Below are 115,343 nucleotides of genomic sequence, written 5' to 3'. Positions count from 1 at the left end.
GCCATCGGGCCACCGCTTCGTCTTACCACCCGGCCACCTCCGCCCGCGAGAGGCTGGACCGCCGGCCGTTCGCGCACCTCATCGGCACCACTGTGCTGACCGGCGGGTACCGAAAGGCCGGGCCACGGGGGGTGGCCCGGCCTTTCCGGCGTCAGGCGGTGGCGGCGTAGGCCCGGCCGTCCAGCGCCGGTTCGGCGACCGGCTCGATGGCGTAGCCGAGGATCTCCGCCACATCCGCGACCGGGCGCACATCCAGCGCCTCGAGCACGTCGGCGGGCACCTCGTCCAGGTCCGGCTCGTTGCGCGCCGGGATGAAGACCGTCTTCAGCCCGGCCCGCTGCGCGGCGAGCAACTTCTGCTTCACGCCGCCGATCGGCAGCACCCGCCCATTCAGCGTCACCTCGCCGGTCATCCCGACGTCACCGCGCACATTCCGGCCGAGCGCGAGCGAGACCAGCGCCGTCACCATGGTGACGCCGGCCGACGGGCCGTCCTTCGGCACCGCGCCCGCCGGGAAGTGGATGTGGATATCGCGGTCGAGCACCGCGGGCTCGAGCCCGATCTCGGCCAGGTGCGAGCGCACGTAGGTGAGCGCGATCTGCGCCGATTCCTTCATGACGTCGCCGAGCTGCCCGGTGAGGGTGAGCGAGCGCTCGCCATCGGCCGCGTTGGCCTCGATGTAGAGCACGTCGCCGCCCGCGCCGGTTACCGCGAGCCCGGTCGCGACGCCGGGCACCGAGGTGCGCTCCATGGAGTCCGGGGTGAAGCGCGGCCTGCCCAGGTACTCCTTCAGTTCGTCGAGGCCGATGGTCAGCGGCCCGGAGCCGTCGGCCGAGAGCTTGGTGGCCGCCTTGCGCAGCCCCTTCGCGATCAGCCGCTCCAGCTGGCGGACGCCGGCCTCGCGGGTGTAGTTCGCCGCCATCTCGCGCAGCGCCGGCTCGGTGACGGTCACCTCGTCGGCGGTCAGCGCATTGCGCTCCAGCTGCCGGGGGACCAGGAAGTCGCGCGCGATGGCGACCTTGTCGTCCTCGGTGTAGCCGTCGACCGTGATCAGCTCCATGCGGTCGAGCAGCGGGCCGGGGATGGTCTCCATGACGTTGGCCGTCGCGACGAAGAGCACGTCCGAGAGGTCGAGGTCCAGGTCCAGGTAGTGGTCGCGGAAGGTGTGGTTCTGCGCGGGGTCGAGCACCTCGAGCAGCGCGGCCGCCGGGTCGCCCCGGTAGTCCGAGCCGACCTTGTCGATCTCGTCGAGCAGCACCACCGGGTTCATCGACCCGGCCTCCTTCATGGCGCGCACGATCCGGCCGGGCAGCGCGCCCACGTAGGTGCGCCGGTGCCCGCGGATCTCCGCCTCGTCCCGGACGCCGCCCAGCGCGACCCGGACGAACCTGCGGCCGAGCGCCCGCGCCACCGACTCGCCCAGCGAGGTCTTGCCGACGCCGGGCGGGCCGACCAGCACCAGCACCGCGCCGGAGCCGCGGCCGCCGACCACCTCCAGCCCGCGCGCGGCGCGCCTGGCGCGCACCGCCAGGTACTCGACCATCCGGTCCTTGACCTCGTCCAGGCCGTGGTGGTCGGCGTCGAGCACCGCGCGAGCCGCGGTGACGTCGGTGTTGTCCGTGGTGCGCTCGGTCCACGGCAGGTCGAGCACGGTATCCAGCCAGGTGCGGATCCAGCCCGACTCCGGACTCTGGTCACCTGCCCGCTCCAGCCTGCCGACCTCGCGCAGCGCGGCCTCGCGCACCTCGTCGGGAAGCTCGGCGCGCTCGACCCGGGTGCGGTAGTCGTCCGCGCCGTCGGGCTCGTCCTCGCCCAGCTCCTTGCGGATGGCGTTGAGCTGCTGGCGCAGCAGGAACTCCCGCTGCGTCTTCTCCATGTTCTCCCTGACCTCGTCACCGATCTTCTCGGTGACCTCGGCCTCGGCGATGTGCGCGCGGGTCCACTCGATGAGCCTGGTCAGCCGGGCCACGGTGTCCGGGGTCTCCAGCAGCTCGCGCTTCTGCTCGCCGGTCAGGTAGGAGGCGTAGCCGGCGGTGTCGGCGATCTCGGAGGGCTCGGCCAGCTGGTTCACCGCGTCGATGATCTGCCAGGCCTCGCGCCGCCGCAGCACCGAGACCACGAGCTTCTTGTACTCCTCGGCCAGTTCCCTGGTGCGGCCGTCGGCGGGCGGGATGTCGACCGGCTCGGCCTCCACCCAGAGCGCGGCGCCGGGCCCGGTCACCCCGTGCCCGATCCGGGCGCGGCGCTCGGCCTTCAGCACCGCGGCCGGCGCGCCCCCGCGCAGCCTGCCGACCTGTTCGACGGTGGCGACGACGCCGTACGTCGCGTACCCCTCGTCCAGCCGCGGCGCCACCAGCACCTGGCCTTCCTTCGCGGCGCGCGCGGCATCGATCGCCGCCTGCGCCGATTCGTCCAATTCGATGGGCACGACCATGCCCGGCAGCACGATCGGATCGGTCAGGAACAGCACCGGCAGGTTCCGAGGTGTAGTCACGATATCGACCCTTCTGAAAGTTGAGCTATGCCCACTCAACCCAGGGGGCCGGACCTTTGTTCCAGACCGATCCGATGTTCGCCGAGGGTGAACCGGAGAACGCGACCGCCAGGGAGCTATCCGCTCCGACCGGAGCGGCGGTCAGACCCCGACGCCCTGCTTCCGCGCCACCGGCTTCAGGCTCGCGGCACTCAGCCCGAGATGGTCGCGCAGGGTGCTGCCGGTGTAGTCGGTGCGGAAGAGCCCGCGGCGCTGGAGCTCGGGGACGACGTAGTCGACGAAGTCGTGGAAGGTGCCTGGCGCCTGGGCGGCGGAGAGGATGTAGCCGTCGGCCTCGCCGCCGCGGAACCCCTCCTCGATCTGGTCGGCGATCTGCTCGGCGGTGCCGACGAACTGGGGGAGCAGGACGCCCTGGGCGTAGAGCTTGCCGATATCGCGCAGGGTGAGGTCGTCGCGGACGCTGAGGCGGCGGGCCACGTCGAAGAGGCCCTGGGTACCGGGGACGACCACGTCCTCGATGGGGGCGTCCAGGTCGTACTGCGAGAAGTCGTGGTCGGTGTGGACCGAGAGCGTGATCAGGCCGGAGATCGGGTCGGCGAGCTCGTTGTGGTACGCCTGCTTCTCCCGCGCGATGGACTCGGTCTCGCCGACGAACGGCACGAAGGACGGAAAGATCAGCAGTTCGTCGGGGTTGCGGCCGAAGTTCGAGGCCCGCGACTTCACGTCGTCGTAGTACGCCCTGCGGCCCTCCTTCGTCGGGTCGATCTCGAAGATCGCCTCGGCCCAGCGGGCGGCGAAATCCTTGCCGATCGGGGAGGAGCCCGCCTGGATGATCACCGGGCGGCTCTGCGGCGAGTGCGGCACGGTGAGCGGGCCGCGGCTACGGAACCAGGTGCCGTCGTGGTCGACGGTGCGCACCTTGTCCGGGTCGGCGAAGCGGCCGGAGGTCTTGTCCTGGACCAGGGCGTCGCGCTCCCAGCTGTCCCAGAGCTTGTAGGCGACCTCGAGGAACTCGTGCGCGCGCTCGTAGCGCTCGTCGTGGCCGAGGTGGTCGTCGATGCCGAAGTTCTGCGCCTCGGCCTGGTTCAGCGAGGTCACCACGTTCCACCCGGCGCGGCCGCGGGAGAGGTGGTCGAGGGTGCCGAAGATCCGGGCCACCTCGTAGGGGTGGAAGTAGGTGGTGGACTTGGTGATCGCCAGCCCCAGCTTCTCGGTGGCGTGCACCAGGCTGGCCGCGACCAGCGCCGGGTCGATGGTGGCCGAGGCCTGGGTGCCGCTGCTCAGCGGCACCCGGATGTCATTGCCGTAGCGCACGGGGGTGGCCAGCAGGTCGGCCCAGAAGAGGAAGTCGAACTTGCCGCGCTCCAGCGTCCGCGCCACCCGGCGGTAGTAGTCGGGGCCGAGGTAATCGGTCTCGGAGGCGGGGTGGCGCCAGGCGGCGTGCGAGTGGGTGACGTGGGAGGCGATGAGGAAGCCGGCGAGGTGCAGTTCACGGGACACGGGGAGATCCTGGCTCTGTCGGGAGTGTGCGGGGCGTTTGCTCCAGACTCCCGACAGAACCGGGTGTGGTCAGTAGTTGAATTCGCCGTGAGCCGAACTCAGCTCAGCGCGCGCTCGAGCAGCGCGCCGAGTTCGCGCAGGTGCCGCGCGTCCGCCTCGGCGTCGTAACTGGCCAGGTCGCGCTGGGTGAAGCCGTGCGCGGCGCCGGTGTAGACCTCGGCCCGGTACCGAACCCGGGCCGAGTCCAGCGCCGTGTTCAGCCGGTCGATCTGCTCCGGCGGTAGCGAGGCGTCGTTGTCGGCGTGGCCGAAGTACAGCTCGGCGGTGATCCGCTCTACGCCCAGGTGCGGGCTGTCGGCGGCGTCGCTCGCCAGGTTGCCGCCGTGGAACCCGGCGCCTGCGGCGACCCGCTCCGGGTAGGCGGCGGCGGTGCGCAGCATCAGTGCGGCGCCCACGCAGTAGCCGGTGAGCCCGACCGGGCCCGCCGTCACCTCGGGCGCGGCGGCCAGCCAGTCCAGGTAGGCGCCCGCGTCGCGGAGCGCGAGCTCGGGGGTGAGCTGCTGCATGAGCGGGCGGATGCGGTCGAAGATCTGGTGCCGGTTGCCGGGATCGACGACCGTGGGCAGCTCGACCACCGGCGCCCGCCCGGCCCGGTAGAAGAGGTTCGGCACCAGCACGGCGTAGCCGCGGGCGGAGACGGCCTCGGCGATCTCGGCGAGCGCCGGGCGCGGGCCGAAGGCATCGGGGAAGAGCAGCACACCGGGGTGCTCGCCGCTGCCCGGATGGACGAACAGCGCGTCCGCGGTGCCATCCGGGGTGGCGATATCGACGGTCTGAATCGGCACGGGGATCCTCCTTCTGCTGCGCTGTCGTGGCGCGTTGACACCGGTTCGAGCGCAATGAGAATGTTGGGACCCTGACATCTCACCACCCGGCAGGACCGAGGGGGACCGCGCGCCGTGACTGCTCTCGCCTCCGGGCTCTTCATCGACTGGGAAGAACTCACCGGGCAGTCGAAGTTCGTGGTCGAGCTGATCACCTTCCCGATCTTCGCCGGGCTGGCCGGGTGGCTGACGAACTGGACCGGCGTGCTCATGCTGTTCTGGCCGCTGCAGTTCCGCGGGGTGCGGATTCCCGGGCTCTCGGTGCTCTACCCGTACTTCCCGCGCCGGGTGCAGGTGCTGCCGACCTTCTCCGGCGACGGCAAGCAGCTCGGCTTCCAGGGCTTCATCCCGGCCCGCGCGGAGAAGATGGCCAGCATCTGCGTGGACATGGCGATCCTGCGGATCGGCAGCCCCAGGGACTTCATCCGCGAGCTGGACCTGGACGGTATCGCCGACTACATCGCGGTGCTGGCCCGCGAGCAGGTCGAGCCGCTGGTCGACGAGCTGATGGAGCGGGAGAACCCGGAGCTCTGGCGCAGCCTCCCGCGCGCCGTCCGGCAGCTGCTCTACCAGCGGGTGGACCGGGAGCTGCCCGCGCTGTGCAGGCGCGCCTTCGAATCGCTCGGCGACAATGTCGACCAGCTCATCGACATCAAGAGCTTCGTCATCCGCTACCTGCGCCAGAACCCGACCATCCTCAAGGACCTGACCACCACCATCGCCGCGCCGGAGCTGCGCTTCATGGTGAAGATCGGGCTGCTCGGCGCGCCCTTCGGGCTGCTGCTCGCGCTCTACCTGCACCTGCACCGCACGCTGCCGGTGATCAGCGCGATCCCGGCCTGGGCGGTGGTGCTGCTCGCCTCGGCGGTGATCGGCGTGGTGGTGAACATGATCGCGGTGAAGATGGTCTTCGAACCGGGCGAGCCGCAGCCGCGCTACAAGTACCTGTGGCGGCAGGCGCTGCTGGCCAAACGGCAGCCGCAGGCCGCCGTCGACCTCGCGCACATCCTGGCCTACCAGGTGCTCACCCTGCCGAATCTCTCCGCGGAGCTGTTGGACGGCCCGAACGGCGACAAGACCAGGCAGCTGCTGGAGCGGCTGATCGCCGAGGAGATCAACCGGCAGCTCGGCCGCACCACCTCGGTGGTGCGCGCGGCGTTCGGGCGCAGGCAGTTCGACAACCTCAAGGTCACCGCGGCGGGCGCGGCGGTGGGGCTGGCGCCGACGCTGGTAGAGGACGCGGAGTTCGCCCACGAGCAGGCGAAGAAGATCGACGAGTACGCCGCGCGCAAGCTGGTGCTGATGAGCCCGGGCGAGTTCATGGAGATGTTCTACGCCTCGGTGGAGCAGGACGCCTGGCTGCTCTACCTGCACGGCGCGGCACTCGGGCTCGGCGTCGGCGCGATCCACCTGGTGCTGTTCGGCTGGTGAGATAAACAAGCACGCGCGCTTGTCTTTTTCGACGGCCGCTGCGATGCTGGGTCGCATGGCCGACCTGGACGCGCTGCTCGCCGACTTCGCCGCCGAATCCGCCGAGCTGGAACGCCTGGTCGCGCCGCTCGGCCCGGACGGCTGGCGGCTGCCGACCCCGGCCCCCGGCTGGACCATCGCGCACCAGATCGGCCATCTGGCCTGGACCGACGATGTCGCGGTACTCTCCGCCACCGACCCGGCGGGCTTCGCCGCCATGCTCACCGCGGTGGGCCCGCGCGCCGCCACGTTCGTCGACGAGGCGCCGAGGAGGCGGCGGCCGCCCCGCCCGCCGCGCTGCTGGAACGCTGGCGCGCGGGCCGCGCCGCGCTGGTCGCGGCGCTGCGCGCGGTGCCGGAGGGCGCGAAGGTGCCGTGGTTCGGCCCGCCCATGCGGCCGGGTTCGATGATCACCGCCCGGCTCATGGAGACCTGGGCGCACGGCCAGGACGTGGCGGACGCGCTCGGAGTGACCAGGGCGCCGACGCATCGGCTGCGCGCGGTGGCGCATATCGGCGCCCGCACCCGCGACTTCGCCTACACGGTGCACGGCCGGACCCCGCCTGCCGCCGCGTTCCGGATCGAGCTGGCCGCGCCGGACGGCACGCTCTGGACCTGGGGACCGGCCGAGGCGGAGCAGCGGATCACCGCCCCCGCGCTCGACTTCTGCCTGCTGGTGACGCAGCGCAGGCACCCGGACGACCTGGCGGTTCAGGCGGAGGGGGCCGATGCGGCGGAGTGGCTGACGATCGCGCAGGCCTTCGCCGGGCCGAGCGGGGCCGGGCGGGCGAAGGGGCAGTTCGGCTGAGTCACAACGGGGATTCCCACAACCGTTGTGGATCGCTTCGGGGCCGGCGAGCGTCACGTCGATGTGCGCCGTACGTATCGACGGCCGGACGCCTTTGGCCGGGAGTCTGAGGGGCGGGTCGAACACGACGCTCGCCGACTGACGTGGGTTTACCCGTTCTGCGCAAGATCGAAACCCGCTACCCCGTCCGGCGTCGACAATGGGGGTAGCGCACCGTCGTGATGCTGTGTGATCGATGGCCCCCGCGCTTCCACCGCCGGGCCCGACCCCATCACCCTGCTCACCGGCGGGTATGCGCGCTCCGTCCGGGTTCCGTAGCCTGGACGCGCGTCCGGCTTCCGACGGTGCGGGCCGGGCGCGACCACAGAACCGAAGGGGAGTTCGGTACGCAGGGAGAGGACCGCATCGTGACCGAGAACCAGAGGCCGGGCGAACCCGGGCCGGGTCCGGAGATCCTGACCGTGACCCCGCGCCGCGGCATCGCCCGCAATACCGCCATCGTCCTCGCGGGCACCGCGAGCATCGCGCTCACCGCCGCCGCGGGCTCGTACGTCGTGAACAACCTGCCGGATCGGACCCCGGGCCCCATCGCCGCGGTCCCGGCCGATCCGGTGCCCGCCGCGGTGCAGCCGCACCGCCCCGCCGGGCCGAACCGGCCGTACGTCAGCACCGCGCTCTTCGAGCGCAGGGAGGTCGCCGCGATCACCGGAACTGTGCAGGCCCGCCCGGAGAGCGTGCCGCCCGCCGTGCCCGCGCAGCCGCCGCAGCCGCCGCGGCCGGAGGCGGCCGTGGCGCCGGAGCCCGCCGTCGACCGCACGGTGCGGGTCGGCGACGCCTACCTGGACGCGCACGTGGGCGAGTCGGCGAGCGGCGGCGTCACGCTGACCGTCGACACCAATGCCACCTTCGCCGCGCTCACCGGCGGCCTGGTCGATCCGCGCGCGGTGGCGACGCTCCGGACGGAGATCGGTACCGGCGGTTCGGTCACTGTGACGTTCAGTGATCCGACCCTCGGCGACCACGATCTGCGGCTGGCGGGCACCGAGGTCCCGGCCCGCGTCACCACCTGAGTTCCCGCTCGCCGATCTACGGCCGCACCGGCCGGGATCGCCGACTCGGGGCGCTGACCAGCAGAAAAAGAGCCGACCGCCCAGTTCGTGATCCCAGGATTCCCGCGGCGAATTCCTCGAATAAAGAGGAGTGCTGTAGTACTTTTGACCGCAGCCGTGGATCAGGGAGGGCCTATGGGCCACATCAGGTATGCCAGTGACGTGGGAGCTCCGGTCGAGGTGGCGTTCACCTACGCCGACAACCATCGCTTCGTCCCGGACTGGATGTTCGGTGTGGCCGGGTTCCGACCGGCCGGGGAGCTCGATCGCGGCCGCGGGGCCGTGTTCAGCGCGGATACCAGGGTCGGGCTCTGGCGCTCCACGCTGGAGTGCGAGATCACCGACTACCGGCGCAATGTCGTCATCGGCTACAGCCTGCGCGGCCGGCTCTCCGGCACGCTCACGCTGCGGTTCGATCCGCTCGGTTACGGCCGGTCGGTGCTCACCTCGGAGGCGTACTACGCCACCCCCGCCGGGCCGATCGCCAGGCTGCTGGCCCGGCCCGTCGAATCCGCGGTCCGGGCGGCGCTGCGCCGCACCGAGGCCCAGTTGCGAAGGGAGATCGAGGCATTTCACAAAACAGATCTTGTCGGCCGGATTGCGTAGGGTGCCTGCCATGATCATCGTGAGCACCGACGGATCCTGCCTCCGCAATCCGGGCGGCGCGGTCGGCTGGGCCTGGGTGAACCACACCGGTGGCTCGGCGAGCGGCGGCGCGCCGACGGGCACGAATCAGCTCGCCGAACTGCGCGCCATCCTGGAGGCGATCGTGGCGCACCCGGGTCCGGAGCCGCTGCTGCTGGAGAGCGATTCGCTCTACGCCATCAAGTGCGCCTCGGAGTGGATCTCCGCCTGGCGGGTGAACGGCTGGCGCACCTCGACCGGGGGCGCGGTGAAGAACGCCGAGCTGGTCAAGCAGATCGACCGGGCCATCTCCGGGCGGCCGGGGCCGGTGCGCTTCCGCTGGGTGCGCGGGCACGTCGGGAACTACTACAACGAACAGGCCGACGCGCTGGCCGGGGAAGCGGCGCGGAAGGCGGCTGCCACGGCGGCCGTGGCGGATGCCGTGACCGCGGAGATTCCTGCGGTCACGGCGGAGCCGGTCACGGTGGTCCGGCCCGAGCGGCCGGCGCCGTCGCTGACCCTGTTCTGAGCCGAAGCGAACGGACCGCGTCCGAGCCGGACCGGAGCAGGTCCGTGCCCGGACGGCGGCGGGCCGAGGGCGATGGCGGATCAGCGCCTCCCCGGGCGGGCCGAGGGAAACGGCGGATCAACGCCTCCCGGCCCGCCCGATGTTCGAGGTCGCCGGGGTCGGCGATGGCACCGCGAGCCCCTGACCGGTCCCGGCGGCGGAGGTCAGCCGCCCGGGGTCGGAGCGGGCGCCGGGGCAGGCGTCGCGCCGCCGGGAGCGGGGGTGCCGGCGCCGCCGGGGAGGCCACTGCCCGCGCCCCTGAGCATGGGCGAGTCCAGCTTGCCGACCAGCCACCTGTCGCCGGACTTCGTCAGGTCGGCGATGACCACCACGTACTGCCGGTCCGGGGTGGGCTGGGTGAAGTTGGTGCGGTACTGGGTGAGCGTCACCAGCACCTGCGCGCTGGAGTCGTCGCCGGACTGCCAGCCGCACTGCACGTCGTCGGTCCAGGACTTGACCTGGGCCTGGGTCATGGCGTCGGTGAGCGCCTGCTGCGCGTCGGCGAACTCCTTCAGGAAGTCGCCGGTGGCGCCGTCCTTCACGGTCTGGAAGTACTGGTCCAGATTCTTCGAGTAGTCGTACTCGGAGACCGCGCGGCCGAACTCGCAGGCGGCGCTCTTGGCCCCGGTGACGGCGTCCAGCTCGGCGCCGCGCTGGTCGGCCTGGCGCCAGAACACCACGACGGCGGTCACCGCCGCGACCGCGAGGATGCCGGCGGTGAAGGCGGCGATCAGCGGCAGCTTGGACGGGCTCTCGCCCGAGCCGCCCGCTTTCGCCGCGGCACCCGTGCCCGCGGCGGCCTTGCCCACGGCACCCTTGCCCGTGTCACCCTTGCCCGCGGCATCGGGATCCGCGCCGGTCCCGGCCTCGTCGGTGGTCTTGCCGGCGTCGTCGGTGCTCATCGATACAGTCCTGCGCTTTCCCGGCGCTGGCGCGCCGATTCGGTCGTACTGCCGCGAGTATGCCCGCTCAGCGCACGGGCGGGAGCGTGCGCTCGTTCGGATCGACTCCCGGCGGGATGTAGGCGCCGTTGTTCGGCACATCCGGCCGCGGCGCGTTGGCGGCGCCGCGGATCTGCTGGCCGGGCGGCGGGTTCACGCAGTAGTTCCAGCGCGGCAGGGTGTCATCGGTGATGATCTCCGGCTTCAGGTAGTCCGACTGGTAGTAGCAGGTCGGCCGGGGCCAGATGTCGACGATGGTGTGAAACTCGTTGTCGTGCGCAGGCACGCCGAGCGCGTCCAGCCCGAGCGCCAGCGAGGGGAAGAGCGCGCTCAGCGCGGGGGTGCGCAGCTGGGCGCCGCGGGTGATCGCGACGAAGTTGGTCGCCAGCCCGGTGATCGGGTCGGTGGTGTCGCTGAGCACCGCGCCGAGATCGCTGAAGTACTGCGGCGACTGGTCGAGCAGCGCCTTGAGCTCGGCATCGGCATTGTTGAACTGGGTGAAGAGCTCGCCCGAGTTCGCCGTGAGCGTGGCCAGGTCGGGCTGCGCGTTCGAGGTGGTGGCCGCGATGGTCTGCAGGTTGGCGATCAGGTTGGTGGTCTGCGGCAGCAGCGAATCCAGCCCGGCGGCGGCCAGGCTGAGGCCGTTGATCATGCCGCGCAGCTGGTCGGGGCCGCTGCTCAGCGCGATGTCGAGCTCGCGCAGGATGGTGCCGAACTTCTTCGGGTCCACCTGCGCGATGAGCGCGCTGGAGTTGTCGAGCACCTGCCACACCGGGGTCGGGGTCTTGATCTTCTCCGGGTCGAAGCGGATCTCGGCGCCGTCGGCCAGGTACGGGCCGGAGTCGGTGGCCGGGCGGAAGTCGATGTACTGCTCGCCCGCCCCGGAGAGCGCCTGCACCGAGATGTCGGTGTCCACCGGGATCCGGTACTCGCCGTCGATGGTCGCCTTCGCCGCGATCAGCCGGCCGCGGTCGGTGAGCGTGATGTCGTCGACCTTGCCGATCCGGAAGCCGCGCAGCGTGACGTCGTTGCCCGGCTGCAGCCCGCCGGAGCGGTCCAGGTAGACGGTCACGGTGTACTCCGAGCGCAGCGGGTTCACCCGCATGACGCCGACCGCGAGGTAGGTGGCGCCTGCGATCAGCACCAGCACCAGCCCGATCCCGGAGAGCACCAGTTTGTTCCGCAGCAGGTTCATCGCGGTGCTCCGTTCACCCGGCTCTGGACCACCTGCAGCACCTGGATGAAGGTGCCGACGAAGTCGTTCAGGTCGGCCTGGTCCGGCAGCTTGCTGTTCGGCGGGTCGGTGAGCAGCCCGATATCCAGGTTGGAGACGGTGGCGAAGACCGCGAGGCTATTGCCGCGGAAGCTGGCGTCCACCTTCGGCGCGATGAGGCGCAGCTGCTCCATGGCGGCGCCGAAATCGTCGCCGGTGGCGGCGAGCGCGTCCATCAGGTCGCGCAGGTTGTCCAGCAGCGAGGCCAGGTCGGCGCCGGAGGTATCGGCGTAGTCGCCGAGCGCGGCGCTGGTCACCGCGATGCGCTGCAGCAGGTCGCCGAGGGCCCGGTTGTTCTCCGCGATGGCGCCGATCATCTGCGGCAGCGTGTCCGCCACCTGGCCGAGCTCGGCCCGGCGCGAGTCCAGCGTGGTGGAGAGCGCGCCGAACTCGCCGAGCACGCTGTCGATCCGCGCGCTGTTGTCGTTCAGGCTGCCGACCACGCCGGTCATCTGGGTGATCAGGTGCGCCAGCTGCTCGCCGCGGCCGCCGACGATGGAGTCCAGCTCGGAGCCGAGCCGGGTCAGGCTGGCGATGCCGCCGCCGTTGAAGAGCATGGAGACCGAGACCAGCAGCTCCTCGACGGTGGCGCCGGCCGAGGTGGCCTCGATCGGCAGCGTGGCACCGTCCTTCAGGGTCGGGGTCCCCGGCGGCGCGACCGGCTTGGAGACCGCGACGAAGACATCGCCGAGCGGGGTGGCCTGGCGCAGCTCGGCGGTGGTGCCCTCGGGCAGCTCGATATCCGAGCGGATCTGCATGTCGACGAAGGCCTGGAAGTTCTTGGTCGAGATGTCGGAGACCACCCCGACGTCGGAGCCGCCGATCTTCACCTTGGCCTGGTCCGGCAGGTTCAGCGCGTTCTCGAAGACCGCGCGGATGGTGTAGGTGTCGCCGGAGGCGCCCGGCTTCGGCAGCGGCACGTTCTCCACCGAGATACCGCAGCCGGTGAGCACCGCCACCGTCGCGGCGGCGGTGATGGCGACCACCGTCCGGCGCACTCCGATCATGCGGCGCGTCATTTCGTCAGTCCGAGCAGTGCGGCGGTGAGCCCGTAGTCCGGGCCGAAGTCCTGCATGTTCCCGGTGCGGCAGCCGTCCGCGCGCAGCTGGATGCGCTGGCAGAAGACGCTGATCACCTCGCCGGAGAGTGCGGTGCCGATCAGGCCGCGCAGCCGGATGAAGCCCTGTTCGCGGTTCATGGTCATGTCGATGTTCTGCAGCAGCATGGGCGCGACGTCGACCACCTCGATCAGCCCCGCCGCGTTGTCGCGCAACTGCTGCGTGACGTTGGTGAGCCCGACCAGGCTGCCCTCCAGCTGGTCCTGGTACTGGGTGAGGACGCCGCTGGTATTGGCCAGGAAGTCCTGCAGTTGCTGCAGCGTGGCCTGCAACCCGGGGGCCTGCTCGGCGAGCAGCCCGGTCATCTGGGTGACCTGGTTGCTGAAGTCGCGCACCGACTGGTCGTTCTGGGCCAGCATGGTGGTCAGCTCGTTGAGCTTGATGATGATGGTGGAGATGGCGTCCCGGTTGTCCACGCCCACCTTCAGCGCCCCGGAGAGCGCGTTCAGCGTGTCGCGCAGCTTCTCGCCTTGGCCGTCCAGCATGGGGTAGAGCACCCGGCCGGAGAGCGGGCCGAGCCCCTCCTGCCCCGGCTGCGGCTTGAGCGCGGCGGCGAACTGGTCGATGGTCTTGATCATCGTGTCCAGCTCGACCGGGGTCCTGGTGCGGGAGAGCGGCAGGTGGTCGCCGTCGGCCAGCTCGGTGCCGCCGGTGTACGGCGGGGTCAGCTCGATGTGCCGGTCGGTGACGATGGAGGGCGAGACAACCGCGGCGATCGCCTCGGCCGGGTACTTCTCGCTCGACTCCAGCGACATGTGCACCTCGACGAAGGTGCCGCGCGGGACGATCTTGTCCACCTTGCCCACATCGATGCCGAGCACCCGGATCGGATTGCCCTCGTACATGCCCGCGATGTTCTCGAAATCGGCGGTGATCTCGATGGTGCTGCCGATGGCGTTGTTCACCGAGCTGGGCAGCAGTGAGCAACTGGCCAGCGCCAGCGCGGTGACGCCGAGCATCGCGCCCCTGACCACTCGCCGGTCCACCCGGAACGGAATCCTCATCCCTCGCACCCCTCGATCGCCTGCGCGAAGCAGAGCCAGTTGTCCGGGAACAGCCAGGGCAACCCGACCTCCGCGTAGTTGCCGTTGCCCCACGCGTTGGTGAGGTAGCGGATCGACGGCGGCATGATGCTGAGCAGCCGGTCCAGGTTGTCCTTGTTCTTCTGCAGGCCGTCGGCCATCACGTTGAGCTGCTCGATGGTCGGGCCGAGCTGGTTGTCGTTCTGCGCGCCGATCTCCTGCAGCTGCCTGGTGAGCGTGGCGACATTGTCCAGCAGCTGGCGCAGCAGCCCCTGCCGCTCCATCACCCGGGCGGCGATGGCCTCGCCCTGGGTGATCACCAGCAGCACGCTGTTGCGGTTGTCCGCGAGCAGCTGGGTGACCCGGTCCATGTCCTTGAGCAGCTGGTCGACCTCGGCCTTGCGCGAGTCCATCACCTTGGCCAGCGCGCCGACGCTGTCCAGCGCCTGCACCACCAGCTGCGGCGAGTCGCCGAGCTGCTGGTTCACCAGGTTCAGTGATTCGGCGAGCTGCGCGGTGTCCAGCTCCTCGAACTTGGGCGTGCCGATCTGCACCACGTCGGCCAGGTTGTACGGGACCGCGGTGTTGGAGAGCGGGATCCGGTCGTCCGGCAGCCCGCTGCCGTCGCCGGGCTCGACGTCCACGTAGCGCGCGCCGAGCAGGGTGGCCATCTTGATCGCGGCCCGCGCATCCGGGCCGAACTCGACATCGCGGTTCACATTGGCGGTGATCACCACGTGGCCGCCGTCGAGCTCGGCGCCGGTCACGGTGCCGACCGCGACACCCGCGACGTTCACCCTGTCCCCGACCCTGATCCCCGCGGCCTGCGCGAACTCCATCTCGAGCGAGCGCTCGCCGACGCCGAGCATCCGGAACGAGCTGGAGATGATCAGCATGAGCACGATGACGAGGGCGCCGAGGACGCCGAGCCAGAAGTAGCGGTTGCTCTCGAAGCGGGAGCGGAGTTTCGCGATCACGGCCTGCACACCGCCGAATGCCCGTTGCCACCGATCTGCGAGAACAGCCCGCGCGGGAAGAGCACCCCGTACAGCGAGACGTCGAGGCCGCAGAGGTAGGCGTTGGCGTAGGTGCCCTCGGAGACGAAACCGCCCGCGTTGGCGAGCACCCCTGGCAGGTCGATCGCGGCTTGGTCGAGGGCAGGGCCGTTGGCGATCAGCAGGGTCAGCGCCGCGCTGGTGGAGTTCTGCGCCGCCGCCAGCTTGGGCTGGATATTGCCGACCATGCCGACCAGCGCGTCGGCGGCGTCGGCGATCTGCACGGTGGACTGCTGCAGGCTCTGGCCCTGGTCGTACAGCCCGCCGATCAGTGCCCTGGTCTGGGTCACCAGCGTCTCCAATTCGTCACCTCGCTTGGCCAGCCCCGACATCACGCCGGAGAGGTTGGTGATCACGTCGGTCAGGATGGCGTCGCGACGCTGGAAGTCGGTGGCCAGCGTGGCCGCCTGGGTGATGAAGGCGCTCAGCGAGACCCCGTCGCCCTGCAGCGCCTGGATGAAGGTTTCGGAGAGCCGGTTCACCTGCTCCGGCTGCAGCACCTGGAAGAGCGGCTGGAAGCCGTTGAGCAGCGCCGAGATGTCGAACGACGGCTCGGTCAGCTCCAGCGGGATGGTGCCGTTGTTCCGCAGCGGCTGCGAGTTCGGCGAATCGCCGGGGGCAAGCGCGATGTACCGCTGGCCGATCAGGTTCTGGTACCTGACCAGCGCCTTGGTGTCGTCGAAGATGGTCTGGTCGCGCTGCAGCACGAAGGTGACCCTGGCGTCGTTGTTGGTGTCCAGGTCGATCTTCTCGACCTTGCCCACCCGGACGCCCGCCATCCGCACATCGTCGCCCTTCTTCAGCCCGAGCACGTCGGAGAAGGTGGCGGTGAAGGTATTGGTCTCGCCCTCGACGACCCGGGCCAGCGTGTTCCAGACCAGCACGGTGACCAGGATCGAGACGATGGCGAAGAGGCTGAACCCGATGAGCGGCTTGCGGATGCTCATCGGCTGTCACCGCTGGTGGTCAACGTCATCCCCTTCGTGATCGAACCGAGCAGCAGGTACTCCGCCGCGGTGGGTTGCCTGCCGAGGTACCTGGTGATCGCGGCATCGCCGGTGTAGGCGATGGGCGCGGCCGGTGCGGCGGGCGGGTCCACGGGCGGGTCGGCGGGTGCGGCGGGTTCCGCGGGGGCCGCCGGAGCGGGGGCGGGCCCGCCGAGCTGTGGTGGCAGCATGGGGAAGAGGCCCTCCAGCGGGGTTCCGGCGAACGGTACCGGCGCGGTGCCCGCGGCAGGCGCGGGGGCGGCCGAGGTGGTGATGCCGGGCAGCACCGGCATTCCGGGCAGCTGCACCAGCGGGGGCAGCCCCGCGGCGGAATCCAGCCTGCGCGGCGAGACCGACTCCGGCATGGGCGGGATCTCGGCGACCGCGGGCGCGGTGAAGCAGCTCGGTCCGGCCAGGTCGCCGTAGCGCGGGCAGTCCGCGACGGTATTCGGCCGGTAGGGCGTGAAGGTGAGCCCCATGTTCCAGACCATCTGCTGCTGCGGACCCCACGTGAACACGGTGTTCAGCTTCTGCATCGAGCGGTTCAGGTTGACGATCGCCTGGGTGATCGAGGCCGGGTCGGAGGCGAGCGAGCCGAACATGCTGCTCGTCCCCGCGGTGACCTGCTTGCCGACATCCGGGTTCTGCGCGAACAGATTGTTGACGGTGTCGAAGGTGCCGCCCGCGCCGGTGATCAGCGCGACCAGCTGCGACCTGCGGTCGGAGATGGTGGTCGCGGTCTGCACCGAGCTGCCGAGCACGTTCACCAGCTCCGGCGCCGACTCGTTCAGCGCCTGGAAGGAGCTGGAGAAATCGCTCAGCATGACGCCGAGGTTCGGGATGGACTGGTCGACGGCGGTCAGCCAGCGGTCCACCCGCTCGATGGTGGAGCCCGGCATCCGGCCGCTGCCGTCCAGCGCCTGCGAGAGCGTGCCGAGCACCCGGCCGAACTGCATCGGGTCGATCTCGTTCAGGATATTGCGGACGGTGGTCAGGGTGTCCTGCAGCGCGATGGTGCCCTTGCTGCGGTCCTCCTCGATCTGGTCGCCCTCGGTCAGGTACTCGTCGGAGGGGCCGTTGAAGACCAGCTCCACCGAGGTGACGGCGAAGAGGTTGGAGGGGACGACGCGCGCGGTGACGTTCGCCGGGATGCCGCCGGCGAAGTCCGGGTTCAGCTCGATCTGCACCTTCTGCAGCTCGCCGCGGGCCGCGACCTCGACATCGGCGACGGTGCCGACCAGCACACCGCGGAACTTCACGTCGGCCTCGGCGGGCAGCCCGTCACCGGTGGTGGTCAGGTTGGCCACCACGTTCACCTTGGCGACGAAGTAGCCCTGGTAGCGCGCCATGAGAAAGACCAGGAGCACCGCGAAGACGGCGAGCCCACAGACGCCCGCGATCAGCATCTGCCGGACGGTGGGCCCACGCCCGCTGGGATCGATGATCATCGCCCTACCCCGAGATCCGGATGCCGGGGTTGACGCCCCAGATGGCCAAGGTCATGAACAGATCGGCGAACACGACCACGATGATGCACATCTTGATCGCGCGGCCCGCCGCCACGCCGACGCCCTCGGGGCCGCCGGAGGCGAAGAAGCCGTAGTAGCACTGGATGAAGGTGGTGATCGCGACGAAGATGATCGCCTTGAGCAGCGAATACAGCACATCCGTCGGGATCAGGAATTGGTAGAAGTAGTGCTGGTAGGTGCCGCTCGCGGTGCCGCCGATCAGCTGCACGGTGAAGGCGCAGGAGACGTAGGCCATGGCGAGGCCGAGGCAGTAGAGCGGGACGATGGCCAGGATGGCCGCGAAGATCCTGGTGCTCACCAGGTAGGGCAGCGGCCGGATGGCCACCGACTCCAGCGCGTCGATCTCCTCGGAGATCCGCATGGCGCCGAGCTGCGCGGTGAACCGGCAGCCCGCCTGCGCGGCGAAGGCCAGCGCGGCGAGCAGCGGACCGAGCTCGCGGGTGGTGGCGAAAGCCGAGATGGCGCCGGTGATCGGGCTCAGCCCGAGCAGGTTCAGCGAGGTGTGGCCCTGGATGCCGACGGTCATGCCGCCGAAGGCGCTCAGGATCAGCACGACGCCGATGGTGCCGCCGCCGACCACCAGGTTGCCGTTGCCCCAGGTGACGTCGGAGAGCAGCCGCCAGACCTCCTTGGGGTATTGGCGCAGCGCGAGCGGGATCGAGCCGAGCGCGCGCAGGAAGAAGAACACCTGGTGGCCGAGGCGGGCGAGCAGGTCGACCGGGGCCTTGGCGGTGCGCTTCAGTTGGTTCAGCGGCCGCAGCAGCGGCGGCACATAGGTCGACGACACCGGCTCAGACCACCTGTGGGGGGAAGATTGCGTTGTAGATCTGCGTGATGATCAGGTTGACGCCGAAGAGCATGATCGCCGAGCTGACCACCGCGGAGTTCACGGAGTTGGCGACGCCGCCGGGGCCGCCGCGGGTGTTGAGCCCGGTGTCGCAGGCGATGATCGCCGCGAGCAGGCCGAAGATCGTCGACTTGACCAGGGCGACGAGCAGGTCGCGGGTGACCGCGAACGAGGAGAAGGTGCCGACGTAGCTGCCCGGCGTGCCGTCCTGCGCGAAGATATTGAAGATGTAGCCGGTCAGGAAGCCGACGAAGACCACGAAGCCGCAGAGCAGCAGGCTGACCAGCATGGCCGCGCCGAGCCGGGGGGCGACCAGGCGGCGCAACGGGTCGACGCCCATCACCTTCATGGCGTCGATCTCCTCGCGGATGGTGCGCGAGCCGAGGTCGGCGCAGATGGCCGAGCCGACCGCGCCCGCGATCATGATCGAGGTGACCAGCGGGGCGCCCTGCTGGATGATGCCGAGGCCGTTGGCCGCGCCGATGAACGACGTGGCGCCGACCTGCCCGGCCACCGCACCGACCTGAATCGAGACGATCACGCCGATCGGAATGGCGACCAGCAGTGTGGGTGCGGCGGCGACGTTCGCCATGAAGGCGCATTGCCGCACGAATTCCCCGAACGGGAATCTCCGGCGAAATATGGCGACGAACAACTCGGACACCGCGGCAATCCCCATGAGGATCTGTCTGCCGAAGGTCTCCAGGGATCGCTTGGGGTGATCATCCCAGTACCCCTTCGTCCAATCGACCGCGCCACTCAGCCGCGACCCCGTGGGCGGACTCTCGGTCGACTGCACTGTCTCACCCCTTCTCGACGCCGGTTACCTGCCCCGACGACTTGCGTCGCTCGGAGCACCTTACTACGGGGTAGTCCCGAACACAGCACACCCCTGTGATTGGCGTCATAGATACCGGTCACTGCACGGAACCGGCTATGAATCGTGACAACACCCCGGACATTTTCCGACTTCCGGTATCCAACCAATAAGAACATCTTTGTGGAAGACCCCCGTGAGCGGGGGTTCCCGAGTGCACGGGTGTTATTTTTCGAATCGCTTTCATCGAAATTCGAATCAGGCAGGACACAGCCCGAGGTCGCACTTCGCTCACGAGCGGGACCGGCGGGTTCCACACTGTAATACGTCAGTGCTATCACCGGATGGAAGAAACACGGCGTGGCGTCTGTCGAAATCACAGATCGCCTCGCGGATGCCCCACCCGGCCGCGATTACTGACACGATGTGCGGGAGCGATTGATATCGAGCGGGCTTTCGGCAGATCTGGAGGGACATGTTCAGCACACTCGCCACGGTGGTACGCGCCGCCTGCACCGTCGCGCTGGGAGCGGCGCTGCTCGGCCCCGTCGCGGGCGCCGCGCAGGCGCAGCCCGGCGCGCCGGTGCTCGGCGGCGGCTCCGGCATCGTCATCGACGACGCCTTCGAGTGCACCCTCACCACCGTTGGCTTCGACGGCGCGGGCAGGCTGGTGGGGATCACCGCCGGCCACTGCGGCGATCCCGGCGCACAGGTGTACGCCGAAGCGGACCGCGGTGCCGGGGCGGTCGGCCGCTTCGTGCACTCCGACCCGCGCCTCGACTACGCCGTCATCCTGTTCGAGCCGGGCCGCGTCACCCCGGTGAACCGGGTCGGCAATGTCACCATCGCGGGCATCGGCGGCCCCGCCGCGTTCCCGATGATCGTGTGCAAGGAGGGGCGCACCACCGGCAATACCTGCGGCATCTCCTGGGGCGATGTCTTCGCCACCAATATCGAGACCTGGTCGCAGATGTGCGTGGTCGAGGGCGATTCCGGCGCGCCGGTGGTGGTCGGCAACCAGCTGGTCGGCATGGTCAACGCCTACCTGGCCTTCGCCTGCTACGGCCCCGAGGTCGGCACCAATATGACGACGATCATGGACGACCTGAACGGCCGCAACAGCATCGGCTCCGGGTTCCGCCCCATCTGATCCGGCAGACAGAAAAGGAGCGGGTGGGCCGAACCGGCCCACCCGCTCCTTTTTCGTCGCGCGTACCGCTACAGATCCTGCACGCAGACCACGAAGCGGCGGTCCGAGTACTTGAAGCCGGAGCCGCTGCTGCAGGCGCTCACGTCGTCGGTGCCCTGCACGATATTGGTGACCCGGATGCCCTCGATGGCGGATTCGGTGCAGTCGATCCGCTTGGGGTCGTCGCCGCCGACGTCCATGCAGCCGCCGACCACCCAGTCGATGTCCAGGCAGAGCGCGCCGGTCTGCACGTTGTTGATGGTCTCGGCGTAGTAGTTGTCCCGGTCGCTGATGCACTCACCGCTGGTCGGCGCCTTGCCGATGACCTTGTAGTTGGAGGCTCGGCTGCCGCAGGACGCCTTGGCGATGGTGGCGTCGTCGATGGTGCCGCCGAGCGTCACGCAGTCGCCGATCGCGGCCTCGAAATCGACGTCGCCGCCGTTGTTGGCATTCGACGGGGTCGGCTTGCCGCTGGAGGGCTTGCCGGACGGCTTCGGGGTGCTCGTGGTGGAGACGGCGTCGACGGTGCCGTTGCCGATCTCGGGCTGCGCCGTACCGGTGACGGTGGAGCTACACGCGATGAGGGTCAGCGCGGCGACCGCGCCGAAGGTGGCCGTGAGCACACGGCGAACGACGAGACGAGACACGAAACAGTCCTCCCGAGCCTGTAACGCTCCGAACTCGTACCCCCGTATGAATCCGAAGTGGCATAGCGATGCTGGAAATATCAAGCAATGAATACACCATCCCGAGGTATCGCGTCGAGTGGACGCAGACGGATCGGGGCTGCGTATGGTGGACACCGGGGGCGAAAGGGGACTCGACATGAAGCTGATCAGCGCCATCGTCTGCTCGGCCGCCGCGGTCGGCACCTCGCTTCTACTGCCAGGCCCCGCCTCCGCCGCGCAGGTGAGCTGCGCCTCGGCGAATGGCGTCGACGTCACGCTGATCGAGGGGCAAGCCGGCTGCCGGACCATTTCCGATGCCTCCGGGCGGGCGCACGCCGCCGGGCTGGACGGCGTCGGCTACGCCAGCGCGGCGACCGGCGCCAGGGCGTTCGGCATCGGCGCCGCGGGCGGCGTCGGGGTGAGCGAGGGCAGCGCGGGCATCCCGATCGCGCTCGGCTACGGCAGCGACGCCGTCGCGCGCACCACCATCACCCCCGAGGTACCGGCCCGCTCGCTCGCGGTCACCGTCGCGCTGGACGGCTCGCGCGCGCAGGTGCGCACCGAGACGGGCGAGGTCGTCTGCCTCGGCACCGCCGCGCTCGCCTGGGACGCGGCCACCGGCCGCGGCTGTGTGGCCACGCCGTTCGGACAGACCGTCTTCGAGTGATTTAGCTCACCGAAAAGTTTGGGTAGCGGGCGATTCCAGATGGCGGGCCACCGCCCGCCGCCGCCCGTGCGACCGCTATGAGCGGCACCTTTCTCGCGCCCGCCGCCGCGCCGCCGCACGCGGTGATCCGGCTCACCGTTCGGATACGGCGCTATGACCCGTCCCCTGAACTGGCCCCGACCCGGGGTGGCCCGGTAGGAATGACGCCAGGGTCGGGTCGTCATCAAGTGCGGGGTCGTGTCGTAGGGCTCCGCGTCACCGAGGAATCTCATCCGCCGGCAGGCGTTACGCGCACGCGCGCCGCGCCGGTGGGCGTGCAGAGATGGAATGGACGAGAAACCTATGCATGTCGCTCTGAGCAGCGGGACCGTGAGCCGGGTCCGGCGGGGCATCCTGCTGTCGGCGGCGATCGCGGCGGCCTCTGCCCTGATCGTCGCGCCCGCACAGGCCCAGCCGCTGCTTCCCGGGATCGACACCGGCTCGGCGAACAACGGCCAGGTGCTCCCGCCCGCGGAGCCGCAGGCGAACTTCGCGCCGCCGTCGATCAATATCGCGGACGGCGAGACGGTCGGCGTGGCGCAGCCGATCATCATCACGTTCAAGGAGCCGATCGCCGATCGCGGCGCGGCCGAGCGGGCCATCAAGGTCACCGCGTCCACCGAGACGCCCGGCCACTTCTACTGGCGCTCGGACCAGCAGGTGCGCTGGCGGCCGAACGACTACTGGCCGGCCAATACCGACGTCACGGTGAAGGCGGGCGACACCACCAGCGCCTTCCGCATCGGCGACGCCGTGATCGCGACCGCGGACGACAACACGCACACCCTCACCGTCACCCGCAACGGCGAGGTGATCCGGGAGATGCCGACCTCCATGGGCAAGCCCAAGCACGAGACGCCGAACGGCATCTACTACGTGGGCGAGAAGCAGCAGAAGATGACCATGGACTCCTCCACCTACGGCGTGCCGATCACCGACCCCGAGGGCTACAAGCTCGAGGTCGAGTACGCGACCCGGATCTCCAACAGCGGCATCTTCGTGCACGCCGCGCCGTGGTCGGTGGGGCAGCAGGGCCGGGCCAATGTGAGCCACGGCTGCCTGAACCTCAGCACCGAGGATGCTCGGTGGTTCTTCGAGAACGCCACCAAGGGCGATCCCGTGGTCGTGGAGAACACCGACGGCGGCACCCTCTCCAGCACCGACGGCCTCGGCGATTGGAACCCCTGAGCCGTCCTTCCCCTTGCGGGCGAGCGCCCCCGGTCTCCGCGACCGGGGGCGTTCGTCGTTTCACCAGATCTGCACGCGCTCCGCGGGCTCCAGGTAGAGCCCGTCGCCCGGCCGCACCTCGAATGCCTCGTGGAAGCTGTCGATATTGCGGACCACGGCATTGCAGCGGAACTCCGGCGGGGAGTGCGGATCCACCGCGAGCCTGCGGATCGCCTCCTCCGGCCGCGCCTTGGTGCGCCACACCTGCGCCCAGCCGTAGAAGACTCGCTGCAGCCCGGTGAGGCCGTCGAGCACCGGCGGCTCGGCGCCGTCCAGCGAGATCCGGTAAGCCGCCAGCGCGATCGAGAGCCCCCCGAGGTCGCCGATGTTCTCGCCGATGGTGAACTCGCCGTTCACCGTGTGCTCGTCCGGCAGGGCCCGCGGGGAGAGCACGTCGTACTGGGCGATCAGCGCCTTCGTGCGGGTGCCGAACTCGGCGCGGTCGGCATCGCTCCACCAATCGACCAGATTGCCGTCGCCGTCGTACTCGGCGCCCTGGTCGTCGAAGCCGTGCCCGATCTCGTGGCCGATCACCGCGCCGATGCCGCCGTAGTTGGCGGCGTCGTCGGCGTGCATGTCGAAGAAGGGCGGCTGCAGGATGGCGGCCGGGAAGACGATCTCGTTCATGCCGGGGTTGTAGTAGGCGTTCACCGTCTGCGGGGTCATGAACCACTCACCGCGATCCACCGGGCCGCCCAGCTTGCCGAGATCGCGGTCGAACTCGGCGGCGTAGCCGCGGCGGTAGTTGCCGACCGGGTCGGCCGGGTCGATCACGATGGCCGAGTAGTCCCGCCAGCTGTCCGGGTAGCCGATCTTGGGGGTGAACTTCTCCAGCTTGGCCAGCGCCGCGGTCCTGGTCTCCGGGCTCATCCAGGGCAGCTCGGCGATATTGCGCCGGTACGCCTCCTGCAGGTTGCCGACCAGCACCAGCATCCGGTCCTTCGCCTCCGGCGGGAAGTGCCTGGCCACGTAGAGCTTGCCGACCGCCTCGCCGAGCAACTCCTGCACCAGCGCGACGCCGCGCTTCCAGCGCTCCCGGTTCTCGGTGGCGCCGGTCAGGGTGCGGCCGTAGAAGGCGAAGTTCTCGGCGACCAGCTCGTCGGTGAGGTAGGCGGCGCGGGCCCGCAGCACCTGCCAGGCGGCCCACGCCTGCCAGTCCGCGAGCGGGCGCTCGGCCCAGGCGGCGGCGAAGACGCCGAGGTAATCGGGCTGGCGCACCACCAGCTCGGCGAAGATCTCGGAGCCGGGGCGGTCCAGCCCGGCGGCGAGTTCGCCGATCCAGGCGGCCCAGTCGAAGCCGGGGTGCTCGGCGGTGAGCGCGGCCAGGGTGGTGGGGTTGTAGCTCGCCTTGGCGTCGCGGCGGCGCACCACGTCCCAGTGGCCGGCGGCGAGGGTGCGCTCCAGCTCCAGGATGCGGGCGCCGATGCCCTCCAGGTCGGCGGGGAGCAGCGGGCGCACCCGCTCGTCGGCGGCGGCGACCGCGAAGATCCGGCCGATGTGCGCGACGTACTCCTCGCGAATGCCCGCGTACTCCTCGGCGCGGTAGTACGACTCGTCGGGGAGGCCGATCCCGGACTGGGTCAGGTACACCAGGTAGCGGGAGGAATCCTTGTCGTCGGTGTCGACGTAGACGCCGACCGCGCCGCGCACCCCGGTGCGCTGCAGCCGGCCGAGGAGGGCGGCGAAGGCGGAGCGATCGGTGACCGCGGCCACCGCGGCGAGCTCGTCGGCGATGGGCTGGGCGCCTGCCGCGGCGATCGCGGCCTCGTCCATGAAGCTGCGGTAGAGGTCGCCGATCCGGCGGGCGTCGCTGCCGACGGGCGCGGCGGAATCCGCGGCCTCCAGGATGATCGCCTTGACGTCCCGCTCGGCCTGGTCGTACAGGGTGCGGAAGGCGCCGTCGACGGCGCGGTCCGCCGGGATCTCGTAGTCGGCCAGCCACTTGCCGTTGACGTGCGTGAACAGGTCGTCCTGCGCTCGCACGCCCTCGTCGAGGTAGCTGAGATCGATACCGGAAGGACGGGTGAGTTCATCGGAGGTCACGAATCCAGTATGCCGACGCACCCGCCCTTCCGTGGCCGGGTCAGTTGGTGGGGCCGGGGGTGAGGGTGATGCTGAACCGGTCCTGGACGTTCTGGTTGAACTCGTCCTCGCACCGCTGGATCTCGGCCTGGTCGTTGCCCGCGTTGCTGACGCAGTCGACGAAGTCGGTGAAGCCGGCGTCCTCGAAGATGTTCCAGAAGAACAGCCCGATCACCACGCTGATCACGATGCCGGCCAGGCCGAGCAGCGCGCCCGCGACGGCCATGCCGCCGCCACCCGCGGTGCCCGCCCGCGCCTTGATCCCGGCGATCAGCCCGAAGATGATGGCGAAGACGCCGAACAGGATGCCGCCGACCAGGGTCCAGCAGCTGAGCAGCGCGATGATGCCGAGGACGAGGGCGGTGATCGCGAGGCCCTTGCCCTTGGGCGACTCCTGCCAGTAGCCGGGCTGTCCGGGCGGCGGGGGGTACTGCCCGGACGGCGGGTACTGGCCCGGGGGCGGGTAGTGCGACATGGCTGTCCTCTCGGTTCGGGTGCCGTGCGCCGGACCGGTGCGGTGCGGCATGCGCTCGCCGAATGGATCGCACCGGTAGGGATGGGATGTTAATGATCCCAGGGCAGGATGTCCGGTCGGCGAGGTTCAGCCCGCGCCGAGCCGCGCGTGCATCTCCCAGATCAGCACCTCGGACGGGCGCAGCGCGGTGATCCGCTGGCCGCCGGTGCGGGTGGCGCGCACCGCGTCGCCCTCGTCCAGCGGGCCCGCGCCCTCCATCGTGACCTCGCCGCGCGCCACGAAGACGTGCAGGTAGAGCGCGTTCGGCAGCTGCACCGTCTGCTCCGGCGCCAGCCGGGCCACGTGCAGCGCGGCGTGCGAGCTGTTCAGCGTGATGGCGGCGTGCTCGCGGTGCCGCGGCATGCCGGAGGCCACCGTGATCAGCCCGCCGCGCGCGAGCTCGTCGTCGATCTCGCGCTGCTGGTAGCCGGGGGTCAGCCCGGGCTCGTCCGGCACCACCCACATCTGCACGAAGTGCACCGGCTCGTCGTGCGCGGAGAAGTGCGGGTCGGCGCGCCAGGAATCGTTCTTCTCCGAGTGCAGGATGCCGGTGCCCGCGCTCATGCGCTGGGCCAGCCCCGGGTAGACGACGCCGCTGTGGCCGAGCGAGTCCTGGTGCACCAGGCTGCCCTCCAGCACCCAGGTGACGATCTCCATGTCCCGGTGCGGGTGCGTCTCGAAACCCTGGCCGGGCGCGACCACATCGTCATTGTTCACCAGCAGCAGCCCGTGGTGCGTGTTCTCCGGGTCGTAGTGCGGGCCGAAGGAGAAGGAATGCTTGGAATCCAGCCAGGCGATTCGGGTCTTCATTCGATCGCTGGCCCGATGGATGTCGATGTGCGGTGTGGTGAGCGTGGACACCCGCCCTCCTCTCGGTCTTTCTTCAGGCTAGGAGCACCCCTGGTCGCGGTTCCCCGAATTCCTCGTGAAAAGTCCGGCGCCTCGGACTTTACGCGGACGACCGCCACATGAACGGACCGTGACGAAGCGGGCGCGATTCGCTCGCTGCCATCGGTATACGGCAAAGTGGACGAACCGGTGCGGGGGAACGGCTGGGCGGAGGGCGGGATGCCGAGCGGCACAACGTGAGCGGAGGTGGCGGGTGATGCGACCCGAAGGGCTCGAACGGCTGGAGCGCGAACTCCGGAGTGTCGCCGCGCGTGACGGAATTTCGGATTTCGTGGTCGGCGTGGCGGTGTTCCGCGAACGCAAACTGCTGGTGGTCCGCCGGGTGCCCGGTGACTATCGGGGCGGTTTGTACGAGTTGCCGGGTGGCGGGGTGGAATCCGGCGAGACATTCGCGGAATCGGTAGCCAGGGAACTGCTGGAGGAATCCGGGCTGCGGCTGCGCCGGATCACCGAATACCTCGGCGCCACCGACTACGCGACCCGGCGCCGGGCCCGCGTGCGGAAATTCGGATTCCTGGTGGAAACCGAGCCGGGGGAGGTCTCGCTGGCACCGGGCGAACACGACGACCACGCCTGGATCGACGCGGAATCGCTCTCCGGGCTGCCGATGGCGGCGGACGTGCGGGAGGCGGTGCGGGCCCTCGTCGAGCAGCCGAGGGCCTCGTGACCGGTAGCCTCGCCCCGTGACCGGTGTGCGGGAGCGGTGGGATTCGGGTGCGGGCGCGATCCGCGCCTACCCCGCCGCGCTGCGGCTGGCCCTGGTCCGGTTCGCCGCGCAGTTCGGCGACGGGGTGTTCCAGGCCGCGCTCTCCGGCGCCATTCTCTTCAACCCGGAGCGGGAGACCGATCCGGCGGCCATCGCCGCCGGTTTCGCGGTGCTGCTGCTGCCGTACTCGCTGATCGGGCCGTACGCAGGGGCGTTGCTGGACCGCCTTGACCGGCGCCGGGTACTGCTCGGCGCGAGCCTGCTGCGGCTGCTGCTCATTGTCGCGGTCAGCCTGAGCCTGCTCGGCGGGGCCTCCTCGGAGCTGCTGCTGATCGGTGCGCTGGCGGTGGTCGGGATCAGCCGGTTCGTCTCCGCCGGGGTCTCCGCGGCGCTGCCGCTGGTGCTACCGGCGCGGCTGCTGGTGCCGACGAACTCGGTGCTCGCCACGGTGGCGTCCGGGTGCGCGGCGGGCGGCGCCGCGGTGGCGGTCGCGGTCATCGGCATGGTCGGGGCGGGTGACACCGCGTCGGCGCTCGCGGTCGCGGTGGCCGGGAGCGGGCCGCTGCTCGGTGCGCTGCTGGTCGCCGGGTTCCCGCCGGGGCGGCTGGGGCCGGGTGCCGATACCGGGCTCGGCGCCCACCGGGGGCCGGGCGCCGGGCCGCGGACCGGCCAACCCGCCGATCTCGCGGCGACGGCGCGCGCCGTCGCGGCGGGGCTGCGCACCGGCGCGGTGGCGGTGTGGCGCTCGGCGGAGGTCACCACCGCCATGGCCGGGATCGGCGCGCACCGCGTCGTCTTCGGGATCAATACCCTGGTCATGGTGCTGGTGCTGCGCCGCCCCGACTCGGCGGCGGCGGGCGTCGGCGCCGGGCTGCTCGGCTTCGGGGTGGCGATCGGCGTGACCGCCGCGGGCATGCTGCTCGCCGCCGTGCTCACCCCGCTGCTGATTCCCCGGCTCGGCCGCCCGCGCACGGTGCTGGCCGGGCTGGTGCTCGCCACCGCGGTGCAGCTGACCCTGGTGACGCCGATCGCGGTCGCCGACGCGGGTCCAGCCGCGCAACGCGCCCAGTACCTGCTGCTGGCCGGCGCCTTCCTGCTCGGGCTGGCCGGGCAGACCATCAAGCTGACCGGCGACGCCACCATGCAGCTGGATATCGACGACACGCACCGCGGGCAGGTCTTCGCCCTGCAGGACACCGTCTTCAACATCACCTTCGTGCTGGCGCTGGCCGCGACCGCCGTCGTGGTGCCCGCCGACGGTCGTTCGCTCCCGGTCGTGCTGGTGGGTGCGGGCTGCTACCTGGCCGGGATCGCCGCCGTCCTGCTCGTCGGCCGCCGCGCGCGGGCCGAGGTGCGGGTGCCCTGCGGGTAGGTCGCCGACCGGCGGCGAGAAGCCGCGGGCCGGAGCCGCGCCAATGATGGCGAGAGGCCGCGGGTCAGGGTGGTGCCGGGATCGAACCCCGGAGTTCGGGCAGCGGGCGGTGCGCGGGCGGCGGCAGCTCGGCACCCGGCTGCGGCAGTGCGTGCGGGCGCTCCGGCCAGGCGATATCCGGCCGCCCGATATCCGGCCGCGGCACCTCGGCGGCGGCACCCGCGGGCCCGACCCGGACGGTCCAGCCGAGCGGCTCCGCCTCGGCATCCTCCGGCACCCCGGTGACCAGGTGATTCCAGGTGCCGAGGCCGGTGGGGTCAGTATAGAAGTGGTCGAGCACACCGTCGTCGGTGAGATCGAGCGCCGCCAGCTCGGCGACCCCGTCGCGATCCGCATCCCACAGCGCGTCGTCCAGCAGGCCGTCACCGTCGAAATCCAGCCGCACCGCGTCGAGCGCACCGCCGAGCGACAGGTCGGCGGGGCTCGACCAGCCGTGCACCGCGCCGTCGCCGGTCCCGAAGACGTACTCGATCTCGCTCATACCGGCTTGGACGCGGCGCGCCGGGCGCCGGTTCCGGGTAGGTTGTGGCTGCTCGGCCGTACCACGTCCTCGCCTCACCCCCGACGATAGGAGTGCTCCGCAGATGGGTCGTGCCGGAAAGCGCGTACCGCTGATGTCCGCGCTGGTGCTGGCCGGGACGTTCGGCATGCCGAACGCGCAGGCCGCGCCGCACCCGTGGGCGCCGCCGCCGGTGAACAGCTGCGGCGAGACCGGGTTCGACCCGCTGCTTCGCGCCCCCGACCCGAACGCGCCGCCCCCGCCGCCGATCCAGCTCCCGGAGACCATCGAGATCCCGGTGATCTGGCCGGAGCTCACCCCGGTCCCGCTGCCCGACCCGCCGCAGAACGGCACCCGCGTCGACCAGCCACCGCTGCCCGCCGACCCGTGCCGCAACCCGTGCCCCGACGTCCGCGATTCGGTGCGCCCGGAGGAGCCGTCCACCGGCACCGACCCCGACCCGCACCCCGGCGCCGCACCGGAGCAGAAACCGGACTCCGGCTCCGGCTCCGGCAGCGCAGATACCAGCGGCTCCAGCTCAGGCTCGAGCGGCTCCGGCTCCGGCTCCAGCTCAGGCTCGAGCGGCTCCGGCTCCGGCTCCGGCTCCGGCTCGGGCTCGAGCGACTCGGGCTCCGGCTCGGGCTCGGGCTCGGGCTCGAGCGACTCGGGCTCCGGCTCGGGCTCGGGCTCGGGCTCGGGCTCGGGCTCGGGCGAGCCGATCAAACTGCCCCGGGTGGTGATCAAGCCGGAGATCGAGCCCATTCCGATCCCGGTGCCCGGCGGCCCCGGCCCCGAGCCGCAGCCGGCCCCGCCGCCGGTGCTGAACCCGGTGCAGCCGGGTCCGGTCGCGGCACCGGTGGCCGCGCGCTCGGTGCGTGAGGTCTCGCTGGTGCGGCAGCTGACCGGCCCCGGCTCCGAGAACCGCACCGATATGCGCTGGTCGGTGGATGGCACCGACCTCGGCTTCGTCTACGAGAGCAAGCCGGGCGAGGTGGCCGTTGTCTTCGGCGACACCTTCGGCGCGGGCTGGGGGCCGGGCGGCGCAGGCGCGGTGGACGAGGACTGGCGCAGCAATGTGCTCGGTTTCAGCACCGACCGCGACCTGGCCGATGGCATGACCATCGACACCATGGTGCAGGACAGCCCGTGCCACGCCGCCGAGGTGCTCGGCAGCCGCAAGATCAAGAACTGGGAGACCACCACCATCCCGACCTCCGGTTTCGCGCTCGGCGACCGGCAGTACCTGAGCTACATGTCGGTGAACCGGTGGAGCCGGATCCCGGGGCTCTGGTGGACCAACCACGGCGGGCTGGCCTGGTCCGACGACGGCGGCCGCACCTGGACCAAGGATCAGCACGCGCGGTGGGAGAACCTCTTCGGGCTCGGCCGCTTCCAGGTGGCGGCGATGGTGCCGCACGACGACTACGTCTACATGTTCGGCACCCCCAACGGCCGGATCGGCGTGGCGGGGCTGGCCCGGGTGGCGAAGGCCGATGTGCGGAACAAGTCCGCGTACCAGTACTGGGTGAACGGCAGCTGGGCCCCGGCTGCGGAGAACGCGGCGACGCCACTCTTCCTCGGCATGGCCAGCGAGGTCTCGGTGCGCCACGACGCCGCCTCCGGCCAGTGGCAGATGATCTACCTGGATTCCCTGGCCGGCGCCATCGTGCTGCGCACCGCGCAGGAGCCGCAGGGCGTCTGGAGCGACCCGGTGCCGCTGGTCTCCACCGCCGATTACCCCAAGGCCTACGGCGGCTTCATCCACCCCTGGTCCACCGCGAACGACCTGTACTTCCTGCTCTCGGCCTGGGACAGCTACAACGTCTACCTCATGCGCGCCCGGCTCACCGAGCCGCGCTGAGCGGGTGGAAGCGCAGGGCGGTGCCCGGGCGCAGCTGCGCGACGGTGCCGAGATCGGCGGCGGCGACAACCCCGATCACCGGGTAGCCGCCGGTCACCGGGTGGTCGGCGAGCATGATCACCGGCTCGCCGCCGGGCGGCACCTGGATGGCGCCGAGCGGCAGCCCCTCGGTGGGTAGCTCGGCGGTGATCGCGCGCCGCAGCGCGGGGCCGCGGCTGCGCTCCAGCCGCACCCCGACCCGGTCCACCTCGCTGGTCACCCGCCACTCGCCCGCGTAGAGCGCGGCCGGGTCGGCGAACCAGCCGTCCCGCGGCCCCGGCCGCACCCGCACCGGAACCGGCGCCTCGGGCAGCGGCGGCACCGGGGCCTGGTCCACGATCGGCCAGTCCCGCGGCGGCGGCCCGATGGGCAGCTCGTCGCCTGCCGCGACCGGCTGCGGCCCGAGCCCGGCCAGGGTGTCCCGGCTGCGCGAGCCGAGCACCGCGGGCACCTCGATGCCACCGCGCACCGCCACGTACCCGCGCAACCCCACCGCGGTGACGCCGAGCGCGAGCACCGACCCCGCCGCCAGCGTCAGCACGCTCGCGTGCCCCACCGGCACCCCGTCCACCGTCGCGGGCAGCGGCGCCCCGGTCACCGCGACGGTGATCCGGCGGCGGGCGCGCAGCACCACCCCGCCGACGAGCACCTCCAGCGCCGCCGCGGTCTCCGGATTCCCGACCAGCCGATTGGCCAGCGCGAGCGCCGCCGGGTCGGCCGCGCCGGAGCGCCCGACCCCGGAATCGGTCCACCCGGGACGCCCCAGATCCTGCACCGTGACCGCCGGGCCGACGCGTTCGACCAGCACAGCGGGGTCGGTCACCACGGTCGTGGCGGGTCGCTCCGCATCCGCAACGCGCGTTGCACCGCGGGTTGAGACAAAGCGAACCGTGGTCCCGGGGTGGATGAGCGCGGGCGGCTCGCGGCGCAGATCCCACAACGCCAGGTCGGTACTTCCGATGAGCTGCCAGCCGCCCGGCGTCGCCCGCGGATAGACGGCGCTGTACCCGCCCGCCAGCGCCACCGCCCCGGCCGGGATGGCGGTGCGCGGGCGGTCCCGGCGCGGCACGGCGAGCCTGCCGTCCGGCGCGCGCAGGTACCCGAACCCCGGCGCGAACCCGACGAAGGCGCACTGCCAGAGCACCCCCGTGTGCGCGGCGATCACCTCGGCGGTGGTCAGCCCGAGCTGCGCGGCGACGGCGTCCAGATCGGCGCCGTCGTAGCGCACCGGCACCTCGAGCGGGTCGGCGGAACCGGCGGTTTCACGGGAAACATGGGCTCCCGGTTCGGCGGCGATCCGGGTGAGCGCGGCGGCCACCCGCTCCAGCGCCGCGGCGGAGCGCACCAGGACGAGCACGGTCTCGGCGGCGGGCACGAGCTCGAGCACGCCGGGCACCGCGCGGACGGTCAGGTGCTCGGCGAGGGCGATGGGATCGGCCCCCGGCGCGAGCGTGAGCAGGAGCGCGGTCTCGCCCGCCGGGCTGATGTCGAATGCCGGATCCTCGGTCATGGCGCTCCTCCTCGATGACAGGCGGGGGAGTGTCCAGGATCGCAGCCGCGGCGCGGCGCCGCGCCGAATCGACGCTGTGCCCGAAGCCACTGCGGTATACCCCCGTTCACGCTCCCCGGCTAGGCTCGGATCGGTCATGGCCACTTTCGATCCGAGATCCTGGTCGGCGCTTCCGCTCTGGTCGCCGCTGCGCGCCATGGACGTGGGCAAGAGACTGCTGGACCAGTCCTGGGCCACCCAGTGGGTCGCGGCGACCACGGCCTGGGTCGACCCGGTCGCCGACCTCGGCGCGGGCACCGTCACCGCGCTCCTGCCCGACGTGCTGATGACGCTGCTCAGCGAGGGCATCCTGAGCCGCTTCGGCGGCCGCGCCATCGATGTCACCGTGCTCGGCCACGAGCTGCACGCCACCCTCGAGGTGCTCGGGGTGCGCCGGGCGGGGGCGCACTTCCGGACCAAGACGGTGCTCGCCGGGCTGCGCTGGGACGGGCACCCGATCGAGACCGTCACCGTGATCGCGCACGGCGTCCGGCTGGTCCCCGGCGTGCCGACCCGGGTGCGCGCCGCCCGGGTGGACGTGGACGGCACCGTGCGCCTCGCCGCGCTGCTGGAGTGGCTCGGCACCAGGCAGCTGGAGTGGGCGCTGGCGGCCGAGCCGGACGGCCGGATCCGGGCCACGCACCGGCGCCGCCGGATCACCGCCTGGGTGGACGCGGAGATCCGCGAGGGCGCGCTCACCATCGACGTGCACAGAGCGCGCTGGTCCGGCATCCCGGTCCCGCGCCGCATGCTCGGCACCACCACGGTGCCGCTGGCCGAGCTGCCCTTCGGCGCCCGCGTGGTCTACGGCACCCGCGAGGGCGACCTGGTGCGCTTCCGGGCCGAGGTGGCATCGGTGAGCGCCTCCTTCGACCTCGCGCAGATGCGCTCGGCGATCGTCACCGGAACGGCGCTGATCCTCTTCTGATCAGCCGTTCTGCCCCTTCCACCAGGCGACGAGCGCGGCCTCGGCCTCGTCCCGGTCCAGCGGGCCGCGGTCGAGCCGCAGCTCCTTGAGGAAGCGCCACGCCCTGCCGACCTCGGGGCCGGGGGCGAGGCCGAGCAGCTCCATGATGGCGTTGCCGTCCAGGTCCGGCCGCACCTTGGCCAGGTCCTCCTGCGCCCGCAGCGCGGCGATTCGCGACTCCAGCTCGTCGTAGGTGGCCTGCAACGCGGCCGCCCTGCGCTTGTTCCTGGTGGTGCAGTCGGCGCGGACCAGCTTGTGCAGCCGGGGGAGCAGGTCGCCCGCATCGGTCACGTAGCGCCGCACCGCGGAGTCGGTCCACTGCCCCTTGCCGTACCCGTGGAAGCGCAGGTGCAGGTAGACCAGGCGCGCGACCTCCTCGGTGAACTGCTTGGGATATTTGAGCGCCTTCATCCGCCTGCGCACCATCTTGGCGCCGACCACCTCGTGGTGGTGGAAGCTGACGCCGCCGCCCGGCTCGTTGCGCTTGGTATCCGGCTTGCCGATGTCGTGCAGCAGCGCGGCCCAGCGCAGCACCGGGTCCGGGTCGCCCTCCTCCAGGTCGACGGCCTGGCGCAGCACGGTGAGCGAGTGCCAGTAGACGTCCTTGTGCTGGTGGTGCTCGTCGATCTCCAGCTTCATGGCGGGCACCTCGGGCAGTACGTGCTCGGCCAGCCCGGTCTCGCACAGGATGTCGATGCCGTCGATCGGGTGCGCGCCGCAGATCAGCTTGTCCAGCTCGGCCCGGACCCGCTCGGCGGTGATCCGCTCGATCTCGCCTGCCATGGCGGTCATGGCGGTGCGCACCCGCGGCGCCACCGCGAAGCCGAGCTGGGCGACGAAGCGCGCGGCGCGCAGCATGCGCAGCGGGTCGTCGTCGAAGGAGTCCTCCGGCGCGGCCGGGGTGTCCAGCACGCCGGCGAGCAGCGCGGCCATGCCGTCCAGCGGGTCCTCGAACTCCATCGAGCCGTCGCCCGCGATCCGCACCGCCATGGCGTTCACCGTGAAGTCGCGGCGCACCAGGTCGCCCTCGAGGGTGTCGCCGAAGGTGACCTCGGGGTTGCGCGAGACCCGGTCGTAGCTGTCGCTGCGGAAGGTGGTGATCTCCAGCTGCTGGTCGCCCTTGGCGGCGCTCACGGTGCCGAAGGCCAGGCCCCCGGTGTCCCACAGGTGGTCGGCCCAGCCGCGCAGCAGCTCCTGCACCCGCTCCGGGCGGGCGTCGGTGGTGAAGTCCAGATCGGTGCCGAGCCTGCCGAGCACCGCGTCCCGCACACTGCCGCCGACCAGGTAGAGCCGGTGCCCGCCGGCCGCGAAGAGCTCGCCGAGCGGGGTGAGCACCGGGCTGAGCCCGCCGAGCGTCACCGCGGCGGCGGCGAGCAGCCTGGCTCGGCGTTCCCGGTCGGCCCCGGCGGCGGCGGGCGGGCTGTCGGACGTCGGAGAAACCACGAGTCAGCAGCTTACCGAGCAGCGTCGAGCGAGATTTTTCGCGCGCACCCCCGCCGTCACGCGGCGACCGGACCGGCGCACAGTAGGATTACCGGGTGTCCCAGGCCGATCGCGCGAACAGCAGACGCCGCCAACCGCGGCGCCGCGGTTCGGCCGCCGACGGGTCCCGGCCCCGGCTGCGCACGGTCCGGGAGACTTCGGCGGGTGGCCTCGTCGTGGACGGGCTGGACGGCCCCGCCGCAGGGCGCAGCGCCGCCCTCATCGGGCGCACCGACCGGCGCGGGCGGTTGCTCTGGTCGCTGCCGAAGGGACACATCGAAGAAGGGGAGACCGCCGAACAGACCGCGATCCGCGAGGTCGCCGAGGAAACCGGCATCAACGGACTCGTGGTGGCCGAACTCGGCAGCATCGACTACTGGTTCGTGACCGAGGGCAGGCGGGTACACAAGACCGTGCATCATTTCCTGTTGCGTTCGGTCGGCGGCGAGCTGTCCGACGCCGACGTCGAGGTCACCCAGGTCGCCTGGGTGCCGCTGACCGAACTGAACTCCCGGCTCGCCTACGCCGACGAACGGCGGCTCGCCGAGGTGGCCAACCGGCTGATCGACCGGATGGAGACCGGTAAGCGATGACACGCGGGCTGTTCCGGGTCGCCGCGGCGATCCTGACCATCCTCGGTTCGATTCTGGTGGTGGCCCCGCTGACGGGTCAGGCAGCGGCCCAGCCCAACGTCGCGGGCGATGCCGACCAGCAGATCGGGGCGCCGAAGTTCCTCAAGCTCTCGCTGGATTCGGTGACGCCGACCGCGGTGACCACCGCCAGCGACCCGGTGGTCACCGTGACCGGGACCGTCACCAATATCGGCGACCGGGTGGTCGACGACATCAGCGTCCGGATCCAGCGCGCGCCCGCGATCACCGAGCCGGGCGGGGTGCGCAGCAGCCTGCGGCTGGACCAGGTGAACTACGAGGTCGTCGGGCCGTTCCAGGATGTCGCCGAGCGGCTCAGCCCCGGGCAGCGCAGGCAGTTCATCCTGACCGTCGCGATCCGCGGCGCGACCGACGGCTCCGAGGGCGCACTGGAGATCACCGAACCCGGCGTCTACCCGCTGCTGCTCAATGTGAACGGCGAACCCGCCTACGGCACCCAGGCCCGGCTGGACGACGCCCGCTTCCTGCTTCCGGTCCTCGGCGTCCCGCCCGCGGGCGGGAGCGAGCCCGCGGTGCCCGCCGCCCCCGCGCCGCCGGTCGCCACCACCGTGCTCTGGCCGCTCGCCGACCGCCCGCGCTGGGTGCCGACCGAGCCCGCCGAGGATCCCGGCCAGGTGCTGCTCACCGATGACGAGCTCGCCGCCTCGCTCGGCAAGGGCGGCAGGCTGGACCAGCTGCTCGGCGCGCTGGAGAACGAGATCGGTGTGGACGGCGCCAGGAACCGCACCCTGGCCGATGGCATCTGCCTCGCCATCGACCCCGACCTGCTGCTCACCGCCGCCGCCATGACCGACGGCTACCGGGTGCTCGCCAGCCCGTCCGACCCGGACGGCCAGACCAGGGCGGGCAGCGGCGCCGCCCAGGCGCAGGCCTGGCTGGACCGGTTGCGCGTAGTGGCCGCCGCGAACTGCACCGTCGCGCTGCCCTTCGCGCAGGCCGACCTGACCGCGCTGGCCGCCGTGCACGACCCGGCGCTCACCGCGCGGGCAGTGCGCGAGCCCGCCGATATCGTCGACCGAATCCTCGGCGCGCGCTCGCTGCGCGGGGTCGGCATCCCCGACTCCGGCAGCATCGACCCGAGCGCGGGCGGGCTGCTCACGGAACAGAACATCCGCACCGCCGTGCTGGCCGAGAGCGCCGTCGCCGAGCAGGGCACGGCGGGCGCGAGCGGCGCCGACGACCTCACCCAGGGCCCGTCCGGGGCCGAGCCGACGCCCGCCGAGCCCGCGCGCCCCGAGGTGGTGCGGATGCCGGACATCGTGCCCGCCGGCCCGGTCGCCGCGCTGGCCGAGACCCCGGCCGGGGAGGGCCCCGGCGCCAGGCCGGACCCGGCGCTGCACGCCGTCACCTACGACATCTGGTCCGCCACCGCGCTCGCCGCCGTCGGCTCCAACCCGCCGACCCCGTCGTTCACCCCGGCCCGGGTGCGCTACGACGTCACCAACGACTCCAGGACCGCCCGGCTGCAGGACGCGCTCGGCGCGCTCACCTGGACCGCGCTCAACCCCCGCCCGGACCGCCCGCGCGGGCAGCTGCTCGTCCCGCCGCAGCAGTGGGGCGCCAACCGGGAGGAGGCCATCACGCTGCTCCGCCAGGTGGACGCGCTGCTGACCAGCGGCATGGCCACCGCGCGGACGCTGCCCGACTTGCTCGCTCAGCCCGCCGACCCGCGCCCGTACGAGCCGGACCACCTGCCGCGCGCCGTCGCGGACGGGGTCCCCGAAAGCTTCGTCGCGCCGATCCGCGACCAGGGCGCCCGGATCACCGCGCTCTCCCGCGCGCTGGTCGAGGTGCCGGAGCTGGAGCTCACCCCGACCGAGTACGTGACCCCGCTGCGCGACGACCTGATCCGCGCGCTCACCCTCTCCGACCGGCGCGCGGGCGGCACCGCCCAGCCCGACGTCTACGCCCAGCGCAGGCTGGACCGCACCGGAAGCACCATGGACCGGATCTACGGCTCGGTCACCGTGCTCCCGCCCGGCGGCGTCTACACCCTCGCCTCCGAGCAGAGCCCGCTGCTGCTGGTGGCGCGGAACGAGCTGCCGGTGGCGATCCGGGTCAAGTTCCGCATCGAGGCGCCGCCGGAAGCCGCCATCGACGACACCGGCGAACAGATCCTGCCGCCGAACGGCACCCGCTCCTTCCAGATCCCGACCGAGGTGAACGACAGCCGCAATCTCGTCATCCCGATCTCGCTCACCACTCCCGACGGTGTCGCACTGGGTAACGCGACCTCGGTGTCGGTGCGTTCGAACGCCTACGGCCAGGCGCTGGCGATCATCACCGCGTGCGCGGCGACGCTGCTCCTGCTGCTGGCCGGACGCCGCCTCTGGCACCGGTTCCGGGGCAGGCCCGACCCGGCCGACGAGACCTTCGATCCGGAGGTCGAGCGCCAGGTGAGCCGCTACCGGAGGTTCCTCGCCCGGGCCGTCCGCCGCCGGGAGCCGCTGTGAGGGACAATCACGGTGCGCGAGTAGCACAGCAGGAGGCAGGATGAGCGACGAACATCCGACCGCTCATCGGCCCCACCCGGAGGACGAGCCGGACGGCGCCCGCGTGCGCCGCGCCCCCACCGCCCCATGGGAACGTCAGCTGCACCGCCCTCGGGTGGATCCGGAAGGGGGAGCGGGGATGTCCGAGGGTGCCACCGAGCGGTTCGGTGACGATCCGCCGCCGCAGGTTCCGCAGGTCAGCAGGGGTGAGCCCGGGCTGCGCGGCCCCGACGGGGCGCGGCGCGTTCCGCCTGCGGGCCGGAACGGGGCGCCGCCGCCGCGCCCGGTCGGGCCCGCGCCGAGCGGTGGGATGGGGCGGCAGGCGCCGCCGTCCGGCGGGATGCCGCAGGCGCGGCCCGCGGGGCGGTCACGGGCGGTGCCGCCCGATGCGCCGCCGTCCGCCGGGAGGCCTCCTCAGGCGCCGCCGCCTGGACCTGCACCGCAGTCGGCCCGGCCCGGCCCGGCCCGGCAGGCGCCGCCGAGGGACCCCGCCCGGCCCGCAGGTGAACCCGCGCGGCCGCCCGTCGACCCCGCGCGGTCTGCGGGTGATCCCCCGCGGCAGGCACCGCCGTCCAGGGATCCTGCCCCGCCCGCGCGGCAGGCACCGCCGTCCAGGGACTCCGCCCGGCAGGCGCCGCCGTCCGGCGCGCTGCCTCGGCAGCGCCCGTCCGGTCCCGTGCACGGCGACCGGCACATCCCGCCGCCGAACTACGGCGAACGTCCCGCACCACCGCCGCGCGGTGAGCGCCCCCCTCGGCCCGCGCCCCCGCTCGACGAGCGTGGAATGCCGCAGCGCCCGCCCGCGCAGCGCGGTGAGCCGATCTCCCCCGCCCCGGGCGACCGCCCCGCACCGCACAAGCCGGCCGCCCCGCCGCGCGCGGAGGCGGCTCCGCCGACGTCGCACCGCGGTACCGAGGCCCCACCGCAGCCCCCGCGCGGCACCCAGGCCCCGCGCGACGCCCGCCCCCTCTCGCACGGCGAGCCGATCCCCGGTGAACCCCGCCGCGCCGTACCCCCGCGCCGCCCCGGCGCCCAGCCCGCCTCCGGCGGCATGCCCCGCCAGCCCGCGCACCCGGGCCGGCAGCGCTACCCGGCCGAGCCGAGCCGGGACCGCAAGCACGCACACGAGGCCCCCTCGCAGCGCCCGGCCCCGCAGCGCATCCCGGCGTCCGAGCCCAAACACGCCCGCCCGGCCGAGCCCGCGACCTCGCGCTACGCGCAGTCCGCCGGAGCGGCAACCGCGCTCGCCCCCGAGCCGGAGCGCCCGGAGTCCAGGGAGAGCGCGAACGCCCGCCTGCTCCGCGACTCCGGCTCCATCGCCATCGCCACCCTGATCAGCCGGATCACCGGCTTCGGCAAGCAGCTGCTGCTGCTCGCCGTGCTCGGCCCCGCCGTGGCCAGCTCGTTCGTCTCGGCGAACCTGATCCCGAACATGATCGCCGAGCTGGTGCTCGGCGCCGTGCTCACCGCCATCGTGGTCCCCACCCTGATCCGCGCCGAACAGGAGGACGACGACCACGGCGCCGCCTTCGTCCGCCGCCTGGTCACCGCGGCGTTCACCGTGCTGGCCGTCGCCGCGCTGCTCGCCACCGCCGCCGCCCCGATCCTGGCGACGCACGTCTTCGTCTCCTCGGACGGCAAGGTGAACACCGAGCTCACCACCGCGCTCACCTTCCTGCTGGTCCCGGCGATCCTCTTCTACGGCATGTCGGCGCTGCTCACCGCGATCCTGAACACCAGGCAGGCGTTCCGCCCCGGCGCGTGGGCGCCGGTGCTGAACAACGTGGTCGTGCTGATCATGCTCGGCGCCTACGCGCTCACCCCCGGCGAGATCAGCCTGAACCCGGTGACCATGGGCGATGCCAAGCTGCTCGTCCTCGGCCTCGGCGTGACCACCGGCGTCTTCGTGCAGGCCGCCAGCCTGCTGCCCGCCATCCGCAGGCACGGCATCGACCTGCGCCCGCTGTGGGGTATCGATGCCAGGCTCAAGCAGTTCGGCCGGATGGGCATCGCGATCATCCTGTATGTGCTGATCAGCCAGGTCGGGCTGATCGTCGCCAACAACATCTCGTCGCACGCCGACGAGGCGGGCCCCGCGATCTACTCCAATGCCTGGCTGCTGCTGCAACTCCCGTACGGTGTCCTCGGCGTCACCCTGCTCACCGCGATCATGCCCCGGCTGAGCCGCAATGCCGCCGCCGACGACACCCCCGCCGTCGTCGACGACCTCTCGGTCGCCACCCGGCTCACCATGATCGCGCTGGTCCCGGTGGTGATCTTCCTGACCCTGGCAGGCCCGCAGGTCGGCGAGGCGCTCTTCGGCTACGCCCGCTTCGCCGAGGATGCCGAGCGGCTCGGCCAGGCGGTCAGCTGGTCGGCGTTCGCGCTGATCCCGTACTCGATGGTGCTGATCCACCTGCGCGTCTTCTACGCCCGCGAGCAGGCATGGACGCCCACCTGGATCGTCCTCGGCATCACCGCGGTGAAGATCATCTTCTCCGCGCTCGCCCCGGTGCTCTCCAGCGACAGCTCGCACGTGGTGATCATGCTCGGCGCGGCCAACGGCCTCGGCTACACCGCGGGCGCGTTCATCGGCGGCTACCTGCTGCACCGCAGCCTCGGCGATCTGCGGATGGCGAACGTCGGGCGCACGGTCTCCCGGGTGGTGCTCGCCGCGATCGCGGGCGGCGCGGTGATGCTCATCGTGGACCGGGTGCTCGGGCTCGGGCGGCTCTCCGAGTCGTTCGGCGGCCCCGGCTCGCTGATCCGGGTGGCGATCCTCGCGGTCGTCATGTTCGGCGTCGCCTTCGGGCTGATGCGCCTGGCCGGGATCCCGGAGATCGTGGCGATCACGGTCGCCGTCTCGCGCCGCCTCGGCATCACCCCGCCCGCCCCCGACCTCGACCTCGACTCGCCCGCCGCCGAGGAGGCGACCCGGGTGCTGCAGCGCCGCGACCAGTACGAGTACCCGCGGTTCGACCCCTACGGGGACTCCACCCAGACCATGGTGCTTCCGGTCATCCGGCCGGACGCCGTTGGCCGTACCGGTTCGGGGCACTTCCCGTACCCTGTTCGGCAGAGAAGCACAAGTGGCGACGACGAGACTTCGACGTATCCGGCCGAAGGAGGACCGAGGGTGAGCGACGACGCGGTGGGCGGCGTCCCGGCCGACGATTCTCCAGGGAACCGGCCCGCCGGGCTCTCCACCGAGCATCGGCCCGCGGAGCAGCCGTTGCAACCGGAGCAGGGCGGGCGGGTACCGCCGCGGGCGTCCGGCGCCCCGGTGCCGCCGCCCGGCGCGCCCCAGCCCGGCCCGGTCCCGCCGGACGCCCAGGCGACGGTCCGGATCGGCCCCGGCGACCTTCCCCCCGAGGCCGCGGTGCCGCCAGGCGCGGGCCCGGACACCGGCTCCGCGCACGCGCACCCGCCGCGCGATCCCCTGTACGACACCGGCATGCTGCCGATCCCGCCCGTCGGCGGCGAGCAGGGCCCCGGCCGCCGGATTCCGCGCGGCCCGAAGCTCATCCCCGGCGCCTCGGTGGCGGGTGGCCGGTACCGGCTGCTGGCCGACTGCGGCGGCTCGCGCGGGCTCAAGTTCTGGCAGGCGCTCGACATCAAGCTGGACCGCGAGGTCGCGCTGACCTTCGTCGACGCCGATCAGAAGTCCGGCGACAACTCCGGGCAGGACGGCCCGCAGGCCATCCTCTCCCGCACGCTGCGGCTCGGCCGGATCAACTCGCCCGGCCTGGCCAGGGTGCTCGACGTGGTGCGCGGCTCCTCCGGCGGCATCGTGGTCGCCGAGTGGACCCCCGGCCGCTCGCTGCGCGAGATGGCCGAGACGGTGCCGTCGCCGATCGGCGCCGCGCGCGCCATCCGGGTACTCGCCTCGGCCGCCGAGCTGGCGCACCGCGGCGGCGGCGCGCTCTCCATCGACCACCCGGATCGGGTGCGGATCAGCGCCTCCGGCGACGCCGTACTCGCCTTCCCCGGCACGCTCAGCGATGCCGACGCCCAGGGCGACGTGCGCGGCCTCGGCGCCATGCTCTACGCCCTCATCCTGGCCCGCTGGCCGATCCGCTCCGGCGGGCTGAGCGGCCAGGCCGCCACCGTCGGCGGGCTCCGGCTCGCCGACTTCGGCCAGGACGGCACCCCCGTCGAGCCGCGCCAGGTGCGGCCCGAGGTGCCCTTCGAGATCTCCGCGGTCGCGGTGCGCTCGCTGGAGTCGAACAAGGGCGTGCGCACCGCCGCCACCGTCCAGCACGTGCTGGAGCAGGCCTCGGTCGTCGACCAGAAGACCGATTTCATCCCGGTGCTCCGGCTCGGCCAGCGACAGCAGCCGCCGGTCGAGGAGTCGCTCGCCGACCCGGAGCTGCTCGCCGCCGAGCGGGAGCGCTCGCAGCGCATGCTCTGGATCATGGTCGGGCTCGGCATCCTGGCCGCGCTCGTCGTCGGCATCGTGATCTGGTGGATGGTCAGCCTGTTCGCGGGCGGCGAGCCGTCCGAGCCGCTCGACCAGTCCAACAATATCGGCCTGACCAGCGAGACCACCGCCCCGCCCGCCGCGCCGATCGGCCCGGCCGAGCCCGCCGCGAACACCGGCGTCGCGCCGGTGCCCGCCACCGCTGTCGGCGTCTTCTCGCCGGAGGGCACCCCGGACGGCACCGGCAACGCCGACGCCGTGATCGACCGCGACCCGGCCAGCACCTGGCGCACCGACCAGTACTTCCAGCAGTTCCCCGCGCTCAAGAAGGGCGTCGGGCTGCTGGCCACGCTGCCGACCCCCGCGCGGCTCAGCTCGGTCGCCATCGAGTCGCCGAGCGCGGGCAGCACGGTGGAGATCCGCACCTCGCCCACCGAGTCGCCGACGCTGGACCAGACCCAGCTGATCGGCTCGGCCCGGCTGGCGAACGGCGTCACCGACATCCCGGTGCGCACCGATCAGGCCGCCCGCTACGTCCTGGTCTGGATCACCGGCCTCAGCAGTGACGGCGGCCGCTTCCAGACCACCATCGGCGAGCTCCGCTTCAACGCCACACCCTGAAAATCCCTGCGTAACAGGGGTTACCCGGCCCACGCGGTCCGGTTGCTCCCGAATCGTCACCGACGCTATGATCGCTGCGCGCTCTCGGCAGGGGAGCTGGTGCCGGCGACCGCCTGCACCGCAGGGAGCGCTGTCCAAGGGGTTTGGCATTGTCGTCCGAAGTGAACCGCGGGGGGAAGTCGCGGCTGTTCGAGCCCGATGCGCCGAGCGATATCGAGCTGCTGCGCGCGCACGTCGCCGGGCAGCAGCACGCCTTCGCCGAGCTGCTGCGCAGGCATCGGGATCATCTCTGGCAGACCGCCATGCGCATCGCCTACACCAGGGAGGACGCGGCCGATTCGCTGCAGGACGCGCTGCTGAACGCGCACCGCACCGCCGGCTCCTTCCGCGGCGACTCCGAGGTGCGCAGCTGGATGCACACCATCGTGGTGAACGCCTGCCTCGACCGCATCCGGCGGAACAAAGCCAGGCGGGCGATCTCGCTCTCGCCGGAGACCATGCCGGATCCGGCGGATCCCCGGGATGGAATCGCCGAATTGGAAGTTTCGTTGATGCTGGGGCGGGCATTGTTCACTCTGCCGCCGGATCAGCGCGCGGCCGTGGTCGCGGTGGACCTGGAGGGGCTCAGCGTCGCTGAGACGGCGGTGCTGCTCGGGGTCGCCGAGGGCACCGTCAAGAGCCGGTGTGCCCGCGCCCGGCTCCGGCTGCGGGAGCAGCTGGAGGATCTCCGTGACCCGGGGAACCGGACGTAGTGGCGGTGCGTCATTAATAGTGACGGACCGCAGCGCGATGACCGTGACGACCGCCCCCGTCGCGAAGGGGATCTGAGTGCCATGTCGGATGAGAACAGCGGAGGTGCGATGGTGACCCGTTCGGTCCCGCAGCCTCCGTTCTCCGCGGACATTCTGGCCGATCTGCATGCGGGGAATCTCGAGCCCGAGGTCCGGGCGCAGATGTGGCCCGCGGTGAACCGCGATCCCGAGGCGCTCCGGGTGCTCCGGTCGTTGGACGAGGTGAGCACCAGGATCCGGGCGCTCGGCTCCGAGGAGCGGGTGGTGCAGGCCATGCCCGCCGATATCGCCGCTCGGTTGGAGCGGTTCGTCACCGATCTCGATGGGGTCGAGCCGACCGAGCGGGGTGGGTATCGGGGCGGCGCGGACGAGAGCGGTGCCCGTGGCGCAGCGGTAGACATGCCGAGGCCGGGCAGCGTCGAGGCGACGACCCCGCTCACCCTTGATTCCGGCGACATCGAGGCGGGGGCGCTACTCGGTGCTCCGGTCCCCGGCACCGCGTCCCCGGCGGGGTCGGGGACGGGCACCGTCGTCCCGCTGGCGTCCCGGCGCAGACGGCGCGCCTCCCTGCTCTCCGCGGCCGCCGCGGCGCTCCTGATCCTCACCGTCGCCGCGGGCATCACCGCCGTCCTGCGCACCGGCACCGAGCCCGGCACCCCGACCGCGCAACCGCCGACCGCGCTGAACGTCGGCGACCAGCTCACCTCGGCGGCGGCGCTCGGCGTCATGGGGCGCAACGACGTCACCGGCGCGCTCGGCAGCGCGGCCGCCCTGCAGCGCTGCGTCGCCGCCAACGGCCTGGAGCGGCCGGTGCTCGGCTCCACCGACGTGGTCTTCCGCGGCGGCCCGGCGGTACTGATCCTGCTTGCGGGGCCGCGCTCGCCCGGCGTCACCGCGCTGGTGGTCGGCACCGGCTGCACCACCGGCGATCCGCAGCAGCTCACCCGCACCGACATCGGGTGATCGCCCGCACAGCCCGCGATTTCGCCGCCGAGCGGCCCGCACCACACCGGGAATTCCACCCGATACCCTGGTGTTGACCGAGACGTCCGACGTCCCACTCCTTCGGAAGGGCCCCATGAGCACGCCTGTTCGCGACCTGATCATCGTCGGCTCCGGCCCCGCCGGGTACACCGCCGCCGTGTATGCCGCGCGCGCCGAGCTCGAGCCGCTGCTGTTCGAGGGCACCCAGTTCGGCGGCGCGCTGATGACCACCACCGAGGTGGAGAACTTCCCCGGCTTCCGCGCCGGCATCATGGGCCCCGACCTCATGGACGAGATGCGCGAGCAGGCCAAGCGCTTCGGCACCGAGATCCGCACCGAGGATGTCGACGCCATCGACCTCTCCGGCCCGATCAAGACCGTGACGGTCGGCGACGAGACCTACCGCGCCTACGCCGTCATCCTCGCCATGGGCTCGGCCGCCCGCTACCTGGGCGTCCCCGGTGAGGAGAAGCTGCTCGGCCGCGGCGTCAGCGCCTGCGCCACCTGTGACGGCTTCTTCTTCAAGGGCCAGGAGATCGTAGTGGTCGGCGGCGGCGATTCGGCGATGGAGGAGGCGATCTTCCTCACCAAGTTCGCCACCACGGTCACCATCGTGCACCGCCGCGAGGAGTTCCGCGCCTCCCGCATCATGCTGGAGCGCGCCAAGGCCAACGAGAAGATCAAGTTCGTGCTGAACACCGAGGTCATCGAGGTCAACGGCGATTCCGCGGTGACCAGCCTGACGCTGCGCGACACCAAGACCGGGGAGACCTCCGAGCTCGCCGCCACCGGCCTGTTCGTCGCCATCGGGCACGACCCGCGCAGCGAGCTGGTGCGCGGCCAGGTCGAGCTGGACGCCGACGGGTACGTGCAGGTGCAGCACCCGACCACCGCCACGAAGATCCCCGGCGTATTCGCCGTCGGCGATCTCGTGGACCACATCTACCGCCAGGCGATCACCGCCGCGGGCACCGGGTGCCGCGCCGCGATCGACGCCGAGCGGTGGCTGGGCGAGCAGGGCGACATCACGTCGAACACGCTCGACCACGCCGGTTCCCCGGTGACCCCGGTGTCCTGACGGACCCCGTTCCAGCACAAGGAGATACCCCGTGTCCGACAAGAAGACGGTGACCGTCACCGACGCCTCGTTCGCCGACGACGTCCTGCTCAGCGAGAAGCCCGTACTCGTCGACTTCTGGGCCGACTGGTGCGGCCCGTGCAAGATGGTCGCCCCGGTCCTGGAGGAGATCGCGGGCACGCACGCCGACAAGCTCACCATCGCCAAGCTGGACGTGGACGCCAACCCCGACACCATGCGCGACTACGGGGTGCTCTCGCTGCCGACCATGATGCTGTTCTCCGGCGGCAAGCCGGTCAAGAGCATCGTCGGGGCCAAGGGCAAGGCCGCGCTGCTGCGCGAACTCGACGGCGTCATCTGACGCCGGGAAGCGCCGACTCGCCGTAGGATGCCTGGGACCCGCGATTGCGGGGTTGTGGCCGAGGTCTGAGACAATCGACCGACGTTCCGGTCGTGCGAGGGTTCACACCGTCGCATGAGTGGGTACCCGGGTTCAACGGAAGGAAAGGGCCCTCACGCATGCACCGACTTCGTCACGGCGACGGCGGTCCGGCGGTCGCGGAAGTCCGGAGCACCCTGGCGAGTCTGGGATTCCTGAACTCTCATGCGGGCGCCGATCAGAACGACCCGCCGGAGTACTGGAAGGACGTCGAGGCCTCCTTCGATCACCCGCTCGACTCCGCGGTGCGCGCCTTCCAGCAGCACCGCGGGCTGCTGGTGGACGGCATTGTCGGCCCGGCGACCTACCGGGCGCTCAAGGAAGCCTCCTACCGGCTCGGTGCCCGCACCCTCATCTACCAGCTCTCCGCGCCGCTGTACGGCGACGACGTCGCCACGCTGCAGCGCCGGCTGCAGGATCTCGGCTTCTACGTGCACCGGGTGGACGGCTACTTCGGCCCGCACACGCACGAGGGGCTCACCGCCTTCCAGCGCGAGATCGGCTTGGCCGCCGACGGCATCTGCGGGCCGGACACGCTGCGCTCGCTCGAGCTGCTCGGCGCCCGCGTGACCGGCGGCAATCCGCACCGGATCGCCGAGGAGGAGGTCGTGCACCGGGCCGGGCCGCAGCTCACCGGCAAGCGCATCGTGATCGACCCCGGCCTCGGCGGCCCCGACCGCGGCTATCCGGTGCCGACCGAGTTCGGCGACGTCTACGAGTCCGAGATCCTCTGGGATCTGGCCAGCAGGCTGGAGGGCCGGATGGCCGCCACCGGCATGGAGACCTTCCTCTCCCGGCCCTGGAACGCCAACCCCAGCGATGCCGAGCGCGCCGAGACCTCGAATGCCTTCGACGCCGACCTCATGATCTCGCTGCGCTGCGCCACCAACCCGAGCCCGTCGGCGAACGGTGTGGCCGGCTTCTACTTCGGCAACTCGCACGGCTCGGTCTCCATGATCGGCCAGGTGCTGGCCGGCTACATCCAGCGCGAGGTGGTGGCGCGGACCTCGCTGCAGGACTGCCGCACGCACCCGCGCACCTGGGACCTGCTCCGGCTCACCAAGATGCCGACGGTCCAGGTCGATATCGGCTACCTCACCAACGAGTACGACGCCTCGGTGCTCACCACGCCCCGCATGCGCGACGTGATCGCCGAGGCCATCCTGGTCTCGGTGAAGCGGCTGTACCTGCTCGGCCAGGACGACCAGCCCACCGGCACCTACACCTTCGCCGAGCTGCTCGCCGAGGAGCTGGCCGCGGCCGACCGGATGTAAACCAGGACAGCAGTGGCCCGCCCGATTCCGGCGGGCCACTGTCGTCTCCGGTTCAGCAGGTGGCGCCGACGCGGGCGGGCGGGGTCATCGAGGCGGCCGCGAGCAGCTGGTCCAGCGCGCGCTCGACATCCTCCTTCCAGCCGTGGTCGGAGTCGATCTCCAGCCGCAGCCGCGGGAAGCGGTGGTGCGGCGCCACCACCTCGAAGCCGACATCCTCCAGGAAGCCGGCCTCGATCATGCAGGTCTCCGGCGAGCACGGGCCGATGGCGGCGCTCGCGCTCGGCGCCGCGCCGAAGGAGGGGCTGTCGATGCGCTCCAGCAACCGCATGGAACCCCCCGTGCGTTCGCCGAGCAGGGTAGCCGGGGGAGCGGCGCGAATGCCGAAGGCCTCCAGCGCGCGGACGCCGCGGCGCACCAGATCGGCCACCACGGCCTGGATCAGCTGGTGGGTAATGTCTCGGTCGGCGTAGAGCGATTCGGCCCGCAGCGTGGTCAGCAGGATGGCATCCGGGCTCACCGGCGAGGTCGGGAAGAGCCCGGCGCGCGGCACCGCGCTCGGCGGGGAGTAGAGCGCGCACCCCGCGCCCTGTCCGTCCACCTCGGCGATCTGGCCGCAGGAGCCCCACTCCAGCATGACCGTGGAGAGCCAGGCCTCCTTCTCGAAGACCGGGTCGCTGAATTCCCTGGAGTCCTCGGCGACGGCGGGATCGATCTCCCAGAACACGCACCGCCGTGCGTGCGTGGGCAACTTGTCGAGCTCCCCGAGGGTGAGTGCTGTGACGCTGGTCGACACCGCTCTGCTCAGCCTCCAGCTGTCCGATTCGTCTACGCTCACTGGTCTCGCTCGCAAGAATAGGCGATCCGTCGAAATCCGAAACCCTTCGGGGCCGACGCCGCTTTCGCAGTCGGATTTCCGGCACTGTCACAGTGACGTTTCAAGCCTGGCCTCTCGGTCATCGGCTGACAGCGCCGAAAATCCACATATGGGTCACCCGCCGTGCTGCTGCTGCTCCATCATTCCGACGATGCGCTCCAGGTCTTCGACCGAGCCGAACTCGACCACGATCTTGCCCTTACGCTTACCCATGCTCACGACCACCCTGGTATCGAACGACTCGGAGAGCCGCTCGGCCACGGTCTGGAGCCCGGGCATGTGAATCGGCTTGCGGCGCACCGGCGCGGGCTTGATCACCGAGTCGAGATCGCGGTTGGCTAGGGTGACGGCCTCCTCGGTCGCCCGCACCGAGAGCCCCTCGGCGACGATCCGGGCGGCCAGCACCTCCTGGGCGTCGGCTCCGGCGTCCAGCCCGAGCAGGGCGCGAGCGTGGCCCGCGGAGAGCACCCCCGCCGCGACCCGGCGCTGCACCGCGATCGGCAGCTTCAGCAACCGGATCATATTGGTGATCACCGGGCGGGAGCGGCCGAGCTTGCCCGCCAGCTCCTCGTGCGTGACGCCGAACTCCTCCAGCAACTGCTGGTAGGCCGCCGCCTCTTCGAGCGGGTTGAGCTGCACCCGGTGGATGTTCTCCAGCAGCGCGTCGCGCAGCATGGAGTCGTCGGCGGTCTCCCGGACGATGGCCGGAATGGCGGTGAGCCCAGCCTCCTGGCTGGCCCGCCACCGCCGCTCGCCCATGACGAGCTGGTAGCGGTCGGCGCCCGGCTGCACCCGGCGGACCACGATCGGCTGCATGAGCCCGAACTCGCGGATGGAGTGCACCAGCTCCGCGAGCGCGTCCTCCTCGAAGTACGTGCGCGGCTGCTTGGGGTTCGGCTCGATCTTCTCCGGCGGGATCTCGCGGTAGACCGCGCCGCCGGTGTCGACCAGGCCGGTGAGGTCCGGGAGCTCGGTGGCGCCGATCGGCACCGCACGGGGGAGGGGAGTGGGCGCCGGAACGGGGTCGCTCAGGGCGGTGCCGTTACCGGGCGGCCCCACCGGGCCCGTCGGAATCAACGCGGCCAGCCCGCGTCCCAATCCGCCCTTCTTCGCCTGCGTCATCGGCCTACCGATCCCTTCCTTGTTCGCCACCGGCCCGGGTTCTCAATCGTCGCAGGCGGTCAGGCACTGGCGGCGTCGTTGCGCTGCGCCACGCCGCGGGCGGCGATTTCCCGGCCCGCGTCGAGGTAGCTCATGGCGCCCCGGGAACCGGGATCGTAGTCGAGCACCGTCATGCCGTAGCCCGGCGCCTCGGAGACCTTCACACTGCGCGGGATCACCGAGCGCAGCACCACGTCGCCGAAGTGCGCGCGCACCTCCTCGGCCACCTGGTCGGCCAGCTTGGTCCGGCCGTCGTACATGGTGAGGATGACGGTGGAGACGTGCAACTCGGGGTTGAGGTGCGCCTGCACCAGCCCGATATTGCGAATGAGCTGCCCGACGCCCTCCAGCGCGTAGTACTCGCACTGGATCGGGATCAGCACCTCCTTCGCCGCCACCATGGCATTGACCGTGAGCAGCCCGAGCGAGGGCGGGCAGTCGATCATGACATAGTCGATGTTGTAGCCCGCGAGGTTGGCCTCCTGGATGGCGGCCTTGAGCCTGCCCTCCCTGGCGACCATGGAGACGAGCTCGATCTCCGCACCGGCCAGGTCGATGGTGGCCGGGATGCAGAGCAGCCGCTCGCTGTGCGGGCTGACCTTGATCGCCTCCTGCACCGTGGTCTCCCCGATGAGGAGCTCGTAGCTGGAGGGCACGCCCGAGTAGTGGTCGATACCGAGCGCGGTGCTGGCATTGCCCTGTGGATCGAGGTCGATCACCAGCACGGTCATTCCCTGGTGCGCCAGCGCGGCCGCCAGGTTCACCGCCGTGGTGGTCTTGCCAACACCGCCCTTCTGGTTGGCGATCGTCAGGATGCGCTGCTCACGCGGCTTCGGCACGGTCACACCTCCTGGATGAAGCACTTGACTGGCCCGATGCGCTTCCACGGCGATCGGGGTCTCGCTCGCGGAGATGTGCCCGAAGGGCGTATTCCCGAACGACTCCGCATCGAAGTTGCTGGAGTCCAGCATCCCCGGAACTCTCGACGTGGTTTCCCGTGAAACATTCGCCGGCCCGCTCGACATAACTGCTCCTAACCCGAGAACTCACGACCCGTACACCGGCACGCACGTGCACGGAGTCGGATCGTTCACAGCCGTGTCGGGGGATCGAGATGCGTTGTTCGGATTCGCGAGACCCGATGGTCCGAGCGGAGCTTGCTGCTTCCGCCGTGACATCCACATCCCTTCGTGGCAACTACGCTCACGCCGACGGTGACTACTTTGCCAGCAGTGCGGGCGGAACGAAAGCTGAATCGCGGCGGGGCGTGGACGACACGCGGAATCTGCATTGTTTCCCGTGAAACATCGAGCATTTTCCGTAGTTCCGGTTGGTTCAGGGGGTTTGTCGGGGGAGTGGGGTTGGGTCGGTTTCCCGTGAAACATGAGCAGATCCCGCGAGGGGCTCTGCTGCTCGTGGAGCGGGCGGCGAGACGTGTCCGGACGACCCGTCGCGGGCGGTCGCTGCCCCAGGGAGCTGCGCCAGGGAGACGGAGCAACAAGTCCACTGCGCCACGCTGCTGCGCCGCTCGCGTGCTCGCCTCCCGGGCGGATGCGGTGTCAGGTTCGCCGCAACCCGGAGCCGGGGCGGCGAGCGCTGTTCCGCATCGGCCGTACCTGAGTGGGAACGCGCGCCGCCTCCCACCTGTCGACGATGGCGAACCGATCCACGTGAAACAAGCACGCCCGAGATTCGATGACGGAACTCCGCGCGGTACACGCGGGTCGCAGCCCGCCCTTCCGCCGAAAGAAGCCAGGAGCGCTTCCCGCGCTGTTCGCGGTGGGCCGGCCAAAACAAAGGAACCACTCCGGCACTGGCAATCGTCCGCGTCTCCCCATCGGGCAGGTCTGGTTCGGCGCCGTTGCTGCCGGCAGCGTCGAGGCCGTCATCGACGGCCAGCACCGTCGCTCGACGGCTGTGCACCACGCGCGCACCGAACAGGACGTGGGCGCTCCCGTCGGACATCGCCGCCACTCGTCAAGGTGGAGCCGGGAGCTTCGAGCGAGCGTCACCGCTCGTGTTTCACGGGAAACATAGGTGGCGCCGAAGAAGCGGTCGTCGCGCGTCAACGCGGACCGCAGTACGCCGGGTTCGCTCGGATCGGCCCGACCGTCGCGCCACCAACCAGCTCAGCGCCGATCCGTGGAGAGTGGAGTGCTCGGCGGCGCGAGGGGGACTCGGAGGGCAGGGGCGGATTTCCGATCCCCGGCGATGGCGATCCTGCACGTCGAACTTCCACCAGTGGCTCGCCAGAACCCCTGCCGCCGAACTTGTCGTTGATCGCGGGGCGGGAGCCACGAGGAAGCACCCAGCTTGTTGACGAGCCAGCGTCCACCGACCACCGCTCACCTCGCAGCACTCGACTGCCGCATTGCGACGGCGCCTCACCTGTCAGCCGAGGCGCTATCGGGACAGCGCCGCCGCCGCACCCACCCCCGTTTCACGTGAAACCACTACTTCCCCCGGACCCCACCCTTCCGCCCCTTCACCGCACGCCGCAGCGCCGCCCGCTCGGACCGGGGAAGCAGCTCCGCCGAGATCACCACCGTCGCAACCTCCAGAACTTCACCTCCGCACTCCAGCACCGCCACGCCCCCTGCACCGGCCCGCGCGAGATCGTGCGCATCCCGCTCGATCTCTTCCCGCGCACTGCTTCCCTTGAGCGCGAGCATCCGCCCATGATCCCGAAGCAATGGCATCGACCACTGCGCGAGCTTCCCAAGCGGAGCCACGGCCCGGGAGGTGACGACATCCGCCCCACCGACCTCCTTCAGCACCCCGTCCTGCTCGGCCCGCCCGCGCACGACGGTCACCGGCAGCTCCGCCTCCTCGAGGAACTCGCTGAGGAACACGGTCCGCCGAAGCAATGGCTCCACGAGCGAGATGCGAAGGTCCGGCCGCGCGATGGCGAGCGGAATCCCCGGCAGCCCGGCACCGCTCCCGACATCGACCACGGTCGACCCCGCCTCGATCAGCTCTCCGAGCACGGCGCAGTTGAGAATGTGCCGATCCCACAGCCGGGGCACCTCCCGCGGCCCGATGAGCCCGCGCTCGACACCGGACGAGGCGAGCGCGGCGTGGTACCGCACCGCGAGCGGCAACCGGTCGCCGAAGATCAGCGCGGCGGCCGGCGGCGGCTCGACGAGGCTCGGCTCGACGGCACCGAGGTCAGGTTCCACGTGAAACATCCTTCCGACACAGGAGGGGGCCGGAGACGGCGAGGGCCTCCGGTCCGGAGACCAGAGGCCCTATCCAATCATCCGCCGCGGCGGGGTGCGTCACGCAGGCACGACCACCACGTGCCGGTTCGGCTCGACGCCCTCGCTCTCGCTCGCCACGCCCTCCACCGACGCCACCGCGTCGTGCACGATCTTGCGCTCGAACGGGGTCATGGGGACGAGCGGCTCGGGTGCGCCGCTGGCCAGCACCCGCTGCGCCGCGGCCTCGCCGAGCGCGCTCAGCTCGGAGCGGCGCTTGGCCCGCCAGCCCGCGACGTCGAGCATGAGCCGGCTGCGCTCGCCGGTCGCCTGCTGGACCGCGAGCCGGGTCAGCTCCTGCAGCGCGTCGAGCACCTCGCCATTGCGGCCGACGAGCTTGGCGAGATCCTTGCCGCCGTCGATGCTCACCACAGCACGGTCGCCCTCGACATCGAGGTCGATGTCACCGTCGAAATCGAGTACGTCGAGCAACTGCTCGAGGTAATCGCCGGCGATCTCGCCCTCTTCGATGAGCGCCTCTTCCGCGTCGCTCTCGACCTCGTCGGTCTCCGGATCGGCGTTCACAGTCGTCGTCGCCACGGTGGCGTCCCCTCCGTCGATCTCAGCAGTCATGTGATTTTCCTTCATCTGTTCTCCGCGGGAAACGGTTCGCCTCGCCCCGTAACCCGCGACAACGGACAGCTGTCAACGCCTGCGCTTCTGATTGGCGCGGCCGCGGTTGGCCGGGCGCTTCTGCCCGCCGGGACGCTTCTGACCGGAGGTCTTCCCGGACGCCTTCGCGGCCGGCTTGGCGCTGGGCTCGGAGCCATTGGTGCTCGCGGGCTCCTCGGTATCGGCCGCGGGCTGCCGCGGCTTCTTCCTGGTGTCCACCGGCTTGGCGCCGGGCTTCGGCGCGTTCTGCGACCGCTGGTCCAGCTTCGCCTGCTTCTTGGCCAGCTCCTCCTGCTCCATGCGGCCGAAGACGAGGTGCTGCTGCCCGTAGGTCCAGATGTTGTTGGAGACCCAGTAGAGCAGGACGGCGATCGGCAGGAACGGGCCGCCGACGAGCACGCCGAGCGGGAAGACCCAGAGCGCGAGCTTGTTCATGATCGCGGCCTGCGGGTTGGCCGCGGCCTCCGGCGTCTGCCTGGCGACCGAGGCCCGCGCGTTGAAGTGGGTCGCGACACTGGCGACCACCATGAGCGGGATGGCGACCAGCGCGATGCTCAGCTTGCTCGGCACCCCGCCCCAGTCGGCGAAGGCCTGCAGCTCGGAGACGGGCGCGGTGATGAACGCGGAGATCGGCGCGCCGAAGATGCGGGCGCTCAGGAAGGACTGGACGTCGACCGCGCTGAAGACGTAGTTCGGGGTGTGCGCGTTGTCATAGGCGTTCATGCCGAGCTGGCCGATGCCGTGGCCGGTGCGGTTGAACGAGCGGAGCACATGGAACAGCCCGAGGAAGACCGGCACCTGCGCGAGCACCGGCAGGCAACCCATGAGCGGGTTGAAGCCGTTCTCCTTCTGCAGCTTCTGCATCTCGGTCGCCATCTTCTGGCGATCGTTCTTGTACTTCTTCTGCAGCTCCTTGATCTGCGGCTGCAGCTCCTGCATCTGCTTGGTGGTCCGCACCTGGCGCACGAAGGGCTTGTACAGCACCAGCCGCAGCGTGAAGACGAGGAACACCACCGCCAGCGCCCAGCTGGCACCGTTGTCCGCGCCGAACACGAACCCGAATACTCGGTGCCAGAACCACAGAATCCAGGACACCGGATAGTAGATGAAATCGAGCACGGTTCTGTGTACTCCCGTCGTTACGTCTCGCCGATCACCGCGCGCGGCGATCCTTTACCAAGCCTTCGGCCCCGCCGCGTCCGCGGTGCGGCGCGCGCCTCGTTTCCGTTCCGGAACCGGGTCCCACCCACCAGGGTGCCAGGGCGCGCATTTGACCAGTCGCACGACCGTCAGCAACAGCCCGATCACCAGCCCCCGCGTGCGCAGCGCGGTGACCGCGTACTCGCTGCAGGTGGGGGTGAATCGGCAGATCGGCATGCGGGTGGGGGACACGTAGGTCCGATACAGCTCGATCAGGAAGATCAGCGCGTTCGCGGGCAGCCGCGCGATGCGCGTCACAACGGGCTGCCCGCCCGGTCGGTGAGCCCGAGCTTGCGCAGCGCCGTGCGGAGCTGCCGGAGCAGGTCGTCCGAGCCGGCCGCCGCCGAGCCGGGGAGCGCCCGGATCACGATGTCGATCTCCGCGGGCAGCTCGGCCTGCACCTGGGCGCAGATATGACGCAGGCGGCGGGCCACCCGGTGACGGATCACCGCGGAGCCCACCGCCTTGCTGACGATCAGGCCGAACCGCGGACCGCCGATGCGGACCGCCGGTTCGGTCGGTAGAGCCTGTACCGGCTCCCTCCCGGTGGCTGCGGACGCGCCGGAGCCCTGGTCGTGCTCGTGCGTGAACGCGTGCACGACCAGATCTCGTCTCCCGATTCGCTGGCCGCGGCGCACCGCCCGGGAGAAATCGGCACGATGATGCAACCGATACGGCTCAGGCAACACCCGAGCGTCCGAGAGCGATCGGGATCAGGCAGTCAGTTCGGCGCGGCCCTTGCGGCGGCGCGCCGAGACGATGGCGCGACCCGCACGGGTGCGCATCCGGAGGCGGAAGCCGTGCACCCGCGCCCGACGACGGTTGTTCGGCTGGAACGTCCGCTTGCCCTTGGCCACGGTTGAACACTCCTCGAGTCGGTGGGCACCCCGCGGCGCCCGAAGCTTGTCGGTGAAACATCCGTCCGGCCTCGCGGCGCGGATCGGCCCCGGCGCACAGTCGGTCGATCACGACCGATTTCGGTCAGCACAGGACCACCCATCACACCGGGGGATGACTGTATGAGGGTACTGAGACCGTTCGACCAGGTCAAACTCGCCCCCCGGGTTCCGCGCACCCCCTCCCTTCCGCGGGTCCCGCGCACCGGCTATCGTGAGTTCGTCCACATCCCCTGACGCTCGTGCCCCGCCCGCCGGACCGCAGTTGCTCATCGGTAGCCACAGAAGTGCAGGTCCAGGCCCCGCAGCGGCGCTCACCGGGGCTTTTGCCTTCATCCCCAGGGTTCTCCACATCTGTGGATAGATTGTGTGGAAAGTCCGGCCGAGTGGCATATTCGTAGGGCCGACGGTGCCACGCCGCGGCCCGGACGGGGGATTCGGGCAGCTTCGAGCCGGCTTCGGATGTATGCGGGATCACGGGTGCGCACCCGCTCCGCCGCGCGTCCGGCCGTCTGCTCCACTCGACCGATTCCGGGGAGGCAATTGCATGGACGACGAGCAGAATGTGCTGGCCACCGTCTGGCCCGAGGTGGTCGCCGAGCTCACCGCCGGTTCGCCGGACGGCGCGATCGCGGCGGTCTCCCGCGCCCAGCAGGCCTGGCTCAAGCTCGTCAAGCCGCTGACGGTGGCGCAGGGTTTCGCGCTGCTGTCGGTGCCATCCTCGCTCGCCCAGGAGGCGATCGAGCGCGACCTGCGCGAGCCCATCCTGCGCTCGCTCGGCCGCAGGCTCGGGCCGCAGGTGGAGGGGCTCGGGGTGCGGATCGCGGCGCCCGCGCCCGGCGCCGCCGAACGCGCGGGCACCGGGGCGCGGCACGCCAGGATGACCTCGCGCCCGGAGGGCGAGCACGCCCGCACCGGCTACGGCAGGTACGAAGCCGCCGAGCCCGCCGAGCCCGCGCCGCGCGAGGAGTACCGCGGCGAGCCCGGCTACCAGGGCGGCGCCCGCTTCGCCGAACCCGGCTACCCGGAGGAGAACGAGTACGCGGGCGACACCGCCTACCGCACCCGGCCCGGCGGCTACGGCTACGCCGGCGAGCCGGAGGCGCCCGCCCGCTACCCCGGCTACGGCGAGCGCGGCGGCTTCGGCAGACAGCCCGAGGAGGAGCATGCCGAGCGCAGGCCGTTCCCCGGCGCCGATGACACCGGGTACGAGGACGGCCCCCGCTACGCCGAGCCCCGCTACTCCGAGCCACCCCGGTTCGGCGAGAGCGACACGCCGCGCGGGTACGACGGCGAGCGGCCGCGGCCCTACCCCGACGGCGAGCGCCGCGGCCGCGACGGCGACCAGCGCGGCTTCGACGGCGCGGAGAGCCCCTTCCGGGAGCCGGGCGCCGAGCGCAGGGACGGCGCGCGGGCGGGCCAGGACACGCTCTTCGGCGCCGACCTCCCCGGCCGCGGCTGGAGCCGGGACGACGACGAGGACGGCAAAGCGGCACCGCAGCCGGAACCGGTCACCGCGCCGGACGACGAGCCGGTGGTCCCGGTGCGCAATGCCTGGCCGACGTATTTCGCCAAGAGCCAGGAGAGCGCGACCCCGCCCTCCTCGGCGAGCCTGAACGCCAAGTACACCTTCGAGACCTTCGTCATCGGCGCGTCGAACCGCTTCGCGCACGCCGCGGCAGTGGCGATCGCCGAGGCGCCCGCCCGCGCCTACAACCCGCTCTTCGTCTGGGGCGCCTCCGGCCTCGGCAAGACGCACCTGCTGCACGCGGCCGGGCACTACGCGCAGCGGCTCTTCCCCGGCATGCGGGTGAAGTACGTCTCCACCGAGGAGTTCACCAACGACTTCATCAACAGCCTGCGCGACGACCGCAAGGTCGCCTTCAAGCGGCGCTACCGGGAGACCGACATCCTGCTCGTCGACGACATCCAGTTCATCGAGGGCAAGGAGGGCATCCAGGAGGAGTTCTTCCACACCTTCAATACGCTGCACAACGCGAACAAGCAGATCGTGGTCTCCTCGGACCGGCCGCCCAAGCAGCTGGCCACCCTGGAGGAGCGGCTGCGCACCCGCTTCGAGTGGGGGCTGATCACCGATGTGCAGCCGCCGGAGCTGGAGACCCGGATCGCCATCCTGCGCAAGAAGGCGCGGATGGACCGCCTCGATGTCCCGCACGACGTGCTGGAGCTGATCGCGAGCCGGGTCGAGCGCAATATCCGGGAGCTGGAGGGCGCGCTGATCCGGGTCACCGCCTTCGCCTCGCTGAACGGCCAGCCGCTGGACATCTCGCTGGCCGAGGTGGTGCTGCGCGACCTCATGCCGGACACCGCAGCGCTGGAGATCAACGCGGCGACGATCATGGCGGTCACCGCGGAGTACTTCAACACCACCATGGAGGAGCTCACCGGGCCGGGGAAGGCGCGGCCGCTCGCGCAGGCCAGGCAGATCGCCATGTACCTCTGCCGGGAGCTCACCGACCTCTCGCTGCCGAAGATCGGCCAGGCCTTCGGCCGCGACCACACCACGGTGATGTACGCGGAGAAGAAGGTGCGCAAGGAGATGACCGAGCGGCGCCGGGTGTACGACCAGGTGCAAGAACTCACAGCCCGAATCAAGCAGCGCTCGCGCTGATCCTTCACTAACACCTGTGCACTGCCCCTGACCAGGGGCAGTGCATTTTTTGTGCCTGTGGATTCCTCGAGGAATCCACAGGGAATCCTCGAGGAATCCACGGGGTTGTCCACCGATTCGTCCACAGGCTCGGCGCGGAGCTTCGGGAGCACTGTGCACAGGTGGGGAATCCCCAGTTTCCACAGGCGATTTCACTCCCAGGCGCTGAGCTGGGCAGATGCCGGTCAGCGCCCTGTGGATTCCTCGAGGAGTTCCTGTGGACTCCTCGAGGAATCCCAAGGTAGTCCACGGATTCCTGCACATGTGTGCACAACTGGGGTTCGATGGTGGAACAACCGGTGGATGACTCGAGGATGGATGGTGGACAACTTTCGCCCGTCCACAGCCGCCCCTCGTTCATCCTCGAGACACTCACCGTCCATCCCCACGGCACCACGCCGTCCCACCTGCGGAATCGCCTGGAGTCCACAGATTCCACAGGACCTACTACTGCTTCATTTCTCTTCTCAGAGAGATCTCTTTTGAAACAGGCTGTGTGGAAAACGGTGCGACGACCTCGCGGCCGGAGCGCGACGGGGAGCAGGGAGGCGGAGGCGGGGTTCGGGCGATATGCGCTCGACCGCGCGAGTACGGTTTGATGTCGGTCGCGTGTGCCAGACTGCGTGGGCAGCGATCGGGTCGCCCCGCCGAGCGCAGCCGCGGGTTCGCCGCACGCAGATCGACGGAACTGGACGCCAACGGGAGAGGACGGGTCAGGCGATGGAGCTTTCCGGCATGAAGTTTCGGGTCGCCCGCGAGGACTTCGCCGACTCCGTGGCCTGGGTGGCGCGCAGTCTGCCGTCCCGGCCACCGGTGCCGGTGCTCGGCGGCGTGCTGCTGGTCGCCGACGAGGACGGGCTGACCGTCTCCGGCTTCGACTACGAGGTCTCCGCGCAGATGCGGGTGGCCGCCGAGGTCGCGGGGCCGGGGCGGGTGCTGGTGTCGGGGCGGCTGCTCGCCGACATCACCAAGTCACTGTCGAACAAGCCGGTCGACGTCTCGCTGGACGGCACCCGGGTGCTGATCGCCTGCGGCAGCGCCAAGTTCTCGCTGCCGACCATGCCGGTGGAGGACTATCCCCAGCTGCCCGAGGTGCCGCAGCAGACCGGCTCGGTGGGGGTCGACGTGTTCGGCGCCGCCGTCGGCCAGGTGGCCGTCGCCGCGGGCCGGGACGACACGCTGCCGATGCTCACCGGCATCCGGGTGGAGATCGAGGGCGAGAAGGTGGTGCTCGCCGCCACCGACCGCTTCCGGCTCGCCGTGCGGCACCTGGAGTGGCAGCCGGCCCGCCCCGACGTCGAGACCGCGGTGCTGATCCCGGCGCGCACGCTCTCCGAGGCCGCCAAGACGCTCAGCGCCTCCGACGCGCCGGTGCAGCTCTCGCTCGGCTCCGGTGCGGGCGCGGACGGGCTGCTCGGCATCGTGAACGGCGGCAGGCGCACCACCACCCGGCTGCTCGACGCCGAATTCCCCAAGTTCCGCCAGTTGCTCCCCAAGGAGCACACCTCGATCGCCACGCTCGGCGTCGCGCCGCTCACCGAGGCGATCAAGCGCGTCGCGCTGGTGGCCGAGCGCGGCGCCCAGGTGCGGCTGGAGTTCTCCGCCGACGGGCTGCAGCTCTCGGCCGGCGGCGACGATGCCGGGCGGGCCGAGGAGTGGCTGGAGGCCGAGTTCCGCGGCGAGCCGCTGACCATCGCGTTCAACCCCGGCTACCTGGTCGACGGCCTCTCCGCGCTGCACGCTGAGCGGGTAACCTTCGGCTTCACCACGCCGAGCCGCCCCGCCGTGCTGCTGCCCGCGGCCGAGGAGGAGCCGCAGCCGTCCGAATCGGGGGCGTTCGCGGCCATCGAGAGCCCGTACACCTACCTGCTGATGCCGGTCCGGCTGCCGGGCTGAGCCGGGTGAGCGGAGCACTGCCCGGCCGTTCCCCGCGGGGGTAGCGGATGTTCGTGCGCGCGCTCTCGCTGCGCGACTTCCGCTCCTGGGAACAGCTCGATGTCGAGTTGTCCCCAGGCCGCACGGTGCTGCTCGGGGCGAACGGCAACGGCAAGACCAATGTGCTCGAGGCGGTCGGCTACCTTTCCACGCTCGCCTCGCACCGGGTCGCCGCCGACGCCCCGCTGATCCGCACCGGCGCCGAGCGCGCCCGGATCGGGGCCGCGGTGGTGAACGCGGGCCGGGAGCTGCGGATCGATCTGGAGCTGAACCAGGGCGCGGCGAACCGCGCGCAGATCAACCGCTCGCCCGCGCGCAGGCCGCGGGAGATCCTCGGGGTCCTGCACACCGTGCTCTTCGCCCCGGAGGATCTCGCGCTGGTGCGCGGCGACCCGGGGGAGCGCCGCCGCTTCCTGGACGAGCTGGCCACCGCCCGGCTGCCCCGGCTCGCCGCCGTGCGCTCGGACTACGACCGGGTGCTGCGGCAGCGCTCGGCGCTGCTCAAGACGGCGGGGCGGCAGGTGCGGTCGCGCGCCGACCTGAGCACCCTCGACGTCTGGGACGGCCACCTCGCCGCGCACGCATCGGTGCTGCTCGAGCACCGGCTGCGGCTGGTGCACGACCTGGCGCCGCACCTCGCCGGCTCGTACCGGGCGCTGGCGCCGGAGTCCAGGCCGGCCGCGATCGGCTACCGCAGTGGCTACCTGCCCGCCGAACTGCTCGATCCGGCCCGGCCACCGGCGGCCACCGACCGGGAGGAGCTGGAGGCGGTGCTGCTGCGCGAGCTCGCGGCGGCCAGGACCAGGGAGCTCGAGCGCGGGGTCTGCCTGGTCGGCCCGCACCGGGACGACCTGGAGCTGCTGCTCGGCGACGGCCCGGCCAAGGGCTTCGCCAGCCACGGCGAGTCCTGGTCGTTCGCGCTGGCGCTCCGGCTCGCCGCCTTCGACCTGCTGCGCGGCTCCGGGGCCGAGCCGGTGCTGCTGCTGGACGACGTCTTCGCCGAACTGGACCGGCGCAGGCGCGCCGCGCTCGCCGCGGTCGCGGCCGCCGCCGAGCAGGTGCTGATCACCGCCGCGGTGCCGGAGGACGTCCCCGCCGAACTGGATGCCACGCCATTGCGGGTGCACACCACCGGCGACCCGGAGAGCCGGATCTCCGTGCTCGCCGCGGACGCGGGCGCTGCCGTAGAGTGACACGGCGCGCGCAGCCATCGGATCCCGTTCCCCGTTCTCCCCGGCCGGTACCGGGAACCTGTGGAGAAAATTGGGACAACCCTCGCGGCGGCGACCGGGAAACCGCAGCTCGAGGCGCTCCGCAAGCCTTTCGAGCAGTGGAAAAACCTATCACGAACAGGCGTTCGACGGATGAGGTCAAGACTCGGTCACGGCGTGGCGAGCGCCGAGCAGCACCTGTGGATAACGTGCCAAAACTGGGGATAACTCCCCGCCGCAGCGGGGAAGGGAGGGGCGGGAGATGACCGATCCCGACGACCGGCCCGGCCCGTCCGCAGCGCCGTCACCAGCGCCGACGACCGGCCCGGACGGGGAGCCGGAGCTCCGCGGAATCGACCTCGCCCGGCGTGCGCTGGAGGAGGCGCGGGCCGCCGCGCGGGCCGCGGGCAAGTCGGTCGGGCAGGGGCGCGCGTCGCCGCGCCGGGCCGCCAGGCGCGCCGGCCGCAGGCGCAGCGGCTGGTCCGGCGCCAGGCCGGACGATCGCGACCCGCAGCTCTTCTCCGCCCTCACCGGCTCGCTGGTGCGCAGCCGCGGCTGGTCGGCCAAGGTCGCCGAGGGCGTGGTCTTCGGCCGCTGGGCCGGGGTGGTCGGCGAGGACGTCGCCGCGCACGCCACCCCGCTCTCACTGCGCGAGGGAGTGCTGCACATCCAGGCCGAGTCCACCGCCTGGGCCACCCAGCTGCGCATGCTGCAGAGCCAGATCCTGGCCAAGATCACCGCGGCGGTCGGCCCCGGCGTGGTGACCTCGCTGCGCATCGCGGGCCCCGCGGCGCCGAGCTGGCGCAAGGGCGACCGGCACATCAAGGGCCGCGGGCCGAGGGACACCTACGGCTGATCCCGTCGCCTTTACCTGATACTCGGTGTTACATTCAATCCCGACGAGCCGGCCCCGGTTTCACGTGGAACCGATCGTGCCCCGCGAAAGGATTGTCGATGGCCTTCCCCGCCGAACCCGCTCGGACCGTGCGCCGCGGCGACGTCGACCTGGCCGTATTCGAGACCGGCGACCCCGACGGCCCGCCGGTGCTGCTGCTGCACGGCTGGCCCGACACGCACACGCTCTGGGAGCCGGTCGCCGCCGAGCTGGCCCCGGACCATCGCGTCATCGCCTTCGACAACCGCGGCGCGGGGGCGAGCACCGCCCCCGCCGCGGTCTCGGATTACCGCATCGAGGAGCTCGCCGCCGACGTGCGCGCGGTGCTCGCCGCCAGCGCGCCCGGCGAGCGGGTGCACTTGGTCGGCCACGACTGGGGCGGCGTACTCGGCTGGGAGGTGGCGGCCGCGCCGGACGCCGAGTCCGCCATCGCCTCCTTCACCTGCGTCTCCGGCCCGAACCTCGACTACCTCGGCGCCTACCTGCGCGGCCCGCGCACCGTGCGCCGGGTGGCGGGCGCGCTGCGGCAGTCGGTGGCCTCGGCCTACACCGTCGCCTTCCAGATCCCGAAGCTGCCCGATCCGGTGCTGCGGCTGCTCGCCCCGCGCTGGCCCGCCTTCCTGGCGTTCTTCGACGGAATCGACGCCGCCCTGGTGACCCCGGCCCCGACCCTCGCGCGGGATATGGTGCACGGAATGCGGTTGTACCGGGCCAATATCCGGCGCAGGCTGCGCGCGCCGCGGCCGCGCCCGGTCGAGCTTCCGGTGCAGCTGGTGATCTCGACCGGTGACCGCGCGGTGCGGCCGGTGGTGCACGCCGAGGCGCCGAATTGGGTGCGCGACCTGCACACCGTCCGGCTGGCGGGCGGGCACTGGACCCCGCTCTCGCACCCGGCCGAGCTGGCCGCCGCGGCCGCGGGATTCATCGCCGGGGCGGGCGCCGCGCGGGTGCGCTGAGCCGGGCACTCCGCACTGGCCCCTGATCGCCCGGAGATGCCTTTCGGAGCCTCCGGTGGCGGACCGGTCCCGCCGAATTCCGATTTCTCCGCTCCTGGAAGCTCTCAGGGGTGTCGCAGGTACCGCGTATGTCGGCCCTACCAGTAGGATGGTGAAGTAACCAGCGGCGAGGCGCTCGGCTCGATCGGCACCGCCACCCGTGGATCGGCGTGATCTCTCCCCAACCGCACCGGTCGGGGGCCACGTGTGCGCGAGCCGGGCGAGAGGCCGGGATCAGCAAGTAAGGAGAGCTACCGACCAGTGGCTGCCAAGGACTCCAACGCATCGAGCTCGACAACGGGCAAGCAGGACTACGGTGCCTCCTCCATCACGGTGCTCGAAGGGCTGGAGGCGGTCCGCAAGCGCCCTGGCATGTACATCGGCTCCACCGGTGAGCGCGGCCTGCACCACCTCATCTGGGAGGTCGTCGACAACTCGGTCGACGAGGCGATGGCCGGGTACGCCAGCAAGGTCGAGGTGACCCTGCTCGCCGACGGCGGCGTCGAGGTGGTCGACGACGGCCGCGGCATCCCGGTGGAGATGCACGCCCAGGGAGTCCCGACCGTCGAGGTCGTCATGACCCAGCTGCACGCGGGCGGCAAGTTCGACTCCGACTCGTACGCGGTCTCCGGCGGTCTGCACGGCGTCGGCATCTCGGTGGTGAACGCGCTCTCCACCCGGGTCGAGGTGGAGATCGATCGCGACGGCTCCCACTGGAGCCAGACCTACAAGGACGCCTCGCCCGGCAAGCTGATCCAGGGCGACGCCACCTCCGCCACCGGCACGACGGTGCGGTTCTGGGCGGATCCGGAGATCTTCGAGACCACCGACTACAACTTCGAGACGGTCTCGCGCAGGCTGCAGGAGATGGCGTTCCTGAACAAGGGGCTGACCATCAAGCTCACCGACCAGCGGGTGACCGCGGAGCAGGTGACCGCGGACGAGGCAGGTGACACCGCGGAGGCGCCGAAGCAGGCCGAGGAGGCGGCGGCCGAGCAGACCGAGCACAAGGTCAAGACCAGGACCTACCACTACCCCGGTGGCCTGGAGGACTTCGTCCGGCACATCAACCGCACCAAGCAGCCGATCCACAACTCCGTCGTCGGCTTCACCGGCAAGGGCACCGGGCACGAGCTCGAGGTCGCCATGCAGTGGAACTCCGGCTACTCGGAGTCGGTGCACACCTTCGCCAACACCATCAACACGCACGAGGGCGGCACCCACGAGGAGGGCTTCCGCGCGGCGCTGACCACGGTGGTGAACCGGTACGCCAAGGACAAGAAGCTGCTCAAGGAGAAGGACGGCAACCTCACCGGCGACGACATCCGCGAGGGGCTCGCCGCCATCGTGAGCGTCAAGGTCGGCGAGCCGCAGTTCGAGGGGCAGACCAAGACCAAGCTGGGCAATACCGAGGTCAAGTCGTTCGTGCAGAAGACCTGCAACGAGCACCTGCAGCACTGGTTCGAGGCGAACCCGGCGGACGCCAAGACCATCGTGCAGAAGGCGGTCTCCTCGGCGCAGGCGCGGGTGGCCGCGCGCAAGGCGCGCGAGCTGGTGCGCCGCAAGTCCGCCACCGACCTGGGCGGGCTGCCGGGCAAGCTGGCCGACTGCCGCTCCAAGGATCCGCAGAAATCCGAGATCTACATCGTGGAGGGCGATTCGGCCGGCGGCTCGGCCAAGTCCGGCCGGGACTCCATGTACCAGGCGATCCTGCCCATCCGCGGCAAGATCATCAATGTCGAGAAGGCGCGCATCGACCGGGTACTCAAGAACAACGAGGTGCAGTCGATCATCACCGCGTTCGGCACCGGCATCCACGACGAGTTCGATATCGCCAAGCTGCGGTACCACAAGATCGTGCTGATGGCCGACGCCGACGTGGACGGCCAGCACATCTCGACGCTGCTGCTCACCCTGCTCTTCCGCTTCATGCGGCCGCTGGTCGAGCACGGCCACGTCTACCTGGCCCAGCCGCCGCTCTACAAGCTCAAGTGGCAGCGCGGCGAGGCCGAGTTCGCCTACTCCGACCGGGAGCGCGACGGGCTGCTGGAGGCCGGGCTCGCGGCGGGCAAGAAGATCAACAAGGACGACGGCATCCAGCGCTACAAGGGTCTCGGCGAGATGAACCCGAAGGAGCTGTGGGAGACCACCATGGATCCCAGCGTCCGGGTGCTGCGCCAGGTGACCCTGGACGACGCGGCCGCCGCCGACGAGCTGTTCAGCGTGCTGATGGGCGAGGACGTCGAGGCCCGCCGCAGCTTCATCACCCGCAACGCCAAGGACGTCCGCTTCCTCGACGTGTGATGCGGTGACGCGCCGCCGCCCGGCGGCGGCGCTCCCGTGTCCGCGCACGTCAGCCCAGCAAGGAGACTTCCCGCATGACCGACACCACGCTGCCACCGAACGGCGCGGGCGACCGGATCGAACCGGTCGACATCCAGCAGGAGATGCAGAACAGCTACATCGATTACGCCATGAGCGTGATCGTCGGCCGCGCGCTGCCCGAGGTGCGCGACGGCCTGAAGCCGGTGCACCGCCGGATCCTCTACGCGATGTACGACAACGGCCACCGCCCAGACCGCGGCTACGTGAAGTCCGCCCGCCCGGTCTCCGAGACCATGGGCAACTACCACCCGCACGGCGACTCGGCCATCTACGACACCCTGGTCCGGATGGCCCAGCCCTGGTCCATGCGGTACCCGCTCGTCGACGGCCAGGGCAACTTCGGCTCACGCGGCAACGACGGCGCCGCCGCCATGCGCTACACCGAGTGCCGCCTGACGCCGCTGGCCATGGAGATGCTGCGCGAGATCGACCACGAGACGGTCGATTTCGTGCCGAACTACGACGGCAAGACGCAGGAGCCGGTGGTTCTGCCGAGCCGCGTGCCGAACATGCTGATGAACGGCAGCAACGGCATCGCGGTCGGCATGGCGACGAACATTCCGCCGCACAACCTCACCGAGCTCGCCGCCGCCATCTACTGGGCGCTGGAGCACCACGACGCCGACGAGGAAGCCACCCTCGCCGCCTGCATGGAGCGGATCAAGGGCCCCGACTTCCCGACCGCCGGGCTGATCGTCGGCACCCAGGGCATCCACGACGCCTACACCACGGGCCGCGGCTCCATCCGGATGCGCGGCGTGGTGGAGATCGAGGAGGACAACCGGGGCCGCACCACGATCGTCATCACCGAGCTGCCGTACCAGGTCAACACCGACAACTTCATCAACGCGATCGCCGAGCAGGTCAAGGACGGCAAGATCGCGGGCATCTCGGATATCCACGACGAGTCGTCGGACCGGGTCGGGCTGCGCATCGTGGTGACGGTCAAGCGGGACGCCGTCGCCAAGGTGGTGCTGAACAACCTCTACAAGCACACCCAGCTGCAGACCAGCTTCGGCGCCAATATGCTCTCGATCGTCGGGGGCGTGCCGCGCACGCTGCGCCTGGACCAGATGATCCGGTTCTACGTGAACCACCAGATCGAGGTCATCATCCGGCGCACCAAGTACCTGCTGCGCAAGGCCGAGGAGCGGGCGCACATCCTGCGCGGCCTGGTCAAGGCGCTGGACGCGCTGGACGACGTGATCGCGCTGATCCGCAGGTCGGCCAATACCGACACCGCGCGCACCGGGCTGATGCAGCTGCTCGACATCGACGAGATCCAGGCCACCGCCATCCTGGACATGCAGCTGCGCAGGCTCTCGGCGCTGGAGCGGCAGAAGATCGTCGACGACCTGGCCAAGATCGAGCTCGAGATCGCCGACTACAAAGACATCCTCGCCAAGCCGGAGCGGCAGCGCGCGATCGTCCGCGACGAGCTCACCGAGATCGTCGACCGGTACGGCGACGACCGGCGCACCCAGATCGTCTCGGCCGACGGCGACGTCGCCGACGAGGATCTGATCGCCCGCGAGGACGTCGTCGTCACCATCACCGAGACCGGCTACGCCAAGCGCACCAGGACCGATCTCTACCGCAGCCAGAAGCGCGGCGGGAAGGGCGTGCAGGGCGCCGGGCTCAAGCAGGACGACATCGTCAAGCACTTCTTCGTGACCTCGACGCACGACTGGCTGCTCTTCTTCACCAACAAGGGCCGGGTGTACCGGGCCAAGGCGTACGAGCTGCCGGAGGCCAACCGCACCGCCCGCGGCCAGCACGTGGCCAACCTGCTGGCCTTCCAGCCGGACGAGAAGATCGCCCAGATCATCCAGATCACGACCTACGGCGACGCGCCGTACCTGGTGCTCGCCACCAAGAACGGCCTGGTCAAGAAGTCGCGGCTGGCCGATTTCGACTCGAATCGGAGCGGCGGCATCGTCGCGGTGAACCTGCGCGACACCGACGAGCTGGTCGGCGCGGTGCTCTGCTCCGCCGAGGAGGACCTGCTGCTGGTCTCGGCGCAGGGGCAGTCGATCCGCTTCGCCGCCACCGACGAGGCGCTGCGCCCGATGGGCCGGGCCACCTCCGGCGTGCAGGGCATGCGGTTCAACGCCTCCGACGAGCTGCTCTCGCTGAACGTGGTGCGCGCGGGCACCTACCTCCTGGTGGCGACCTCGGGCGGCTACGCCAAGCGCACCGCCATCGAGGAGTACACCGCGCAGGGCCGCGGCGGTAAGGGGGTACTGACCATCCAGTTCGACGCCAAGCGTGGGACGCTTGTCGGGGCACTCATCGTCGACGACGACGACGAGCTCTACGCGATCACCTCCGTCGGGGGCGTCATCCGGACGGCGGCTCGGCAGGTCCGCAGGGCGGGCAGGCAGACCAAGGGCGTGCGATTGATGAACCTGGGCGAGGGCGATACCTTGCTTGCAATCGCACGCAATGCCGACGAGCCCGATCAGGTCGAAGACCTCGGTTCCTCCCAGCAGTAGTCCTCACAGCGGCGGCACAGAACGGACCCAAGGAATCCCATTGACCACTCCGAATCAGCCGAACGACGAGCGCCATCAGACGAACGGCGTGACCGAGCGGATCGCACCGTCACCCATTCCGCCGCGCCCGATCCCGCGTCCGGGAGGCGAGAACGGAACGGATGCGCCGGGCAATGGTCAGGGACAGGCGCCCTCCGCGCCGGCTCCGGGGCAGGGTCCGCAGAGCAAAGGTCCGCAGGGCGCGCCGGGCCAGCTGCCGCAGCGGCAGCCGGGCAGTTCGAATCCGGCTGCCGCACAGGGGCAGCCGAGCCGGCCGCAGGGCAACGGGGAGCGCGCACCCGAGACGCCGAAGACCGGTGACCAGGAGACCGTCCGGCTCGGCGGGAACTCCAAGGGGCAGGACAGCGGGCCTGGCACCGGCGGCCAGCAGGCGTTCAAGGACGGCGGCTGGGGCCAGCTGCCGCAGCGCGAGCCGCAGTCGAACCTGCCGCAGCGCGAGCCGCAGTCCAACCTGTACCGCCCGGGGCAGGCGCCGGTCACCGGCCGCCCGTCCGGGTCGGGCGGGCTCAGCGGCGGCGTCACCAATGCCCGCACCACCGCCGACCTCGCCGCCAAGGCCGCCCGCAAGGAGGCGGCCATGACCAAATCGGTCGGCATCGACGGCCCGACCCGGAGCATCTCGCGGCCGGAGCTGGTCAAGGACATGCCGGATCTCTCCGACATCCGGCACCCGCTGCCCCCGCAGCAGCAACAGCAGCAGCCCGACCAGGCGCTGCCGTACTACACCCCCGGCCAGCAGCAGCCGCCGATCTCGCCCTCCGCCCCGGTCGCCGTAGCGGCGGCGGTGCAGGCGGGCGAGCCGCTCCGCGCCACCGTGCAGATCCGCCGGATCGACCCCTGGTCGACCCTGAAGATCACGCTGGTCATCAGCGTCGCCATGTTCTTCGTGTGGATGCTCGCCGTCGGCCTGCTCTACATCGTGCTGGAGGGCATGGGCGTCTGGGAGCGGCTGGACACCACGCTCGGCGACATGGTCTCCCAGGAGGGCGGCTCGGCCAGCTTGATCGACGCGGGCACGGTCTTCGGCTACGCCGGCGTCATCGGGCTGGTGAACGTGGTGCTCTTCACCGCGCTCGGCACGGTCGGGGTGTTCATCTACAACCAGTGCTGCGACCTCGTCGGCGGCATCCAGGTGACGCTCGCCGACCCGGACTAGACCACATCGGCTGGTAGCGCCTCGTACAGGCGCTACCAGCCGTTTTGGTCCCGGGTCGGGGTGTTGTGTACTCTCGACACGTTCGATCCGGTCGAACGACACGGGCCTATAGCTCAGGCGGTTAGAGCGCTTCGCTGATAACGAAGAGGTCGGAGGTTCAAGTCCTCCTAGGCCCACATCCTTCATTCCCGGCCGGGATTCATCCCTTCGGGTTCGGCCGCATCGCCCGCAGAAAAGCCTCGACCAATGCGTCGGCGTACTCGGCGGTGAGCGGGCCGGAGCCGAGTAGCCAGCGCTGGTACACCGGCGCGTAGAGCAGTTCCAATGCCAGGTCGAGGTCGGCGTCGGCATCGAGCTGACCGGCTCGCTGCGCGCTGCGCAACCGGTCCTTCTTGGCCTCGTCCAACGGGCCGGCCAGCTTTTCCCGGTACTGGTCGGCAAGGGCGGGGTCGCTGATGATCTCGGCGTTGAGCGCCCGAATCGGTTTCTCGAAGGCCGGATCGGCGAATTCCGCCACCGTCGCGCGCATCACGTGCCGGAGGTCGGTGCGCAGATCACCGGTGTCGGGCAGCGCGATGCTCTGCTCCGGGCCCGCTTCGCTGAGCGCGAGGAAGGCGTCGAGGACCACCGCGCCTTTCGAGGGCCACCAGCGGTAGATGGTCTGTTTGCCTACTCCCGCCTTGGCCGCGATGGCCTCGATGGACAGCTTCGCGTAGCCCAGCTCGGATACCAATTCCCGGGCGGCGGAGAGGATGGCCTGACGAGACCGCTCACTGCGCCGAGACGGGTCGGGTGGCTTGACCATGATGCAGACGATATCAGCAACGAGACGAACCGCTCCGTCTTGACGGTGGAGACGGCGAGACGTACCGTCTTGTCTCGTTGGTATGCGAACAGTGGGAGGTGCGGCCATGAGCAGGGTGTGGTTCATCACGGGTGCTTCACGAGGTCTGGGCCGGGCATTCGCGGAAGCGGCGTTGCAAGCGGGCGATCGGGTGGTCGGGGTCGCGCGCAATGTCGAGCCGCTGGTCGAGCTCGCTCAGCGGTACCCCGAGGACCTGGTACGACTACCGCTCGATGTCACCGACCGCGACGCGGTGATCGCCGTTGTTGACCAGGCGCACGAGGCGTTCGGCAGATTCGACATCGTGGTCAACAACGCAGGGGCGATGCTCCTCGGCATGGTGGAGGAGGCCGGCGAGGAACAGATCAGAGCCCATTTCGACGTAAATCTGTTCGGCGCTGTCTGGGTGACCCAGGCCGTGCTGCCGTATCTGCGCGCGCAGGGCAGCGGGCGAATCCTGCAGGTCACCACCATGGGCACCGGTGGTGGGTTCCCGATGGTCGGCTTGTACGCGGCCGGCAAATCAGCGCTGGACTCGGTGAGCGAGGCCGTGGCGATGGAGGCCGAGCAGTTCGGGGTTCAGCTCACCATCGTGCAGATGGGCGGGTATGACACCGGCCTGTTCACCGTGGGCACCACGGCAACGACGCCCGCCCCGCAGTATCAGCGGCTACGCGACGAGCTGATCGCGATGTGGGGCGATGAGGCGGGTCCGGCCCCGGCCACCGCGGCCCCCGTGATCATGGAACTGGTGGACCTGCCGGACCCGCCCCGCCGCCTCGTCGTCGGGTCGGATTCCTTCGACCTGGTCCAGCAGGACCTGCGGGACCGGGCGGCGCAGTACCGCGCCTGGGAGCACCTCAGCCGCAGGGTTCCCGGGTGAAGCGCACGCCGAGGAACACGAGATCGGCCACGGCGGTCGTTGTCACCGCAGGACCACGGTCAGGTCGAGGCGAGCCAAGCGGACCGGGTCGGAGAGGATGTCGATCGCGGTGATGCGGTCGCCGGCGACGGTGAACTCGATGACCGAGAACGGATCCCCCTCGACGGTATTGACCAGCCCCGCACTGCCGTTCACGGTCGCCGGATGCACCGCACAGCGGGTGGCCATGCGCTGGAAGGTGTCGGCCTGGTCGGCTACTGCGGCCGCGCCGCGGAGCACGCGCACCGCTCCGCCCGCGTCGGCGCGCAGGACGACGTCGGGGTCGAGCAGCCGCAGGAGTTCGTCGAAATCGCCGCCGCGGGCGGCGGTGAGGAAGGCATCGACGACCCGGCGCCGACGGGGCAGGTCGGGAGCGGGCTCCGCCTTCGCCCCCTGGACTCGGCGGCGCGCCTGGCTGGCCAGCTTCTTCGCGGTCTGGGGAGTCCGGCCGACGATGGGGGCGATCTGTTCGTAGGGCAGGGCGAACATGTCGTGCAGCACGAAGGCGAGGCGTTCGGCCGGGCTCAGCGATTCGAGCACGACCAGTAGCGCCGTCCCCACGGAATCGGCAAGCAGTGCCTCACCTTCGGGGTCGGGCGTGTTCTCGCTGACGACCACCGGGTCGGGCAGATGTTCGAGCTCGAGGGGCTGCTCGTGGCGGATTTTACGGATACGCAGCATGTCCAGGCAGACTCGCCCGACCACGGTGGTCAGCCAGCCCCCGAGGTTGCCGACTTCGCGGGTGTCGGTGCGGGCCAGCCGTAGCCATGCCTCCTGCACGGCATCGTCGGCCTCGGTGCGCGAACCGAGCATCCGATAGGCGACCGCCCGCAGATGGGTGCGGTGCTCTTCGAATCGGTCGGCCAGGTATTGCTCCTCGTGCACGGGGTCCTCCTCGATGTCGCTCCCGTACCGATGACGACGGCGCGCCGGGAAACGTGACCCGGCTCGGTCTCTGTGCCGCGGTCACGTTTGCGCCCTGCCGTCCGTCAGTGCGGCAGAGGACGATTCGCCACATGAAGGGAGCACGGCCGTGCACGAAATCGAGATACACGGCACCGTCGCCGCAGGCTACGAACGAGTGCGCGCCGAGTTCGCCGCGGTCGTCGCCGAGGAGGACGGGGAGTCGGGTGCGCAGCTCGCCGCCTTCGCGCGGGGCCGCAAGGTGGTGGACCTGTGGGCCGGGCGAGAGGTGTCCGGCACCACTCTGACGGGGTTGCACTCCACGACCAAGGGCGCGGCCGGCCTGGTGGTGGCGCTGCTGATCCAGGACGGCGACCTCGATGTGGACCGGCCGGTGGCAGACTACTGGCCACGGTTCGCCGCGGCGGGCAAGGACCGCATCACGGTGCGCGACGTGCTCGTGCACCGATCCGGGATCGTCGGGGTCGACGGTGGTTTCACCGTCGAGGAACTCGCCGACGAGCGGGTCGTCGCCGAACGGCTGGTCGGCCAGCGGCCCTTCTTCGCACCGGGCTCGGTGCACGGCTACGGCGGGTTCGTCACCTACGCCATCGTGGGCGAGGTCGTGCGGGCAGTGACCGGCAGCACGATCCAGCATCTGTTCGAGCAGCGCATCCGCGCACCCCACGACCTCGACGTGTACCTCGGCCTGCCCGAGGAGCGCGAGCACCGGTACCTGCCGATTCTGCCCTGGCTGGCGAGCGCGGAGATGGCGGCGGATTTCGCCGCGAACGCACCCGCACCCCACGGCATCGCCGGTATCGCCTACAACCTCAACGCCCGCGGCTTCACCGCCGCCGATGTGATGGCACTGCCCAACCACCCGTCACTGCGGCGTCTCGGCCAAGCCTCGGCCGGCGGCGTCGGCAGCGCCGCCGGCGTGGCGGCGATGTACGCGGCGGCCGTCACCGGACTCGACGGACGGGAACCGCTGCTGTCCCTGGAGACCATCGCCACCGTGGCAGCCGTGCACTCCAGCGGGCCGGACCTCGTACGCGGCGCCTGCGCCCCCTACGCGCTCGGGTTCGAGGCCAAGAGCCTGCTCTACCCCTTTCTCGGCGCACACGCCTTCGGGCACACCGGCTCCGCCGGCTCCGACGGATTCGCCGACCCGCACAGTGGCCTGACCTACGGCTACACCCGCCGCCGGGCCGCGTTCGCGTTCACCGCCCCGGAGAACGCTCGCCTCGCCGCAGCCCTCCACCGCGCCGCAGTCGGCGACGACATCGCCTCGGCCGCCTGACTTCTCCGGCGATCACCCCCACCATCCAGGAGCACTACCACTATGTCCCCGCGCACCACCTCGATGATCAGCCGCGGCCTGAGACTCGCCCGCTTCGTCCCCGTGACCGCCGTACTCGCCGAAACCGTCGTCGGCGCCTACTGGGATCTGGCCCGCGTCTCCTACGTCCGCGACTCATTGGGCCACCTCGGCTACCCGCTGTACTTCGCCACCATCCTCGGCGTCGCGAAAACCGCCGCACTCGCCGCGATCCTGACCCCCGGCCACCCCCGGACGAAGGAATGGGCGTACGCCGGGCTGGTCTTCGTCTACGGCGGCGCCGCCACCTCGCACGTGGCCGCCGGAGACGGCCCGGGCAAGTGGGCCATGCCGCTCGGTTTCGCCGCCGCCACCTTCGCCGCCCGCGCCTGGCTGCCCCGCGGCGGCTCCGGCACCACCGCGTCGCGTGCGCTCGGTGGCGCGCGGCCCGTACTCCAACCCGCCTGACCGCCCCAACCATCCCCCGCAACACAGAAGAGGAACACCATGACCGCGAATATCGCCATCCAGCAGCGCGACGGCTCTCGGATGCCCAACCCCCAGCAACTCGTCCCCGAACTCGGCGAGATCGGTGCCGCGCTCTTCAAGGCCACCGGCAACGGGACGATTCCACGGACCACGATCGGCTTGGTGCAGCTGCGTGCCGGTCAACTCGTCGGCAGCACCTACCTGGTCATCCTGCACACCGGCAACCTGCGCAGCGCCGGGGAGACCGAGGAACGGATCGCGGCCGTCGCCACCTGGCGCGACGCCCCCTACTTCACCGCCCCCGAGCGGGTGGCGCTCGCACTGGCAGAAGCCGTCCTGCTGCCGGCCGGGCAGGGTGAACGGGTGCCGGAGGAGCTCTACGCCCTCGCCACCGAACACTACGACGACAGGGCACTGGCCACGCTCGCCATGGCCATCGGCCAGGTGAGCTTCTTCGTCCCCCTCGCCCTGATCGGCCAGCCCCTGCCCGGCCGCACCCCGGCCGAACAGTGGACCCCGGCGCCTGCCTGACCGGACGGGCCTCGGCTGTGCGACCGGTGAACCTCGTCCGGGCGCACAGCCGTCGGCGACCTGCGGCTTTGCGCCGCCGCCACCGGTGTCGCTAGGGTGAAGGCCCGCTCCCGAGCAGCACGCACGGTAGGGTGGGACCATGAAGCTTTTCCTCACGGTCGGTGTCGTGGTAGCGGTTCTCCTCGCGGTAACGAAGCTCCGCAAGCGGGACGAGGCCGATCTCTGGCACGAGGTCACCTCCCGCTGACGCGGTCCTCGGCTCGGGGCCTTAGCTCAATTGGCAGAGCACTGCCTTTGCAAGGCAGGGGTTAGGGGTTCGATTCCCCTAGGCTCCACTTCTCTTCTTCCTGTCCCGGCACTGTCGGCGCCTGCCCGTAGGGTGGGCGCATTGTCGGTGGACGTGTAGGGGTGCGCGTGGCGAACAGGGGTAAGCGGGCGCGGAGCCGGGGTGTGAACGGCGCCGTTTCGGCCGTGGTGGCGCTGGTGCTGCTCGCGGTGCTGGCGGCGCCGGTGTGGCGGTGGATCTCCGCCAATGCGGCGCTGGTGGCCCTGGCGGCGGTGCTGCTGGTCGGCGCGGTGATCGCGGTGAGCATGTGGTGGAGCGGGCTGGCGGCGCGCAGGCGGCTGCGGCGGGAGCGGCGGATCCGGGCGGCCCTCACCTTCGCGGAGATGAGCGCGGGGCAGTTCGAGCACGCGCTGGCGGATCTGTGCAGGCGGGACGGGTGCACCGGGGTCGCGGTGGTCGGCGGGGCCGGTGATCTCGGCGCCGACGTCGTGGCGCGGGCGCCGGACGGGCGGCGGATCGTGCTGCAGGCCAAGCGATATCGGGTGGACAACTGGGTGTCGGGGCCGGATCTGCAGAAGTTCGGCGGCACCTGCTTCGCGGTGCACGGCGCCGATGTCGCGGCGGTGGTCACCACGGCGGGCGGGTTCCGCAAGCAGGCGCGGGAGTACGCCGCGCACATGGGGATCGTGCTGGTCGACAACCACGAACTCACCGCATGGCACACCGGCGAGGGGCCGCCGCCGTGGGAGTGAGCGACCGGTTACCGTTGGGCGTGCTGCTCGATCACCTGCTCACCGGCGCGCCGGGCACCGAACCGCTCGATTCGGTCGCGGCGGCCTTCGCCGCGCACCGGCGGGTGACGGCGCGCTGCGCCGACTCGATCGACGCCGCGGTCCTCGGCGGCTGGGCCGCCGACCGGCTCGGCTACGCCTTCCTGGCCGGCTACCAGGAGGCGCTGCGGGCGCTGCTGCCCGGGCTGCCGTCGGCGGCGCTGGTCTCGCTGGCCGCCACCGAGGCGGGCGGGGCGCACCCGGCCGCCATCGAGACGGCGTTGCGGCCGGACGGGCCGGGTTGGACGGTCAGCGGCACCAAGACCTTCGCCACGCTCGGCTCCGAGGCCGACGCCCTCGTGGTGATCGCGAGCGCCGGGCCGGGCGCGGACGGCCGCAATACCCTGCGCACCGCCATGGTCGACCCGCGCGGCCCCGGCGTGCGTGCCGAGCCGCTGCCCGCGACGCCGTTCGCCCCCGAGATCCCGCACGCCGTCCTGACCTTCACCGAGGCCCCTGCGGTCCCGCTGCTCGGCGACGGCTACGCCGACCACCTCAAACCCTTCCGCACCTTCGAGGACGCGCACGTGCTCGCCGCCACGCTCGGGCTGCTGATCCGGGTGGCGAGGGATTCCGGCTGGCCGCCCGCGACGGTGCAGCGGCTGCTCGGCGCGGTGGCCGCGGTGCGCGGGCTCGGCCTCGGCAGGCCGTCCGGCTCGCCCGCGGTCCCGGCCGGTCCGCCGGATCCGGTACTCGCGGTGGCGAAATCGCCCGCGGTGCACATCGCGCTCGCGGGCACGCTGGATCTGGTGGATCAGCTGCTCGCCGAGATCGGTTCCCTGTGGAACTCCGCCGACCCGGCGGTACAGGAGCGCTGGGAGCGCGATCGGCGGCTGCTGAACACCGCCGAGCGGGTGCGCGCGCTGCGCACCAGCGCCGCCTGGCAGGCCATCGCGCGGCGGTGACCGGCGGATAGCCCGCCGCTCGCTCCGACCTCGGAAACGAGCTGCCGAGAAGGCGGAACAACCTCCAGGAAAAAGGGGAGCGGGCCTCGGCGAAGGGGGGGAGTTAGCCGAGGCCCGCGTGTGGTCGGCCCGGGGGGGAGGGGCCGACGAGAACGATCCTACGCCAAGATTCGCGTTCACGTGTGCGTGGCAAGCACCACTTTCGGAGAATTTTCCGCGGTGCCGGGGTGTGCCCCGAGCCGGTGGCGCGCGCGGTGTCCGGCCGGTCGCCGTGCCGGGTGCCCGAAGTTTGCCAAAACGGCTGGCCCGCATTGGTATACCCATCAACAACCCGGACATACACGACTGTGAATCGGCCGTGTTCCGGACGTGCGGGCGGCCAGGTGCGGCGGTGCCGAAATCCGGTCTTCCCGCGTGTCGCGGCGGTGCGCGGGGAGCGGACGAGTAGTCGACTACGCGTGTCCACCCGCGGGCGGCGACCCACGATGGGAACCGGCCGCGCCCCGCGGTAACCCCGAGCGCCGCGGGGTGCGGCCCTCCCGGTCGGCTTCGATCGGTATCAGCGCAGGTAGCGCATTAATTCTTCCGAAAAACCCGGACAATTCGATGGAATCTGTCAGACCCCGGGGTAATACTGGCGCCCGAATCGGTCCTAGCACCGATCAGCGACGTGGCGGCGCCGGTTTCGACGCGGCGCCGGAAGACCCAATGTTCCGACTTCCATCACGAACTCAGGAGAATCATGCCCGACGCAATCGTCGCCGAGGGGCTGGTCAAGCGATACGGCAAGGTGGTGGCGCTGGACGGACTCGATCTGTCGGTGCCGGAGGGCACGGTGACCGCCCTGCTCGGCCCCAACGGCGCCGGGAAGACCACCACGGTCCGGGTGCTCACCACCCTGCTCATCCCGGACGCCGGGAAGGCGACCGTCGCCGGGATCGATGTCCTCGGCGAACCGCGCAAGCTGCGCTCGCGGATCGGCACCTCGGGGCAGTACGCGGCCGTCGACGAGTACCTCACCGGCTTCGAGAACCTGGAGATGGTGGGCAGGCTCTACCACCTCGGGGTCAAGCGCTCCAAGGAGCGGGCCAGGGAGCTGCTGGAGCGGTTCCGGCTCAGCGACGCGGGCGACCGCCCGGTGCGCACCTACTCCGGCGGCATGCGCCGCCGCCTCGACCTGGCCGGCGCGCTGGTGGCGAACCCGCCGGTGCTCTTCCTGGACGAGCCGACCACCGGGCTGGACCCGAGGGCCAGGTTCGACCTGTGGGACGTGATCGAGGAGCTGGTGGCGGGCGGCACGACGCTACTGCTCACCACCCAGTACCTGGAGGAGGCGGACCGGCTGGCCGACTCCATCGCGGTGATCGACCACGGCACCGTGATCGCCCAGGGCACCGCCGACGAGCTCAAGTCCATGGTCGGCGGCGACCGGATCGAGCTCACCGTGGACGACCAGGCGAAGGTCACCGTGGCGCAACAGCTCCTCAAGGGGCTGGCGGACGGCGATATCCAGGTCGAGCCGGGGCTGCGCAGGCTCACCGTTCCGGTCGCCGACGGCTCGTCGGCGCTGGTCACCGCGATCAGCACGCTCGCCGAGAACGACGTCCGGCTGCGCGACATCGCGCTGCGCAGGCCCTCGCTCGACGACGTCTTCCTCACCCTCACCGGCCACGAGGCCGAGGAGCGGCTGCCCGCCGACGGCGAGGATGCCCCCTTCACCCCGGACGCGGCGCCGGAGAACGCCGCGAAGCAGCTCGAATCGACGGAAGGACGTACCCGATGACCGCCACGACCACGCCGGTGCAGGTGCCCGGCGACCCCGGGCTGGTGGAGCGGCTGCGCATCGTGGTGATCGACAGCGTCACCGTGACCAAGCGCAATGTCATCAAGATCAAGCGCGTGCCGGACGTGCTGGTCTTCGCGACGCTGTCGCCGATCATGTTCGTGCTGCTCTTCGCCTACGTCTTCGGCACCGCGATCCAGGTGCCCGGCATGGAGGGCGGGTACCGCGAGTTCCTGATCGCGGGCATCTTCGTGCAGACGGTGGTCTTCGGCGCCACCTTCACCGGCGCCGGACTGGCCGAGGACATGCAGAAGGGCATCATCGACCGCTTCCGCTCGCTGCCGATGGCGCCGGTGGCGGTGCTCGTCGGGCGGACCGTGAGCGATGTGGTGATCAACGTGGTGAGCCTGGTGGTGATGTCGCTGACCGGGCTCGTGGTCGGCTGGCGGATCCGCGGCTCGGTGCTGGACGCGGTGCTCGCCTACGTGCTGCTGCTGCTCTTCGCCTACGCGCTGTCCTGGATGATGGCGACGGTCGGGCTGCTGGTCCGCGCGCCCGAGGTGTTCAACAATGCCAGCTTCATGGTGATCTTCCCGCTCACCTTCCTGGCCAATACCTTCGTGCCGATCGACGACCTGCCGACGGTGCTCAAGGTGTTCGCGGAGTGGAATCCGGTCTCGGCGCTGGCGCAGGCCAGCCGCGAGCTGTTCGGCAATACCAGCCCGCTGGCGCCGCCCTCCGACGCCTGGTCCATGCAGCACCCGGTGGCGACGACGCTGATCTGGGTCGTCGTGATCCTGCTGATCTTCATCCCGCTGTCGCTGCGGCAGTACCAGCGGACGGTGAGCCGCTAGGACGCGGTTCGCGCGCGGCGGCGAATTCCGGCCGCCGCGCGCGAAGCGCGGGCCTTCGCCTCGGTCGATTCCGCCGTTCGGCGCGGGGACGCCTTGCTCCGCAGGGTGCCGCCTCCGGAGCGGGGCGCGCTCGCGTCAGGCGGTGGTGCCGGTCTCCGGCTCGGCCGCGGTGCGCGCGTGGCCGATGCGCGGCGGCGCGGGGGCGGGCGCGGGCGGCTGCGGGCGGCGGCTGCGGGCCACCGCGGCGGCAGCACCGGCGGCCGTGACGGCGGCCGCGGCGATCAGGCGATTGCGCGTGCGGGAGCGGGCGGATGCCCGCCGGGAAGCCGAGCTCATGGCACCACTGTGGCACACCGGCCGGAACCGTGCCGAATCCGCTCTCGACCTGCGCCATCGCGGCGGGATGGCAGGATGGCCGGTGGTACCGCCGCGTGGCGGGAACGGAGCGAGGAGACGATGCAACCACAACCGCCCGCCCCCGTCTGCGTCCGGCACCCGGACCGGGCGACCGGGCTCGCCTGCACCCGCTGCGGCCGTCCCGCGTGCGCGGACTGCCTGCGGCCCGCCGCCGTCGGGCAGCACTGCGTGGACTGCCTGCAACAGGATCGGCGCTCCGCCCCGCAGGTGCGCACGGTCGCGGGCGCGCCCGCGGGCACCGCGCCGCGCCCCCTGGTCACCTACGCGCTGATCGCGCTCAACCTGGTGATCTTCGGCATCACCGCGGCCCAGGCGAACAGCGTGGTGGACAACCAGCGCTCCCGGCTCTTCCTGCAGTGGGTGCTCTACCCGCCCGCGGTGGCCGACGGCGAGTGGTGGCGGGTGCTCGGCTCCGGCTTCCTGCACTACGGCCCGCTGCACCTGCTGGTCAATATGTTCGCGCTGTACGTGGTCGGCCGGGATTGCGAGCTCGTGCTCGGGCGGGTGCGGTACCTGCTGGTGTACCTGGTGGCGCTGCTCGGCGGCTCGGCGGGCGTCATGCTCTTCTCCCAGGACAGCCTGACGGCGGGCGCCTCCGGGGCGGTGTACGGCCTCTTCGGCGCGGTCACCGTGGTGCTGATCCGGCTGCGGCAGAGCCCGAATCAGATGCTCATCGTGATCGGCATCAATGTGATCATCAGCCTCTCGCTGCCCGGCATCTCGCTCTGGGGGCACCTCGGCGGGCTGGCCGCGGGCACGCTGGCCACGCTCGGGGTGCTCTTCCTGCCGCAGTGGGCGGGCGCGAAATCACCGGAGGCGGCGCGCACCATCGGCTGGGTGAGCCTGGCGGCGGTCGGGCTCGGGGCGCTCGCGGTGATCGGCGCGGCCGGGATGAGCCTCGTCGCCTGACCGATGTCGGCGCGCCGGAGCGGTGCCGCGCCCGGCTCAGCTCCGGTGCACCAGGTTGTGCCTGAGCATGGCGTCGAAGAGCTCCTCCGGGCTCGCGCCCAGATCCCAGCGGCCGAAGATGAGCAGGCGGTCGTCGTCGCTGTCCGCCCGCTCGACGTCGAGCTCGAGCATCGGCGTCTTCCGGCCCAGCCTGCGGTAGTGCGTGATCCGCGCGCGCAGGATCTGCGGGCGGGTGTAGGTGACCGGGCCGGTGAGCCCGCGCACCACCAGCCGCGGCTCGGCGCCGGGCAGGATCGTCACCCGGGGGCGCTGGCGCAGGCCGAGCGCGGCCAGGCCGAGCAGGCCGAGCGCGGCCACGCCGACCAGCACCATGCTCGGGGCGTCGGCGGCGAAGAGCGCGGCGATGCCGAGCGCGACCCCGCCCGCGGCCACGGCGGCCAGGGCGGGTGCGGGGGTGGTCCAGGTGGTGCGATCGTCGGTGTCACCGGCGTTCACGGGCGTTCTCCCCAGTTTGTCCTCGAGTTGTCCACAGAATCATCCACAGGTGTGCATGAAACACACCGGTGTGATTCGGGTGAGGACCAGGTCAGCGCCACCGCATGGTCATGATCAGCCCGACCACCATGAGCCCGAAGCCGATGAGAAAGTTCCAGGCATTGAGATCGGCCATCCACTGGATCTGCTCGGCGGCCAGGTAGTAGACGAGCAGCCAGACCAGCCCCGCCAGCATGAAGCCGAGCATGACGGCGACGTACCAGACCGGCGACGGGCCTACCGCCTTGACCTTCACGGGGGTGCGGCTGGCCGGGTTGACGGTGTAGTCGGTCTTCTTGCGGACCTTCGACTTCGGCATGGTGTCCTCGCGTTCGGCGTACGGGCGGGGTACCGGCCGCCCGCGTGGTCTCGGGTTCCAGGCTAGCCCACCAGGTCACGGCCCCGAATACCGGTTTGCGCGGGCCAGTACCCTCGTCTCATGCGCGTTCTGGTCGTCGACAACTACGACAGCTTCGTCTTCAACCTGGTCCAGTACCTGGGTCAGCTGGGGGTCGAGGCCGTGGTGTGGCGCAACGACGACCCGGAACTGGCCGATCCGGCCGGGATCGCCACCGAGTACGACGGGGTGCTGATCAGCCCCGGCCCCGGCACCCCGGATCGCGCGGGCGTCAGCATGGAGCTGGTGCGCGCCTGCGCCGACGCCGCGACGCCGCTGCTCGGGGTCTGCCTCGGGCACCAGGCGATCGGCGCGGTCTTCGGCGGCACCGTCACCCGCGCACCCGAGCTGCTGCACGGCAAGACCAGCGAGGTGTTCCACCTCGGGGCCGGGGTGCTGGCCGGGCTGCCCGACCCCTTCACCGCCACCCGCTACCACTCGCTCACCGTGCTGGAGGAGACGCTGCCGCCGGAGATCGAGGTGCTCGGCCGCACCGAGAGCGGGATCGTGATGGCCATGCGGCACCGCACGCTGCCGATCCACGGCGTGCAGTTCCACCCGGAGTCGGTGCTCACCAGGGGCGGCCACCGGATGCTCGCGAACTGGCTGGAGGTGTGCGGGCAGCGCCCCGCCGAGGGGCTGGTCGCGAGGCTGGAAGCGGAGGTCGCCGCGCTGGTGCCGCAGTGAGCGCGGGCGCGGCGCCCGGGCGGAAGCCCGATTCGGCCCAGCGGCCCGTGCCGGGGCGCGCGCACCCGAGGCCGCACGTGCTGCTGTCCGTCGCCGTCAGCGTCGACGGGTATATCGATGACGCGAGCCCGCAGCGGCTGCTGCTCTCCAACGCCGCCGATTTCGACCGGGTCGATCGGGTGCGGGCCGAGTCGGACGCCATTCTGATCGGCGCCGAGACCCTGCGCCGGGATAATCCGCGGCTGCTGGTGAACAGCGCCGAGCGCCGCGCGGCCAGGGCGGCGGCGGGCAAGCCCGAGTACCCGCTCAAGATCACGGTGACCGCGCTCGGCGACCTCGACGCCGGGCTGCGGTTCTGGCACCACGGCGGCGCCAAGCTCGTCTACACCACCGACGCGGGCCGCACCCGGCTCGGCGACCGGCTGACCGGGCTGGCCGAGATCCACAGCCTCGGCCCCGAGCTGGACCCGGCCGCGCTGCTCGACGATCTCGGCGTGCGCGGAATCGGGCGGCTCATGGTGGAGGGCGGCACCCGGATGCACACCGCCTTCCTGGCCGCCGGGCTCGCCGACGAACTGCACGTCGCGGTGGCGCCGATCCTGATCGGCGACGCGGCGGCCCCGCGCTTCGTCGGCCAGGCCGCGTTCCCCGGCGGCCCCGCGCACCGGATGCGGCTGGCCGGGGTCGACACCGTCGGCGACGTGGCCGTGCTGCGCTACCTGCCGCGTGCTGAGAGGGAGAGTTGATGCCCGGCGACGACCACCGCTACCTCCGGCGCGCCATCGACCTCGCCCGGCTCAGCCCGCCCAGCGCGACGGCCTTCTCGGTGGGCGCGATCGTGGTGGCGGACGGCGTGGAGCTGGCGACCGGCTACTCCCGCGAGGGCGACGAGAAGAACCACGCCGAGGAGGCGGCACTGGCCAAGCTGGCCGCCGACGACCCCCGGCTGCGCTCGGCCACGCTGTACAGCACGCTGGAGCCCTGCTCCCAGCGCGCGACGGCGAGCAGGCGGCCGTGCACCCAGCGCGTGCTGGACGCGGGCATCCCGCGGGTGGTGATCGCCTGGCGCGAGCCGGCCACCTTCGTGGCGGACTGCGTCGGCGTCGAGCTGCTCCGGCAGCACGGCGTCGAGGTGCTCGAGCTGCCCGAGCTGGCCGCGGCGGCGCGCGCGGTGAATCGCCACCTCGACCTCTCCTGAGCGATCAGGGCGGCCCGAGCACCCCGACCGTGAGCGAGACGGTGCCGTTCTTCGCCACCGACGACCCCGCGCTCGGCTGCTGGCCGATCACCTTGCCGACCGCGAGCGTGTCGAAGGTGCCCTGGGTGGACTGGTCGATCTGCCCGGCGCCGCCGGACCACCCCTCGGCGCGCAGCCGGTCCACCGCCTGCGCCACGGTCAGCCCGACCAGCGACGGCATCCGGACCTGCTCACCGCTCGACACCTGCACGGTGACGGTGGAGCCCTTCTCCGCGGTGGTGCCGCCGGACGGCGCTGTCGCGACCACCTCGCCCTTCGGCCTGCTGGACTGGACCTCCTGGATCACGATCTCGAACCCCGCGCTGTCCACCAGGTTCGGCTGCGCGACATTGATGTCCTGACCCACCACGTTCGGCACCCGGATCTGCTCGGGCCCGGTGCCGACGGTGACGAGCACCGCGCCGTCGACGTCGATCCGCGACCCCGCCGACGGCTCCTGCGCGATCACCTTGTCGCGCTCCTGGTCGCCGGAGGGTTCCCTGCGGACGTCGGGGTTCAGCCGCAGCCCCTTGGAGTTCAGCTCCTGCTCGGCCTGCTGCTGGCTGAGGCCGTCCAGCCTGGGCACCTGCACCTGCTGCGGGCCGGTGGAGACCTGCACGGTGATGGTGCTGCCCTCGTCCGCCCGTGAGCCGCCGAGCGGCTGGGTGGCGATCACATTGCCCGCCGCCACCCTGGCGTCCGGCTTCTCCTGGATGGCGACGCTGAAGCCGAGCTGCTGCAGCGAGGTCTGGGCCTGCGCGGCCGGCTTGCCGGAGAGGTCGGGTACGGCCCGCTGGTCCGGTTTGCTCCCGGGGCCGAGGAACACCCAGAACAGCCCGAACGCCACCAGCACCGCGGCCGCGACGCCGAGCGCCAGGTAGGCCGAGCGGCGGCGCTCGTTCTGCTCCGGCGGCTCCGCGTCGTCCGGGTCTGCGCGCCGCTCCACCGTGCGGTAGCTGCGCGGGGCGGGCTCCTCGGAGTCGAGGATGGTGGTGCGGTCCTCGTCGGTCATCACCATGGGCGCGCTCGGCTTCTGCCCGCCGAGCACCCGGATCAGGTCGGCGCGCATCTCGGCGGCGCTCTGGTACCGGTTCGCCGGGTTCTTGCTCATCGCCTTGAGCACCACGGAGTCCAGCTCGCGCGGTACACCCGAGTGCACGTGCGAGGGCAGCCGGGGATCCTCCCGCACGTGCTGATAGGCGACGGCGATCGGCGAGTCGCCGGTGAACGGCGGCTCGGCGGTGAGGATCTCGAAGAGCACGCAGCCGACCGAGTAGACGTCCGAGCGGGCGTCGACGGTCTCGCCGCGGGCCTGCTCGGGGGAGAGGTACTGGGCGGTGCCGATCACCGCGGCGGTCTGCGTCATGGGGTTGGCGCTGTCCGCGATGGCGCGGGCGATGCCGAAGTCCATGACCTTCACCGCGCCGGAGCGGTTGATCATGATGTTGGCCGGCTTCATGTCGCGGTGCACGATGCCCGCGTTGTGGCTGAAGTCGAGCGCCGCGCAGACGTCGGCGATGACCTCCATGGCGCGCCGCGGCGGCAGCGGGCCCTTGCCGCGCACCAGGTCGCGCAGGGTGTCGCCGTCCACGTACTCCATCACGATGTACGGCAGCGGGCCGCCGTCGATCTCCGCCTCGCCGGTGTCGTAGACGGCGACGATGGCCGGGTGGTTCAGCGCGGCCGCGTTCTGCGCCTCGCGCTTGAAGCGCAGGTAGAAGGTGGGGTCGCGGGCCAGGTCGGCGCGGAGCACCTTGATCGCGACGTCGCGGCTGAGCCGGACGTCGCGGGCCTTGTGCACCTCGGACATCCCGCCGAACCCGATGATCTCGCCCAGCTCGTACCGGGAGCCGAGATTCTTCGGGGTCGTCATCGTTGTCCTTGCCACGGGGAGAAGGGCGCGCGGGAAGTGGAGTCCGCCCCCTGGGCACCGGGGACATCGGGGAACGGCAGGTCGAGTGTCGGGAAGCGGGAGCGCGTCGTGGTGCTGCCCGCGGTGCTGCCCGCGGTGGTGGTGGGCTTGGTCGTGCTCGGCGCGCTGCTCGGCGGCGCCGTCGTCGCGGTCGGCGCCTGGGTGGTGGGCGGGGCCTCGGTCGTGGTCGGCGGCGGCTCGTAGCTGGGCTCCGGCTCCGGCGGGGGCGCCTGCCTGGTGGTGGTGATCGGCGCGGGCGGCGGCGGGGCCACCGGGGCCTGCGTCGTGGTCGGCGCCGGGGGGTTGTCCGGGTTGGTGTCGCCGCCGAAGAGCAGGTAGATCACGGCGCCGCCGAGCAGCACCGCGCCGATGCCGAGCGCGATCAGCCAATTCCGGGTGGTCTTGCTCTCGTCCCTGTGCTCCGGCCCGGGGCCCGCGGGCGGGATCCGCTGCGCGTGCGCGGTGGCCGGGGCGTGGCCGTGCGTCGGCGGGCCCGCGTGCGCGACCGCGTTGGCCGCGGGCGCCGAGTAGCGCACGGTGGCGCCCTCGTAGGTCTGCTGGCCGGACGGGATCATGGCGGTCGGCCCGGGCGGGAGCACCCGGGTGGCGCCGGTCATCGACCCGGTGGCGGGGGCGCGCGGCGGCGGCGGGCGGCGCCCGGCCTTGACCGCGGCCACGGCGTCGGCGAACTCGCCGCCGCTGGCGTAGCGCTGGTTCGGGTCCTTGGCCATGACGATCTCGATGAGCTCGCGCACATTGGCGGGCAGATCGGCGGGCATCGGCGGCGGTGCCTCGCGCACGTGCTTCATGGCGACGGTGATGGCGCCGTCGCCGGTGAAGGGCCGCTGCCCGGCCAGCGCCTCGTAACCGACAACGCCCAGCGAGTAGACGTCGGAGGAGGCGGTGGCGTCCTCGCCGACCGCCTGCTCGGGCGCGATGTACTGGGCGGTGCCCATCACCATGCCGGTCTTGGTGACCGGCGAGGCGTCCACCGCCTTGGCGATGCCGAAGTCGGTGATCTTGACCTGCCCGGTCGGCGTCACCAGGATGTTGCCCGGCTTGACGTCGCGGTGCACCACGCCGGCGACGTGCGCCGCCTCCAGCGCCCTTCCGGTCTGCTCCAGCATGTCGAGGCCCTGCACGACGGAGAGCCTGCCGAGCCGGTTCAGCACCGCGTTCAGCGGCTCACCCTGCACCAGCTCCATGACCAGGTAGGCCATCTCGCCGCCGGAGGGGTCGAGCGTCTCGCCGTAGTCGTAGATGCCCGCGATGCCGGAGTGGTTCAGCTGCGCGGTGGTCTTCGCCTCGGTGCGGAAGCGCTGCCGGAAGGTGGGGTCGGTGGAGAACTCGGCCTTGAGCACCTTGACGGCGACCCGGCGGTCCAGCCGGGTGTCGAGGGCTTCCCACACCTGCCCCATGCCACCGGTGGCGATGAGCCGGTGCAGGCGGTATCGGTCGGCGATCATGGCGCCGTTGTTCAGCACTGGGGCCCCCGTACATTCACTCGCACGTCCATATGTTCAGCCCCCTCGCAGCCCGGCGTCCAGCACCGCGCGCGCGACCGGAGCCGCCACCGAGCCACCGGTCGCGGCCAGCGCGCGATCCCCGCCGTTCTCGACGATCACCGCGATGGCGATCTTCGGGTTCTGGGCGGGCGCGAAGGCGATGTACCACGCGTGCGGCGGGGTATTCCGTGGGTCGCTGCCGTGCTCGGCGGTGCCGGTCTTGGAGGCGATCTGGTAACCGGACCGCCCACTGCCGGCGGTGTTGTTCTCCGAGGCGATCATCAGGTTGGTCAGCTGTGACGCTACCTGGGCGCTGACCGCCTGTCCCACCGAGACCGGCTCGGTGCGGGAGAGCTCGCTGAGGTCGGAGCCCTGGGTCTGGTCCACCAGGTACGGCTCCATCCGGACGCCGCCGTTGGCGACGGTCGCCGCGATGACGGCATTGTCCAGCGGGGTCAGCGCCACATCGCGCTGGCCGATGCTGGACTGGCCGAGCGCGGCCGCGTCCGGGATGCTGCCGACGGTGCTCTCCGCCACCGGGATCGGGATGCCGCGGTGCGGGCCGATGCCGAACGCGGCGGCCTCGTCCTTGAGCGCGGCGGCCCCCACCCGCTGGCTCAGCTCGACGAAGGCGGTGTTGCAGGAGAGCCGGAAGGCGTCGTACAGCGAGGCGGTGCCGCCCCCGCCGCAGGTGTTGCCGTTGTAGTTCTCCAGCGTGGTGCTGGTACCGGGCAGCGTGATCGTCGGCGCGGCGGTGAGCTGGTCCTCCGGCCTGGCGACATCGGCGGAGAGCGCGGCCGCGGTGGTGATCACCTTGAAGGTGGAGCCGGGCGGGTAGGTCTGCGAGACGGCCCGGTTCAGCATGGGCTGGTCCGGGTCCGAGCTGAGCTCCTCGTACGCCTGCGAGGTAGCGGCGCCGTCGTGCCCGGAGAGCCGGTTCGGGTCGTAGCTCGGGGTGGAGACCATGGTCAGGATCTTGCCCGAGGACGGCTCGATCGCGACCACCGAGCCGGTGTAGCCCTTGCTGGTGAGCTGGTCGTAGGCGACCTGCTGCATGGCCGGGTTCAGGGTGGTCACCACATTGGCGCCGCGCGGGTCGCGCCCGGCGATCATGTCGATCAGCCTGCGCCCGAAGAGCTGGCTGTCCGAGCCGTTGAGCAGCGAGTCCTCCGCGCGCTCCAGCCCGGTGCTGCCGTAGTTCATCGAGTAGAAGCCGGTGACCGGGGCGTAGGCGGCGGGCTCGGTGGGGTAGGTGCGCAGGTACTTGTACCGGTCGTCGGTCGCCACCGAGCTGGCGAGCACGGTGCCGCCCGCGGCGATCTGGCCGCGCTGGCGGGAGTACTCGTCCAGCAGGACGCGCGAGTTGCGCGGGTCGGTGCGGTAGTCGTCGGCCTTGATGACCTGCACGTAGGTCGCGTTCATCAGCAGCGCGACGATCATGACCATCACCGCGACGGCGACGCGGCGCAGGGGGGTGTTCATTCCTGGGGCCTCGCTTCCCGTCGGCGCCCGATCATCTCGGTCTGGGCCTCCGCGAGCGGGGCGGCCGGCTCCCGGCGCGGCGCGGGCGCGGGGGCCCGCGCGGCGTCCGAGATGCGGATCAGCAGCGCCAGCAGCGCGTAGTTGGCCAGCAGCGACGAGCCGCCGTACGAGACGAACGGGGTGGTGAGGCCGGTCAGCGGGATCAGCTTGGTGACGCCGCCGACCACGACGAAGACCTGCACCGCGATGGTGAAGGCGAGGCCGGCGGCGAGCAGCTTGCCGAAGCTGTCGCGCACCGCGAGCGCGGTGCGCAGCCCGCGCACCACCAGCATCAGGAACAGGATCAGCACCGCGGCCAGCCCGATCAGCCCGAGCTCCTCGCCGATCGTGGTGACGATGAAGTCGGTCTTGGCGAACGGCACCTGCGAGGGGCGGCCGCTGCCGAGCCCGGTGCCCGCGAGCCCGCCGGTGGCGAGGCCGAAGAGCGACTGCGAGATCTGGTAGCCGGTGTTGTTGTAATCCTCGAACGGGTGCAGCCAGGTGTCCACCCGCACCCGGACGTGGCCGAAGAGCTGGTAGGCGAAGACGAAGCCGACCCCGAGCAGCGAGAAGCCGATGAGCAGCCAGCCGACCCGCTCGGTGGCGATGTAGAGCATCACCAGCACGGTGCTGAAGATCAGCAGCGAGGTGCCGAGATCCTTCTCGAAGACCAGCACGCCGATGCAGACGATCCAGACCACCAGGATCGGGCCGAGATCGCGGGCGCGCGGGAACTCCATGCCGAGGAAGCGCTTGCCCGCGACGGTGAAGAGATCGCGCCTGGCGACGAGCACCGAGGCGAAGAAGATGATCAGCAGGATCTTGGCGAACTCGCCCGGCTGCAGGCTGATGCCGGGCAGCCGGATCCAGATCTTGGCGCCGTTGGCCTCGGAGAAGCGCCCGGGCAGCACCGCCGGGATGGCCAGCGCGACCAGCCCGACCAGGCCGAGGGTGTAGCTGTAGCGGGCGAGCGTGCGGTAATCGCGCAGCACCACGAGCACGCCGATGAAGACGACCATGCCGAGCGCGGTCCAGAGCACCTGCGAGGTGGCGTCCGGTGACGGCGCCTCGGAGCCGTTGTAGGCGGCGCTCTGCGCGGCGGCCAGGTCGAGCCGGTGGATGAGCACCAGCCCGAGACCGTTGAGCAGCGCGGCGATCGGCAGCAGCAGCGGGTCGGCGTATGGCGCGAAGCGCCGCACCGCCAGGTGCGCGACACCGAAGAGGGCCAGGTAGGCCAGCCCGTACTTGGCGATCTCCCAGGTGACCGACTGCTCCTGGCTCGCCTCGACCAGGAAGAGCGAGGCCGTGGTGATCACCGCCGCGAAGCCGAGCAGGAGCAGCTCCGCGTTCCGCCGCGTGCTCGGCGGTGGCGCGGGCGCGAAGCCGCCTGGCGGGCTGGGGTACCCCCCGGCCTGCGGCGGTGCCGGAGCGGACATCAGTCCGTCACCCGGCAGTTCTCCCCCGCGATCTGGGGGGTGGACGGCTGCGTCGGCTCCGGCCTCGGCGTCGGCGGCTGGTTCTCCTGACCCGGCTGCGGCTCGGCGGGCGGCGCGGGCGCGGGCTCCGGCGCCGGAGCGCCCGGCTCCGGCGAGGCGGCGGGCTGCGGCGCGGGGGTGCTCGGCTGCGGCGCGGGCGTGGTCGCCTTGACGCAGGCGGGCAGCAGCTCGCGCTGCGCCAGCACCTCCATCTGGTCCTTGGCCTTCTCCAGCGAGCCGGGCGGCAGCCCGCGCTCCACCTGGTCGCGGCCGGTCTGCTCCAGGTCGTCGACTCTCAGCGGCCGGCAGCCGGCGGGCTGGTCGGAGCCGGGCACGGCCAGCGTCAGCTGCCCGGTCTTGTTCACGCAGCCGACCAGGTCGACATCGTGCACGGACCAGCCGAGCACGGTGCCGGGCAGCCCGCGCAGGATCACCACCGAGCCGTTGTCGGCCCCGACGTAGTAATTGCTGCGAATCATCTTGTAGCCCACGATGAGCCCGATCCCGACCGCGATCACCAGCGCCACGGCCAGCGCGATCCAGCGCAGCTTCTTGGACTTGGCGGGCGGCTCCGGCTCCGCGTTCGCGGTGCTGCGCCGCGGCGTGCTCTGCCGGGGCGGGCGGATGGCGGCGGCCCGGCCGGCGGCGGTGTTCGGCGGCGGGGTGTCGTCGTCCACCCCGGAGGCGGCGCCCGCCACGATCGGGTGGCTCTGGCCGTAGTCCAGGTCGATGACGTCGGCGACGACCACGGTGACGTTGTCCGGGCCGCCGCTGCGCAGCGCGAGCTCGATGAGCCGGTCGGCGCACTCGTCGGTATTGCCCTCGCGCATGGTGTTCGCGATGGTCTCGTCGCTGACCACGTCGGAGAGGCCGTCCGAGCAGAGCAGGTAGCGGTCGCCCGCCTTGGCCTCGCGCATGACCAGCGTCGGGTCGATCTCGTTGCCGGTGAGCGCCCGCATGATCAGCGAGCGCTGCGGGTGCGTGTGCGCCTGCTCGGGGGTGATCCGCCCCTCGTCCACCAGCGACTGCACGAAGGTGTCGTCCCTGGTGATCTGGGCCAGCTCGGAGCCGCGCAGCATGTACGCCCGCGAATCGCCGATGTGCACCATGCCGAGCTTCTTGCCCGCGAAGAGGATCGCGGTCAGCGTGGTGCCCATGCCGTCGAGCTCGGGCTCCTCCTCGACCTGGTCGGCGATCGCGGCGTTGCCCTCGCGGGTGGCATGGTCCAGCTTGCCGAGCAGGTCGTCGCCGGGTTCGTCGTCGTCCAGGTGGGCCAGCGCGGCGATCATCAGCTGCGAGGCGACTTCGCCCGCCGCGTGGCCGCCCATGCCGTCCGCCAGCGCGAGCAGGCGTGCGCCCGCGTAGACGGAGTCCTCGTTGTTGGCCCGGACGAGACCGCGGTCGCTGCGCGCTGCATAGCGGAGAACAAGTGTCACGATCGGAGCTCGATCACTGTTTTGCCGACTCGCACCGGGGTGCCGAGCGGAACACGAACGGGGGTGGTGACTTTCGCACGGTCGAGATACGTGCCGTTGGTGGAGCCGAGATCCTCGACGTACCAGTCGTCACCGCGCGGTGAGATCCGGGCATGCCGGGTGGAGGCGTAGTCGTCGGTGAGTACCAGCGTGGAATCGTCCGCACGCCCGATCAGCACCGGCTGGGTGCTGAGCGTGATGCGGGTGCCGGCGAGTGAACCATGAGTCACCACAAGGAATTTGGCGCCCTTCTGGCCTCGGCTGAAGGAAGGCAGCACCGTCGACCCGCGTGTGGCCCTGGGCTGTATCCGGATGCCGGATGCCGCGTAGATGTCGCTGCGCAAGGTCCGCAGGATAGCCCACACGAACAGCCACAGCAGCAGGAGGAACCCCGCACGGGTCACTTGCAGAATCAGTCCCTGCACGGCGTTCCACCTCCTGTTCACCGTGTGCGCGGACGACGATGTCGGCTCGAGAGCCCCCATCGGCTTGCTGACCTCACCCGGCTCGGATTCGTCCCACGAGCCGCGCGTGGATTGGCAGCATCATAGGGCCGAAGGCCGGGTGTGAACACGGTACGACGGCGCCTATGGCTGCCGTCGTACCTGTGATCTGGTTGGCGAGCTTACGGGATCAGACGATTCGGATCAGGATCTCGGAGTGTCCGGCCCGGATCACATCGCCGTCCGCGAGCTGCCAGTCCTGCACCGGCGACCCGTTGACCAGCGTCCCGTTGGTGGAACCGAGATCCGAGAGCATGGCGGTCTGGCCGTCCCAGCGAACCTCGATGTGCCTGCGCGAGACGCCGGTGTCCGGCAGCCGGAAGTGCGCGTCCTGGCCGCGGCCGATGATGTTGCTCCCCTCCCTGAGCTGGTAGGTGCGGCCGCTGCCGTCGTCCAGCTGGAGGGTCGCCTGGAAGCCGGAGCCGGCCGCGGGGGCCGCGTAGCCGGGCTGGGCCGCGGGCGCCACCGCGCCGCCGCCCGCGTAGCCTGCGCGCTCGCCGTAGCCGGCCTGCTGGCCCGCGTAGCCGCCGCGCTCATCGGCGCCGTAGCCGCCGCCCTGGCCGTAGCCGGGCTGCTCGCCGTAGCCGGGCTCGCGGTACTCCTGCTCCTGGCCGTAGCCGGGCGCCGCGCCCGGCGCCTGGCCGTACCCCGCGGGCGCGGGTGCGCCGCCGCCCTGGTATCCGCCGCGATCGCCGTAGCCGCCGCCCGCCTGGCCGTAGCCCTGCTCGCCGTACCCGGCCTGCCCGCCCGCGCCGTACCCGGCCTGGCCGTAGCTCTGCTGCTCCGCGCCGTAGCCGCCCTGCTGCTCGGCGCCGTAGCCGGGGTCGCCGTAGCCGGGCTGGGCACCGCCGCCGTAGCCGGGCTGCTCCGCGCCGTAGCCGCCGCCCGGCTGGCCGTAGCCGCGCTCGGCGCCGTATCCGGGGGGCTGCCCGCCGTACCCGCCCTGCTGCTGCTCGTAGCCGGGCTCGGAGTAGGCCTGCGGCGCGCCGCCCGCGCCGTACCCGCCCTGCTGCTGGCCGTAGCCGCCGGGCTGCTCGCCGTAGGGCCTGCCCGCGCCGTATCCGGGCTGCTCGCCGTAGCCCTGCGGGCCGTAGCCGTTCTGGTAGTCGCCACCGGCCTGGTAGTCGCTATAGCCCTCCGGCGCGCCGCCGCGGCCGTAGTCGTCGCCGTAGGCGCCGTTCTGCGGCCTGCCGGCGGGCGGCGGTGCGTACCCGCGGTTGCGTGGATCGGACTCCGCGGGCTCACGGCTCGGGTCGTAGCCAGAGTTCTGCGTCATGGGGCCAGCTCCTGGTTGCGGGTTTGCGGGTCGTTGGTGCGCAGCTCCGGGCGGCGAAGCGGACGCCCCCGATCGGCCAGGAGCCGGAGCTCCGCGGCCGACGTCGGGATCCACCCGGCCGCTCGCCCTGAACTGTCCGGTGTGCAGCGTAGGGGATGCCTCGAATGCCACGTGTACTTCGCCGTACGTCTGCCACCCCTGATCGCGGATGTAGTCGTGCAGGTGCTTGGCGAACGCCTTGCTGGTGAGCTCGGGATCTGCGACGAGTTGCGGGTGATCCGACGCGTTGACGGTTATCACATAACTGTTCGGCGCGAGCAGGTGCCCGCCGCCGACGTCCTGGACCCGATCGGACGCCTCACGCTGCAGGGCCGCCTCCACTTCCTGGGGGACGACACTGCCACCGAAAACGCGAGCGGCCGCATCACCGACGGCGCCCTGCAGGCGCCGCTCGAACCTATCGACGATGCCCATCTCAGCCTCCCTCCGGTGTGTGGACTCCTACCGATCCGTAACAACGACACAACTGGGTGGCGTGTCGCCGTTCGAGCACGTTCACTGCATGATATCCACGATCCTCCACCCCTGTAACTCTTGGAAAGCCCGGGAGGTTCCCGGGTCGGTCAAGGACTGGTCACAGCCTGTCAACAGGCGATTTCGGTTTCGCCGAGGCTGCGTGATACGGTCTTCGAGTCGCTCGGGCGAGTGGCGGAATGGCAGACGCGCTGGCTTCAGGTGCCAGTGTCCGTAAGGACGTGGGGGTTCAAGTCCCCCTTCGCCCACAGATCGAGAAACCCGGTCCGTCGGACCGGGTTTCCGCGTCTCCGGGGCCGCTCACCCCGCCGCGCGCCGCCCGGCGAGCACGTGGAACGGGATCGCGGTGCCCTCCGGGCTGCTGCGCTGCACCCGGAAGCCGCTCTGCTCCAGCGCGCCCGCCACCTCGTCGGTGCTGCGCAGCCGGAAACCGTGCGCGGTGAAGGGCAGCTTCGCCATCGCCTCCGGGTCGCCGATGCCGACCACCGCGACCCCGCCGGGGCGGACGGTCCTGGCGAGTTCGGTGAAGGCGGCGGCCACGTCGTCGACGAAGTACACCGTGTTGACGGTGATCGCGGCGTCGAGCACGCCGTCCCGCAGCGGCAGCGCGGTGAGCGAGCCCTCCGCCACCTGCAGGGTGCCGGAGCGCACCTGCGGCGCGAACCGCTTGCGCGCGCTCGCGATCATGTCGGGGGAGATCTCGACGCCGTGCACGATGCCGCTGGAGCCGACCTTGTCCAGCAGCATGGCCAGCCCGGCGCCGCCGCCGAAGCCGAGGTCGGCCACGGTCGCTCCGGGCGCGATGCCCGCCGCGGCGACGGCGGCCGCCACCGCGGGGCGATTGCTCCGGTTCAGCATCCCGGCGACCACGGTGCCGAGGATTCCGTGCGGATTGCCGAGTTGCCCGGCCAGGGTGCCGAGGGCGCGAGCGCGCAGACCTGCCATACCGCCATGCTAGCGAGCCGGGCCCGCGGTGAATCGCGCTCTGCGCGGCTGGGACTCGGCCCCCGTCAGCGGGCGGCGGGGCCGGTGGCGAGGCCGCGCGCGACCACCCCGACCACGGCATCGATCGCCGCGTCCCGCTCCAGCCAGGAGAAGACCCCGTCCAGCAGCAGCGCGGCCACGCCGTGCACCGCGGACCAGGCGGCGATCTCGGCGTCGGGGCGGTCCTCGGGTGCGGTGTACCCCGTCGCCACCAGCTCGTCCAGGAGCGTGGACAGCAGCGCGAAGGCGGGCTCGTCACCGGCGAGCGCGCCGGTGTTGGCCGGCGCGCAGAAGGCGGTGCGGAAGAGCCCCGGCTCGCGCAGCGCGAAGGTGATGTAGCCGCGGCCCGCGGCGCGCAGCCGCTCGATGGCGGGCGCGCCCGGGTCCACCTCGGCCGACATGGCGGTGAAGAGCGTGCGCTGGGCCTGCTGCTGGGCCGCCTGCAGCAGCGCCTCCTGGTTGGTGAAGTGCCGGTACGCCGCCGTCGGCGTCACCCCGACCTCGCGCGCCGCGGCCCGCACCGTCACCGCGGCTGGCCCGCCGCCGACCGCCAGCGCGCCCGCCGCCTGGATCAGGGCATTGCGCAGGTCGCCGTGGTGGTAGACGCCCGCAGGCTTCTTCTTCGTCACCCGATCGATGTTGACGCCCGTACACATCGTATGGCAAGTTAACGCCCACAAAGTTTATGGATGTACACATTGAGGGAGCGGGGAAACGGGATGTTCGAGAAACTCGGTGGATTCGTCGTCCGCCACGCGCGACTGGTGCTGATCGCGGGCGTGCTCGCGCTGATCGCGGGCGGGCTGCTCGGCGCCACCGCCTTCGGCAAGATGCAGTCCGGCGGCCAGACCGATCCCGGCGCCGAGTCCAGCCTGGCCGCGAATCGGCTCGCCGCGGAGTTCGGGGCCGACAGCGACTACGTCTTCCTGGTCACCGCCGAGCGCGGCATCGATGACCCGGAGGCAGCGGCGGCGGGGCGGGCGCTGGCCGCGCGGCTGGCCGCCGACGACCGGCTGGTGAACGTGGTCTCGTACTGGGACACCGGCTCGCCTGCCATGCGCGCCGCGGACGGCGGCGCGGCGGTGGTGCTGGCCGGGAACGCCGCGACCGACCCGGCCGAGCAGGACCGCGTCGCCACGGAGATCGTGGCCACCTACCAGGCAGCCGGGCCACCGGTGCGGGTGCTGGTCGGCGGCGGCTCCGCCGTCTTCCACGCGATCTCCGAGCAGATCGGCTCGGATCTGGCGCTGGCCGAGGCCATCGCGGTGCCGCTCATCCTGATCCTGCTCGTCCTCGCCTACGGCAATGTGGTGGCCGCGCTGCTGACCCTGGTCGTCGGCGGTATCGCCATCCTCGGCACCTTCGCCGAGCTCTCGGTGCTCGGCTCGATCACCGACGTCTCGATCTACGCGGTCAACCTCACCACCGGGCTCGGCCTCGGCCTCGCCGTCGACTACGGCCTGCTCATGGTCGCGCGGTTCCGGGAGCAGCGGTCGGCGGGCCGGAGCCCGGACGAGGCGGTGGCGGGCGCCGTCGCCACCGCGGGCCGCACCATCGCCTTCAGCGCCGCGACGGTGGTGGCCGCGCTGGCCGCGCTGGTGATCTTCCCGCAGTACTTCCTGCGCTCCTTCGCCTACGGCGGCATCGGCGTGGTGGCGATCGCCGCGGTGGCAGGTGTCGTGGTGCTGCCCGCGCTGCTCGCGGTGCTCGGCCCGCGGGCGGATGCCTGGCGGGTGCCCGGCGTGCGCGGCATCCGCGGCGAGGCGGCGCCGTTCTGGCGGCGGGTGGCCGGTTTCGCGCTGCGCCGCCCGGTGCTGGCCGGGCTGCCGGTGCTTGCCCTGCTGCTGCTGGCCGCCGCGCCGCTGCTCGACGTGCGGTTCGGCACCCCGGACGACCGGGTGCTCCCGGCGAGCACCGAGGTGCGGCAGGTCGGCGACGCCATGCGTGCGGACTTCGGCGGCGGCGACCTCAACTCGCTGACCGTGGTGACCACCGGCGCGGTCGCCCCGGACGCCCTCGCCGGGTACGCCGCCGCGCTCTCGGCGGTGCCAGGGGTGACCCAGGTCGATTCCGCGGCGGGCAGCTTCGCCGGCGGCGCGCTGCGGGCGAGCTCGCCCGCCGACGCCCGCTTCGCCAGGCCCGATGCCGAGCGGCTGACCGTGCTCACCGAGTTGGACCGTGAATCGGCGCAGGCCCGCGAGCTGGTCGACCTGGTGCGGGCGGTGCCGGGCCCGGCGGGGACTACCGCACTGGTCGGCGGCCAGGTTGCGGAGCTGCGGGACAGCTTGGCCTCGATCGGGTCACGGTTGCCCTACGCCGTCGGCTGGATCGTGATCTCCACCTTCGTGCTGCTCTTCCTCTTCACCGGGAGCGTGGTGCAGCCGCTGCGCGCCCTGGTCTCCAATGCGCTCAGCCTGGCTGCCACGCTCGGGCTCATGGTGTGGATCTTCCAGCAGGGGCACTTCGCGGGGCTGCTCGGCTTCACCCCCGCGCCGCTGGACGTCTCCATGCTGCTGCTGCTCTTCTGCATCACCTTCGGGCTGTCGATGGATTACGAGGTCTTCGTGATCAGCCGGATCAAGGAGCTGCGTGATTCCGGCCTGGGCGACGAGGAGGCGGTGGTGCAGGGGCTGGCCCGGACCGGGCGGCTGGTGACCACGGCCGCGGCGCTCATCTCGATCAGCTTCCTCGCCTTCGTGGTGAGCGATGTGCGGTTCATCCAGTTCTTCGGCCTCGGCGCCGGGCTCGCCATCCTGATCGACGCCACCCTGGTGCGCGGCGTGCTCGTGCCGGTGACCATGCGGCTGCTCGGCCGGGCGGCCTGGTACGCGCCGCGCCCGCTGCGGCAGGTGCACGGCCGCTTCGGCCTGGCCGAGGCGTGACGACGGGTTCCAGAAGCTGATCTTGATTTCTGCCCGCACAACCGGACTCCGAGTCGGTTGTGCGGGCAGAATCTGGACGGACCCGGTCTCCGCTACCTTCGGACGATCATGAGGTCGCCCAGCGCGACCCGAGTTTCACAGAGTGTCCAGCGCGGGGTCCGTCAATCGTTCGCGTTAACGGCGGTTCCAATCGTTTCCGCAGGTCGCGGTCTGGGTGAGGCAAAGATCACACTGCGGATTCGGGTTGCGGTAGCGGTGCTCGGAGGGGGCTGCGGCGGGGGTCTTCGGGGGTGCTTCACAGGTGGCGTCAGCCGCGGTCGTACAGATGCAAGTACATCTGCGTGAACCATCGTGGACACGGCGTGTAGTGAATTGCATCTGGAACCAACTCGAGGTCTTTTTCCGTGCGATCAATCGGCGGCAACCTCCGTGAACGACCGGAAAACCCCTGGTGAAGTGGGGTGACGTCGAAACATTCCAATTCCCGATATCCGGTCCCGCAAACCCTCGTGCGGGGCCAACGGGAGGAGGGGAGCGTGCGTCGGGAAGCTCCACCGCGAGGGCTGGAGATGGCGTTTCCGGGGCCGCTTCGGCTCGGCCTCGCAGGTGCGGAAACGACCCGGCCGCGGAGGTTGCCGGCGGGCTGCCGCACCCCTGCTGACCTCGGCGGGGAGGGTTGCGTCCAGATAACGACTGTGTAGAGTTGTCGGTAACGCTGGCCGCAGTTGAGCGGCGACTCGCTGCGGCCAGCGCAACTCAATGGGGGAGCAGGGAATTCGTCCCAACAGGAACCTCGGTGCAGGCCCGTTCGCGGCCCCGTGGTAGCGCTCCCGGAACCCTCGCTTTTCCCCTCGTTTCCCGATGCGGCTGCTCGGAGTTGGCTGGGATGCGGGATTCGGTTCGCGGGATGGTGTCGTGAGATGTGCCGGATGCTAGTTCTGGGACGAGTTCCTCAGGACGCGAGTGCCTTCCGGTCGGCGGCCGCCGCGGCCCGCCGGCCGGGGCCGAAGACGTAGGCGAGGAAGGCGATCTCGGCGGCCAGCCCCACCCCGATGCGCAGCGGTGCGGGCCAGCCGCTCGGGGTCACGAAGCCCTCCAGCAGGCCGGAGACGAACAGCACGAGCACCAGGCCGAGCGCGATGGTCGCGGTGGCCCTGCCCTGCCTGGCGGCGGCCTCGATCCGGCTCAGCCTGCCCGGGTCGACAATGGTCCAGCCCAGCTGGAGCCCGGCGCCGCCGGCCACGAAGACCGCGGTCAGCTCCAGCATGCCGTGCGGCAGGATGAAGCCGAAGAAGGCGTCGAGCCGGCCCGCGTCGGCCATCAGCCCGCCGCTCACGCCCACGTTCACCGCGTTCATCACCAGCACGTAGACCGCGGGCAGGATGAGTGCGCCGGTGAAGAGCGCGACGGCGGCGACCAGGGCGTTGTTGGTCCACACCTGGGCGGCGAAGGCGTCGTTCGGGTGCTCCGAGTAGTAGGACTCGAAGGCGCCGCCCGCGTCGGTGAGGTGCGAGGTGTCGGACGGCAGGCCGAGCGCCCTGCGCGCGGAGCCCGAGCCTGCCACCCAGCCCGCCACGCCGGTGGCGACCGCGAGGAAGAGCAGCGTCACCGACGCCCACCACGGCCATGCGCGGTAGACCGCGGCCGGGAAGCGGTGCGTGAAGAACCGGCCGACCTGCGCCCAGTTGTCCGAGCGGGTGCGCAGCACCCGGCCGCGGGCCCTGGTCAGCACCGCACTCAGCCCGGCGACCAGCTCGGGGTCGGGGCTGTGCTGCTGCAGCCGGGCCAGCTGCTGCGAGGTGAGGCGGTAGCGGGCGAGCAGCTCGTCCACCTCCTGGCCGGTCAGGCGGCGCTTGGTGGCCAGCTCGTCGAGCCGGGCCCAGGACCGGCGATGGGTGTAGCCGTACGCGTCGACGTCCATTCGGTTGCCTCCCAGTCCCGCCGGTAGCAAGAATGCTAGGCGACATGGCTGCCTTCACCACGGGCGAAGCGGTCGCGCTCGAACTGCCGATCGCCCGCATCCCGACCCGCGCCACCGCGTTCCTCGTCGACGTGGTGCTCCAAGTCGTGCTCGCGCTGCTCGCGGCGGGCGGGTTGCTTGTGCTCGGCAGCAGGTACGACCTCGACTCCGCCTGGTTCGACGCGCTCGTCGTCGTGCTCATCGTCGGCGTCCTGATCGGCTATCCGGTGCTCTGGGAGACGCTGACCACCGGGCGCACGCCGGGCAAGTTCGTGCTCGGGCTGCGGGTGGTGCGGGCCGACGGTGGGCCGGTGGACCTGCGGCACACGCTGACCCGCGGGCTGGCCGGGGCCATCGTCGACTTCTGGCTGCTCGGGGTGTTCGGTGCGGTCGCGGTGCTCACCTCGCTCTGCTCGCCGAACGCGCGGCGGGTGGGGGATGTGCTCGCGGGCACCGTCGTCGTGCACGCGCAGCGGCGGCTGCCGCTGCCCGCGCTCGCGGTGCCGCCGCCGTGGCTGGCGGAGTGGGTCGCGCGCACCGACCCGACCGCGCTGCCCGACGATCTGGCGCTCGCGGTGCGCCGGTACCTCACTCGTCTGCCCGACCTCACCCCCGCCGCCGCGCACGAACTCGGGGTCGCGCTGGTGCGCGCGGTCTGCGCCGCGCTCGGCGTTCCCGCTCCGGGCGCGCTGCCGCCGGTGCAGATTCTGGGCGCCGTCGTCGCCGAGCGGCAGCGGCGGGCGCTGCCCGGGTTGCGCGGTCCGGTGCTCGTGCCGGGGGCCGGGAACGGTCTCTGGGCGGCGACGCCCCAGCCCGCGCCGATCGGTGCGGCGCCGGGCGGGCCGTCGCCGTGGAGTCCGCAGGGGGCGCTGCCGAGCCATGGCCTCGGGCTACCCGGCGCGCCGCCGAGCAGGACCGCGAGTGGCCCGCAGGGCGGGAACGGCTTCCCGCCGCCGCGCTGACCACGGCAGGCACCGCTGACCAGGAGTCCGCTCCGCTGGTCGCGGCCCTCCGATCTGGTTACCGACCTATCGCCGCGCAGCGCCTGACGGCAGGGCTGGGGCCCTACAGCGTCCCGGACTGCTTGAGCTCCAGGTACTCGTCCGCGAGCGCCTCCGGCAGCCGCTCCGGCCCGGCCGCGACAATGGCATACCCGCCGCGCCGCAGCGCCTCGGTGACCACCGCGCGCTCAGCCAGCACCTGCTCGGCGGCGGCCGCCGTGTACGGATCACGTCCGCGCCCGGCCACCGCGGCCGCGATCTCCGGATCGGTCACCGAGACCAGCAGCACCCGGTGCCTGCGGGCGAGCACCGGGAGCACCGGGAGCAGGTTCTCCCGGACGGCGGCGCCGTCGAGCGCGGTGAACAGCACCATGAGGCTGCGCCTGCGGCTGCGCCGGATGGCGGCGCGCACCAGCCCGGCGCAGTCGGTGTCCACCAGCGCGGGGGTGATCCCGGCGGTGGCGTGCAGCAGCCGCTGCTGCAGCTTGTTCCCGGTGACCGCGCGCACCTCGGCGCGCACCTCGCGGTCGAAGGCGAGCAGGTCGACGGTGTCGCCCGCCGCCGCGGCGAGCCCGCCGAGCAGCAGCGCCGCCTCGATGGCGGCATCCAGCCTGGTCCCGTCGCCGACCCGGCCCGCGGCCTGCCGCCCGGTATCCATGAGCAGCACCACGTGCCGGTTGCGCTCCGGCCGCCAGGTGCGGACCAGCACGTCGGTGGCGCGGGCGGTGGCGCGCCAGTCGATGGCGCGCACGTCGTCCCCGGCCACGTACTCCCGGAAGGAGTCGAACTCGGTGCCCTGGCCGCGCAGGTTCGCGACATTGCGGCCCTCCAGGTGCTGCAGCCGCTTCACCGCCGAGCGCAGCAGCTTCTCCGCGCGGAAGGCGGGCAGCGCCCGCACCCGGGCAGGCGCCGCGTACCGGAACTGCCTGCCCGCCAGCCCGAGCGGGCCGCGCAGCCGCACCGTCACCGGTCCGGCGGCGCGGTCGCCGCGGTAGGTGGGGGTGAGCGTGGTGCGCAGCCGGGTGGTGGTGCCCGCGGGCAGGTCGAGCGGGTGCTCGCGGCCGGCGGCGCGGGCGCTCTCCGGCCAGTCGTCCCAGAGCGTGCCGCGCGCGGGACGGCCGCCGGTATTGGTGACCATCAGCTCGACGCTCGCCTCCCGGCCGAGCCGGACCGTGGTGATCGGGGACCGGCGCAGCGTCAGCTCGTCCCGGCGGGGCAGCGCGAGCACGTCGACGAGCAGCGCGAAGGCGAGCGCGGCGGTGGCCGCGAGCACGCCGATCCAGGAGGGAAGCAGCAGCGCGACGAGCAGCCCGAGCAGCGCCGCCGCGGCCGCCGTCCGGCCGGTGACGACCATCGCTAGACCGGCACCGGGACGGCGTGCAGCAGCGCCGCCATCACCGCCTCGGTGCTGGCGCCGTCCAGCTCCGCCTCCGGCTTCAGCTGCAGCCGGTGTCGCAGCACCGCGACCGCGACCACCTTGACGTCGTCCGGGGTGACGAAGCCGCGGCCGTTCAGCCAGGCGAAGGCGCGGGCCGCGGCCATCAGCGCGGTGGCGCCGCGGGTGGAGGCGCCGTGCTGGACGGCGGGTGCGGTGCGGGTGGCCCGGCACAGGTCGACGATGTAGGCGAGCACCTCGGGGGCGAGCGTCACCTGGGAGATGGCGGCGCGCCCGGCCGCCACGTGCGCGGCGCCTGCCACCGGGCGCAGTCCCGCGGCGTTCAGGTCGCGCGGGTCGAAGCCGCCTGCGTGCCGGTGCAGGATGCGGAACTCGTCGTCCCGGCCGGGCAGGTGGATGTCGACCTTGAACAGGAAGCGGTCCAGCTGTGCCTCCGGCAGCGGGTAGGTGCCCTCCTGCTCGATCGGGTTCTGCGTGGCGACCACGACGAACGGATCGGGCAGCGGGCGCGGAGTCCCGTCCACCGACACCTGCCGTTCTTCCATCGACTCCAGCAGCGCCGACTGGGTCTTCGGCGGGGTGCGGTTGATCTCGTCGGCGAGCAGCAGGTTGGTGAAGACCGGGCCCTGCCGGAAGGTGAACTCGGCCGAGTGCGGGTCGTAGATCTGTGACCCGGTGACGTCGCCCGGCATCAGGTCGGGGGTGAACTGCACCCGGGTGTGCGTCAGGTCGAGCGCGGTGGCCAGTGCGCGGACCAGCAGCGTCTTCGCCACGCCCGGCACGCCCTCCAGCAGCACGTGGCCGCGGCAGAGCAGGGCGAGCACCAGGTACATGACGGCGTCGTCATTGCCGACCACCGCCTTTCCGATCTCGCCGCGCAGCGCGGTGAACGCGGCGTGCGCGTCCGCCGCCGTCGGCGTGTGCGTGGTGTCCGTGCTGGTCATCCGAGCTCCGCTTCGATCAGATCAAGGTGGGTGGCGACATGGTCGAGGGTGGCCGCGTCCGGCACCGGGCCGTACAGCGCGGCGTACAGCGGCGCGGGCTCCGCGCCGAGCCGGGCGGCGAGCACCGCGACCACCCGCTCCTGGCCGTCCTGCGGGTGCAGCCCGAGCCGCGGCCGGACCCGGCGCAGCGTGGCCCGGCGCAGCGTGGCCGCGAGGTGCTCGTGGTCGCCGGAGCGGCGGTACAGCGCGGCCTGCCCGGCCAGCAGCTCGTTGGCCCGCACCTCCACCGGGCGCGGCTCGCCGACCAGTGCGCCGCGCCGCCTGGCCCGCCACCAGACCAGCACCGCCGCCGCGATCAGCAGCTGCAGCCCGCCGAAGGCGGGCGGGGCCGGGAGGCGGCTGAAGATGGAGTCCGAACCGGGGCCGAAGCCGGGGAAGTCGATGTCGTCCGGGTAGTCGGTGGGCGGCGGGAGTTCGGGCGGGGGTGGCTGCGGCGGGCTCGTCGGCGCGCCGCAGCCCTGGAGCAGGGCGTAGAGCAGGAAGCCGATGGCGATCGCGGCGGCCAGCGCGCCCCAGAAGCGCGGGTTGCGCAGGAGCCGGGGTACTTCCGGCCGGGCGCGGCGGCGCCTGCGGCGGGGGCTCTCGACCTCGGGCCGCTCCGCCGGCTCCGGCGCCGGTGGGGGTGCGGCCGCGGAGTAGTGGTCGGCGTACTCGAGGTGCCGGTACTCGTCCTCGGTGGCGCGCCTGCCGCCGTAGACGACCTCGTCGAAGGAGCCTGCGGCCGGGTGCAGCGGGGTCGCGGATTCCAGGGGGAGGGTGGTGGAGGCGTCGTCCGCCGTCTCCTGCGCGGTGCGCGAGCGGCGGACCTCGAGCGTGCCGTTCTGCTCCAGGCCGCGCAGGACCGCGCGGAACCGCTCGCGCAGCGCGGTGTCGAAGTCGCGGCGCGCCGCCGCCGCCTCGGACGCGGCGCGGTGCTCGGCCGCGGGGCCGAGCCGCGGCGGGGCGGGCGCGTCGGCGCGGCCGTCGGATCCGTTCACCTCGGGGCGCTTGCCCAGATCCGGGCTCATCGGGGGCCGCCCGCGACCACGATGTCCCACCCCTCGCGGCGGCAGCGCCGGTCGACGTAGCAGACCACCCGCCCGGCGGCGTCGATCAGCTCGCCGATCGCGGCGATCAACAGCGCACCACCGGTGAGCAGCAGGATCACCGCCGAGCGGTGGGTGCCGGTGTAGTCGGAGAGGTAGAGCGGGATGGCGAGCAGCGGCACCGCGAGCACGGTGAGCAGCAGCATCCGGCAGAGCCAGAGCCAGGCGAGCGACCAGCTCGCGCGGTCGGCGAGCAGCCGGGAGCGGGCCACCGCCGCCGCGTACGGCAGCTGCTCGCCGAGCAGCAGCGGGATCACCAGGTAGTACCGCGCCCGCAGGTAGGCGAGCCAGAGCACGCCTGCCCCTCCGGTCAGCGGGAGCACGATCCCGCCGACCAGCACGCCGACCGGGGTGAACCAGAGCTGGTAGCGCAGCAGCCCGCCGAGCCGGGGGCGCAGCCCGGCCAGCGCGGCCACCGGCCCCTCCTTGCGGCCGCGCAGCGTGGCGAGGCCGAGCGCGACGGTGCAGCCCCGGATCAGGAAGCGCAGCAGCAGGATCGCGACCGCGGCGCCGAGCACGGCGCCCCAGCCGACGCTGGAGTCGGTGCCGCCGCCGAGTTCGGAAAAGAGCGCCGTCACCGCGAAGACCAGCGCCTCGCCCAGCGCGACCCCGGCGGCGGTGAGCACCGCGAGCGCGACGACGTTCGCCTGGATCAGCGCGAACGGCTCGTCCAGCTGTTCGCGGAAGCTGAGCGGGCGCACCGGGACCGTCGTGCCAGGGGAGCCTGGTACCGGATCACCTCCCACCCCGACGGCACCGGCCGGGGCAGCGGCAGGTGACACGCGGCGAGTCTAACCGGAGGGGCGGGCCAGCCGCGTCGGCTCCGGACGCCCGCGCAGCGTCACCGATTCGCCGAGCTCCCAGCGCGCGGCCTCGGCCGGGTCGGCGGCGCGCACCGTGCTCTCCGAGCTGAGGACCAGCAGCGGCTCCCGCTTGGCGAGCTCGCAGAGCCGGGCCGCCTGGTTCACCGCGTCGCCGATCACGGTGAACTCGTAGCGCTGCCGCGCCCCCACATTGCCCGCGACCACCCGCCCGGCCGCGACCCCGACGGCGGCGGTGAAATCGGTGTGGCCGACCAGTCTTTCCCGGATCGCGCGGGCACAGGCCAGCGCCGACCCCGCCGCGTCGGCGAGCGGCGCCGGGGTGCCGAAGACCGCGAGCGCGGCATCGCCCTCGAACTTGTTCAGCAGCCCGCCGTGGTGCTCCACCTCGGCCACCACCACGTCGAAGAAGCGGTTCAGAATCGCGACGATCTCCGGCGCGGGTTTGCTGGCGGCCATGGCGGTGGAGCCGACGATATCGATGAAGAGCGTGGCGGCGTCGGTCTCCATGCCGCCGAGCACCGGGTCGCGCGCCAGCGCCGCGGCGGCGACCTCGCGGCCGACGTGCCTGCCGAACAGGTCCCGGATCTGTTCGCGCTCGCGCAGTCCGGACACCATGCGGTTGAAGCCGCTCTGCAGCTCGCCGAGCTCGGTGCCGTCGTAGACCACGACGGCGGCGTCCAGGCTGCCGTCCTCGACCAGCCGCAGCGCCCGGCGCACGCCGTTGATCGGCGCGACCGTGGCGGAGAGCGTCTGCGCCAGCAGCACGAAGCCGAATACCAGGGTGGCGCCGCCGAACGAGAGCACGCACACCGCGAGCCGCGCCGCGCTGACATCGTCCCTGGCCAACGCCAGGATGGCGACCACCATGGTGCCCGCGACCGGCACGCCGGAGCCGAGCATCCAGACCAGCAGGGTACGGCCGAAGACGCCGATGCCACGGCGTCGCCTGGTCGGCGCGGCGTCCAGCACCCGCGCGGTCACCGGCCGCAGCGCGAACTCGATGAGCAGGTAGCTGTTGGCGCACACCACGATGGCGCTGAACGCGATGCCGAGCGCGACCTTGGGGATGAACCGCGGGTCGGCCAGCCCGGCGAGCACGGTGAGCAGCGTGACCCCGCCGAGCCAGAGCGCCGCCTGGTAGAGCACCAGCGTGCGCGGCACCCGTCCGGCCGCGATCTGCTCGGCCTCGGTCGGCACGTGGTCGGGGTCGATGGCCCAGCGCAGCGCGCGCAGCCCGCCGGTGGTGCCCCACCAGACCCCGATCAGGATCGCGACCAGCGCGTAGACCGGGGCCGCGATCACGCTGAGCAGCAGCTCACCGGTGAAGACCGACGGTCCGGGCAGCACGAAGCCGACCAGCGCGACCGAGACGACGATGCCGACGAAGTTCGCCAGCACGATGGAGACGGTGAGCAGCCCCTGGATCCGGAGCCGGCGCAGCCCGGCCGGCTCCTCCACGGTGCCGAGCAGCGGGGAGCCCCACGGCGCGCCGACCACCGTCGGCTCGGCCGGGGCCGGGTGCGCCGCGGCGTCAGTGTCGGGCATATCGGTCACCGATGGTCATGGACGCAGCCTAGAGACCGGGTAGCGCGCCCGGCTCGGGCTCACCGCGCAGCGGCGGGAGGGGTCGGTCCGGTTCACCGGGAGGGGAGGGCGCGCCGCTGCGCCGCGGCGACGGCGTCCGGCTCGGCGGGGTACCCGGCGCCGGCTGCCGAGTCGGGCTCGTGCCGGGCGGCGGTCTTCCGCAGGGAGATGTCCGGGGGTGGCACGGTGGCCACGACCGGGTGCTCCGGCTCGATGTCCAGCACCGCTCCGACCCGAACGGTGCGGGTGCGCCGCACGGTGAAGGTGATCTCCTCCCGCTCCTCCAGCGCTCGCACCGCGATCCGCAGTGGCTGCGCCGCGGTGCCGATGGCGTCGGCGACGACGCCGGGAACGAACGGCCGGAAGAGCCGGACGGCGGTGCCGGAGAACGGCACCGTGCCGAGCACCGGCAGCCGCACGGCATCGGGGTCGACGCGCGCGGGCAGGTCGGTCGCCCGCACCGGCTCCACCGTGCGCGCGGCGGGCAGCGCGGCCGGACCCTCCGGGTTACCCGGCAGGGCGAGCTCGGCCCCGGCCTCCTGCGGCGACGGCTCGGTGATCCCGATCTCCAGCCCGCCGATGGCCGCGATCACGCGGGTGCGCTGCCGCTCCCGATCGATCGCGGTATCCGCCTCGGCGACCAGCTCGGCGGCGGTGAGCTCCTGCTCCGCCCGAACCCGCTCGGTCTCGGTGCGGGTCCGCGCGCGCTGCACCGCGATGGCGGCGTCGGCCTCCCGCTCGGCCCGGTCGCGCACCAGGTCGGCGGCGATCCTGCGGTCGAAGGTGGTGTCACCGCGCCAGCGCCGAAGCAGCAGCGGCAGCAGTGCGAGCGCCACGAAGACCAGCAGGCCGAGCAGCCGCGGCAGCAGCGCCGCGCTCTCGTTCATGGCCGACCAGCGGGCGCCGAGCCCGCGATCGGTCCCGGTCGCCGCCGCGGTCGCGCCCAGCTCCTGCTCGGCGGTGCGAACCCGCTGGTCCAGGGCGGGCGCCCGCTGCTCGGCGGTGGCAAGCCTGGCGCGCGCGTCGGCGAGCAGCTCGTTGGCGGTCCGCGCCTCGGGGCCGTCGCCGGGCACCCCGGTGATCCTGGTGTCCGGGCAGCCGGGGCCGGGGTTGAACTCACACCGCGCGGTGACGAGAGCGGTGTCGATATCGGCGCGCGCGGTGGCGATGGCGGCGTCCAGCGCGGTGCGCTCGGCGCGGGCCAGCTCCAGCTCGGCGCGCGCGGCGGTGACCGCGGGGCCGGCCTCGGCCGCGGCGTGCGCGCGGTCGTCGAGCGTGCGGTCGACGGCGCCGGCGAAGAGCACGGTCGCGGCGAGTTCGGCGACGACGACGCCGGTCAGCACCGCGAGCAGCGCGCGCCCCGCGGTGCCGAGCGGGTCCGGCATCCGGCCCGGCCGCGCGGTGGCGCCCGTGCGCCCGACCAGGGCGGCGAAGACGGTGGCCGCGGCACTCGCCACGATCGCACCGGCGAGCGGAAGCGCGGGAATCGTGGCCGCGGCGGTGACCCCGCCCGCGACCAGGGCGAAGCCGAGCACGGCAGCACCGGTGGTGACGTACCCGGAGCGCTCGTGCGGCAGCGCGGGGGCGTCGGCCGGCGCTCCGCCGAGCCGGGTGAACAGTCCGGTCACGGTCATGGACTCCACATCCTCCGTGTCGGTGGCGGACCGGGGCGATCACAGAGTGACAGCATCCGGCCGACGCTTCGAGGGATGTGCGCGGCGATGTGGTCAGGTTCACACGGAATTGCTTGCCCCGCAGCGGGACAGGGTGCCGTTCGTGGACCGGCCGCCCGGTCTGTGGTGAACCCCACTCGACGTGGTAGCCGAAAGTGTGCTGTATTCCGCACCGGAACAAAGATGCCGGACGGTCGGATCGCGTCACCCGCTTGTCACATCCCTGTCATATCCGTCTCAGCCAGCACCTTTCCGAGTTAGCCGCGGCGCGGCTGGTTTGTACTCCCCGCCTCGGGGGAAGTCTGTATCGACGCAGGTGGGCGCTGCTTCTTCGGTTCCGCACCCGGGTTTCGACGCCGAAACCCGGGTGCGTCGCGCCGCTGGCACGCAGTGCCAGGGGATCGATCGACGCGCGAGCCCTGCCTTACACTGGACTACGCGCACAAAGTGGAGGACCGCATGAAGAAGCCCAGCTAGACCTGATTTCCGTTGAATCTGAGTTGGTTGGGCCTCGGACCTGACTTATCGTTTGCTCTTACGCCGGACACCGTCCGGCCTGTCGCCCCGCGCGCCGCAGCCCCGAGTCGGTGCTCAGGTAGCGGGCGGCCACCCGCACGGAGGTAGCGATCGCCCCAGCGCTCGTTACCGCCGAGCAGCCCACACGTAACACCCTGCGGGTGGACAACTGGAGACGTGACTGCACGCCGAGACCATCAGCGCGGCTGGATTCGGACCGTACGGACGCAGTCTTGACCAGGCGTTCGAACGAGAAGGCCGCTACTGCGATGGCCCCGCTCCTCGATCGCCTACTTCCTGAAGGCAGAGGCATGACGCAACTTCCCGGCCACCGGTCACCCGGACCCATCGGTCTCTACGATCCGGCGAACGAGCACGACGCCTGCGGTGTCGCGTTCGTCGTCGACATGCACGGCCGCCGCAGCCGCGACATCGTCGACAAGGCTATTACGGCTCTGTTGAACCTGGAGCACCGTGGTGCCGCGGGCGCCGAGCCGAACTCCGGTGACGGCGCAGGCATCCTGATCCAGCTTCCGGACCGCTTCTTCCGCGCCGTGGCCGGCTTCGAGTTGCCCCCCGAAGGCTCCTACGCCTCCGGCATCGCCTTCCTGCCGCAGGCCCGCCGCGAGGCGGCGCGGGCCGCGTACCGCGTGGAGAAGATCGTCAAGGAGGAGGGGCTCGAGGTCGTCGGCTGGCGCGACGTGCCGATCGACGAGACCTCGCTCGGCGCGCTCGCCCGCGACGCCATGCCGACCTTTCGGCAGATCTTCATCGCCTCCCCGAAGAATTCCGCCGAGCAGCTCGCGGGCATGGAGCTGGAGCGCAGGGCCTACGTGGTGCGCAAGCGGGTCGAGCACGAGCTCGGCAAGCAGGGCGCGGGCGAGGGCGCCACCGGCAGGGAGACGGTCTACTTCCCGAGCCTGTCCGGGCAGACCTTCGTCTACAAGGGCATGTTCACCACCCCGCAGCTGCGCGCCTTCTACCTGGACCTGCAGGACGACCGGGTGGAGAGCGCGCTCGGCATCGTGCACTCCAGGTTCTCCACCAACACCTTCCCCTCCTGGCCGCTGGCGCACCCGTTCCGCCGGGTGGCGCACAACGGCGAGATCAACACCGTCACCGGCAACGAGAACTGGATGCGCGCGCGCGAGGCGCTGCTGCGCAGCGAGGTGTTCGGCGTCGACCAGGCGGGCAAGAACCGGCTGGAGAAGATCTTCCCGGTCTGTACGCCGGGGGCCAGCGACACCGCCCGCTTCGACGAGGTGCTCGAGCTCCTGCACCTCGGCGGCCGCAGCCTCCCGCACGCCGTGCTCATGATGATTCCCGAGGCATGGGAACGCAACGAGACCATGGACCCGGCGAACCGGGCGTTCTACCAGTACCACTCCATGCTGATGGAGCCCTGGGACGGCCCGGCCTCGGTCTGCTTCACCGACGGCGAGGTCGTCGGCGCCGTGCTCGACCGCAACGGCCTGCGCCCGAGCCGGATCTGGGTCACCGAGGACGGCTTGGTCGTGATGGCCTCCGAGGTCGGCGTGCTCGACATCGACCCGGCCAAGGTGGTCAGGAAGGTCCGGCTGCAGCCGGGCCGGATGTTCCTGGTCGACACCACCCAGGGCCGGATCGTCGGCGACGAGGAGCTCAAGGCCACGCTGGCCGCCGAGCACCCGTACCAGGAATGGCTGGACGCGGGCGTCAAGAAGCTCTCCGACCTGCCCGACCGGCCGCACGTGCACATGTCGCACGACCGGGTGCTGATCCGCCAGCAGATCTTCGGCTACACCACCGAGGAGCTGAACCTGCTGCTCTCGCCGATGGCGAAGACCGGCGGCGAGGCGCTCGGCTCGATGGGCACCGACACCCCGATCGCGGTGCTCTCCGCGCGGCCCCGGCTGCTCTTCGACTACTTCTCGCAGATCTTCGCGCAGGTCACGAACCCGCCGCTGGACGCGATCCGGGAAGAGGTCGTCACCAGCCTGAAGCGCAACCTCGGCCCCGAGGGCGACCTGCTGCACCCGAGCCCGGAGTCGTGCAGGCAGATCGCCATCGAGGGCCCGATTCTGGACAACGACGAGCTCGCCAAGCTGGTGCACATCAACGACGACGGCTCGCAGCCGGGGCTGCGCTCGGTGGTCGTGCGCGGGCTGTACCCGGTCGCCAAGGGCGGCAAGGGGCTGCGCGAGGCGATGCGGGCGATCAACATTCAGGTCTCGGCGGCGATCGAGGGCGGGGCGCGGATCATCGTGCTCTCCGACCGCGAGTCCAACGAGAAGCTGGCGCCGATCCCGTCGCTGCTGCTCACCGCCTCGGTGCACCACCACCTGGTGCGCGAGCGCACCCGCACCATGGTCGGGCTGATCGTGGAGGCCGGTGACGCCCGCGAGGTGCACCACATGGCCACCCTGGTCGGCTTCGGCGCGGGCGCGGTGAACCCGTACATGGCCTTCGAATCGCTGGAGGACATGCTGGAGCGCGGCGCGCTCACCATGCCCGGCAGCACCGGCGACTTCCAGGCCGATTACCGCAAGGCCGTCGCCAACTACATCAAGGGCGCGGGCAAGGGCGTGCTCAAGGTGATGTCCAAGATGGGCATCTCCACCCTCGCCTCCTACAACGGCGCGCAGCTCTTCCAGGTCATCGGCCTGGCGCAGGAGCTGGTCGACGAGTACTTCACCGGGCTGCGCTCGCACCTGGACGGCATCGGGCTGGACGAGATCGCCGCCGACGTGGCGGCGCGGCACGGCGTCGCCTTTCTGGAGAACCGCAACGAGCGCGCGCACCGCGAGCTCGAGGTCGGCGGCGAGTACCAGTGGCGCCGCGAGGGCGAATACCACCTGTTCAACCCGGACACCGTCTTCAAGCTGCAGCACGCCACCCGCAGCGGGCAGTACTCGGTCTTCAAGGAGTACACCAAGCTGGTCGACGACCAGTCCGAGCGGCTGGCCTCGCTGCGCGGGCTCTTCCAGTTCCGCAAGGGTGCGCGCTCGCCCATCCCGATCGAGGAGGTCGAGTCCGCCACCGCGATCGTCAAGCGCTTCTCCACGGGCGCGATGAGCTACGGCTCCATCTCGGCCGAGGCGCACGAGACGCTGGCCATCGCCATGAACCGGCTCGGCGGCCGCTCCAACTCCGGCGAGGGCGGCGAGCACCCGGCCCGCTTCGAGGTCGAGGAGAACGGCGACTGGCGACGCAGTGCGATCAAGCAGGTGGCCTCCGGCCGCTTCGGCGTGACCGCGCACTACCTGACCAACTGCAGCGACATCCAGATCAAGATGGCCCAGGGCGCCAAGCCGGGCGAGGGCGGCCAGCTGCCCGCGCACAAGGTGTACCCGTGGGTCGCCGAGGTGCGGCACTCCACGCCGGGCGTCGGGCTGATCTCGCCGCCGCCGCACCACGACATCTACTCCATCGAGGATCTGGCGCAGCTGATCCACGACCTGAAGAACGCGAACCCGCAGGCGCGGATTCACGTGAAACTCGTCGCGGAGCCCGGCGTCGGCACCGTCGCCGCCGGCGTCTCCAAGGCGCACGCCGACGTGGTGCTGATCTCCGGGCACGACGGCGGCACCGGCGCCTCGCCGCTCACCTCGCTCAAGCACGCGGGCGGGCCCTGGGAGCTCGGCCTCGCCGAGACCCAGCAGACGCTGCTGCTCAACGGGTTGCGCGACCGGATCGTCGTGCAGGTCGACGGTCAGATGAAGACCGGCCGCGACGTCATGATCGCCGCGCTGCTCGGCGCCGAGGAGTACGGCTTCGCGACCGCGCCGCTGGTGGTCTCCGGCTGCATCATGATGCGCGTCTGCCACCTGGACACCTGCCCGGTGGGCGTGGCCACGCAGAACCCGGTGCTGCGCGAGCGCTTCACCGGCAAGCCGGAGTTCGTCGAGAACTTCTTCCTCTACATCGCCGAGGAGGTGCGCGAACTGCTGGCCTCGCTCGGCTTCCGCACCCTGGACGAGGCGATCGGCCGGGTCGACCTGCTCGACACCAGCAAGGCCAAGCAGCACTGGAAGGCGAGCAAGCTCGACCTCTCGGCGATCCTGGACGACGTCGAGACGGCGTTCATGTACCAGGATCGCCGCTGCACCAAGACCCAGGATCACGGCCTGGACAAGGCGCTGGACCAGCAGCTCATCACGCAGAGCCGGGATGCGCTGGAGCGCGGCAAGGCGGTGAAGTTCGAGACCAAGATCTCCAACGTGAACCGCACCGTCGGCACCATGCTCGGCCACGAGGTGACCAAGCTCTACGGCGGCGCCGGGCTGCCCGACGACACCATCGACATCACCTTCACCGGCTCCGCGGGCAACAGCTTCGGCGCCTTCGTGCCCGCAGGCATCACGCTGCGGGTGCAGGGCGATGCCAACGACTACGTCGGCAAGGGGCTCTCCGGCGGCCACCTGGTGGTCCGGCCCTCGCCGAACGCGCCCGCCGATTTCGTGGCCGAGGAGAACATCATCGCGGGCAACGTGATCCTGTTCGGCGCGACCAACGGCAAGGCGTTCATCAGCGGCGTCGTCGGCGAGCGGTTCGCGGTGCGCAACTCGGGCGCCGTCGCGGTGGTCGAGGGCGTCGGCGACCACGCCTGCGAGTACATGACCGGTGGCCGGGTGGTGATCCTCGGCGAGACCGGGCGCAACTTCGGGGCAGGCATGTCCGGTGGCGTCGCCTTCGTCTACGACCCGGACGGCACCTTCGCCGCGAAGGTGAACCCGGAGCAGAGCGAGGCGCTGGAGCAGCTCTCCGGTGACGACTTCACCTGGCTGCGCGATGCCATCACCGAGCACCGCGAGCAGACCGGTTCCGCGGTGGCCGATCGCATCCTCGGCGATTGGTCGCAGCAGGTGAACCACTTCGTGAAGGTCATGCCGCGCGAGTACAAGAAGGTCCTGTTGGCGATCTCCGAGGCCGAGAAGGCGGGCCGGGACGTCGACGCTGCGATCATGGAGGCCGCTCGTGGCTGACTTTCCCCGCGTTCAAGACTGTTGGCCCGCCGTGAGAGGCGAAGGTACGGGGCCGCTCGTGGCTGACTTTCCCGCCGTTCAAGACTGTTGGCCCGCCGTGAGAGGCGAAGGTAAGGAGGCCGCTCGTGGCTGACCCCCAGGGTTTTCTGAAGCACACCGCGCGGGAGCTGCCCAAGCGGCGCCCGGTCCCGCTCCGGCTCATGGACTGGAAGGAGGTGTACGAGGAGAAGTTCTCCCACGACACCCTCCGCACCCAGGCCAGCCGCTGTATGGATTGCGGTATCCCGTTCTGTCACAACGGCTGTCCGCTCGGGAACCTGATCCCGGACTGGAACGACCTCGTCTACCGGGACAACTGGCGCGACGCCATCGACCGCCTGCACGCCACCAACAACTTCCCGGAGTTCACCGGGCGGCTGTGCCCGGCGCCGTGCGAGGCCTCCTGCGTGCTCGGGATCAACCAGGACCCGGTGACCATCAAGCAGGTCGAGGTCGAGATCATCGAGAATGCCTTCGACGAGGGCTGGGTGGCCCCGGTCTACCCGACCCGGCTCACCGGCAAGAAGATCGCCGTCGTCGGCTCCGGCCCCGCCGGGCTCGCCGCCGCACAGCAGCTGACCCGCGCAGGCCACACCGTCACGGTGTTCGAGCGCGCCGACCGCATCGGCGGGCTGCTCCGCTACGGCATCCCGGAATTCAAGATGGAGAAGCGCTTCATCGACCGCCGGATGGCGCAGATGGAGGCCGAGGGCACCATCTTCCGGGCCGGCGTGAACGTCGGCGTCGACATCACCGCCGACGAGCTGCGCGAGCGGTACGACGCGGTGGTGCTGGCCGGCGGCGCCACCACCGCCCGCGACCTGCCGATCCCCGGCCGCGAGCTGAACGGCATCCACCAGGCCATGGAGTTCCTGCCCTGGGCCAACCGAGTGCAGCTCGGCGACGACGTCACCGACGCCGACGGCCTGCCGCCGATCCACGCCAAGGGCAAGAAGGTCGTCATCATCGGCGGCGGCGACACCGGCGCGGACTGCCTCGGCACCTCGCACCGGCAGGGCTGCGAGTCGGTGCACCAGTTCGAGATCATGCCGCGCCCGCCGGAGGAGCGCGCCGGCTCCACCCCGTGGCCCACCTACCCGCTCATGTACCGGGTCTCCTCGGCGCACGAGGAGGGTGGCGAGCGCGTCTTCTCGGTCAACACCGAGCGCTTCGTCGGCAGCGACGGCCGGGTCACCGGGTTGCAGGCGCACGAGGTGACGATGGTCAACGGCCGCTTCGAGAAGGTCGAGGGCACCGAGTTCACGCTCGAGGCCGACCTGGTGCTGCTCGCCATGGGCTTCGTCGGCCCGGACAAGGGTGGGCTCCTCACCGACCTCGGCGTCGGCTACGACCAGCGCGGAAATGTCCAGCGCGACAAGGGCTGGGCCACCAACGTCCCCGGCGTCTTCGTCGCAGGCGACATGGGCCGCGGCCAGTCGCTCATCGTCTGGGCCATCGCCGAGGGCCGCGCGGCGGCCGCCGCGGTGGACCGCTACCTGGAGGGTGAGACCGCGCTGCCCGCGCCCATCACCCCCACCATGGTCGCCCAGCGCTGACCTCGATTTTCCCCTGGTAGGGGAAGGCGGGCGCCTGTGGACAACGGAGTCCACAGGCGCCCTTCGCGTTCTCCGTGACCCGGCGATCGGTGTTACATGGAGGCGTGCAGCCTAGGGCTCCGTTGCCCGACGGGGATCCCGCGCTCGCCGGACCGGCGGATGGCGGGCATCGAGGGAATCGGACTAGTCCGGGGTTCGGATGGCACGACCATGGCGGTACCTCTATTGTGGTCGGCGGTGTGCCGGTGATCCTGGGATGGGGTCCGGCGGTGATGGCCCCGGGGTGGCAACTGTTCACCCGCCGTGCACAGGCGTGAAACGCATCGAGGACAGCATCGAGGCGGCAACTTGTCGGGCTCGCTCCTGCGGGGGCAACGG

At 71.5% G+C, this 115,343-nt stretch carries 96 protein-coding genes and 3 tRNA genes (1 of these 99 running past the window's edge); 49 read left to right on the top strand and 50 right to left on the bottom strand.

Translation table 11 applies throughout. The features are described from left to right. The 4 genes from NH2_RS05220 to NH2_RS05205 form a co-directional block, all read right to left on the bottom strand. On the bottom strand, window positions 1–13 hold the beginning of the coding sequence (locus tag NH2_RS05220; RefSeq protein ID WP_067648876.1) for a DNA polymerase IV. 1,073 nt of this gene lie to the left of the window's left edge; only the first 13 of its 1,086 coding nucleotides appear in the window; the start codon lies at window positions 11–13; the stop codon falls past the left edge of the window. A gap of 138 nt (window positions 14–151) precedes the next feature. Next, window positions 152–2,434 (bottom strand): endopeptidase La, encoded by a 2,283-nt coding sequence (gene lon, locus NH2_RS05215; protein WP_067649380.1) that lies wholly within the window; start codon window positions 2,432–2,434, stop codon window positions 152–154. A gap of 201 nt (window positions 2,435–2,635) precedes the next feature. After that, window positions 2,636–3,994, bottom strand: a complete 1,359-nt coding sequence (locus NH2_RS05210) for an LLM class flavin-dependent oxidoreductase (protein WP_067648873.1) — start codon at window positions 3,992–3,994, stop codon at window positions 2,636–2,638. 98 nt (window positions 3,995–4,092) lie between these two features. Beyond that, window positions 4,093–4,839 (bottom strand): dienelactone hydrolase family protein, encoded by a 747-nt coding sequence (locus NH2_RS05205; protein ID WP_245650430.1) that lies wholly within the window; start codon window positions 4,837–4,839, stop codon window positions 4,093–4,095. Window positions 4,840–4,953: 114 nt separating this feature from the next. Here NH2_RS05205 and NH2_RS05200 point away from each other — a divergent pair, with 114 nt between their 5' ends. From NH2_RS05200 to NH2_RS05180, 6 genes are all read left to right on the top strand, one after another. Further along, window positions 4,954–6,309, top strand: a complete 1,356-nt coding sequence (locus NH2_RS05200; RefSeq protein WP_067648870.1) for a DUF445 domain-containing protein — start codon at window positions 4,954–4,956, stop codon at window positions 6,307–6,309. A 55-nt stretch (window positions 6,310–6,364) separates the two neighbouring features. Beyond that, window positions 6,365–6,757, top strand: a complete 393-nt coding sequence (locus NH2_RS29610) for a maleylpyruvate isomerase N-terminal domain-containing protein (protein WP_369690025.1) — start codon at window positions 6,365–6,367, stop codon at window positions 6,755–6,757. After that, on the top strand, window positions 6,646–7,155 hold the full coding sequence (locus tag NH2_RS05195; protein ID WP_369690029.1) for a TIGR03084 family metal-binding protein: 510 nt from the start codon (window positions 6,646–6,648) through the stop codon (window positions 7,153–7,155). Before NH2_RS29610 ends, NH2_RS05195 begins: the two co-directional genes overlap by 112 nt. A 407-nt stretch (window positions 7,156–7,562) precedes the next feature. Next, window positions 7,563–8,225, top strand: coding sequence for a hypothetical protein (locus tag NH2_RS05190; protein ID WP_067648867.1), 663 nt, complete (start codon window positions 7,563–7,565; stop codon window positions 8,223–8,225). A 174-nt stretch (window positions 8,226–8,399) separates the two neighbouring features. Next, complete coding sequence (locus NH2_RS05185; RefSeq protein ID WP_067648865.1) at window positions 8,400–8,870, top strand: SRPBCC family protein; 471 nt, start codon at window positions 8,400–8,402, stop codon at window positions 8,868–8,870. A gap of 10 nt (window positions 8,871–8,880) precedes the next feature. Next, on the top strand, window positions 8,881–9,417 hold the full coding sequence (locus tag NH2_RS05180) for a ribonuclease H family protein (RefSeq protein ID WP_067648862.1): 537 nt from the start codon (window positions 8,881–8,883) through the stop codon (window positions 9,415–9,417). A gap of 203 nt (window positions 9,418–9,620) precedes the next feature. Here NH2_RS05180 and NH2_RS05175 read toward each other — a convergent pair whose 3' ends face one another. The 9 genes from NH2_RS05175 to NH2_RS05135 all read right to left on the bottom strand — a co-directional run bounded on the left by NH2_RS05175 (window position 9,621) and on the right by NH2_RS05135 (window position 19,026). Further along, window positions 9,621–10,358, bottom strand: a complete 738-nt coding sequence (locus NH2_RS05175) for a hypothetical protein (protein ID WP_067648859.1) — start codon at window positions 10,356–10,358, stop codon at window positions 9,621–9,623. Between the two features lie 67 nt (window positions 10,359–10,425). Next, complete coding sequence (locus NH2_RS05170) at window positions 10,426–11,592, bottom strand: MlaD family protein (protein WP_067648856.1); 1,167 nt, start codon at window positions 11,590–11,592, stop codon at window positions 10,426–10,428. Continuing rightward, window positions 11,589–12,677 (bottom strand): MCE family protein, encoded by a 1,089-nt coding sequence (locus NH2_RS05165; protein ID WP_245650428.1) that lies wholly within the window; start codon window positions 12,675–12,677, stop codon window positions 11,589–11,591. The genes NH2_RS05170 and NH2_RS05165 overlap by 4 nt, the downstream gene beginning before the upstream one ends. An 8-nt stretch (window positions 12,678–12,685) precedes the next feature. After that, entirely contained in the window at window positions 12,686–13,792 is a 1,107-nt protein-coding gene (locus tag NH2_RS05160; protein WP_067648850.1) for an MCE family protein, read from the bottom strand. Next, window positions 13,789–14,787: an MCE family protein gene (locus NH2_RS05155; protein ID WP_439951734.1), complete on the bottom strand. Its 999-nt coding sequence runs from the start codon at window positions 14,785–14,787 to the stop codon at window positions 13,789–13,791. The genes NH2_RS05160 and NH2_RS05155 overlap by 4 nt, the downstream gene beginning before the upstream one ends. Further along, on the bottom strand, window positions 14,784–15,812 hold the full coding sequence (locus tag NH2_RS05150; protein WP_067648847.1) for an MCE family protein: 1,029 nt from the start codon (window positions 15,810–15,812) through the stop codon (window positions 14,784–14,786). The genes NH2_RS05155 and NH2_RS05150 overlap by 4 nt, the downstream gene beginning before the upstream one ends. Next, window positions 15,809–17,299 carry an MlaD family protein gene (locus tag NH2_RS05145; RefSeq protein WP_067648844.1) on the bottom strand — a complete coding sequence of 497 codons (1,491 nt, stop codon included), beginning with the start codon at window positions 17,297–17,299 and terminating at the stop codon, window positions 15,809–15,811. Before NH2_RS05145 ends, NH2_RS05150 begins: the two co-directional genes overlap by 4 nt. A 4-nt stretch (window positions 17,300–17,303) precedes the next feature. Next, window positions 17,304–18,167, bottom strand: coding sequence for an ABC transporter permease (locus NH2_RS05140; protein ID WP_067648841.1), 864 nt, complete (start codon window positions 18,165–18,167; stop codon window positions 17,304–17,306). A gap of 4 nt (window positions 18,168–18,171) precedes the next feature. After that, entirely contained in the window at window positions 18,172–19,026 is an 855-nt protein-coding gene (locus NH2_RS05135) for an MlaE family ABC transporter permease (RefSeq protein ID WP_067648839.1), read from the bottom strand. A 493-nt stretch (window positions 19,027–19,519) separates the two neighbouring features. Between NH2_RS05135 and NH2_RS05130 the strand changes: the two genes are divergently transcribed. After that, window positions 19,520–20,194 carry a S1 family peptidase gene (locus tag NH2_RS05130; RefSeq protein ID WP_067648836.1) on the top strand — a complete coding sequence of 225 codons (675 nt, stop codon included), beginning with the start codon at window positions 19,520–19,522 and terminating at the stop codon, window positions 20,192–20,194. 68 nt (window positions 20,195–20,262) lie between these two features. Here the strand turns inward: NH2_RS05130 and lppU are convergent, their stop codons facing one another. After that, on the bottom strand, window positions 20,263–20,880 hold the full coding sequence (lppU, locus tag NH2_RS05125) for an LppU family putative lipoprotein (protein ID WP_067648833.1): 618 nt from the start codon (window positions 20,878–20,880) through the stop codon (window positions 20,263–20,265). Window positions 20,881–21,058: 178 nt separating this feature from the next. On the opposite strand from lppU, the gene NH2_RS05120 reads away from it, so the two are divergent. Both NH2_RS05120 and NH2_RS05115 read left to right on the top strand, forming a co-directional pair. Continuing rightward, complete coding sequence (locus NH2_RS05120) at window positions 21,059–21,568, top strand: DUF6764 family protein (protein ID WP_067649371.1); 510 nt, start codon at window positions 21,059–21,061, stop codon at window positions 21,566–21,568. A gap of 342 nt (window positions 21,569–21,910) precedes the next feature. Next, a complete protein-coding gene (locus NH2_RS05115; RefSeq protein ID WP_245650427.1) occupies window positions 21,911–22,795 on the top strand; it encodes a L,D-transpeptidase in 885 nt (294 codons plus the stop codon). A gap of 60 nt (window positions 22,796–22,855) precedes the next feature. Here NH2_RS05115 and NH2_RS05110 read toward each other — a convergent pair whose 3' ends face one another. From NH2_RS05110 to NH2_RS05100, 3 genes are all read right to left on the bottom strand, one after another. Continuing rightward, on the bottom strand, window positions 22,856–24,877 hold the full coding sequence (locus NH2_RS05110) for a M13 family metallopeptidase (protein ID WP_067648822.1): 2,022 nt from the start codon (window positions 24,875–24,877) through the stop codon (window positions 22,856–22,858). Between the two features lie 40 nt (window positions 24,878–24,917). Continuing rightward, window positions 24,918–25,391, bottom strand: a complete 474-nt coding sequence (locus NH2_RS05105) for a hypothetical protein (RefSeq protein WP_067648819.1) — start codon at window positions 25,389–25,391, stop codon at window positions 24,918–24,920. Window positions 25,392–25,517: 126 nt separating this feature from the next. Next, window positions 25,518–26,291 (bottom strand): pirin family protein, encoded by a 774-nt coding sequence (locus NH2_RS05100; protein ID WP_174552799.1) that lies wholly within the window; start codon window positions 26,289–26,291, stop codon window positions 25,518–25,520. A 244-nt stretch (window positions 26,292–26,535) separates the two neighbouring features. Here NH2_RS05100 and NH2_RS05095 point away from each other — a divergent pair, with 244 nt between their 5' ends. After that, on the top strand, window positions 26,536–27,006 hold the full coding sequence (locus NH2_RS05095) for an NUDIX domain-containing protein (RefSeq protein WP_067648816.1): 471 nt from the start codon (window positions 26,536–26,538) through the stop codon (window positions 27,004–27,006). Window positions 27,007–27,022: 16 nt separating this feature from the next. Next, window positions 27,023–28,417 (top strand): MFS transporter, encoded by a 1,395-nt coding sequence (locus tag NH2_RS05090; protein ID WP_067648813.1) that lies wholly within the window; start codon window positions 27,023–27,025, stop codon window positions 28,415–28,417. Between the two features lie 64 nt (window positions 28,418–28,481). On the opposite strand, the gene NH2_RS05085 is transcribed toward NH2_RS05090, so the two are convergent. Further along, window positions 28,482–28,958 (bottom strand): hypothetical protein, encoded by a 477-nt coding sequence (locus NH2_RS05085; protein ID WP_067648810.1) that lies wholly within the window; start codon window positions 28,956–28,958, stop codon window positions 28,482–28,484. Window positions 28,959–29,061: 103 nt separating this feature from the next. On the opposite strand from NH2_RS05085, the gene NH2_RS05080 reads away from it, so the two are divergent. Further along, window positions 29,062–30,837: a glycoside hydrolase family 183 protein gene (locus NH2_RS05080; protein ID WP_067648807.1), complete on the top strand. Its 1,776-nt coding sequence runs from the start codon at window positions 29,062–29,064 to the stop codon at window positions 30,835–30,837. Here the strand turns inward: NH2_RS05080 and NH2_RS05075 are convergent. Beyond that, a complete protein-coding gene (locus tag NH2_RS05075) occupies window positions 30,821–32,386 on the bottom strand; it encodes a 5-oxoprolinase subunit B/C family protein (RefSeq protein WP_067648804.1) in 1,566 nt (521 codons plus the stop codon). The two genes, NH2_RS05080 and NH2_RS05075, sit on opposite strands and share 17 nt — an antisense overlap. A gap of 136 nt (window positions 32,387–32,522) precedes the next feature. Here NH2_RS05075 and NH2_RS05070 point away from each other — a divergent pair, with 136 nt between their 5' ends. Continuing rightward, entirely contained in the window at window positions 32,523–33,353 is an 831-nt protein-coding gene (locus NH2_RS05070; RefSeq protein WP_067648801.1) for a hypothetical protein, read from the top strand. Here the strand turns inward: NH2_RS05070 and NH2_RS05065 are convergent, their stop codons facing one another. Then, window positions 33,354–34,835 carry a CCA tRNA nucleotidyltransferase gene (locus tag NH2_RS05065; RefSeq protein WP_067648798.1) on the bottom strand — a complete coding sequence of 494 codons (1,482 nt, stop codon included), beginning with the start codon at window positions 34,833–34,835 and terminating at the stop codon, window positions 33,354–33,356. Window positions 34,836–34,930: 95 nt separating this feature from the next. On the opposite strand from NH2_RS05065, the gene NH2_RS05060 reads away from it, so the two are divergent. The 8 genes from NH2_RS05060 (at window position 34,931) to NH2_RS05025 (ending at window position 47,644) form a co-directional block, all read left to right on the top strand. Further along, window positions 34,931–35,467, top strand: coding sequence for an NUDIX hydrolase (locus tag NH2_RS05060; RefSeq protein ID WP_084505222.1), 537 nt, complete (start codon window positions 34,931–34,933; stop codon window positions 35,465–35,467). Further along, window positions 35,464–37,998 (top strand): DUF6049 family protein, encoded by a 2,535-nt coding sequence (locus tag NH2_RS05055; protein ID WP_067648795.1) that lies wholly within the window; start codon window positions 35,464–35,466, stop codon window positions 37,996–37,998. The genes NH2_RS05060 and NH2_RS05055 overlap by 4 nt, the downstream gene beginning before the upstream one ends. Window positions 37,999–38,821: 823 nt before the next feature. Then, window positions 38,822–43,078: a murein biosynthesis integral membrane protein MurJ gene (locus NH2_RS05050; RefSeq protein WP_084505221.1), complete on the top strand. Its 4,257-nt coding sequence runs from the start codon at window positions 38,822–38,824 to the stop codon at window positions 43,076–43,078. 161 nt (window positions 43,079–43,239) lie between these two features. Beyond that, window positions 43,240–43,830: an RNA polymerase sigma factor SigM gene (gene sigM, locus NH2_RS05045; RefSeq protein ID WP_067648792.1), complete on the top strand. Its 591-nt coding sequence runs from the start codon at window positions 43,240–43,242 to the stop codon at window positions 43,828–43,830. 108 nt (window positions 43,831–43,938) lie between these two features. After that, window positions 43,939–44,832 (top strand): RsmA family anti-sigma factor, encoded by an 894-nt coding sequence (locus NH2_RS05040; RefSeq protein ID WP_067648789.1) that lies wholly within the window; start codon window positions 43,939–43,941, stop codon window positions 44,830–44,832. A gap of 115 nt (window positions 44,833–44,947) precedes the next feature. Beyond that, window positions 44,948–45,931 carry a thioredoxin-disulfide reductase gene (trxB, locus tag NH2_RS05035; RefSeq protein ID WP_067648786.1) on the top strand — a complete coding sequence of 328 codons (984 nt, stop codon included), beginning with the start codon at window positions 44,948–44,950 and terminating at the stop codon, window positions 45,929–45,931. Window positions 45,932–45,962: 31 nt separating this feature from the next. Then, on the top strand, window positions 45,963–46,292 hold the full coding sequence (gene trxA, locus NH2_RS05030) for a thioredoxin (protein ID WP_067648783.1): 330 nt from the start codon (window positions 45,963–45,965) through the stop codon (window positions 46,290–46,292). Window positions 46,293–46,450: 158 nt separating this feature from the next. Beyond that, complete coding sequence (locus NH2_RS05025) at window positions 46,451–47,644, top strand: N-acetylmuramoyl-L-alanine amidase (RefSeq protein ID WP_067648780.1); 1,194 nt, start codon at window positions 46,451–46,453, stop codon at window positions 47,642–47,644. Window positions 47,645–47,696: 52 nt separating this feature from the next. Here the strand turns inward: NH2_RS05025 and NH2_RS05020 are convergent, their stop codons facing one another. The 9 genes from NH2_RS05020 to rpmH form a co-directional block, all read right to left on the bottom strand. After that, window positions 47,697–48,437: a hypothetical protein gene (locus NH2_RS05020; protein WP_067648777.1), complete on the bottom strand. Its 741-nt coding sequence runs from the start codon at window positions 48,435–48,437 to the stop codon at window positions 47,697–47,699. 195 nt (window positions 48,438–48,632) lie between these two features. Next, window positions 48,633–49,640 (bottom strand): ParB/RepB/Spo0J family partition protein, encoded by a 1,008-nt coding sequence (locus NH2_RS05015; protein ID WP_067648774.1) that lies wholly within the window; start codon window positions 49,638–49,640, stop codon window positions 48,633–48,635. Between the two features lie 59 nt (window positions 49,641–49,699). Next, window positions 49,700–50,704 (bottom strand): ParA family protein, encoded by a 1,005-nt coding sequence (locus NH2_RS05010; protein WP_067648771.1) that lies wholly within the window; start codon window positions 50,702–50,704, stop codon window positions 49,700–49,702. Window positions 50,705–52,132: 1,428 nt separating this feature from the next. Beyond that, window positions 52,133–52,867 (bottom strand): 16S rRNA (guanine(527)-N(7))-methyltransferase RsmG, encoded by a 735-nt coding sequence (rsmG, locus tag NH2_RS05005; protein ID WP_067648767.1) that lies wholly within the window; start codon window positions 52,865–52,867, stop codon window positions 52,133–52,135. Window positions 52,868–52,957: 90 nt separating this feature from the next. Next, window positions 52,958–53,509 carry a Jag family protein gene (locus NH2_RS05000; RefSeq protein ID WP_067648764.1) on the bottom strand — a complete coding sequence of 184 codons (552 nt, stop codon included), beginning with the start codon at window positions 53,507–53,509 and terminating at the stop codon, window positions 52,958–52,960. A gap of 72 nt (window positions 53,510–53,581) precedes the next feature. After that, window positions 53,582–54,667, bottom strand: a complete 1,086-nt coding sequence (yidC, locus tag NH2_RS04995) for a membrane protein insertase YidC (protein ID WP_067648761.1) — start codon at window positions 54,665–54,667, stop codon at window positions 53,582–53,584. Between the two features lie 54 nt (window positions 54,668–54,721). After that, entirely contained in the window at window positions 54,722–55,006 is a 285-nt protein-coding gene (gene yidD, locus NH2_RS04990; protein ID WP_067648758.1) for a membrane protein insertion efficiency factor YidD, read from the bottom strand. Continuing rightward, window positions 55,003–55,437, bottom strand: coding sequence for a ribonuclease P protein component (gene rnpA / locus NH2_RS27935; protein WP_084505219.1), 435 nt, complete (start codon window positions 55,435–55,437; stop codon window positions 55,003–55,005). Before rnpA ends, yidD begins: the two co-directional genes overlap by 4 nt. A gap of 24 nt (window positions 55,438–55,461) precedes the next feature. Continuing rightward, entirely contained in the window at window positions 55,462–55,605 is a 144-nt protein-coding gene (rpmH, locus tag NH2_RS27930; protein WP_005516618.1) for a 50S ribosomal protein L34, read from the bottom strand. Window positions 55,606–56,191: 586 nt separating this feature from the next. On the opposite strand from rpmH, the gene dnaA reads away from it, so the two are divergent. The 9 genes from dnaA to NH2_RS04940 all read left to right on the top strand — a co-directional run bounded on the left by dnaA (window position 56,192) and on the right by NH2_RS04940 (window position 69,623). Continuing rightward, window positions 56,192–58,276: a chromosomal replication initiator protein DnaA gene (dnaA, locus tag NH2_RS04980; protein WP_067648755.1), complete on the top strand. Its 2,085-nt coding sequence runs from the start codon at window positions 56,192–56,194 to the stop codon at window positions 58,274–58,276. 759 nt (window positions 58,277–59,035) lie between these two features. Further along, entirely contained in the window at window positions 59,036–60,211 is a 1,176-nt protein-coding gene (dnaN, locus tag NH2_RS04975) for a DNA polymerase III subunit beta (protein WP_067648752.1), read from the top strand. A gap of 47 nt (window positions 60,212–60,258) precedes the next feature. Continuing rightward, window positions 60,259–61,443, top strand: a complete 1,185-nt coding sequence (recF, locus tag NH2_RS04970) for a DNA replication/repair protein RecF (protein ID WP_067648749.1) — start codon at window positions 60,259–60,261, stop codon at window positions 61,441–61,443. Between the two features lie 280 nt (window positions 61,444–61,723). Beyond that, window positions 61,724–62,317, top strand: a complete 594-nt coding sequence (locus tag NH2_RS04965; RefSeq protein WP_067648745.1) for a DUF721 family protein — start codon at window positions 61,724–61,726, stop codon at window positions 62,315–62,317. A 98-nt stretch (window positions 62,318–62,415) separates the two neighbouring features. Then, window positions 62,416–63,312, top strand: coding sequence for an alpha/beta fold hydrolase (locus NH2_RS04960; protein ID WP_067648742.1), 897 nt, complete (start codon window positions 62,416–62,418; stop codon window positions 63,310–63,312). 300 nt (window positions 63,313–63,612) lie between these two features. Then, window positions 63,613–65,655, top strand: a complete 2,043-nt coding sequence (gene gyrB / locus NH2_RS04955) for a DNA topoisomerase (ATP-hydrolyzing) subunit B (RefSeq protein ID WP_067648739.1) — start codon at window positions 63,613–63,615, stop codon at window positions 65,653–65,655. Between the two features lie 74 nt (window positions 65,656–65,729). Further along, a complete protein-coding gene (gene gyrA / locus NH2_RS04950; protein ID WP_067648736.1) occupies window positions 65,730–68,231 on the top strand; it encodes a DNA gyrase subunit A in 2,502 nt (833 codons plus the stop codon). Window positions 68,232–68,271: 40 nt separating this feature from the next. Next, a complete protein-coding gene (locus tag NH2_RS04945) occupies window positions 68,272–69,447 on the top strand; it encodes a DUF3566 domain-containing protein (protein ID WP_067648733.1) in 1,176 nt (391 codons plus the stop codon). Window positions 69,448–69,549: 102 nt separating this feature from the next. Continuing rightward, window positions 69,550–69,623, top strand: a tRNA-Ile gene (locus NH2_RS04940). A gap of 23 nt (window positions 69,624–69,646) precedes the next feature. Here NH2_RS04940 and NH2_RS04935 read toward each other — a convergent pair. After that, on the bottom strand, window positions 69,647–70,252 hold the full coding sequence (locus tag NH2_RS04935) for a TetR/AcrR family transcriptional regulator (RefSeq protein WP_067648730.1): 606 nt from the start codon (window positions 70,250–70,252) through the stop codon (window positions 69,647–69,649). Between the two features lie 106 nt (window positions 70,253–70,358). Between NH2_RS04935 and NH2_RS04930 the strand changes: the two genes are divergently transcribed. Next, window positions 70,359–71,174: an SDR family NAD(P)-dependent oxidoreductase gene (locus NH2_RS04930; RefSeq protein ID WP_067648727.1), complete on the top strand. Its 816-nt coding sequence runs from the start codon at window positions 70,359–70,361 to the stop codon at window positions 71,172–71,174. Window positions 71,175–71,216: 42 nt separating this feature from the next. Here NH2_RS04930 and NH2_RS04925 read toward each other — a convergent pair whose 3' ends face one another. Continuing rightward, complete coding sequence (locus tag NH2_RS04925) at window positions 71,217–72,098, bottom strand: sigma-70 family RNA polymerase sigma factor (protein ID WP_067648724.1); 882 nt, start codon at window positions 72,096–72,098, stop codon at window positions 71,217–71,219. A gap of 148 nt (window positions 72,099–72,246) precedes the next feature. On the opposite strand from NH2_RS04925, the gene NH2_RS04920 reads away from it, so the two are divergent. From NH2_RS04920 to NH2_RS04885, 9 genes are all read left to right on the top strand, one after another. Continuing rightward, window positions 72,247–73,419, top strand: a complete 1,173-nt coding sequence (locus tag NH2_RS04920) for a serine hydrolase domain-containing protein (RefSeq protein WP_067648721.1) — start codon at window positions 72,247–72,249, stop codon at window positions 73,417–73,419. A gap of 42 nt (window positions 73,420–73,461) precedes the next feature. Further along, complete coding sequence (locus tag NH2_RS04915) at window positions 73,462–73,905, top strand: DoxX family protein (protein WP_067648717.1); 444 nt, start codon at window positions 73,462–73,464, stop codon at window positions 73,903–73,905. Window positions 73,906–73,944: 39 nt separating this feature from the next. Then, entirely contained in the window at window positions 73,945–74,457 is a 513-nt protein-coding gene (locus NH2_RS04910) for a carboxymuconolactone decarboxylase family protein (protein WP_067648714.1), read from the top strand. A 139-nt stretch (window positions 74,458–74,596) separates the two neighbouring features. After that, entirely contained in the window at window positions 74,597–74,704 is a 108-nt protein-coding gene (locus tag NH2_RS29460; RefSeq protein WP_218021658.1) for a DLW-39 family protein, read from the top strand. A 15-nt stretch (window positions 74,705–74,719) separates the two neighbouring features. Then, window positions 74,720–74,792: transfer RNA gene (locus NH2_RS04905), tRNA-Ala, on the top strand. A gap of 115 nt (window positions 74,793–74,907) precedes the next feature. Further along, window positions 74,908–75,495, top strand: coding sequence for a restriction endonuclease (locus NH2_RS04900; protein ID WP_218021657.1), 588 nt, complete (start codon window positions 74,908–74,910; stop codon window positions 75,493–75,495). A gap of 20 nt (window positions 75,496–75,515) precedes the next feature. Then, window positions 75,516–76,478, top strand: a complete 963-nt coding sequence (locus tag NH2_RS04895; protein ID WP_245650425.1) for an acyl-CoA dehydrogenase family protein — start codon at window positions 75,516–75,518, stop codon at window positions 76,476–76,478. A gap of 742 nt (window positions 76,479–77,220) precedes the next feature. Continuing rightward, window positions 77,221–78,261, top strand: a complete 1,041-nt coding sequence (locus tag NH2_RS04890) for an ATP-binding cassette domain-containing protein (RefSeq protein WP_067648704.1) — start codon at window positions 77,221–77,223, stop codon at window positions 78,259–78,261. Continuing rightward, complete coding sequence (locus NH2_RS04885; protein ID WP_067648701.1) at window positions 78,258–79,115, top strand: ABC transporter permease; 858 nt, start codon at window positions 78,258–78,260, stop codon at window positions 79,113–79,115. The genes NH2_RS04890 and NH2_RS04885 overlap by 4 nt, the downstream gene beginning before the upstream one ends. A 135-nt stretch (window positions 79,116–79,250) precedes the next feature. Here the strand turns inward: NH2_RS04885 and NH2_RS04880 are convergent, their stop codons facing one another. Beyond that, on the bottom strand, window positions 79,251–79,451 hold the full coding sequence (locus tag NH2_RS04880; protein WP_067648698.1) for a hypothetical protein: 201 nt from the start codon (window positions 79,449–79,451) through the stop codon (window positions 79,251–79,253). A gap of 120 nt (window positions 79,452–79,571) precedes the next feature. Here NH2_RS04880 and NH2_RS04875 point away from each other — a divergent pair, with 120 nt between their 5' ends. Further along, window positions 79,572–80,441, top strand: a complete 870-nt coding sequence (locus NH2_RS04875) for a rhomboid family intramembrane serine protease (protein ID WP_067649359.1) — start codon at window positions 79,572–79,574, stop codon at window positions 80,439–80,441. A 36-nt stretch (window positions 80,442–80,477) separates the two neighbouring features. On the opposite strand, the gene NH2_RS04870 is transcribed toward NH2_RS04875, so the two are convergent. Both NH2_RS04870 and crgA read right to left on the bottom strand, forming a co-directional pair. Beyond that, entirely contained in the window at window positions 80,478–80,936 is a 459-nt protein-coding gene (locus NH2_RS04870) for a PH domain-containing protein (protein ID WP_067648695.1), read from the bottom strand. A 91-nt stretch (window positions 80,937–81,027) separates the two neighbouring features. Next, window positions 81,028–81,294 carry a cell division protein CrgA gene (gene crgA, locus NH2_RS04865; protein WP_067648692.1) on the bottom strand — a complete coding sequence of 89 codons (267 nt, stop codon included), beginning with the start codon at window positions 81,292–81,294 and terminating at the stop codon, window positions 81,028–81,030. A 120-nt stretch (window positions 81,295–81,414) separates the two neighbouring features. On the opposite strand from crgA, the gene NH2_RS04860 reads away from it, so the two are divergent. From NH2_RS04860 to NH2_RS04850, 3 genes are all read left to right on the top strand, one after another. Then, window positions 81,415–82,059 carry an aminodeoxychorismate/anthranilate synthase component II gene (locus tag NH2_RS04860; RefSeq protein WP_067648689.1) on the top strand — a complete coding sequence of 215 codons (645 nt, stop codon included), beginning with the start codon at window positions 81,415–81,417 and terminating at the stop codon, window positions 82,057–82,059. A 77-nt stretch (window positions 82,060–82,136) separates the two neighbouring features. Then, window positions 82,137–82,805: a RibD family protein gene (locus NH2_RS04855; protein ID WP_245650424.1), complete on the top strand. Its 669-nt coding sequence runs from the start codon at window positions 82,137–82,139 to the stop codon at window positions 82,803–82,805. Next, window positions 82,805–83,257, top strand: coding sequence for a deaminase (locus NH2_RS04850; protein ID WP_067648686.1), 453 nt, complete (start codon window positions 82,805–82,807; stop codon window positions 83,255–83,257). Before NH2_RS04855 ends, NH2_RS04850 begins: the two co-directional genes overlap by 1 nt. A gap of 4 nt (window positions 83,258–83,261) precedes the next feature. Here the strand turns inward: NH2_RS04850 and pknB are convergent, their stop codons facing one another. The 7 genes from pknB to NH2_RS04815 all read right to left on the bottom strand — a co-directional run bounded on the left by pknB (window position 83,262) and on the right by NH2_RS04815 (window position 93,437). Continuing rightward, on the bottom strand, window positions 83,262–85,169 hold the full coding sequence (pknB, locus tag NH2_RS04845) for a Stk1 family PASTA domain-containing Ser/Thr kinase (RefSeq protein ID WP_067648683.1): 1,908 nt from the start codon (window positions 85,167–85,169) through the stop codon (window positions 83,262–83,264). Next, window positions 85,166–86,674, bottom strand: a complete 1,509-nt coding sequence (locus tag NH2_RS04840; protein WP_084505249.1) for a protein kinase domain-containing protein — start codon at window positions 86,672–86,674, stop codon at window positions 85,166–85,168. Before NH2_RS04840 ends, pknB begins: the two co-directional genes overlap by 4 nt. A 54-nt stretch (window positions 86,675–86,728) precedes the next feature. Beyond that, entirely contained in the window at window positions 86,729–88,195 is a 1,467-nt protein-coding gene (locus tag NH2_RS04835; protein WP_067648678.1) for a peptidoglycan D,D-transpeptidase FtsI family protein, read from the bottom strand. Continuing rightward, window positions 88,192–89,670: an FtsW/RodA/SpoVE family cell cycle protein gene (locus NH2_RS04830; RefSeq protein WP_067648675.1), complete on the bottom strand. Its 1,479-nt coding sequence runs from the start codon at window positions 89,668–89,670 to the stop codon at window positions 88,192–88,194. The genes NH2_RS04835 and NH2_RS04830 overlap by 4 nt, the downstream gene beginning before the upstream one ends. Next, the gene (locus tag NH2_RS04825; protein WP_067648672.1) at window positions 89,670–91,145 is read right to left on the bottom strand and encodes a PP2C family protein-serine/threonine phosphatase; all 1,476 of its coding nucleotides are present in this window, start codon (window positions 91,143–91,145) and stop codon (window positions 89,670–89,672) included. The genes NH2_RS04830 and NH2_RS04825 overlap by 1 nt, the downstream gene beginning before the upstream one ends. Beyond that, the gene (locus tag NH2_RS04820) at window positions 91,142–91,609 is read right to left on the bottom strand and encodes an FHA domain-containing protein FhaB/FipA (RefSeq protein WP_067649353.1); all 468 of its coding nucleotides are present in this window, start codon (window positions 91,607–91,609) and stop codon (window positions 91,142–91,144) included. Before NH2_RS04820 ends, NH2_RS04825 begins: the two co-directional genes overlap by 4 nt. Window positions 91,610–91,817: 208 nt before the next feature. Next, entirely contained in the window at window positions 91,818–93,437 is a 1,620-nt protein-coding gene (locus NH2_RS04815; protein WP_067648669.1) for an FHA domain-containing protein, read from the bottom strand. 225 nt (window positions 93,438–93,662) lie between these two features. Between NH2_RS04815 and NH2_RS04810 the strand changes: the two genes are divergently transcribed. Further along, a tRNA-Leu gene (locus tag NH2_RS04810) sits at window positions 93,663–93,745 on the top strand. A 52-nt stretch (window positions 93,746–93,797) separates the two neighbouring features. On the opposite strand, the gene NH2_RS04805 is transcribed toward NH2_RS04810, so the two are convergent. Then, window positions 93,798–94,442, bottom strand: coding sequence for a class I SAM-dependent methyltransferase (locus NH2_RS04805; protein ID WP_067648667.1), 645 nt, complete (start codon window positions 94,440–94,442; stop codon window positions 93,798–93,800). Between the two features lie 65 nt (window positions 94,443–94,507). Further along, entirely contained in the window at window positions 94,508–95,110 is a 603-nt protein-coding gene (locus NH2_RS04800) for a TetR-like C-terminal domain-containing protein (protein WP_084505218.1), read from the bottom strand. A 90-nt stretch (window positions 95,111–95,200) separates the two neighbouring features. On the opposite strand from NH2_RS04800, the gene NH2_RS04795 reads away from it, so the two are divergent. Then, window positions 95,201–97,363 carry an MMPL family transporter gene (locus NH2_RS04795; protein ID WP_067648661.1) on the top strand — a complete coding sequence of 721 codons (2,163 nt, stop codon included), beginning with the start codon at window positions 95,201–95,203 and terminating at the stop codon, window positions 97,361–97,363. A 952-nt stretch (window positions 97,364–98,315) separates the two neighbouring features. Here NH2_RS04795 and NH2_RS04790 read toward each other — a convergent pair. After that, complete coding sequence (locus NH2_RS04790; RefSeq protein WP_067648658.1) at window positions 98,316–99,284, bottom strand: stage II sporulation protein M; 969 nt, start codon at window positions 99,282–99,284, stop codon at window positions 98,316–98,318. 44 nt (window positions 99,285–99,328) lie between these two features. Between NH2_RS04790 and NH2_RS04785 the strand changes: the two genes are divergently transcribed. Continuing rightward, entirely contained in the window at window positions 99,329–100,285 is a 957-nt protein-coding gene (locus tag NH2_RS04785) for an RDD family protein (RefSeq protein ID WP_084505248.1), read from the top strand. A gap of 103 nt (window positions 100,286–100,388) precedes the next feature. Here NH2_RS04785 and NH2_RS04780 read toward each other — a convergent pair whose 3' ends face one another. The 6 genes from NH2_RS04780 to NH2_RS04755 all read right to left on the bottom strand — a co-directional run bounded on the left by NH2_RS04780 (window position 100,389) and on the right by NH2_RS04755 (window position 107,851). Then, the gene (locus NH2_RS04780; protein WP_067648655.1) at window positions 100,389–101,678 is read right to left on the bottom strand and encodes a DUF58 domain-containing protein; all 1,290 of its coding nucleotides are present in this window, start codon (window positions 101,676–101,678) and stop codon (window positions 100,389–100,391) included. A gap of 2 nt (window positions 101,679–101,680) precedes the next feature. Then, entirely contained in the window at window positions 101,681–102,664 is a 984-nt protein-coding gene (locus NH2_RS04775) for an AAA family ATPase (RefSeq protein WP_067648652.1), read from the bottom strand. Next, window positions 102,661–103,731, bottom strand: a complete 1,071-nt coding sequence (locus NH2_RS04770; RefSeq protein ID WP_067648649.1) for a DUF4129 domain-containing protein — start codon at window positions 103,729–103,731, stop codon at window positions 102,661–102,663. Before NH2_RS04770 ends, NH2_RS04775 begins: the two co-directional genes overlap by 4 nt. After that, complete coding sequence (locus NH2_RS04765; protein WP_157103600.1) at window positions 103,728–104,591, bottom strand: hypothetical protein; 864 nt, start codon at window positions 104,589–104,591, stop codon at window positions 103,728–103,730. Before NH2_RS04765 ends, NH2_RS04770 begins: the two co-directional genes overlap by 4 nt. A gap of 9 nt (window positions 104,592–104,600) precedes the next feature. Continuing rightward, a complete protein-coding gene (locus NH2_RS04760; RefSeq protein WP_067648642.1) occupies window positions 104,601–106,178 on the bottom strand; it encodes an adenylate/guanylate cyclase domain-containing protein in 1,578 nt (525 codons plus the stop codon). Between the two features lie 92 nt (window positions 106,179–106,270). Then, a complete protein-coding gene (locus tag NH2_RS04755) occupies window positions 106,271–107,851 on the bottom strand; it encodes a DUF4407 domain-containing protein (RefSeq protein WP_067648640.1) in 1,581 nt (526 codons plus the stop codon). Between the two features lie 866 nt (window positions 107,852–108,717). Between NH2_RS04755 and gltB the strand changes: the two genes are divergently transcribed. Both gltB and NH2_RS04745 read left to right on the top strand, forming a co-directional pair. Beyond that, complete coding sequence (gene gltB / locus NH2_RS04750; protein WP_067648637.1) at window positions 108,718–113,370, top strand: glutamate synthase large subunit; 4,653 nt, start codon at window positions 108,718–108,720, stop codon at window positions 113,368–113,370. 125 nt (window positions 113,371–113,495) lie between these two features. Next, window positions 113,496–114,965 (top strand): glutamate synthase subunit beta, encoded by a 1,470-nt coding sequence (locus NH2_RS04745; RefSeq protein WP_067648634.1) that lies wholly within the window; start codon window positions 113,496–113,498, stop codon window positions 114,963–114,965. The last annotated feature ends 378 nt before the right edge of the window (window positions 114,966–115,343 follow it).

The organism is Nocardia harenae NBRC 108248 (genome assembly GCF_001612885.1).
Lineage (GTDB): Bacteria > Actinomycetota > Actinomycetes > Mycobacteriales > Mycobacteriaceae > Nocardia > Nocardia harenae.
Note: the sequence above shows the minus strand (reverse complement) of the source record. Positions and strands in the feature narration are given on the sequence as shown.

Coding starts and splice junctions, on each gene's coding strand:
- lon (WP_067649380.1), bottom strand. CDS start 2,434: ATGGTCGTGCCCATCGAATTGGACGAATCGGCGCAGGCGGCGATCGAT.
- NH2_RS29610 (WP_369690025.1), top strand. CDS start 6,365: ATGGCCGACCTGGACGCGCTGCTCGCCGACTTCGCCGCCGAATCCGCC.
- NH2_RS05185 (WP_067648865.1), top strand. CDS start 8,400: ATGGGCCACATCAGGTATGCCAGTGACGTGGGAGCTCCGGTCGAGGTG.
- NH2_RS05180 (WP_067648862.1), top strand. CDS start 8,881: ATGATCATCGTGAGCACCGACGGATCCTGCCTCCGCAATCCGGGCGGC.
- NH2_RS05175 (WP_067648859.1), bottom strand. CDS start 10,358: ATGAGCACCGACGACGCCGGCAAGACCACCGACGAGGCCGGGACCGGC.
- NH2_RS05170 (WP_067648856.1), bottom strand. CDS start 11,592: ATGAACCTGCTGCGGAACAAACTGGTGCTCTCCGGGATCGGGCTGGTG.
- NH2_RS05165 (WP_245650428.1), bottom strand. CDS start 12,677: ATGATCGGAGTGCGCCGGACGGTGGTCGCCATCACCGCCGCCGCGACG.
- NH2_RS05160 (WP_067648850.1), bottom strand. CDS start 13,792: ATGAGGATTCCGTTCCGGGTGGACCGGCGAGTGGTCAGGGGCGCGATG.
- NH2_RS05150 (WP_067648847.1), bottom strand. CDS start 15,812: ATGAGCATCCGCAAGCCGCTCATCGGGTTCAGCCTCTTCGCCATCGTC.
- NH2_RS05145 (WP_067648844.1), bottom strand. CDS start 17,299: ATGATCATCGATCCCAGCGGGCGTGGGCCCACCGTCCGGCAGATGCTG.
- NH2_RS05130 (WP_067648836.1), top strand. CDS start 19,520: ATGTTCAGCACACTCGCCACGGTGGTACGCGCCGCCTGCACCGTCGCG.
- NH2_RS05120 (WP_067649371.1), top strand. CDS start 21,059: ATGAAGCTGATCAGCGCCATCGTCTGCTCGGCCGCCGCGGTCGGCACC.
- NH2_RS05115 (WP_245650427.1), top strand. CDS start 21,911: ATGCATGTCGCTCTGAGCAGCGGGACCGTGAGCCGGGTCCGGCGGGGC.
- NH2_RS05105 (WP_067648819.1), bottom strand. CDS start 25,391: ATGTCGCACTACCCGCCCCCGGGCCAGTACCCGCCGTCCGGGCAGTAC.
- NH2_RS05095 (WP_067648816.1), top strand. CDS start 26,536: ATGCGACCCGAAGGGCTCGAACGGCTGGAGCGCGAACTCCGGAGTGTC.
- NH2_RS05085 (WP_067648810.1), bottom strand. CDS start 28,958: ATGAGCGAGATCGAGTACGTCTTCGGGACCGGCGACGGCGCGGTGCAC.
- NH2_RS05080 (WP_067648807.1), top strand. CDS start 29,062: ATGGGTCGTGCCGGAAAGCGCGTACCGCTGATGTCCGCGCTGGTGCTG.
- NH2_RS05075 (WP_067648804.1), bottom strand. CDS start 32,386: ATGACCGAGGATCCGGCATTCGACATCAGCCCGGCGGGCGAGACCGCG.
- NH2_RS05070 (WP_067648801.1), top strand. CDS start 32,523: ATGGCCACTTTCGATCCGAGATCCTGGTCGGCGCTTCCGCTCTGGTCG.
- NH2_RS05055 (WP_067648795.1), top strand. CDS start 35,464: ATGACACGCGGGCTGTTCCGGGTCGCCGCGGCGATCCTGACCATCCTC.
- NH2_RS05050 (WP_084505221.1), top strand. CDS start 38,822: ATGCCGCAGCGCCCGCCCGCGCAGCGCGGTGAGCCGATCTCCCCCGCC.
- NH2_RS05040 (WP_067648789.1), top strand. CDS start 43,939: ATGGTGACCCGTTCGGTCCCGCAGCCTCCGTTCTCCGCGGACATTCTG.
- trxB (WP_067648786.1), top strand. CDS start 44,948: ATGAGCACGCCTGTTCGCGACCTGATCATCGTCGGCTCCGGCCCCGCC.
- NH2_RS05025 (WP_067648780.1), top strand. CDS start 46,451: ATGCACCGACTTCGTCACGGCGACGGCGGTCCGGCGGTCGCGGAAGTC.
- NH2_RS05015 (WP_067648774.1), bottom strand. CDS start 49,640: ATGACGCAGGCGAAGAAGGGCGGATTGGGACGCGGGCTGGCCGCGTTG.
- NH2_RS05010 (WP_067648771.1), bottom strand. CDS start 50,704: ATGTCGAGCGGGCCGGCGAATGTTTCACGGGAAACCACGTCGAGAGTT.
- rsmG (WP_067648767.1), bottom strand. CDS start 52,867: ATGTTTCACGTGGAACCTGACCTCGGTGCCGTCGAGCCGAGCCTCGTC.
- NH2_RS05000 (WP_067648764.1), bottom strand. CDS start 53,509: ATGACTGCTGAGATCGACGGAGGGGACGCCACCGTGGCGACGACGACT.
- dnaA (WP_067648755.1), top strand. CDS start 56,192: ATGGACGACGAGCAGAATGTGCTGGCCACCGTCTGGCCCGAGGTGGTC.
- dnaN (WP_067648752.1), top strand. CDS start 59,036: ATGGAGCTTTCCGGCATGAAGTTTCGGGTCGCCCGCGAGGACTTCGCC.
- recF (WP_067648749.1), top strand. CDS start 60,259: ATGTTCGTGCGCGCGCTCTCGCTGCGCGACTTCCGCTCCTGGGAACAG.
- NH2_RS04965 (WP_067648745.1), top strand. CDS start 61,724: ATGACCGATCCCGACGACCGGCCCGGCCCGTCCGCAGCGCCGTCACCA.
- NH2_RS04960 (WP_067648742.1), top strand. CDS start 62,416: ATGGCCTTCCCCGCCGAACCCGCTCGGACCGTGCGCCGCGGCGACGTC.
- gyrA (WP_067648736.1), top strand. CDS start 65,730: ATGACCGACACCACGCTGCCACCGAACGGCGCGGGCGACCGGATCGAA.
- NH2_RS04935 (WP_067648730.1), bottom strand. CDS start 70,252: ATGGTCAAGCCACCCGACCCGTCTCGGCGCAGTGAGCGGTCTCGTCAG.
- NH2_RS04930 (WP_067648727.1), top strand. CDS start 70,359: ATGAGCAGGGTGTGGTTCATCACGGGTGCTTCACGAGGTCTGGGCCGG.
- NH2_RS04915 (WP_067648717.1), top strand. CDS start 73,462: ATGTCCCCGCGCACCACCTCGATGATCAGCCGCGGCCTGAGACTCGCC.
- NH2_RS04910 (WP_067648714.1), top strand. CDS start 73,945: ATGACCGCGAATATCGCCATCCAGCAGCGCGACGGCTCTCGGATGCCC.
- NH2_RS29460 (WP_218021658.1), top strand. CDS start 74,597: ATGAAGCTTTTCCTCACGGTCGGTGTCGTGGTAGCGGTTCTCCTCGCG.
- NH2_RS04890 (WP_067648704.1), top strand. CDS start 77,221: ATGCCCGACGCAATCGTCGCCGAGGGGCTGGTCAAGCGATACGGCAAG.
- NH2_RS04885 (WP_067648701.1), top strand. CDS start 78,258: ATGACCGCCACGACCACGCCGGTGCAGGTGCCCGGCGACCCCGGGCTG.
- NH2_RS04880 (WP_067648698.1), bottom strand. CDS start 79,451: ATGAGCTCGGCTTCCCGGCGGGCATCCGCCCGCTCCCGCACGCGCAAT.
- NH2_RS04875 (WP_067649359.1), top strand. CDS start 79,572: ATGCAACCACAACCGCCCGCCCCCGTCTGCGTCCGGCACCCGGACCGG.
- crgA (WP_067648692.1), bottom strand. CDS start 81,294: ATGCCGAAGTCGAAGGTCCGCAAGAAGACCGACTACACCGTCAACCCG.
- NH2_RS04860 (WP_067648689.1), top strand. CDS start 81,415: ATGCGCGTTCTGGTCGTCGACAACTACGACAGCTTCGTCTTCAACCTG.
- NH2_RS04850 (WP_067648686.1), top strand. CDS start 82,805: ATGCCCGGCGACGACCACCGCTACCTCCGGCGCGCCATCGACCTCGCC.
- pknB (WP_067648683.1), bottom strand. CDS start 85,169: ATGACGACCCCGAAGAATCTCGGCTCCCGGTACGAGCTGGGCGAGATC.
- NH2_RS04840 (WP_084505249.1), bottom strand. CDS start 86,674: ATGATCGCCGACCGATACCGCCTGCACCGGCTCATCGCCACCGGTGGC.
- NH2_RS04835 (WP_067648678.1), bottom strand. CDS start 88,195: ATGAACACCCCCCTGCGCCGCGTCGCCGTCGCGGTGATGGTCATGATC.
- NH2_RS04830 (WP_067648675.1), bottom strand. CDS start 89,670: ATGTCCGCTCCGGCACCGCCGCAGGCCGGGGGGTACCCCAGCCCGCCA.
- NH2_RS04815 (WP_067648669.1), bottom strand. CDS start 93,437: ATGGGCATCGTCGATAGGTTCGAGCGGCGCCTGCAGGGCGCCGTCGGT.
- NH2_RS04805 (WP_067648667.1), bottom strand. CDS start 94,442: ATGGCAGGTCTGCGCGCTCGCGCCCTCGGCACCCTGGCCGGGCAACTC.
- NH2_RS04795 (WP_067648661.1), top strand. CDS start 95,201: ATGTTCGAGAAACTCGGTGGATTCGTCGTCCGCCACGCGCGACTGGTG.
- NH2_RS04790 (WP_067648658.1), bottom strand. CDS start 99,284: ATGGACGTCGACGCGTACGGCTACACCCATCGCCGGTCCTGGGCCCGG.
- NH2_RS04785 (WP_084505248.1), top strand. CDS start 99,329: ATGGCTGCCTTCACCACGGGCGAAGCGGTCGCGCTCGAACTGCCGATC.
- NH2_RS04780 (WP_067648655.1), bottom strand. CDS start 101,678: ATGGTCGTCACCGGCCGGACGGCGGCCGCGGCGGCGCTGCTCGGGCTG.
- NH2_RS04775 (WP_067648652.1), bottom strand. CDS start 102,664: ATGACCAGCACGGACACCACGCACACGCCGACGGCGGCGGACGCGCAC.
- NH2_RS04770 (WP_067648649.1), bottom strand. CDS start 103,731: ATGAGCCCGGATCTGGGCAAGCGCCCCGAGGTGAACGGATCCGACGGC.
- NH2_RS04760 (WP_067648642.1), bottom strand. CDS start 106,178: ATGCCCGACACTGACGCCGCGGCGCACCCGGCCCCGGCCGAGCCGACG.
- NH2_RS04755 (WP_067648640.1), bottom strand. CDS start 107,851: ATGACCGTGACCGGACTGTTCACCCGGCTCGGCGGAGCGCCGGCCGAC.
- gltB (WP_067648637.1), top strand. CDS start 108,718: ATGACGCAACTTCCCGGCCACCGGTCACCCGGACCCATCGGTCTCTAC.